Source organism: Wolbachia endosymbiont (group A) of Melitta haemorrhoidalis, assembly GCF_964273365.1.
GTDB lineage: Bacteria > Pseudomonadota > Alphaproteobacteria > Rickettsiales > Anaplasmataceae > Wolbachia > Wolbachia pipientis.
Genome location: NZ_OZ187004.1, coordinates 920,881 through 1,036,223 on the forward strand (window position 1 = coordinate 920,881; position 115,343 = coordinate 1,036,223).

A 115,343-nucleotide genomic window follows, 5' to 3' on the forward strand; every position below is an offset into this window, starting at 1 on the left:
GCAAGATGAGTGTTACAATATCATCTTTAGAAAGAAAATCTACAGTTCTTTGGAAGATCTACAGATTGATGTTGATCATTGGTTGCGTTCTTATAATGAGACAAGACCTCACTCGGGTAAATATTGCTATGGCAAAACGCCTATGCAAACTTTTCTTGATAGCAAATATATTGCTTTTCAGAAAAATATTAGTAGCATTACACAAGAGCCTGATATTAGTTTTGACTACCTCAATTCTTCTGTCAGTTAATTCTTGTCTGTCAGATCAAATCTTGTCTTTTACAAAATGAAAAAGTACAACCAACTCTTGCTTTTTTTTGTTTTAGCTTGATTAATGGAGAATGTTCTAAAGAATATAAGGAGTATGCCGATGGTACACAAGTACCGTCAAAGAAATTTCTAACAGAAGATTGTGATATCAGAAATATTCTTATGCTCCATCCTGCAGGTCATATTCAATTACCACTATGCACTAAACTTCCTGAAGAAGATAAACCATCTAAAGATGAGGAAAAACTTAGAAAGTACGTAGAAAGCTTATATGAGAAGTGCCCAGATGGCTCAGTAGAATTACAAGATCCATTAGTAGATGACTTTCATTCAATAGATAAAGATTTCCTTGGTTATAATAATATGCATGTTAATTTTGCGAGGAGATTTGGTATAAAAGATACACGCTATTCACATCATGTTAAGGTTGGAAATTTAGCCAAAGTAACGCGGAGAAGTGAAAATGCTCTTTTTGCTATACATCATATATGTTTATCAAACTATTCAAGGGAACGTGAGTATCAAAAGAGCTTAGCTCCTGATGCCAAAGTTAACATGGAGGAGGATATAAAGGTTGATAAGGCCACTGAAAAAGCCAAGGAAGTCCTTCGCCAGTTGCATGCTGATACTGGAGCAGGTCCTAGTACTAAAGTTGACGAAACTGAGACTTCAAAAGCTCAAAGAGGACTAACTAACTTAAGAATGAATCTCCTTTGATTGTTTTGTAGGTGATAAGTTGAAGTATACTAGTCAAACATACATAGATCTTACCGCGATTCAAGCAGGTGCAGTCTTTTGTGTACCTGCTTTCATGTTGGGGTATATGCTTACTACCAAATATGGTGTTACTTCTAGCTTAATTTCTATAATTATAGCAAATCTTATACTGACAATGTTGGGGTTGTGTTTTGCTGTATTGTCAGTAAGAAGACCATGCAATACCATAGAACAAGTATTACACTATTTTGGTGTTCACGGTACATGGCTATATGGATTAGGTATTATAATGTGTTTAGTGTTCTGGTTTTCTATTCAACAAAACATTATGGTGAACACTATTATAGAATTTCCTCTATTAAAAATGAAAGACTTACCATATGTATTCGTTGCTACTAATTGTATCATTGGTTTCGCTATTACACTTCTTGTAAGCAGAGGTATCACTGCATTAAAGAGCTTTGCAAATATTGCAACGCCTTTTCTTATCATAGTTACGATAATCGCAATATTGCAACTTTTTTACAAGCACACCTTACCTGATATTATACTTACATCTAATATGACATTAAAAGGCGTACCGCTTATAATTGCAGCATCTTTAGGTGCTATTTTCGATATCCCAACATACTATCGTTTTGCACGAACAAATCTCGATGCATATGTAAGCGTTATACTTACCTTTTTCATATGTTATTTTTTCGTTATAGGCACAGGAGTCTATTTTGCTCTTTGTGTGCCAGATTCAAGTTTTATAGAGGTATTATTGAGCAGCGGAAATGATTTGTGGAAGTTATTGTGTATTCCGTCTATAATTCTTTTATGCTGGACTACTAATAACTTAAACTTGTATTCTGCTGGTGTAAACGTTAATTTTTTGTTACCCAAAGTTTCATTACCGTTCTGCATAACAATTATAGGGATTGTTGGTACAGTACTTTCATGTACTAATATAATACTAAAATTTGAGGAGTTACTTAATGTAATTACCATTGTCATAGGAAGCCAAGGATCTGTTATTGTAACCTGTTTTGTGCTGGATAAATTACAACCTATACAATATACGTCTTCAGCACAAAAAACCAATCTCATTTGTGCAATATTTGGTATTATATATGGTTTGCTTTCGTTACTTAAGGTGCATGATATAACAACTGGTTTTATTTACACCGATGCAGCAATTGTATCATCTTTTGCTGTTCTATGCACACGCACTTTTCTGTTTATTTATAAGAACTATTGTGAAAAAAATAAACCAACTAACTCTCAATAATATAGAAGCTCTTTCTTTAGGGGCTGGATTATTAGGCTCAGGAGGTGGAGGTAATACCTATTATAATAAGCTTAGTACACAATATAAAATCGAACTCCATGGCGAGGTAGCTATTACAGATATAGATGAGTTGGAAGATGATGCTCTAATTATGCCCATTGGTTTTATGGGTGCACCTCTTGTAGCTGCAGAAAAATTACCCAGTAAAGAGTGTCACTCATTAATCGATGTATTTACGTTATATTATAAGAAAGAACCTACGGCACTTATACCAGCGGAAATAGGAGGAAGTAACGCTTTTACACCATTCCTTGCAGCAGGTAAAGTCGGGATTCCTGTTATAGACGGAGACTTAATGGGCAGAGCATTTCCATCATTGAATATGGTATCACCTAATTTATATGGCATTTCTTGTTGTCCTGCATTTTTTGCAGATAGCTTAGGTAACACTATAATTATGCATATTGAAAGCAGTGACCACCTCGAAAGGGTTGCGCGCGCGGTGACAGTGGCATGTGGTTCAAGCATAGGTGTTAGCTGTTACCCTATAACAGGTCAACAAGCAAAGCAAGTTATTTGTAGAAACAGTATCTCCTATGCATGTTTTCTAGGTAATATTATACTGGAAGCACGAGAACGAAAAATATGTCCTATAAAAGCGTTATGCGATAAGCATGCATTGCTGTTGGGAGAGGGAATTATAAGAGATATAGATCAGTCAATTAAGGGAGGGTTTCTTTCAGGAAATGTATCTATAGAAGGTTGTAATAATATGTTGACCATCATTTATCAAAATGAATATCTTGCAGTGTATGATGGTTCCGATTGTGTTGCTGCAACACCAGATATCATTGCTGTTCTTGATAAAGATACTGGATATCCAATAGCTTCTGAAGCTTTAACATATGGAATACGTGTATCAGTGCTAAAATTTCCTTCTCTCACGTTATGGACAACACCAGAAGGACTGGCAATAGTAGGTCCTGAAGTGTTTGGTCTTTCTGAAAAAAGGAGGTGATATGGATTATAGAATAGGAATCGACGTTGGTGGCACAAATATTGACGCTGTACTTGTAAAGGATAATGGTACAATAGTTACTTCTTGTAAAGTGATTGCTACGAAAAATATTTCTGAAGGGGTTTTACGTGTATTATCCACATTGTATGAGCTTCATCCTTTTGATAAACAGAGAATTTTAGCTGTATCTATAGGAACCACGCACGCAACTAATGCGGTTTTGCAAGGATCTGAACTATACAAGGTAGGTGTGATTCGCATTGCAGGTCATAAACCTTCACTTCCACCTGCATACTCGTGGAACGCACAGACACGTAGTACATTGTATATTGGAGAAAAAGTTATTAATGGAGGGTATGATTGTGATGGTAGTTGTATAACTAAGCTTTCTATTTCTGAAGTACGCTCTGCCATATACGAGTTGCACAATAAAGGAGCAGAAGGATTTGCAGTAGTGGGAGTGTTTTCTCCTCTATATTGTGAACAAGAGAACATAGTAGGAAATGAGATCAAAGAAATTTTAGGGAAAGCTTTTCCATTTACGTTATCACATAAGATTGGTGGAGTTGGTTATATCGAAAGAGAGAATTCAGCTATACTTAATACTGCTCTTATAAAAGCGATGAATGCAGGGTTTAAAGATTTGCAAAATATATTAAGCATTTTCGGGTTAACATGTCCTTTGTTTATTACTCAGAATAACGGTACTATTATTACTTTAGAAGAAGCACTGCAGTACCCTATATTGACTATTTCATCAGGCCCTACTAATTCTTTTGTGGGGGCAGCACGTCTTGCTTGTAAAAATGAATGTGTAGTTGCAGATATTGGAGGAACATCAACAGACGTAGGTATAGTGCTAAACAATTTTCCGCGGCGTTCGCTTTATAATTCTTCTATTGGTGGTATTACACTCAATTGTGCTATGCCTGATATTTTGTCTATTGCATTAGAACCTGTCTTGAAAGGAGTTAAGCAGCTAATTTAGTAAGCATAGAAGTAATCATATTAAATAAGATATTGTTTTTTGAAGTAAGAGGAGAATGCTCGTAATCCTTGCTCATGCGTCTAAAATTGGAAAGCCAAGCAAAGGTTCGTTCTACAATCCAACGTTTAGGAATAACCTGAAATCCTGTATCAACCAATTTCTTGGTAATCGTTAGCAAACATCCAGTTTCCAACAAACATCGATTTTGTAATTTACCTTTGTATCCTTGATCAGCAAAAAACTTACGTAATGTTGGAGCTTTGCATTTAGCTTGAATAAAAAGATTGGTAGCACCATCACGATCCTGAATGCTTGCGCTGTGTACCTCTGCAGTAATTACAAGACCTAGTGTATCTACAATAATATGGCGTTTTCTACCCTTTATTTTTTTACCGGCATCATATCCTCTTGATCCCCTTTTTGAGTCGTTTTCACTGATTGACTGTCAATTATACCTACTGAAGGTGTTTCATTTTTACCAACCATTTTTCTTACCTCTTTTACTAGCATGTCATGTATTTTTTTCAATTTTCCATTATTACGCCACCTGATAAAATAGTCATACACCGTTTTCCATGGGGGAAAATCCTTTGGTAGCATTCTCCACTGGCAACCACCCCTCATTATATACCTTATTGCATTAATAATTGTTCTGATGTTATGTTTTCTTGGTCGTCCTATCGCTCCTTGTGCAACATAGGGCTCTAAAATTTCCCATTCCTTGTCACTTATATCACTTGGATACAATTTACCCTCCTATTTTTTGCTTACCTCATCATACTCTTTTCTTTATTCCCTTTCAAGACAGGTTCTTAGGAGGTGGCAGTTATATAGAAGCAAAAGATGATAAAGTTAATATAGGACCTGAAAGTGCAGGATATCTAATAAAGCAACATGCAAAACTATGGGGAGGCAGCAAGATAACTCTCACTGATATGGCACAAGCTTTAGGGCATGTTAATTTTTCTTCTGTTAAGTTTACTAAACAGGAAGCTATGTGTGCAAAGCGTATTATGAGCGAAATAGTATTGAAGCTTGAAAAACTTTATCAGAAAATTTCTGGACCGCATGCTGACCTTCCTTTTATCATTGTAGGTGGTGGCGCTATGTTGCTTGCATCACCGTTTTTACCAAAATATGCGTTCATTCCTGAATATGCTGAAGTTGCAAATGCTTATGGAGCTGCTTTTGCAGAGGTTTCGGTAACAAAGGATACTGTAGTTTCTTTAACTGATAGAGAAAATGTGTTGAAAAATATAAGAAACGAAGCTAAGGGTGAAATATCACTGCTATATAAAGTGAATCCTAGTTCAATTCGCATTGTATATGAAGAAATTATTCCCTATCATTATATACCCAATAATCTTGCACGTGTGCGTATTACTGCTGCTAGCCCTTGGATATCGTAAACCTTGTGTCCTTATCAAGAAAAGATGTGGAAAAAATGTGTAGCAGGATTTCCTACTATCCAACCTGGTGCTTCTCTTCCATTTTCCCACTTAGCGAATCTCATCTTTTCCTGTAGGTAATACTCCCTATAAGCTTTTACAGGATTAGTACATTTATACCGATCGGGCAGTGCTTGTATAAAAGCTTGCATATCAGTTGATCGAAAAATGAGTAAATCCTTATTACTATCACACCAATCTATTACTTCTTCTGATTTATGCTTTCTTTTGTATCGCCAAGTGTACTCTTTACATAATTCTTTTCCGTACTCTATCAACCAACAAAAGTTCCCTTTCGATTGCCTAGCCCACAAAGAACAAGGATGATTGCTGTGAGTGAGTTTATATGGAACTGCTATATTCTGATCTGTGGTACTGACAAAAGGATTTGGCGCTTTTAATGCTATTGAAAAAACATTACTTAATAACTGAGCAGTTTCTAATGGCATTTTTACTATATGCTTATCACACAACATTTGTGCTGCAATTACTGGGTTTTCATCTAGTACAAAGATGTTCATCTAGGTGTCAAAAGATAGAATCAGCTTAAGTCTTTAACTTCATCAACTGTAAGACCAGTAGTTTGAGCTATAATATCAATAGAAACACCTGCTTTAAGTAGATTCTTTGCAACTGCTATTTTAGCTTCCTTCTCACCCTCTTCTCTGCCTTTTTCATGACCGATTTGGATGCCTTCGTCTTTAGCAAGATCAAGCCTATATTCAAGGATGGCTTCTTCTTTCTGTAGATTCATTATTCTTTCCTCGTACGCCATTAGATCTTTTTCATTCCAATGAAATTTGTCTAACTCATCATATGCTAGCTTTATTATTGGTGATTTTTCTGCTATTTTTCTTAAATCTTCATCTGTAGTATCTTCTGCATACCGGAAAAAAAAACACCACCTTTCTACTGTGTTCTCTAGTTGTTCTACTCTGTTTTTTGTAAATTTAGGCAACTCAATGAAAACGAATTGAAAATCTTTTAGATAATGTCCGTTGGTTTTTATCTCTCGTATATTATGAGTAGAAATATACTCAACCTCTGTAGGAAATAGCGTACTATTAGAAATAGCAATAAAGAATACTTTCTTAAAATCAATGTAATTGCCAGATTGTCTTGAGTAAGCTTTAGCAGCATAGAGTTGGGCGCGTTTTTCAAAGCCTTTATCACGAGCGAGTTGCATTTCCGCAATATACCTATTTCCGTATGAATCCTTACAAAGAACATCAACGATGCTTTGTTTATCAGAAGCAATCTCAGGATTCATGATAGTGCTAAGGAACTCAACATCTTGTATAGTGTTAACACCAGTAAAGCCTAAGATGTCATTTAAAAAGTGAATAAGGATATTCTTATTTTTCTCAGTACCGAAGATCTTCTTAAATGTTAAATCTAATTTTGGATCAAGAAACTTCGAAAGAGCCATAAAATTAACCTAAAAAGCATTAACAATTATACACAATTCTAAAGAAATGTTCAACTCTTTTATTTTTAGCTTATTTTTCAAAGTTTTAAATGTATTGATGAAAAAAACGGCTTTCAGAGATCATCTTAGAATAGCACCCTCTACTTTAGACGTCCTTTTGTACATCTTTTTATAACTCCCTCATAAAGCGCCTAAAAACGCCAGCAAATGAATTCATAGATTTAGTAGCTATAAAGAGCTTTAAAAACGCTTATTTCTGGTGTGAGAGCCTAATAAAAACACGAGCCCACAAGCTCAATTACCTAACATCGTGAGCCCACACCTTTACATGATAAAGATCTTGAAACTTAATGTCAACATTTCAGTAGCAAATTTTATGTTAAATCTATATCCTATTAGCATGGACAAAAAGAAGATACATTGCCAGTAGAAGATAAAGTGTTGGCAACTATCGCTTGTCATGGATCAATTAGAGCGGGTAGAAAATGAGGTTAGAAGAAGTGAATGAGTTGCTAAGGCAAATGGAGGAAACGCCATATTCTGATCACGGAAGACCAACTTATATAGAAATGAAACTGAGTGATATAGAGAAATTGCTTGAAAGAAGATAGATTAAGCTTGTTGAAATGATCTTTATTGAGATAGTTCTTCTGGTTATTAAGGAGTCAGTATAGAATGTAAGTATTTGTTTTTATAGATAAAGAGTGACTGCTCTAATTTTTTAGACTACAAAGTAGGACAGAAAGTAAGAAGTTGTAGGCTAGCGAAGAGATATACTCAAAAGGATTTAGCAAGTAAAATCGGTACAAAATATCAGGTCATACTACAGTATGAAAAAGGAAAGCGTAAAATTTCAATCAGAAGGTTATATAGCATCGCAGAAGCACTATCAGTTAGCATTATAGATCTTATTCCTGTATCAAATGAAAACAGTTATCTCGAGAGTGAGGGATTAGATCTAATAGAAAAGTATGAGAAAATTGAGAATCAAGAATTACGTAATGTAGTTTATTCATTAATTACATCTGCACAAGTTAGCAAGGAAAATAGTAGAAAAGTGGCAAGAATAGAGGTGGCAAAGAATCTAGTTAAAGTAGGAGTTTCTGTTGAAATAATTTTCCAAGCAACGAACTGAAGAATATAGTAATGCAGAAGAAAAAACTACTTCTGTAGACTACAGGATGGGACAAAGGATAAAAAAGCTAAGGATAATGCGAAAATGCACTTAGGAAGACTTGGCAAAAAAAATTAGTACAACGCGTCAAAAAATAAGCGACTATGAACATTGCTGTTCCACTTGAAAAGTTATATGAAATAGCAAAGGCGTTATCAGTCAGCATTAAAGATCTGCTTACAAGGCAACATAGTGAAGCAAGCAGTGGTTTAATAGAGAAATACAGGAAAATTGAGGATCAAGAGTTACGCAACGGATTTTATGTACTAATCAAATCTTTATCTGAAGGTATGGAGATTATCGAAGGAAAGGTCAAGAAGGCGGAAAAAGCCGAAATTGCAAAGAATCTACGTAGATTAGGAATTTCTATCGATATTGTTTTACGAACAACTGGGGCAACTGAGCTACTTTTTTAAAAACACAACTTAAGAAATATCTTCTGCATTTTACATAAAAAATAAACAAAAAAAATTGAAAAATTGATTTGACTTCGCCCGAAACCTATGGCTTTATGCCAATACTACCAAGAAAACAGTAGTAAATAATTAAAAAAAATTAGTAGCTAATAGGAGGTATATCTTATGAATAATAATAATAATAAAAGTAAAGATAAAAATGAATTTAGAGAAGAAATAGAGAGAATACGACAAAGCGGGGGAGGAAAGGCTTTACTTAATCATGAAATAGTAGCAATATTTCTAAGTGTAGTGCATGGTAAGACCCAAGCCCAAGCTATTGCTAGAAGGTTAATAGACAAGTATTCTGGAATAAGTAAGATCTTCAGCCAAGAGATGGATGATCTGAAAATGGTAGAAGGGGTGACTGATGATACAACAGCGATAATTTCGTGTGTTAAGAACCTGTCTTGAAAGGGAATAAAGAAAAGAGTATGATGAGGTAAGCAAAAAATAGGAGGGTAAATTGTATCCAAGTGATATAAGTGACAAGGAATGGGAAATTTTAGAGCCCTATGTTGCACAAGGAGCGATAGGACGACCAAGAAAACATAACATCAGAACAATTATTAATGCAATAAGGTATATAATGAGGGGTGGTTGCCAGTGGAGAATGCTACCAAAGGATTTTCCCCCATGGAAAACGGTGTATGACTATTTTATCAGGTGGCGTAATAATGGAAAATTGAAAAAAATACATGACATGCTAGTAAAAGAGGTAAGAAAAATGGTTGGTAAAAATGAAACACCTTCAGTAGGTATAATTGACAGTCAATCAGTGAAAACGACTCAAAAAGGGGATCAAGAGGATATGATGCCGGTAAAAAAATAAAGGGTAGAAAACGCCATATTATTGTAGATACACTAGGTCTTGTAATTACTGCAGAGGTACACAGCGCAAGCATTCAGGATCGTGATGGTGCTACCAATCTTTTTATTCAAGCTAAATGCAAAGCTCCAACATTACGTAAGTTTTTTGCTGATCAAGGATACAAAGGTAAATTACAAAATCGATGTTTGTTGGAAACTGGATGTTTGCTAACGATTACCAAGAAATTGGTTGATACAGGATTTCAGGTTATTCCTAAACGTTGGATTGTAGAACGAACCTTTGCTTGGCTTTCCAATTTTAGACGCATGTGTATTAAATAAGACTTGACCTGACACTTTAAAAAAGTAAGTTAAAAATAATAAAAATAAAGGAGTGTTAGATATGAGTACAATACAGACAAAAATATTAAAACCAAAGCTAGGATTATTAGAACTAGCAAAACAACTAGGAAATGTGTCTCAAGCATGCAAAGTGATGGGATACTCAAGAGATACATTTTATCGCTTTAAGGAGTTATATGAAAATGGAGGAGAGGAAGCATTACATGAAATAAGTAAGAAAAAACCGCTATTAGCAAACAGAGTTTCCGACGATATAGAAAGAGCAGTGATTAGTATAGCAACAGAATTTCCAGCATATGGGCAAGAAAGAGCTGCAAATGAACTGAGAAAAAGAGGTATAATAATTTCTCAGGGAGGAGTAAGGTCTGTATGGCTAAGAAATGACCTTGAAACTCTCAAAAAGAGACTTAAAGCACTAGAGACAAAAGTAGCTCAAGACGGAATCATTTTAACTGAAGAACAACTTGCAGCTTTAGAAAAAGTGAAAGAACAAAGGGAAGCTCATGGTGAAATTGAGACGCAACATCCAGGTTATTTGGGTTCTCAAGATACCTATTATGTGGGCAATATCAAAGGTATAGGGCGCATTTATCAGCAAACTTTTGTTGATACTTATTCCAGAGTTGCAATGGTTAAACTTTACACGGACAGAACAGCTATTACAGCTGCAGATCTTCTCAACGATAGAGTTATTCCATTTTTTGATGAGCAGAAAATTCCATTATTACGCATTTTAACTGATAGGGGTACGGAGTATTGTGGCAAGCCCGAAAATCACGCTTATCAGCTTTATTTGGGCATAGAAAACATCGATCATTCTAGAACTAAAGCCAACTCTCCACAGACTAATGGCATATGTGAAAGGTTTCATAGAACCATGCAAGATGAGTGTTACAATATCATCTTTAGAAAGAAAATCTACAGTTCTTTGGAAGATCTACAGATTGATGTTGATCATTGGTTGCGTTCTTATAATGAGACAAGACCTCACTCGGGTAAATATTGCTATGGCAAAACGCCTATGCAAACTTTTCTTGATAGCAAATATATTGCTTTTCAGAAAAATATTAGTAGCATTACACAAGAGCCTGATATTAGTTTTGACTACCTCAATTCTTCTGTCAGTTAATTCTTGTCTGTCAGATCAAATCTTGTCTTTTACAGCAGGAAGTAGCTCCAATCATTCTGATACAGTAAGAAACCCAAATATCCAATATACTAGCCAATTTAGTCGTGAAGTTTGTGCGAGTAATAATGCTAGCTTGATGTTTTTCTTGTTACAAGCTTTTCTAGATAAAAAGTGTCCTCTTCCTAAGTTTTCTGATGTTAATCCTGTAAAGGCTCTTTTTTACACATCGGATATTATAAAGTCGTTCAAGGAAGTATTAGAGAAGCAAGCTGAATCGAAAGGTGGTATAAAAATGCACCGCTTAGATATTAATTTTGAGAAATTATTTGAGAAGATTAATGAAAAAATTAGGAGTGGTGAATTTAATGAAATTTCAGGGATTTTAAAATCATACGCAGAGGAAGCATTGCCTGGTAGAGAACCCGGAGATCCCGGTAGATTAAGTCCGAAAAAGTTTGATAAGTTTATGGCTGAATTTAATAGAAGAATAGACCCAGTAATAAATCAATTAATGCAACAAATGTTAAGCAGATTAGAAGTGAGTGACGTAAAAGAACAACAAATAAGCTTGGAGCCTAAAAGTTATCTAAATAATACTTCTGTTCAATGTCATTTAACTCAAGCTAGAGGTCAAGGTAAAGTATTAATTCCTTAATTTTTGAATTTCATCTATCGAAAGGCCGGTAATTTGAGCGATAACATCAATAGAGACACCGGCCTTAAGTGAGTTCTTTGCCACTTCGATTTTCTCTGCTTTTCTGCCTTTTTCATGTCCGATTTGGATGCCTTCTTCTTTACCTTCTTCTCTACCTTTTTCAGTAGCATCATCAAGTTTTTGAGCGAGGACAGCCTGTTCATCAAGAATACGTTTTATTTCCTGTTCATAGGCAATAAATTCTTTTTCTGACCAGTTGAATCTATTTAGCTCTTCATAGGCCTTTTTAATTATTACATCACTACCTATTATTTTTTCCAGCTCTTCTTCACTAGTCTCATCTGCATATCGAAAAAAATAAACCCATTTTTCAACTATATTTTCCAACTGATCTTCCTTATTCTTTGGAAATTTTGGCAACTCAATAAATATAAAATAGAAATCTTTTAGATCATGCTCATTAGTGTCTTCATCTCGAATAGTATGCTTTGATTTGTACTCAGATTTATTAGGAAACAGTACACAATCTGCTATAGCAATGAAGATAATTTCCTTAAGGTTATGATACTGGTCACCTTTATCAGCTTGCCTTGAGTAAGCTTTAGCAGCATAGTATTGGGCACGTTTTTCAAAGCCTTTAGTTTTAGCGACCTGCATTTCGCAAATGTATTGAGCACCTGTAGAATCTCTACAGAGAACATCAACAATACTTTGCTTTTTAGCGGCGATATCGGGGTCTTGAATAGTACTTAAAAACTCTATATCCTTTATTTCATTTTTACCAGTAAAGCCAAGAATATCATTGAGGAAGTGAATAAGGATATCTCTATTTTTTTCAGTACCGAAGATACGCTTAAACGATACATCATTTTTGGGATCAAGAAACTTAGAAAAAGTCATAAGAAAGAACCTTAAAAAGCATTAATAATTATACATAATTCTGAAGAAATGTTCAAGTTTTTTATTTTTTTAAGTTTTGAATGCGTTGATGAAAAAAATGTCTCCCATAGATGGCTTTAGAATGCTACTACGCACCTTAGACGTCCTTTTACATCTTTTATTAACCCTTCTATAAAGCGCCTTAAAAGGCCGGCAAATGGATGCTATGAGTTTGGAGCTGTAGGAGACATCAAAGATACCCTTTTTGGTGTATAAAAATACGAATCTACGACAACATCGTTTAAAGAAATTAGCAGCTATTAATATCTTCTACCTTTTCATAAAAAAATAAACAAAAAAAAAATTGAAAATTTGATTTGACTTCACCCAAAAGCTATGGCTTTATGCCAATACTGCTAAGAAAATAACAGTAAACATTTAAAAATAATTTATTATTAGTGAAGGGTATATTATATGAACAATAAGAATAAAAGTAAAGATCGTAAAAAAGAAATAGAGTTCCGAATTGACCTTACCCAGAAAAAGTGGAGAGAAAGAAAGGAGTTTTTTCGGGTAAAATAAAATTTTGGAGGATTAGAAATGGCAAGAGAATACACGGCAGAATTCAAATTGGAAGCTGTTAAGCTGGCAAATGAACAAAGAAAGGTAGGTCAACCAGTTGCAAAAGTAGCAAGAGATCTAGGAATAAGGGATAGTGTATTAGGAAAATGGATGAAGAAATATAACGAAAAAAAGTCAGCGGCAAATGCATTTCCAGATGTAGCACCTTATGACAAAGAGAGATTTGATTTACAGAAAGAGTTAGCAAAAGTAACAAGAGAAAGAGACATTTTAAAAAAAGCCCTGGCCAGTCAAAAAGAGTAAAATATTTTTTCATAAAAGAGCATAGTAAACACTATAAAGTGCAGGAATTATGTAGGGTTTTCTGCTAGTGGCTACTATAAGTGGACTACAAGGAAAATAAGCAGTAGAGAATCAGCAAATAAAGAGTTATTAGCAGATATTCAAAAAATATATCAAGCTTCTAAATGTAGATATGGAGCTCCTAAAATTCATGCTGAATTAAAGGCTTTGGGTAAAAGTTGCAACTTAAAAACAGTGCAAAGTATTATGCAGAAAAATGGTATTCAGGCTATATTGAGAAGAAAATTTAAAATTAAGAAACAACAAACGGACAGTAGCTCCCAATATATTAGACCAAAACTTTATTGTCGATCAACCAAATAAAGTATGGGATTACTTATATAAAAACCAAAGAAGGATGGCTATATTTGGCAACAATAATCGATCTATATTCACGCATGGTAGTTAATGAGCAGTTCAATAAATAAACAATTGGTTATGGACTCTTTATTAATGGCCGTTAACAAGCGTAAACCTGCCAAAAATCTACTATTACATAGTGATCAAGGTTCACAATATACTTTGCAAGGTTATCAATATCTCTTATCCATAAAAAACATAGATGAGTCATAAAGGTTGTTGTTACGACAATTCTGTTGTGGAAAGCTTCTTTAGCTCATTGAAAAGAGAAATACTTATTGATACTTCACAACACTCTGCTCAACAAACTAGAACTGCAATATTTGAATACATAGAAATTTTTTATAACAAACAACGTCACTATTAACTATTGCATTCCTGAGCATTTTGATTCATCATTCTCTTTGTGAAAAACATTCCAAACTTTCTCTCCACTTTTTCTGGGTAAGGTCAAAAAAAACGCCGATATTTTAGTACATAGTAAATAGCCAACCACCACGGGGCTTCTTTTGCCTTTTTTTTATTTGGTAAATTTCTTAATGTTTATGGCTAAACGACAATCGTCATCCCGCTACGTGTTAGCGGGATCTAGAGATACCGCGAATGAATCGCGGTATGACGGTTTGTGGCGGCATGACGATAAGGTTTATACCTTGTCATCCCAGTGCTTGACACTGGGATGACAGCTAGCCTGACAATCGTCATCCCGCTACTTGTTAGCGGGATCTATGCTTTGAGATACTGCGAATGAATCGCGGTATGATGGTTAAGTAAGGGATCTATGCTAAGAGATGCCAAAGACCTTCATGAAACTTTGCCCATTTGGCTTCTCTAAAGATTTCGTTTACAGAATCTAGTAACTCAGCTATGCAGAATAAAAAAAGTTTGTATGGTATACAAATAGTGTGTTTTTTTTATAATTATTTTCTATAATACATAAACCTTTGGTCCAAGCTGTAAATGCCACCATAGGCATTAAAAGTTAATTAACAAACTGCAATGTATAATGAAATAAAGAAACTTGTAAGACTTTGATCTTACAGATTATAAACTTGTCATAAAGTTTAATAGTGTCTGTTACTGCTTTTAGGTGTGAGGCTAGAGGGTTATTGGCAGTAACAGACACTATTAAACTTATTATAGAATTTACTTAAAGTAAATACTTAATTTAAAATATTATAATATTTTTACTTACAATAGATTTATGTAAATGCTTTTTTCCTCAATTAGTATTGTACTATTATACTTGTTGAATGCTAAAAAATTATTAACCATCACTAATCTCTATTTGCATAGTAAGTTTATATATACTATTATACAGTATATCACTTAGTTTTATAGCAAACAAACAAAAGATATGGTGAAGTTATTTGCACTATTGATAATATTTTACTCAAATATATCTGTTGCCTCTGCTCCTACTTCCTGGCAATTTGGATTTCCTGCTCCTGCAACTGAAGTAATGGAGGCTGTAGTTAGGTCACATTCGTTTGTGATGCTTGTGATGGTTACAATAATGCTTTTTGTGTGGGCGCTGCTTGCTTATATAGCGTTTCGCTTTCGTAAAAGCAAAGTAACAAACATAAGTAAAACTACCCATAGTGTTCCTTTAGAAATTATTTGGTTTGTTATACCAACTATCATTGTTGGAATATTAGCCTTTGAAAACGCTAAATTACTGAAGCTACAGGAAGAAATACCGAAAGCTGATATAACACTGAAAGTTATTGGCCATCAATGGTATTGGAGTTACCAATATCCAGAATATCAAGGTGTGTCATTTGATAGTTATATTAAGGGAAAAGAAGACTTTATCGAAGGAGATTTAAAGCTATTCTCTGTTGATAACAACATCATTTTACCCGTTAATACTAACGTTCGTTTACAAGTTACAGCAGGAGATGTGATACACAGTTGGGGAGTACCGGCTTTCGGTGTAAAAATTGATGCGATACCAGGTAGGCTGAATGAGGCGTGGTTTAATATCAAAAAGCCTGGTGTTTATTACGGGCAGTGCTACGAATTGTGTGGTCAAGGCCATGGATTTATGCCAATTGTTGTTGAAGCAGTAAGCAAAGAAGATTTTAATAAGTGGATTGAAAATAGAAAATTAGTGAGTTAAATTTGGAGTATAGATATGAGTGACGCACCAAAGGGCATAAAGCGTTGGTTGTTTTCCACCAACCATAAAGACATAGGGACACTGTACATTATTTTTTCCATATTAGCTGGAATTATTGGTGGATTATTATCGGTGATTATTCGCACTCAGCTAATGCACATTAATATACTTAACAATAACTATCAATTATATAACGTAATGGTTACAGGGCATGCGTTGATAATGGTGTTTTTTATGATAATGCCAGCCCTCATGGGAGGGTTTGGTAACTGGTTTGTACCTCTCATGATTGGCGCACCAGATATGGCATTTCCTCGTATGAATAATTTAAGTTTTTGGTTATTAGTGTCATCTTTTATTTTGCTCATTCTCTCAGTGTTTATTGGTGAAGGTCCAGGTACAGGTTGGACTTTATATCCACCTTTATCACAGGTAATGTCCCATCCAAGTGCAGGAGTTGACATTGCTATACTTGCACTTCATGTTGCTGGTATGTCGTCAATTGTTGGGGCGATCAACTTTATAGTTACTATATTTAACATGCGCACAAAAGGAATGTCATTAACTAAGATGCCACTGTTTGTTTGGTCTGTCTTGCTAACAGCATTTATGTTGATTGTTGCCTTACCAGTGCTTGCCGGTGCTATAACTATGCTTCTTACTGATCGCAATGTTGGTACTTCCTTTTTTGATCCTGCAGGTGGTGGTGACCCTGTGTTATTTCAACATTTATTTTGGTTTTTTGGTCATCCAGAAGTTTACGTAATTATTTTTCCTGCATTTGGCATCATAAGTCAGGTTGTATCAACTTTTTCTCACAGACCTGTATTTGGTTACATAGGGATGGTTTATGCAATGATAGGTATAGCAGTATTTGGCTTTATGGTTTGGGCTCATCATATGTTCACTGTTGGGCTTAGTGCTGACGCTGCTGCATTTTTTAGCACTACCACAATTTTTATCGGTGTTATAACTGGTGTAAAAGTCTTTAGCTGGATTGCAACTATGTGGGGTGGAGCAATTGAGTTTAAGACCCCTATGCTATTTGCACTAGGTTTTATTTTTATGTTTGTTGGCGGTGGCATAACGGGAATAATTCTTTCTCATGGTGGAATAGATAAGCTCCTGCACGACACCTATTATGTTGTTGCTCACTTCCATTATGTCATGTCACTTGCTGCATTATTTGGAGCTTTTGCTGGCTTTTATTATTGGATTGGTAAAATGTCGGGTAAACAATATAATGAGCGCTTAGGTCAAATCCACTTTTGGCTTACTTTTATTAGCACCAATATCACTTTTTTACCTCAACATTTCTTAGGATTAGCTGGTATGCCAAGGCGTATACCTGATTATCCTGATGCGTTTATCCCTTGGAATTATATATCCTCAATTGGTTCGTATATGTCCTTTGTTTCAGTTATGTTTTTTGTGTTTATAGTTATACATCTCTTTAAATGGGGCAAGAAAGCTGGAGATAATCCTTGGGAAGGTGACACCTTGGAATGGACGGTATCTTCACCACCGCCTTTTCATACTTTCGAAAAGCCACCAGTGGTAAAATAGAATGTACACAAGTGTTTTGCTAAATGTTGAATCAACAATACTGGATTTTTGGCGTTTGCTGAAGCCAAGGATAATGTATCTTGTGGTATTTACTGCAGTTGCTGGTATGGTTACTGCACCAGGTAGTATGCACCCTTTTCTAGCACTAATATCTCTTATATGTGTTGCTCTTGGCTCAGGATCTGCAGGTGCTATAAATATGTGGTATGACAAAGACATAGATCTGCTCATGGAAAGGACAAAAAACCGCCCTATACCTTCAGGTAGAGTTTCTGCAGAAAGCGCGCTTGAATTTGGTATAACTCTTGGAATATTGTCAGTATTTATCATGGCAATAGCAGTAAACTATATTTCTGCTGCTTTACTTGCAATCAGCATATTGTTTTACGTTTTTGTATATACGATCTGGCTCAAAAGACGCACTCCGCAGAATATCGTTATCGGTGGTGCAGCAGGTGCTTTCCCTCCAATGATTGGCTGGGCAGCTGTGACTAATTCTGTCAGTTGGGAAAGTTTCATTTTATTTTTAGTAATTTTTATGTGGACTCCACCACACTTTTGGGCCCTATCTTTAAATAAGTCTGAAGACTATGCAAAGGCATCGATTCCAATGTTCAATATTGTTTATGGTCCGGAAAAAACAAGAAAATATATATTAATTTATAGTGTTTTGCTGGTGCTAACTAGCTTGCTTCCAGCTCTATTTTTGAAAAAGGCTTTACTTTATCTAAGCATGGCAACCTTTGAAGGTTGCGTTTTTATTTGGTACGCTGTATCTGTTATGAAGTTCAAGAATCACAGCTCACAGAAAAAAATGTTTTCTTATTCAATTTCTTATCTATTTTCCCTATTCGCCAGTATTATTTTTTGTTCTATTGATTTATTTTAGTTATGAAAGAACGGCAGAAGCATAAAAACTATTTTTTACTTTTCCTTTTGGTAATGCTCGTTGTCACACTTTTTTTTGTTTCTATAATAAAATTTAAAGGTGCAGCTTAAACTACCTTTAGAAATTGTGCTTTCATAAAAGCAACTATATACTTTGTTAACCGATATAAACAAAGATGAGTAAAAAAGAAGTGACAATATATACGGATGGGGCGTGTTCTGGTAATCCTGGAGCGGGAGGATGGGCAGCTATCATATTATTTCAAGATTACAGAAAAGACATTTATGGTAGAGAAGAAAATACCACAAACAATAAAATGGAGTTAACAGCGGTGATCAATGGGCTGAAAGTATTGAAATTTTCTTGTAATATTAATTTATATACGGATAGTCTTTATGTTAAGCATGGCATAACAGAATGGATAAATAAGTGGAAAATGAATGGCTGGAAAACAAGTAATAAAAAATCAGTAAAAAATATGGAATTGTGGAAAGAGCTAGACAACGTTGCTTCACAACACGAAATTGATTGGAAGTGGGTTAAAGCACACAGTGGCGATAAGTATAATGAGGAGGCTGATAGTTTAGCAAGAAAAGCAATAATCGATGCTTAAAAAAATTACTATATTATTTTCCGTAGCTTTATTATTCATATTGTGCTTCTTTATTTTTTTTAAGCCTTTAGAAATCAATATTAATTATATTGATTTTTATGTTAAACATAAAATATCAAAAATATTTGTTGGCTCAAGCGTTAATATGGAGAATACCTCAGTTGTTTGGCAGAAAGATGGCAAAGATCCGTATTTAGTCATTACGGATTTGGCAATAGCAAACCCTAATTTTACTATAAAAGTTCCTGAGCTTTTTGTACATTTTAAGTTAAGTTCCTTATTTAAAGCTAGCACAAATCTCTCTCAGGTTTCAGCTGATAATGTGCATGTATGTATCAAGAGAGAAGAAACTAATGTTAATCCGCAAAACTCATTAGACCTTTTGGATAATCATTATTTAAGTAGTAACCGCCTTCCTTCGGTGTCATTCCAGCGCGTGACGCTGGAATCTAGAAAAAAAGAAACAAGTAGTCAAGCTACTTGGATGACAAGGACGAGTGCTGGGATGACAGGAAAAAAAGATACTGGGATGATAGGGAAGAATTTCAAGATGACAGAAAGTAGTGCAAAAAATCTATTAAAAACAATAAGGGAATTTTTTTTTGACTTAAATGCGGATTCAAAAATTGAATTTACTAACATCGCTATTGATAAAAGCACAGAAGATGAATTTTTTATTGATAAATTATATATAGGGAAGGGGGAAGATTTTAATGTTTTAGATATTCATGTGAATACAAAAGATGGAAAGGGATTTTTGGATGATTTATCAATTACGATAAAAAATCGCAACAATTTGCTAAATGTGTACGGGACATTTTATGATCTAAAATTGGGACTATTGAGCAAGTTTTCTACATTAGTTAAAAGCTACAATTTGGACAAAAATATAGGATTCAAAGGAAGCTTCTCAGTGAAAATTAATAAAAAGGATGAAATTGTAGATGGAAATATATACGTATTGAATACAGAAAATTATTTGAACAAAAATTTGGCCTTAACTAATGTAAATATAAATTTAACATATAGTGATGGAATTATTAGTGTAAAAAACTTCCATTTTAAGTTAAATGACACGTATCTCTCTTTGATAGGCAAAATGAACTTTAGTACAAGTCATGCTTTGCTTAGAATTAATATTAGTAAGTTTGCTGCAAAGGATTTATGTACTTATATACCAGATAGTGTAGTAAATAGTAAATTTAAAAGCTGGTATTGTGATAATATTGATGGGGATGTTTTAAATACCATTGTAAGTTTCAATGGCAAAATTAACAATTTGGTTGATGACGATCTGTCAGACATTGTAATTGTTGCTGATATAGAAAACGGTAGCGTAAAATTTGATGAAGATTTTGAGCAAGTAAAGGAATTAAAGGGTGATTTGATCATCAAGAATAACGATCTTGAAATTACTGTAAATAGCGCTAAGTTTCAGAATTTCACTGTTAATGGTGGTGATATTGAAATGAAATCTCTAAATAAGGAAGATTCAGTTCTAACCATTAATGGCAAAGCTGTAAGTGATGCGTATGGTTTATATGAGCCTATAAGATTTAAGCTGGATGATGTGGTGAAGGTTGAAAGGGATAAAGTAAGTGGAATGGCAAAATCCGTATTTAATTTTCGCATTTTTAATCTAAATGCTGATGACAAAAAAGTAGACTTCTCAGCAAATTTTCATTCTGAAATTGACAATTTGGCCGTCTATAATGCAAGTCTTGGTAAATATGATATTAAGCTTAGTTTTGGCAGTGACTTTATAGATTTAAATGGTAGTGGTATGGTGAATAACACACAGCTATTATTTGACCTGAAAAGTAGCAATAGGAATGAAAGTTTCGCCTGGAATTTGACCGGAGATTTACCCGCTCAAATATTTAATTTTGATAGTGGCTATGTCAGTGCAAATTTAGAGTCAGTGATAAATCAAGATAAGACGGGGTATGTTAATGGTGATATAGATTTATCAGAATTTGAATCACATTCAAGCTACTTAGGGTGGAAAAATCGCTTTGAAGATCACAATAAAATTTTGTTTTCTACAAGGTTAAAAGGAGCAGGTGAATTGTTAGTAGATAAATTAGACATTGTAGGAAATGACCTAGATATAAAATTCAGCGGAAGAGTAGAAAATGGAAATTTATATTTAAATTCTAGTAGCTTTAAATTGCCTGATAATGATTTTAGTATAGAAATTGAATCAGGTAAGGAGAAAAATGCCATAACTATTTATGGTGAGGAAATTAACTTAAGTGATATTTTAGGCTTGCTTGGCAAAAACAGTAATGGATTAAATAAAGATATAGAGATTAGTATGAATGTTGACAATGTAATTATGAAAGAAGGCATCGTTATCAAAAATGCTAAGCTGAATGTAACCTGTACTAAAGGTAATTGCAATGGAAGTCAATTTACAGGGCAGTTTCTGGAAGATAGCAGCAACATACTAGCAGAATACAGTGGAATAGGGCTCGAAATATATGCGGATAATTCAGGTATGCTTTTGCGTTCCTTAGGCATTAGTAAATCAATTAAAAACGGCAAATTGTCTTTTTATCTCTCTCCTCAGAGAGAAAGTGGAGAACATTATGGTACGTTATCCATTAGCAATTTCTACATCAAAGATGCTCCACTACTTACTACTTTATTGTCGATGTCTTCATTGCCTGGCATTGTAAATGCCATAAAAAATGAAGGTGTATACTTTTACAAATGTAATGCACCTTTTTCATACAAAGATGGCACTATTGAAATTGAAGAATCTTGGCTTGAAGGGGCGGAGTTAGGTATTAGCACTGGTGGTAAGCTCGATATTAGAAATTATAAATTCCAGGTTGCAGGACAAGTAATACCAGCATATTCAATTAATAAATCTTTGTTAAAAATTCCTATAATTGGAAAACTTCTTACTGGTGGGAAAAGTAGGGGAATCGTTTCAATAGACTATAAAGCAAGTGGTGATGACAAAAACAATAACGTATCTGTTGATCTTATCTCTTCGCTAACTCCAAACCTATTAAAGAGGTTATTGGGAGTGTTTGATCGCATTATGACAAAAACTAACGAAAGTGGCTTAAAAGGTGGTGTGAAAAAGAAATTTGGTTTGATATGACCAAAAGGGAAGTTATTTAACAAAATTATGGACAAAAATGCAAGAATTTCAGAATGATCTACCTGGTTTTTTATTTAGTTGTTTAAGTAATACCACTCCCTTTAACCTCTCTATATTTGCTGAACAACTAAAAAGGGTAGGGGGGTGGTTGTAAATTGTATCTGTTCAGCAGAGTGGCAAAATAAGGTAGACGAGAAAAGACAACTATAGGAACAAATGGGTGTCATGCCAGTGCGTGACACTGGTTTCCATCCAAAAGGGTGTCATTCCAGTGTCAGCTACTTTCATGACATCGTTTACTATGTGCCATATTGTAATGTTCGTACAGTTGTGGAATGAATCGCGGTATGACGTGTTGCTTGGGTCAGCTATAGTATAAATATACTAGGGGTTATAGTTTTCTTATGCTGCCTTTTTGTTATTAGACAACCACAATATAAAGGAGTGAAACGGATGCAAACAGTAGTGCATTTCTGCACCAAACGTATTACCTTTAACGAATAGTAAAATGTGAGATTTTTTGGAACTACCGTGGAGCAATTGCTCCACGGTTTCATTCTACTTAGAATCCACCCATGCCACTCATTTCTCCTGCACCCATAGGAGATGAAGCATTTTCTTTGCTTGGTACATCAACTATCATAGATTCAGTAGTTATCAGCACACTCGCAACAGATACCGCTGTTTCAAAAGCAATACGCACCACTTTTGCTGGATCAATCACACCAGCTGTAAACGCATTAGCATAATTCATAGCCTCAACGTTGTATATAAGCTCTTTATCATTCTGCTTAATCAAATAGTCAATTATAACAGCAGATTCAAGACCAGCATTTTTGACTAACCTTCTAATTGGAGCACTGAGAACTTTCTTGATAATGTTTATGCCTATTTGTTCCTCGTCACTTGCACCTTTTAATTTGTCGAGAACAGATGAAGCATAAAGAAGCGCAACCCCACCACCTGGAACTATACCTTCTTCAATTGCAGCTCTTGTTGCATGCAGCGCATCTTCGACTCTATCTCTACGTTCTTTAACTTCCACTTCAGTTGCTCCACCAACTTTGAGCACAGCAACGCCACCTGATAATTTCGCTAAACGTTCTCTTAGCTTTTCTTTATCATAATCAGAAGTTGAAGTTTCAATTTGAGATTTAATCTGCTCGATTCTAGCTTTCACACTGTCAGAATCGCTATTTTCGCTGACAACTGTGGTATTATCTTTAGTAATTTTAACATTTTTAGCCGTACCAAGATCATCAAGCGTGAGATCTTCCATCTTGATTCCAAGTTCATCTTTTATGACGTACTTAGCACCAGTTAAAGTTGCTATGTCTTCGAGCATCTCCTTTCTTCTGTCACCAAAACCTGGAGCTTTTACTGCAGCAACTTTTAAACCACCACGCAATTTATTGATAACTAAAGTGCTTAATGCTTCACCTTCGATATCCTCTGCAATAATAACCAAAGGTTTACCAGATTTAACAATAGCTTCAAGAATAGGAAGTAAAGGTTGAATAATATTTAATTTTTTCTCTGTAATTAATAGATAAGGATTATCAAGCTCCACGATCATTTTTTCATTATTTGTAATAAAATACGGAGAGAGATAACCGCGATCAAATTGCATGCCAGTAGTCAGCTCAACTTCTAACTCTTTTGAACCTTTACTCTCTTCAACAGTTATTACACCCTCTTTTCCAACTTTTTTCACGGAATCAGCGATACTGTTACCTATATCCTTATCACCATTTGCAGAGATTATTGCAACTTGTGCCACTTCGTCTATTTTCTCTAGAGAAATTGTACGAGACATTGACGCAATTTCCTTTAATATTACATCTTTTGCCTTCTGTATTCCGTTTTTAATACCAACACGATCGTTTCCAGCAGCAATTGATTTTGAAGCTTCCATTATCATGTTGCTAGTTAGTATTGAGCACGTTGTTGTACCATCACCAACTTTATCGTTACATTGAGAACAACTTTGTGCAAAGATGCTTGCTATCGCAGCGTTTAATGGTTTTTCAGGCTTGATACCCTTCATCACCTTATAACCATCTTTTGTAATTTCTGGTGCTCCATAGGGCTTATTAATCCCTACTGTTTTTCCTCTAGGTCCTGCAGTTATTGCTACCGTTGAATCCACTATTGCTGCGACTTCACGAAAGGCTTCTTGCAACTGCTCACCTGATACTACTACATTAGTCATTTTTATCACCTCTTGTTAATAAAAAATTTAGAAAACTATAATAAAATCATTTACAATGCGCTATGTTGCGCTTTGTTTCAGTTTAGTAAAATAAAGACTGCTACTTAATGACAGCAAGTATATCGGACTCTTTCATCACGATAAGCTTCTCATTATTATGTTCTATTTCTGTACCAGCCCATTGGCGATAGAACACTTTATCACCAGCTTTCACAGTTAAAGTTACGCGTTCGCCACTTGAATTGCGTGAACCTTCACCAATTGCTATAACTTCACCTTTAGTAGGTTTCTTTTCAGCACTTGATGGAAGCACAATTCCACCTTGCTTTTCTTCGCTAATAGGCTTGATCAGCACGCTATCATCTAATACATTTAAACTTATACTTGACATTTGTTTTTCCTCATCAACAAATTAACTTATAAGTTTATATATATATACTCGTAAGTTAGATTTCAAGGGCTGGAGCTTGTAAAATATGCACGCCATTATAAAATATGCACGCCAAAAGCAGTTTCTAAAAGAGCCTAATGTTATATAATAAAATTTAGATTTATTTATAGAGATTTCATGAGTTATATACCATTTTTAAGTCGTGGTGTGATAGTGCTATATGGGCCTGACACTAGAGATTTTCTGCAGGGTATTATAACCAATGATATTAATAAGTTGGATAGCCAAAAAGCCATTTACTCTTTATTGCTTAGCCCTCAGGGAAAATATCTATATGATTTTTTTCTTATTGAATATGGTAAATACACCCTCTTAGAGTGCGAAAACATGCACTTGCAGCAAATAATCGAGAAACTAGATTTACTTAAAACTTATTTGAGGGTAAAGATTAAAGACGTTAGTGCACTATATAAGGTTGGGGTTTTGTTTAATACTAAGTTGGCGGAGTGTAGTGGTAAGTCACAAGTTATTTTTCAAGATCCAAGGCACAAGCTGCTAGGAATGAGGATCATACATAAAGATGAAATAAAAGAGCCGGTTGGGGATTTTACTCAGTATGAAAAAGTCAGAATTCAAAATCTCGTTCCAGATGGAGCGAAAGATATGGTGCAGAATTCATCGTTTCCGCTGCAATTTTTAATCGATAAAGTAAACGGTATAAGCTTTAATAAGGGGTGTTATATAGGTCAGGAAGTTGTAAATCGAATGAGCAGACAAGAAATATTCAGAAGAAAACTTTACCTTGTTGAGGGGGATAACGCACTTCCAGATATTGGCACTAAAGTGACAAATGAAAACAATGAGGAAATAGGGGAACTGCGCTCTAGTGTAGACAACATTGGATTTGCATTGCTTAATACTGGAAAGAGCCATGCAAATTTATATGCTGGTGGGGTCAAGTGCGTTAAGACGTTGAAGTCTTAAGGTAGCCCATATAGAAACGAAAAACTTGCTTGACAAACTCCGCCAGCCCCCTTATCATGGTATTGAAGGTATTCAGTTATCTTCATCTGTGCAGATTAAACAGCAAGAAAACAACGTAGTTGGCGTCTTATTTTTAATTTTTTGCACTATGTGCACCTTATGTCTTCACAACATTTCTGGGTTTTTACCTATATAAGCTGAAACGCGCTTATAAGTCGTTTAAGACAGTATAGTACGCCAATTTGCAGGATTAGAGAGTGACAACTAGCTAACACGGGGTTTCTTTTGCCTTTTTTTCTGCTTAGTAAATTTCTTAAACATTTGCAGCGTAGGTTAGTTGCATTCAAAAGCAGCTAAATTGCAGTGTTTAAGACTTAAAAACGCCAATACTGAAAATAGACAATGACTAGGGTTTCTTTTGCCTTTTTTTTCATTTGGTAAATTTTTTAATGTTTATGGCTAAACGACAACCGTCATCCCGCTGCTTGTTAGCGGGATCTCTTGTTAGCGCCGCGGCGGTATGACGGTTCGTGGCGGCGTGACGATAAGCTCGTCATCCCACTGCTTGTTAGCGGGATCTAGAGATACCGCGAATGAATCGCGGTATGACGGTTCGCGGCGGTATGACGGTTCGCAGTGGCATGACGATAAGCTCGTCATCCCGCTACTTGTTAGCGGCTAAGAGATACCGCGAATGAATCGCGGTATGACGGTTAAGTAGGGTGTCATCCCAGTGTCACGCACTGGGATGACATTATAGGAGCACTGGGATGACACCCTCTTGGATGGAAATCAGTGTCAGATAATTTCATGACACCAGTTGTTGTAAACTCACTTTTTCTCGATTTTTTGGTTTATCTTGTCTACCTATTTTGCCACTCTGCTGAACAGATACACTCAACTAATGGTCAATACATCTTCTATTAAAAATTGTACAAATTCATTGCCATTCCAGTAATTCATAGAGATTTTACCCAAAATAGCTTTAACATTACCCTGCATGATAGCAGAGCCAAGATGAGTATTTGCAGAACGAAATGCAATAGCTCTTACCATAACATTATCATCAGCAATAAAACATTTTATATGGTCAACTCCTATAACTTCAGGCTTTCTTATCTTTGCTCCTTGGATAATAAACCTTGGTTCAGGATTTCCAACTCCAAATGGTCCCAAGCGTTGCAATTGATTCCATAAAGACAAATTTATTGCTTTAGCAGTTACTATACTATCAGCTTTTAAAGTTTTCTCATTTATAGAATTTGAAAATCTTTCAGTAAAAAAATCATGCAAATCATTTATTTTGTCTTCTTTAATTGAAAATCCTGCCGCCATACTATGGCCACCACCTTCAATAATCAAATTTATAAACTTTGCGGAAAGGACTGCAGCACCGATATCAACTCCCAAAATTGATCTACAGCTTGCTTTTCCTATTCCATTATTTAAAGATATCACTACTGTTGGCAAGTGAAACTGCTCCTTTAGCCTTGATGCAATTATACCAATTATTCCCTGGTGCCAATTGCCACTTATCATTATAAAATTCGCACCTGATTGGGCAGACTTTTCCGCTTGTGCTGTAGCTTCCAAGAGAGCCTCATTTTCTAACACTTTTCTTGCATTATTCAAATCTATTAATTTTAGCGCGATTGAATGTGCCTCTTCATCATCATCGGTGGAAAGCAACCTTGCACCAAGCGATGCTTCTCCAATTCTTCCTCCAGCATTTATGCATGGCCCAATACTAAACCCTAATCGAGAAACACTTGGTTTTTCAAGGATTCCCAAAGCATCAAATAAAACACGCAAGCCAACGTTTTTTCTTGTTGACATAACTTTTAATCCTTGTGAGACAAGTGCTCTATTGAGGCCTGTGATCTGCATAACATCACAGACAGTTCCCAGGGCAACCAAATCCAACAGATCAAATAAATCTGGTTCTTTTTTGTTGGTAAAAAATCCTTGCTCACGTAGGCTTTTATTAAGAGCAACAATTAGCAGAAATGACACTCCAACTGCTGCTAGGTTATTATAAGGAGAGCTCTCATCAAGGCGGTTTGGATTCACAATTGCTACGGCGCTTGGTAATTTTTCCGTACCAAGGTGATGGTCAACAACTATAATATCAAGACCAAAAGCCTTTGCATCTTCTATTGGTTGATATGCAAGCGTACCACAATCAACGGAAATACATAAATCAATTCCATTCTTTTTAAGTTGTAATAAAGCATCTGTGTTTAATCCATAACCCTCATCAACACGATCTGGAATGTAGATTATAGAGTGTATATCGATTGCTCTCAGGTACCTGTTAATCAATGCTGACGACGTTGCACCATCAACATCATAGTCACCAAATATTGCAAGGTTTTCATCATTTTTTATTGCCCGTATTATACGAGAAACAGCTTTATCCATATCAAGAAGGTGAAAGGGATCTGGTAATAGCGATCTGATTAGTGGATATAAGAAGTCGCTTGCATTTTCTATGTTAACACCACGAGTAACCAATATTCTTGCTAATATTTCTGGTAACTCAAATCTCTGTGTAAGAGTTAAGATTTGCCTTTGATCTGCTTCTTGCAACTTCCACAATGCATTTGTTATGCTGCGCTTTTCAATTTCAAGTAGCATATTCTTTCTTTGTAAATAAAACTACTTTACCAGAATTTTTAAGCTTGTTCTATAATTGTATTAGACTTCTGCATAACCTAAACTAAGTAGAAAAAAGGTATCATCTAAGTAGCTGACACTGGTCTCCATCCAAGAGGGCAGTAGCCCCTTCGGTGTCATTCCAGCGCGTGACCAGGTCTTTTTAGCTATCATAGGATGACAGAAGCAGACACTCCACTTTGTCGTTCCAGTGCCTCCTTTTTTTGTCATTCCAGTGCCTTGACTATTTGGATCCAGGAAAAAGAATGGTGTCATCCCAGTGCCCCTATGATGTCATCCAAGTAGCCTCCCTCTCCTGTCATCCCAGTGCTCCTTTTTTTGTCATCCGAGTAGCTGACACTGGGATCCAGGAATTTTATTAAGTTGGTAAGCATAAAAGTGTTATGTAAAATACAACGTTCTTGATGGGATTGCGTGAAATGCTGGATCCCAGTGTCTGGGCACTGGGATGACAAAGGAGGACAGTGTCAGCTACTTGGATGACAAAAAAAGGAGCACTGGGATGACAGCAGTCCTACGTCATACCGCCGCGGTATCTCTAGATCCCGCTAACAAGTAGCGGGATGACGATTGTCGTTTAGCCATAAATATTAAGAAATTTACCAAATGAAAAAAAAGGCAAAAGAAGCCCCGTGATGGTTGGCTATTTACTATGTACTAAAATATCGGCGTTTTTTTTATTCTAAAACGCTTGATTAAGAGCGATTTAGCTGCTTTTAACTTGCAACTAACCTACACCGCAAGTGTTTAAGAAATTTACTAAGCAGGAAAAAAGGCAAAGAAACCCCGTAGTAGCTAGCATTCAAATTCTCCCTTGTCAATTTGACGTTTTTTGCTGTCTTAAACGCTTTGTAAGCGCGTTTCGGCTTATATAGGTAAAAACCTAGAAATTTTTAAAGACATGCGATGCACGTAGTGCGAAAAATTAAACATGAGACGCCAAATACCCTAAGTTTTTTGTCATTAACCTGCACAGATTGCGAAGATAAATAAATAGCTTCAGTTTCATGATAAGGGGGCTGGCGGAGTTTGTCAAGTAAGTTTTTTTTGTTTCTATGGGTCAGTTGGTACGCGCTTTGCCTTTTAACAGATGTAAAAGCACAATTATTACGAACAACATTCCACCAACAACTGATATAGCGCCACCTATAATGAAGCACGTGCGTGCTAACATTGACGAAATACTTGGCAGATCTGCAACCTTCCTTAAAGCACCATATCCACCAAGCCACACAAGGCCAGTGATATGGAGAAAATGCCCTATACTGTAGGCATAAATCTGTAATCTTACCATGGAACTTTTTATCTCTTTAAAGTTTAATTTAGGTAACATCCAGTAGACAAAATTCATAAAAGCTATAGTGATACCAACTACAGAACCATGGTAATGAGCGGGAATCGTGACATTACCTTCAATAGTCAACACTCCGAGCACATCTCCATAAGTGAACAACAAAAATGAATGTAATAAATAGTTGCTTTTATCATTAATAAAAGTTCTGATGTTGTAGCACACTAATATTATCAAAAAGCACGGCAAAACTGCTCCAGCAATCCTCATATGCCAAGTAAAAAACTGTATTAACTTGGCACTATCAACTGGATAAACAAAATATACAAACGGTGCGCCTACAGCTAAAATCGTGTTTATAAATAGTGGTAAAATAGTAATTTTATTGTTTGAAGCTAAACTAATATCATTGGAACTTAGCATTATTAAATAGACTAAAAACATTCCTTGAGTAAAAGCAAACTGCAATAAATGTCCGCCTCCCCAAAAGAGATATTCGTAAAATAAATTATTATCTGAGTGATATAGACCTGGAGGCATATTATTATATGCTAAAACAAAGCAAAGAAATGACGATACAAGTATAATAACTAGCCCAATTTGCCCAACAGAGAGAAATGAAACCTCTTTTTTTGATGTGTATGCTAGCATTGTATTTACTAATATACTGGCAATAAATAAACTGAGTCCAAGTAAAAATAATTTGTTTTGTAATACGGGAATATAGTTACTTTTGATAACTTCAGTGTTTGGAACGAATGCGGATATAAACATGAGCAGCATCGAAAGGGTTGATAGAACCCATGAAAAGTTAAACCAACTATTGGTATTTTGTAGGTTTATGATAAAGAGCAGAGATATTATAGAGCACATCCACACCAAAATTGACAAGTTCACGTGTATTACCAGCGCATTATCAAAAATATATTGTGCAGAAGGAACAAGAGAGGAGATAAAAGGCAATCGTAGAAAAATAACAATTATTGACAGTAACCCAGAGCAAGCAAGAGCACATACTGCCAAGAACATCCATTTTCTACAGAGCGGAGCGTTGTCTTGTATATTAAGCACAATCTTTTTTCTCAATTTTGTTCAATACAATATATAACACTGCAATAATACCTAAAACATAGCAATAGTATACGTGTGGCACGACTGCCAAAGGTGAAACTCCAGCAATAGTGCTAGCCAAAAGCAATTGAGCGCCATACGGTATTAATCCTTGAAATACACAAGAAAATATGCCTAGCCATGCTGCACTATAGTGAGGCGGTATTTCATATTTCTTAGCAATATCTCTAGCAATTTCACCACTAAAAATTATAGCGATGGTGTTATTTGCAAGTAAAATATCAAATATGCTGACTATTTTTGCAATAAATAATTGCGCAGTTTTTTGTCCACCACGTTGTATCATAACCCAAGATGAAAGTTTATCTGCAAGCTCCTTAGAATTTTTACCTACTAGTCCTGAAAGTCCGCCAACCATCAATGACAGTAGCATAATTTCATGCATACTCATAAACCCTTTGGTGATGTTTTGGCTTAAAAACAATAAACCATGATTGTTGTTATTTATAAATCCAATAATTCCAGCAAAAGTTATGCTTAAAACCAATGCCGTAAATACATTGATTCCAAAGTTTGCAAGCAATATAAGTATGATGTAAGGAGCCACAAGCAATAAAGAATACTCCTTAACTGAAATAGCAGCACTATTGCTTGAGCTATAAAATAATATAATTATTGTGAATATAGAAGCAATTAGTGCCACTTTTGCATTCAGTTTTAATTTTTTCTTTATATCAGCCTTTTGAGACATCACAGATGCAATTGTAGTATCAGAGATAATAGATAAATTGTCGCCAAACATTGCTCCTCCTACAACGGTTGCCACTCCTAAGGAAGGAGAAATCCCAGCTTGTGTCAGTTCAACTGCAATAGGAGCAATTGTTGCAATGGTGCCCATTGATGTACCAATAGCAGTGGAGATGAAAGCTGCTACAAAAAATAATCCTATGAGTAAAAATTGTGTTGGTATAAATGAAAGAGCCAAATTAACTGTGGCATCAGCACTACCGATTGCTTTAGTTACTTCACTGAATGCACCTGCAAGTAAAAAAATGATGCACATAGTGATAATATTACGATCTCTTACCCCATCTAGAAAGGCATACATTTTTTCTTCAGTATTGCCCTTGTATAAAACCCAACCCAGAGCTATGGCAGGAACAATGGCTACCAGTGGAGATAACTGATAAAAAGCATTTGACACGCCAAGAATAGTAAAATATATACCACTTCCTACAAAAAGAAATAGGAACAGTAAAATAGGCAAAAAATTTGTAAGATAAAACATACCTCTACTCCAGCTCTGATAAACGCAAATCAACTATGATATGATTTATATTATTATAAACCACAGTTAGCACCTTGACCAAGGTTTTTCTAGAAAGCAATCTACCAGAAAAGGTTTCCATGAAAAGGACTATTATAATATGATTGTTATCATCTACTTGAATAAAACTGGGAGATAGAATAAGTAAAAAATATGAATGACATAACAACAAAGCAAGTCATATCCTTATGGGATGCGCAAGTTGGTGGGTTTTTGCCAGATAAAAAGGAAAGTGAAGAAATTGAATGTTCAAATGAATCATCAGCTACCTAAAACTTTATATTCTTTCATCTGGCATTTTTTGAAGCCATACAAATTATCGGTCTCGATTTTTGTTTCCCTTGCAATCTTTGCGGGATTTTGGGGACCATTGAACAGCATACTGATTAAGAACATCATCAACCTTCTACCACATGTGCAGAATGGAGATATTTCAATTTTAATATTACCATCAAGCCTGATTGTCGTGAATTTTATCGTATTTGATAATTTCACTTGGAGAGGAATTGGTTATATACGCTGTAGATTTATTCCTGTTGTTATTAATAGTGTCATTGGAAAAGTGATGGATCATGTACTCGGAAAATCTAATAAATTTTATCAGGATAATTTATCAGGAAAAATTTCAAGACAAATTACTAATCTAGCAGATGGAATTGAAATTCTGATAAGCAGAGTTGCACCGAATTTCTTAAGAGGAGCTTCATTGTTGTTGGCTGCTTTTATAGCTGCTTACTCTGTAAATTCTATATTTTATTTCATATTGGTTGTCTGGTTCATATTCTTTGCAAGTGCAAGCATTATGATGTCACGAAAGCTTATTTCGCTGTCTGATGTTCAAGCTAAAGAAGAATCGATAGTGATAGGTGAGCTGGTTGATTCTCTATCTAATCAAAGTAATGTCAGAAATTTTTCTAGAAAGTCTTATGAAAATTCAAGAATGATTCCATTTTTGTGTAATCAGCAAAAAGCGTATACAGCAACCCATTTTTACTCATTTATCATGCACTCCATACAAGGAGGATTAATAGCCATTATGATGGCTTCTTCTGCTTGTTTTCTAATTTATCTTTACAGCAAAAACTTAGTGGCTATAGGTGATTTTGCTTTAATATTAGGTTTATCGATGGAAACAGGACATATGATGTGGTTCACCATGTCAGAGGTCGATGAATTCAATAAAGCAGTCGGTAGATGTAAGCAAAGTTTAATTTCATTAATGATACATTGCGAAATTCAGGATAAACTTGATGCAGTTTCTCTCAAATGTAATAGTGGGCAAATCACTTTTAATAATGTCAAATTCCATTACGATGGTACCGAACCTCTTTTCCAGAATAAATCAATCGCTATCAAAGCTGGACAGAAGGTAGGACTTGTTGGCTATTCAGGTGGTGGTAAATCTACTTTTGTGAACCTGATATTAAGGCTTTACGATGTAACTGATGGTGCAATTCTCATAGATGATCAAGATATTTGTAATGTTACGCAGGATTCTTTGCGTGCAAAAATCGCAATGATCCCACAAGATCCATCGCTTTTTCATAGGACTTTGATGGAGAATATTCGCTATGGAAAAACAAATGCTAGCGATGATGAAGTAATTGAAGCGGCAAAAAAAGCACATGCTCATGAGTTTATTTCAAAATTACCCCAAGGTTATGATTCACTCGTTGGTGAAAGAGGTGTGAAACTTTCTGGTGGACAAAGGCAACGTATCGCAATTGCCAGAGCTATCTTAAAAAATGCTCCTATATTAATTCTGGATGAAGCAACTTCACAGCTTGATTCTGTGACTGAAAGTAATATTCAAGAATCTCTATGGGAGTTGATGCAAGATAAAACTACAATAGTAATAGCCCACCGCCTATCTACGCTTTTGCATATGGATCGCATTTTAGTGTTTGATCAAGGTAAGATTTTAGAAGATGGCACGCATCAGGAACTTCTTGATAAAAACGGAATGTATAAGACCCTATGGAATGCGCAAGTTGGTGGATTTTTGCCGGATAAAAGAGAAATGGAGATTGATAATATTTTTTTAATCTAATGCTTCAATGTTTCCGACATAGGAAAAGTATCATCTTTACTTTCTATAGAGGAAGGCACACTATTTTGATTATCATCACCATCAATTGGAGTAGTAGGGTGCATTAAAGCAACTTTCATAACTTCATCAATATTCTTAGCAAAAACTACGTTGATCCCCTCTTTGATGCTTGCCGGAATCTCTTGCATATCTTTCTCATTTTCACTTGGTATAATCACAGTTTTGATTGATCCTCTGAGCGCTGCAAGCAATTTTTCTCTTAAGCCCCCAATAGCTAAAACTCTACCACGCAATGTCACTTCGCCTGTCATAGCAACATTTTTGTTAACTGGTATATTCGTCATAAGAGAAACAATAGACGTACATACCGCGCCGCCAGCAGAAGGGCCATCTTTTGGTACTGCACCCTCAGGTACATGTAAATGTATATCATTATTTTGGAATTTTTCGGGCTTTATACCAAAAAACAAACAATTTGATCGAATATAACTATACGCAGCTTTTATAGATTCTTGCATAACCTCTCCAAGCTTTCCTGTGTATTTTATTTCTCCCTTGCCCGGAATTAGGACTGATTCTATCATCAAAATATCACCACCTGTTTCAGTATAGGCGAGCCCAGTTACTATTCCTACTAAACTCTCATTTTCCGCAATGCCAAAGGTATATTTACGTACCCCTAAATAATCTTGTAAATTGTCAACCCCTACGGATATTTTCTTATTTTTATCAGTCAATATTTCTTTAACTGCCTTTCTCATGAGCTTTGCAAGCTCCCTTTCCATACTCCGCACACCACTTTCACGTGTATATAAACGTATCAACTCGTATAACGCCTCATTAGTTATGTCCCATTCCTTCTGATACAAACCATGCTCCTTCTTTAACTTCGGAATAAGGTGGTGTGTAGCAATACTGATTTTTTCATCTTCAGTATACCCGGACAATTGTATAATTTCCATCCTATCACGCAAAGGATGTGGTAAATTTAAGCTGTTTGCCGTAGCTACAAACATTACACTTGAAAGATCAAACTCAACTTCCAAGTAATGATCCGTAAAGTGTTTATTGTGCTCAGTATCTAAAACCTCAAGTAATGCAGATGCAGGATCGCCACGCGAATCAGAACCCATCTTATCTATTTCATCAAGCAGAAAAAGCGGGTTGCATGAATTAGCTTTTTTCATGTGTTGAATGATTTTACCAGGCATTGAGCCAATATAAGTTTTCCTATGCCCTCGTATCTCAGACTCATCACGCACACCACCAAGAGCTATGCGAACAAAATCTCTTCCTACTGCTCTTGCCATAGACTTAGCTAAAGAAGTTTTACCAACACCTGGCGGTCCAACTAAGCAAAGTATAGGACCTTTTATCTCTTTTACTCTTTTTAATACCGCTAAAAATTCTATTATTCTATCTTTTACTTTCTCTATGCCATAATGATTTTCATCTAAGATTTTCTTAGCTGCATTTAAGTTAATTTTTGCATCTTTGTACTTTCCCCATGGCAACTCAAGCAACCAATGCAAGTAACTAGATATAACTGTAGCTTCAGGAGAAATGGGATTCATTTTCTTGTATCTCTTCAAATCAGTTATAGCTTTCTCTCTTGCTTCCTGAGAAAGCTTTGTTTCATTTATCTTTTTTTCAAATTCATTGAGTATATTCCCTTCATCACCATTCTCAAATTCGCCTAATTCTTTCTGTATAGCTTTCAATTGCTCGTTAAGGTAGTAAACTTTCTGAGTGCTTTCAACTTGCGATTTAATTGTCTTATATAAACGGTTTTGTGCGTTCAAAATACTCATTTCTCTCTCAATAAAAGCAAAAGCTTTTTTTAAACGCTCTTCTGGGTCATAAGCCTCAAGTATACTTTGTTTATCTGATACTTTTATATTTAAATGTGAAGCTACCGTGTCTACAAGTTGATCAACTTCTTTGATTTGATCAATGGAGTTAATGGCAACCTCGGGTTGATTTTTCTTGTTTAGCTTACACCAGCTATCGAACGCGTCTACAACAGACCGCCTTAAAGCTTCTAAATCAATATTGTCTTCATCTTCTTTATAATAATTGTCTAACTCTACCCTGGCTTGTAATAAAGTATGAGAGCTAATATATTCTACAACTCTTCCCCTTCTTATCCCCCGGATTATAACTTTTACTGCATTGTCAGGTAATTTTATTAACGGTTGTACAATGCTTGCTAACACACCTACTCCATAAAGATCTTCAGGCTCTGGATTATCAACAGAGCCATCTTTCTGTGCTACAAGAAAAATCTCATTTTGGTGATTACTACTACTTATTGCATACTCTAGTGCATTAACAGATTTTTCTCTGCCTATGAATAAAGGCACCATTATATTTGGAAAAATTACTACATCTCTTAAAGGTAATACTGGCAATGCAGTAAAACTAGAGCTTACAGCACGTTCAATGTTCATAATATATGCCTCAAATTAATCATTAACCGTTATAACATTGCCATTGTTATTATGATTAACCGTTGCTTTTCCTAATTCTACCATTTTCTTAGTGATTACTATAGTGCTACCTTCAAAGCCTCCGTTTCCAGATGTATACATAATGTCAAGCAAAAGTGACTCCAAGATAGCACGTAACATTCTTGCACCTGTTTTGTAGCTTATAGCCTTTTTAGCAATAGCTGATATTGCTTCATCTGAAAACTCAAGGTTTACTTTGCTAAACGCAAGCAATGCTTTGTACTGTTTTATTAGTGCATTCCTTGGCTCTGTCAACACATGTATTAAATCTTCATGATCCAGCTCATCTAAAACAGCAGTTATTGGAACCCGCCCTACAAATTCGGGTATTAAACCGAATTTGATTAAATCTTCAGGTTGAACATCATGTAAAGCATTCTTTTTCTTTTGCTCTTTAGACTGACTTATATCTGCTCCAAAGCCAACTGACGTTCCCTTTTTTCTCGCTTCAATAATTTTATCGAGGCCTTCAAAAGCTCCTCCACAAATAAACAGTATGTTACTAGTATCCACTTGTATAAACTCTTGTTGTGGGTGTTTTCGCCCTCCTTGTGGCGGAACATAAGCAACTGTACCCTCCATAATCTTAAGCAGAGCTTGCTGGACCCCTTCACCTGAAACGTCACGGGTTATTGAAGTGCTTTCAGATTTTCTTGTAATCTTGTCTATTTCATCTATAAACACTATACCACGCTGTGCTTTTACAACGTCATAATTTGCAGCTTGTAATAAACGCGACAACACGCTTTCTACATCATCACCCACATAACCTGCCTCAGTTAAAGTTGTCGCATCAGCCATAGCAAATGGCACATCTGAAACTTTAGCAAGTGTTTTGGCTAGCAAAGTCTTACCAGAACCAGTGGGACCAATAAGCATTATATTTGACTTCTCGATTTCAATATCACTTATAGCATGAAATTGTACCATGGATTGACAATGGTTATACATAGCTACAGATAAAACGTGTTGCGCGTGTTCTTGACCTACAACATGCTTGCTGAGAAAGTTTTTTATATCCTCAGGTTTCTTTAGTAATAGCTTCATATCAGATATACGATCTGAATTAAAAGATCTATCTTTCTTTTGACTTATTGCTTTATGGGATAATTCTATGCACTCATTACAAATAAACACCTTTAAACCATCCGAAGAGTTAGTAATCAATTTATCTACTTCATCTTGCGCCTTGTTGCAAAAAGAACAGTAGTGTAAATCATTATTGTTATCCATTAACCCACCTTTTGTTTAACTTTAATATTTTCAATTTCAATATCTGTACGCTCAGCTATCACCCTGTCAATTAAGCCAATTTTCCTTGCTTCTTCAGGATCCATGAATTTATCTCTTTCCATCATTCCTTCAATTTTCTTCAGTGAATTTCCAGTATGTTTTTCATAAATTTGATTTAGTTTTTTCTTAACCCGCAAAATTTCATTAGCATGTATTTCTATATCAGTTGCTTGACCATGATAACCACCAGATGGCTGATGTATCATAATTCTTGAATGAGGTAGAGAGTAGCGCTTACCTTTTGTACCAGCTGCAAGCAATAAAGAACCCATAGACGCAGCTTGACCTATACATAAAGTTGAAACGTCTGGGTTTATATACTGCATTGTATCGTAGATCGACAAACCAGCAGTTACAACACCACCTGGTGAGTTGATGTACATACAAATGTCTTTATCGGGATTTTCCGATTCTAAAAATAAAAGCTGTGCTACTATTACACTGGCCATATTGTCTTCAATAGGACCTGTTACAAAAATTATTCTTTCTTTCACTAGTCTTGAATATATGTCATAAGCGCGCTCACCGCGACTAGTTTGTTCAACTACAATTGGTATAAGAGTCATACCTTTTCCTATTAAATATTATCAAATAATTCCTTTAATTCTTTCACAGAAACAATCTGCTCTTCTTTACTAACTTTTTCTATTATATAATCTGTCACTTTATACTCAAGCGCTTGCCCTCTAACTAATTCTTGAAATTGTTTATTTGATTCAAAATGCTTAAGTACTCTGTCAAATTGCACATCTTTACTGACATATTGATTTACAATAACACTCAAAACATCATTTTGAGTTAATGATATTTTATGTTCTGCACTAAATTTCATAAATAACATAGCAAGCTTTACACGTTTTTCAGCTTCTTTACGAGAATCATTTTGAGCACCCAATTCTCCTTCCATTCTTTGTTGCTCCTGTTTTACTATGTCTGTGGGTAAATCAAAACTATAATTAGCATCCAAATAATCAAACAGCTCCTTTTTAATTAAGAGATTTCTCATTTCGGTGCACTGATCACCAATCATTTTTTTTGCATGATTTATTAGCAAAGAATAATCTTTAAACCCAATACTCTTAGCTATTTCATCATCATTTTCAAAATCTTTGGCAATTTGAATCTCATTAACTCGCACAGAAAAATCAGCTTCCTGTCCTGCAAGGGAAATGGCTTGGTAATTTTCAGGAAATTTCAACTTAAAGTTCTTTGTTTCTCCCTTTTTCATACCAGTTAATTGATCTTCAAAACCATTAATAAATGTGCCAGACCCTAAATTAACGGCAAAATCTTTGCTACTTCCACCTTGAAAGAGCTTATTCCTAATCCGCCCTTCAAAATCAATTATCAATTTATCCCCATCTTTCGCTTGATAAGAAGCATCATCAACAGAGGCAAAATTGGGGAACTTTGTTTTGATAGAATCAATAAATTCTTTTATATCTTCCTCTTCAATCTTTGCTTCAATTTTCTTTAAGTTTATTTTGTCAAGATCTATCATCGGTACTTCAGGCATCGACTCAAAAGATAGCTTGTATACAAAATTGCCCTCCTCATTTTCTTTGCCCAGATCTGGTAATGATATAACATCAACCTTAGGATAAATGTGAGACTTGACTTCAATTTTTTTCATCAAATCACTTGAGCAATAATCAATTGTATTATTTATCACATATTCCAAAGCCTCGTTTTTATAATTTGCAACAACAAGGTCATAGGGCATCTTTCCAGCCCTAAATCCAGGTGATTTTGCATTTTCTGCTATCTCTTGCAACCTGGAATTTACCTTTTGTTTTATATAATCACTACCAACTGTGATTTCATACTCATACTTTAGTTTATCTATACTAAGCTCTTTGTAGGTATATACGCTACTTACTTCGACTGTATTTTGAGGTATATTATTAGACATCATAATTCATTTATTAACATTTTAATTCATATCTTAATAGAGTCATTTTACCAGAATTTAAGTTAAACACAATCCTTAAGAACAGGTTTTTACACAAACAAAAGTGTATTTAGTGATTATAAATTTTCCCTTAAAACCTAAGTTACATGACTTTAAAGTGCGGATAGAGGGACTTGAACCCCCACGAGCAAGCTCACCAGGACCTAAACCTGGCACGTCTACCAATTCCGCCATATCCGCAAGAAATTTTTAGTACCCTATTATAGGTATTCCATTAAAAATATTCAAGGTTTAAAGTCTTACTTAATTTATGGTATTTACACAATCAAAAAAGCTTATTAACATTTCTTAATGAAAGCTCTAAACCCTGAAAATCAATAATGAGATTAATAACAAGCTTCTTGCTCGCAATTTTTTTGATTACACAAAGTGGTTGCACAACCCTTATAATAGGTGGTGTGGTGGCTACAGCGACAGCAACAGCAATAACAATGCAGGACAAATCCTTGGGAAATATCATTGATGATACGACTATGGTCATCAGAATTAATAAGGGGCTCTTAAAACATGGGCTATTTTCATCCATAAAGGTTAAAGTAAGTGAAGGAAGAGTATTGCTCATTGGAAGTGTTGACACTCCTGAAAAACAACTTACAGCAGAAAAAATAGCTTGGCAGCAAAAAGAAATTAAAGAAGTGATAAATGAAATAAGAGTAATACCAATTCAAATGGCTTCCATGCTAGACACCACTGTAGATGGCATGATAACAGCGGAAATAAGAACAAGACTCCTGGGAAAAAGAAATATTAAGTCAATTAATTATAGCGTTAATACGGTTGATAGAGTTGTTTATTTGATGGGTATAGCCCAAAATAAAGCGGAATTAAAAGCTGTAATAGCAATTGCAAGAAAAGTAAAGGGAGTAAAACAAGTTGTAAGTTATGTACGATACAGGTACAGTAAGTTACGCCATTAGGCAAAAATCGCTTTCAAATTATAACATTTGTACAGTTGTGACAATAGGTAGAGAACATAAATGAAAATTGCCTTTCAGATGGATGAAAATATAAATTTTGAAACTGACACTACATTCGTGCTAATAAAGGAAGCACAAAGGAGGAAGCACGAAGTTTTTGTCTATGCTCCTAACAATTTAGCACTAAAGCTAAACCATCCAATTGCTCTGGCTCAGAAAGTCAGCGTTGATGATTTTAGTTTTATCTCTAAAGAGGATGTAGCAATCAACTTGAATGAAATGGACATCATATTTATCAGACAGGATCCACCCTTTGATATGCGTTATATTACAACAACATATATCTTAGAAAAAACCAGCGCATTGGTAATTAACAATCCAACAGAAATAAGAAATTGTCCTGAAAAATTGATAACTTCATTATTTCCAGAGCTAATTCCGCCAACTTTGATTACTGAAAATATATCAATGATTAGAGATTTCTACTACAACTATCAAGATATTATTCTGAAGCCATTGTATAGTTATGGAGGAAACGATGTGATAAGAATACAAGATGAGAATAGTATTCATGTAGTAGTGGATCTCATGATAGCAAAATACGAATGCCCTGTGATTGCACAATCATTTTGTAAAAACATAGATAAAGATAAAAGAATATTGCTACTTTATGGCCAACCAATTGGTGTAATGAAACGAATTCCAAAAATCAGTGGAGAGATCAGAACAAACATGCGACTTGGAGCAAGTTTTGAGCCCGCTCAAATGAACGATAGAAACAATGAAATATGTAACAAAATTGGTCCTGAATTAAAGAAAAGAGGGCTAATATTTGTTGGTATTGATATTATAGATGACTTCCTGCTCGAAATTAACACAACTTCACCCACGGGAGTAGTTCATATCAATAAATTGTATAATATATCGCTAGAAAAGGATCTTTGGGACGTGTTTGAAGAAAAAGCAAGCAGCCATCAACTAAACCTGTGAACAATCACCTTAACAAACTCAGTAGTCCCATTCTTTATCCCTGTTTTTTCTGTACTATTGGTCATATCACGCAATTTTTGAGAATTATTTAATAGATCAAATAGTACCTCTGTTAGATTTTTTTTTGCTTCACTATTCTGCTCAACTATTATAGCTGCTCTCGAGTCTTCAATATATTTTGCGTTATAAAATTGGTGATTATCTTTTGAGTAAGGGTAAGGAATATATATAGCAGAACGCCTAGCAAGAGTGATCTCTGCTATTGAAGTTGCTCCTGCTCTGCTAATTACCAAGTGAGCATTGGCCAGTCTATTCTCCATATCATCAAAAAATTCACTCAATTCACAATCGATCTTTTCACTTTTGTATAGACTTTTGACCTTGTTTACATTTTTCTTCGTACATTGCTGCGTCACTCTAATTTTCTTTTTCATTTTAATAGGTAAATCACAAATTACGCTGCTTACTACATCATCAAAAAAATTTGCACCTTGGCTGCCTGCTATGACCAATATATTTAGGATTTTCTCAGTGCTAGAATGGCTCTGTGCTTTTATATCAACAAAATTTCCTGTAAAAATACATTTATTGCCCTCTGCATATTTAGTCTCCGGAAAGCTGGTTGCAATTAATTTTGCACTCTTGAAAAAGAATCTATTTACTCTCCCTAAAACTGTGTTTTGTTCATGTAAAATTATAGGTATAGAAAGAACTCTTGCTGCAAGAAGAGTTGGAAAAGAAGCATAGCTACCAAAACCAATGACCGATTTTGGTTTTAATTTTCTTACTTGATACAGTGCTAACATAGAGCTGTATATCAAGAAAAGGAAAAACTTAAATTTGTTGCTGCTTGGTCTACGTAATGGTAAGGTGTAGCTTTCTATGTCGGTATTTTTATTTGTTTTTTTATCAGTGAATAATATGCAATTGTATCCTTGTATCTTTAGTGCTTTTGCTAAAGCTATGGCCGGAAAGATATGCCCACCTGTGCCACCTGTTGCTAAAATAATATCCATCTGTAAATAATAAATCCTAGATTGTTAACTGTTATTTAACAATTTGCACGTAGAATTTTATTAAGCGTTATGATAGTTGAGTTAAAAATGCCTAAAAGTAATAGTAAAAAAGAACCTAATGAGAAAAATAAACCTCAAGAACAAAGAGAAGGCAGAAGCGGAGGTTTTTTAGAACTGCTAAAAAATATAATAAAAATTCTTTTCAATTCGGTCGTTGACCTACCTGAGCACGAGCAGTATAATAAAATGAAAAACACTAATCTACAACAAGGTTTGGATACTAAAGGAAAAGGCCCAGAAGATCTTCATCCAAAGGCAAAGCTTGAAGTTAAAGAAGCAGCTAAGGGATTGAAAGAAGAGTTACAGAATTCTGATGCTGGTGGTAATCAATCTATTGAAACTAAAGTGCCTAATCAAACTACTACTCAAGACATTGACAACTCTAAAACGATGGAACGTTAGTTCAACTATTTAACATCTGCAGCAAGCACTGATTCATGTATCATCTCTGAAATGGTTGGATGAGGAAAAATCGTAGATTTTATGTCGAAGTCTGTTCCTTCTAGTTGCTTTGCAAGAGCAAAATTGCTAATTAACTCCGTTACTTCTGCACCTATCATGTGGCTACCCAGAATTTCTCCGGTTTTTTTATCTATAATCGTTTTCACTAACCCTTCAGTTTCACTGAGTGCAACAGACTTACCATTAAAGTTAGAGTGAAATTTTCCTATTTTTATATCATACCCACCTTTTATTGCCTGTTCCTCAGTAAAGCCGATGCTCGCTATTTGTGGATGAGAATAAGTGCAATTTGGTATGCATTCTTTTTTTAACGCATGAGCATTTTTACCAGCAATCTTTTCAATGCAGATCACGGCTTCATGGCTCGCTTTATGTGCTAAACATGGTGGGCCAGCTACATCACCTATTGCATACACATTTGATTCACTAGTTTCATACCATTCATTCGTTTCAATAAAACCAGAAGGGCTTAATTTAATTTTTGTATTTTCTAAACCTATATTTTCAATATTTGCTTGAATTCCAACCGCAACAATCACCTTATCAAATTCTTTGCTTTCACCACTACTTAGTAGCACTTGAGCAGAGTCTTTACTTTTAGTAAGAGCTTTTACGCTACTGCTTGTATATATTTCTATCCCCTGTTTTGTGAATATTTCTTGTGCTAAATCTGAAATGTCCTTATCCTCCAGCGGCAAAATAGTGCTCTTTATCTCTATGATTGTTACATCAACACCCAAAGTACTATAAAAACTTGCAAATTCTATTCCAATTGCACCAGACCCTATAATTAGTAGCGATTTTGGTAATCTCTCTGGAGTCATAGCGTGCTGCGCATTCCATATTAAATCTCCATCTGCCTCTATTCCAGGCAGATTCCGTGCCCTCACGCCTGTTGCTAAAATGATATGCTTGGAAACAATTTCTTGTTCTTCCTTATCGCTAACGACTTTTATAGTACCATTGCCTGCAAGTTTACCAAAACCTTGATGAACTTTGATATTATTTTTTTTCATCAAATATGCAACACCGCTTGACAATTTATCAACAACGTTTCTTGAGTATTTCACTATTGATTGTATATCAAAATTCGCTCCCTTTACTTCTATACCAAACTCTTTTGATCTTTTTATTAGCCTATAAACCTCAGATGCTCTAAGCAGTGATTTTGTTGGTATACATCCCCAATTTAAGCATATACCGCCTAAATTTTTTTCTTTTTCCACAATTGCAGTTTTAAACCCAAGCTGTGCCGCCCTAATTGCCGCTATATAACCACCAGGACCGCTACCTATAACCGTAATATCATACTCATTCATCAGTTTTCTTCGTATTCAAAAAGATTATATATAACAGATGGAACCCATACAATCAATGGTCTGTCATCTACCGTCTTAAGAGTCAAGATAAAAGTTGTTATTTTTTATCATGGCATTTAAACAAACGATAATTTTTCTCATGACAGCAACTAATGCAACCTTAGCAGCTTTGCCAGAATCAACCAAACGCTGATAAAACGCTTTCATTTTTCTGTTGTGGCGCATAGCAACAAGAGCTGACATGTATAGTGCTTTCCTTGCATAAAACCTGCCTCCTTTGATTTGAGCTTTGCCAACTTTTCTTCCACTTTCACTAGTTTTAGGTGCAACTCCAACTAAGCATGCAATTTCTCTATTCTCTAATCTACCAAGCTCAGGCACCTCTGTCAGTAGAACGCTCGCCGTCTTTGATCCAATACCTTTATAGCTGATTAAAAGCTCATTTTTTCCTTTCAATTCAGCTATTGCGTCTTCTATGTCTTGCCTAATTTCTTTCAATTGTTTTTCAGCAAACCCTATCTGTCTTTCTATGTATTCTCTAGCTTTTCCCGTCGCACTTTGCAGGCGACACTTGTTTGCATGAATTGCATCATTTAAATTACGCTCAACTGCCCCCAGCTCCTTTAATTCCTCTTGCTTTTGTGAAATTATACATCCTTTTACTTCACCGTCTTTACTGACAAATTCAGCGTATTTTTCCAGTAATTTAGCATCTAACTTGTCAGTTTTTGCAAAATGATTGCAAGCTTTGGCAAATGCATATACCCGATTCGGGTGAGCTTTATGGACAGTTATCTTGCAACAATTTTATAATGAGCTTTTCATAGCCACCAGCTTACACATAACTTGATGGGTAAATCGACTATATTTGTTTCTATAAACTTAGATATAGCATCACTCACGTTTGCTATGCGCTTATGCTTGCCATTAATTGAGATGTCCAATGCTTCCTTGGAAACATCTACTCCCATGAAAATTATTCTAGCCATTTTTGTACCTATAAATATAATCAAACAATAATGCAAAATGCTGTATACAGGATTGTAATTCGATCTTTTAGATCCACCTACCGTTCGTACTACATTTTGCTTTAAGCCTTACTATTACCCACAAATAAAAACATAGTATTGTATTTACTCAAATAATTTAATTTTATTAACCTGAAAGCTTATTAGATTAAAATTATTAAACTAAGAGTTATAATTTTAGCAACTAAAAGCTGTAAATTGCACCATATAAACAGTTATTTCAAGCAAAAGTTATGCCATTAAGAGCTATGCAACAAACATTTATATTTGTGGGTAATAGTAAGATCTAAATCCGATAGAGCATTGTTGGCACACCATCAAAAGTCGCCTCAGACCTCTAATGCATCAATGTACAAACTTACACCTTTTAGTTGGTAATACCATTTTAGACGTTTATCATTCGTTTTAGAAAATACTATAGGAGGTTGTCCGGAAACTAGTAAATTCAAGCATATTCCCTCTTTAACATAACCCTACTCATAGCTAGGTATATGAAATTCTCAGTGGATGTTGTGAGTAAATCATACTCCTTCGATAGCCTTCTATTCCTATTAACCCAAGCAAAAGTCCTTTCTACAACCCATCTTCTTGGCTGTACTTTAAACCCTTGTTCTCTTGTTGGTAGTAGCTCAGGTGGCGTATCTTTGTGCACCCAAATCTACATGGAGGCCTTTTAACAATTTCAATATCTATGTCATATTCTTCCTTTATGTGATTCTTTAAATTTCTTCCTTGGTATCCCATGTCAGCCCACATTTTTTTAACTTTAGTATATTTTGTTCTCATATTGTTTAATGCTATTTTAATACCATCTCTATCATTTTCGTTAGCAGCGCCTACGTAACAACCTAGTATAAAACCCTGAGTGTCTGTAATTATATGCCTTTTTCTACCCTTTACTTTTTTACTTCCATCATAGCCTTTGATCCCCCCTTTTCTGTAGTCTTTACAGATTGACTATCTACTATACAGGCACTCGGCTGCTCATTCCTTCCTATTTTTCTTCTACTATATTTTGTAATTTCATAATTCATTTTCTCAAAAATTCCCTGCTTCTTCCATTGCCTGAACTGCTCATACACAGTCTTCCATAGCGGAAAATCATTTGGTAAATACCGCCATTGACACCCTGTACGCAATACATAGAAAATTGCTTCTAATATTTCTCTTTTGCTATACTTTGGCGGCCTTCCTCCTTTCTTGTATGATACTCTGAAGTGTTTTTCTATTCTTGCCCATTCCCTTTCGCTTAGATCTGTTGGATACTTTTTTCTCATCTTTACCCCGTACTAAAATTTCAGATATTATAGCCTTTTACTTGTTTCCGGACAACCTCTAGTAGCGGAATGACGAATTTTTGTTTTTCAAATTGTCAGTAAATCTAAGTCAGTTTAGCTATATAAAACATAGTATAAAAAGAGCTATTTTAGCAAAATTTTAAACAAATAAAGTTAATTACTTCACAATTGATACCTTACGAGAAAAGCACATTTGATACAGATTTAAAATACAAGTTAACGAATTATTATGATTTTTACCAAGATAATAATATAGTAAGGTTTGGTAGTGAGGTATCAAAATGGAAAAATACACCAACGCATGGTTTAATAAGAAAGATAATCATGATTGTGCAAATGATGGCACTTGCGGGCAATCTATAAAGGATTTTAGGATTGGTAATTCTGATATTTCTTTTTTTGATAGTAACAAAAACTTAATTGCCAAAGTACCTAAACTACCAAAGTATTCTAGGGATAAATATGGGCATCAATTGTATAAGGAAGCTGAGTCAAAGCAGTTCAATTATTTTTCCACAAATATACATGATGTTTTGTCTAACAGCTTTACCGTTAAATACGGGTATATAAATTGTACTATAAAATACGACAACTTATCTGAGCAGGAACAAAACCAAATAGAAACAGACATTAAAACTGCCTATGAAGCATTTAAAGAAAAGTTTTGCTTGAAAAATAGTAATGCAAGTTACAATATAACGGTTCACATTTTTAATAATAGAAGCGATTATACAAAGTATAACAATCTTCTCGGCTTAGATGAAGATGGTGGTCCAGGATATATTACACGAGGAGTAACAGATTGTCAGAATATTCTGACATATAAGCAAAGTGCCATGGATTTTGTTCTAGGTCATGAGCTAGGCCACATATTTCAATTGTGTTTTTCACCATCGGCAACAGTCCAAACTTTGAGTATTCTGGATACTGAACTCATAGCAAATGTTGTTGGACGAGAAGTAGAAGAAAAAAATTATAAAGCTATTTGCAAGCAGATGGGTGTAGATGAATATAAATACGATGGATGGAGTTTTATTTTTAAATACATAGGTACAACTGGTAGTGTATACCGCCTAAACCTTTCAGAAGAAGAGAAATTTCAAATTATACAACGTGTCAAGAGTTCTGGACTAGATGAATATGAAGACCATGGATGGATGTTTAAATTTAAATATAAAGATACAACTGGTAGTATATACCTCAAGGACCTTTCAGAAGCAGAGAAATTTCAAATTATACAACGTGTCAAGAATTCTGGACTAGATGAATATGAAGATCGTGAATCAATGTTTAGTTTTAAATACAAAGGCACCACTTATAGAGCAGAACACAGAGATTATCTTTCAGCAGAAGAAGAAAAACTTCAATTTATCAAAGACATTAAGAACTCTCATGAATCGCTCGTTAGTGAATGTGATGGATTGGGGAATGAGAATACAACTTTAGTGATTTACGTTGATGAAAATAAGGAGATAAGTCAAATGTATTTTCATAATCTAGACAAGAATATATTCAAATGGTTAGATAAGACACTTATAAGCAGAAGTAAACCTGAAGAAGATGTGGATGACACAGCAGGAAAAGAGCCTGAACCAGAATCAGCCGAAGAGGATACTCAGCAACCCAGTAATTTCTTATCTGTATTAAATAAGACTTGACCTGACACTTTAAAAAAGTAAGTTAAAAATAATAAAAATAAAGGAGTGTTAGATATGAGTACAATACAGACAAAAATATTAAAACCAAAGCTAGGATTATTAGAACTAGCAAAACAACTAGGAAATGTGTCTCAAGCATGCAAAGTGATGGGATACTCAAGAGATACATTTTATCGCTTTAAGGAGTTATATGAAAATGGAGGAGAGGAAGCATTACATGAAATAAGTAAGAAAAAACCGCTATTAGCAAACAGAGTTTCCGACGATATAGAAAGAGCAGTGATTAGTATAGCAACAGAATTTCCAGCATATGGGCAAGAAAGAGCTGCAAATGAACTGAGAAAAAGAGGTATAATAATTTCTCAGGGAGGAGTAAGGTCTGTATGGCTAAGAAATGACCTTGAAACTCTCAAAAAGAGACTTAAAGCACTAGAGACAAAAGTAGCTCAAGACGGAATCATTTTAACTGAAGAACAACTTGCAGCTTTAGAAAAAGTGAAAGAACAAAGGGAAGCTCATGGTGAAATTGAGACGCAACATCCAGGTTATTTGGGTTCTCAAGATACCTATTATGTGGGCAATATCAAAGGTATAGGGCGCATTTATCAGCAAACTTTTGTTGATACTTATTCCAGAGTTGCAATGGTTAAACTTTACACGGACAGAACAGCTATTACAGCTGCAGATCTTCTCAACGATAGAGTTATTCCATTTTTTGATGAGCAGAAAATTCCATTATTACGCATTTTAACTGATAGGGGTACGGAGTATTGTGGCAAGCCCGAAAATCACGCTTATCAGCTTTATTTGGGCATAGAAAACATCGATCATTCTAGAACTAAAGCCAACTCTCCACAGACTAATGGCATATGTGAAAGGTTTCATAGAACCATGCAAGATGAGTGTTACAATATCATCTTTAGAAAGAAAATCTACAGTTCTTTGGAAGATCTACAGATTGATGTTGATCATTGGTTGCGTTCTTATAATGAGACAAGACCTCACTCGGGTAAATATTGCTATGGCAAAACGCCTATGCAAACTTTTCTTGATAGCAAATATATTGCTTTTCAGAAAAATATTAGTAGCATTACACAAGAGCCTGATATTAGTTTTGACTACCTCAATTCTTCTGTCAGTTAATTCTTGTCTGTCAGATCAAATCTTGTCTTTTACACATTGTACCATATTACAATGTTCGTACAGTTATGTGTCACGCTACTTGGATGACAAGAAAAGGTTTCTAGAATGACGGAAACGAAGTCATACATAGAAAATAGGTTAGGTATTTTCAATTTTTGTTGTATACTCAAATAAAAATCTCACTTTTACAGATGGATACAGTAAAGTTTGTTTTATTACTGCCAACAATATTACTCATGCTAGTTGCTGGTGTTTACCTATCGATTAAACTAAAATGGCTACAGGTATTTAGATTACCATACGCCCTTTCACTCCTTGGAGCTAAAAAAGGAGAAAATAAATTTTCTTCTATAGCCGCTCTGTTTACAATTTTAGGGGGAAATTTAGGAGTAGGAAATATTTCAGGAACTGCTGTTGCTCTAAAAACCGGAGGACCGGGCTCTATTTTGTGGATGGCGATAATTATTGTTATCACTTCTGTGATAAAATATGTCACTTGTTATCTAAGTATAAAAACCAGAAAGGAAAAGAACGGACGGTTTATAGGTGGCCCTGTAGCCTACATGGCTGATGCATTTAACTCTAGAAAAGCTACAATTGTGTTTCTAGTTGTTATGATAATGGTTTCAATAACAGTTGGTAACCTTGTTCAGGTAAATTCTCTATCAATACCACTTAACATGATAGATGTGCCTGTAGTCATTGGTGGCATTGTAATGGCCATAATATTTTTTGTTGTTGCAGCTCTCAGCTTAAAAAAAATTAAAATTTTTATATCGGCTATGATACCGATAATGACGGTAAGTTACCTCACACTTTGCGGTATCATATTATTTAAATTTAGTGAAAATATTCTTCCTTCTCTAAAACTAATAACAAGCAGTTTTTTTACAACTAGTAGCTTTAACTCTGGTTTATCTCTAGGTTTGATTTTAGAAATGTTGACTATTATTCAAGTTGGAACTTTGCGAGGTATTTTTGCAACAGATATAGGGCTTGGCCTCGAAGGAATCGTACATTCTTCAATTGTTCCTAAGAAAAATAATAATAAATTTATTATTGAACAGAGCCTAATCACAATAATATCGCCTTTTATAGTTGCATTCATAGTGTTTATTACAACAATGGTACTGCTTGTCACAGATTCTTGGGTCACTGATTTAGAGAGTACTAACATGTGCATATTTGCTTTTAGAAAAGCTATGAATTGGCCCTATATTGACTATTTAATTATGGCCATAATGTTTTGTTTTGCCTTTACTACTATTTTTACTTGGTTTTTTTGCTCAAAACAGACAATACGCTATGTGTCTATGGATAATAAATACACTAAAATCTGGATTGTAATTTTTACCATGATCATTCCGCTTGGTGCGATAGGTAAAGTCCGGTTGCTATGGGATGTTGCTGATATCTCGATTGCTGCTTTGTTGTTTATCAACATACTCGCTATACTCAAGCTAACCTCTCAAGATCCAGAAGTGTTTACTATGAGTAGCAGATATTTGAAGTTGCAAAAACAGAGCTATAGCTAAAGCAATTTAGGCTATGCAGCTGTTGTGATATAAGAGTGATTTCCGCCAAGAAGGATGTCATCCCAGTGCCCAGACACTGGGATCCAGGAATCTTGATTGGCACTAAGTTAGTGAGCATAAAAGTAGCTAATCTTATGTTAAAACACAACATTTTTGATGGGGTTCGTGAAAGGCTGGATTCCAGACTGGAATGACAACTTAAATCGTTTGATGTTACCATAAAATAGCTTGTGTCATCACATTAGTAACACAACCTTCCTTAATAAAAATTCAACCAATGCTTGTGATAATTATATTAGCTAGTATTAGCTAGAACTAAAGGCAGAGGGTTATTAGTGAGGGATATATGGGCACTAACGATACACAACAAGAACACATTTATAATGAGCGCATTCAAGAAATTTTTCCTTTATTTGATAAAATAAAAAAGGAAGACGACCCAATTTATAATGCTAGAGTTGATTTTAACACAGTAAAGTTTTTAACAAAACACGCCAACTGGAATTGGGACGAAGAAGAAAACAAAGATAAAGCATATGGAGTTATTCTTCAGAAATGCGACAAGACAAAGAAAGCTGGACAAGACCTTGAAAGTGAAGTTAAAGAAAGGTTGAAAGAGTATGTTGATGATGTTGCAGGAGTTTCAATATACGGTAATCACGCAAGTATTACGCTGGGAAATAACAAAAAAGAGTTTAAAATCAGCGAATTTTTAAACAGTGATTTTTGTGAGAAGAATGAAATCTCGGGATTTTCAACATTGCATAGTGATGGAAAGAGCGGAATGCATGGTTTTGTTGCCGAGGAAGAAGGGAAAAAAATAAGACATTATGTCGTAACTGATGGTTCATATGAAATGACTTTAAAGTGGTATGCGGAGGGGAAGGAATGTAAGATCAAAATTAAGATTGATGCTAACGGTGTAGACCTTGTTAAAGGTGATGATTTTTCTCTAGAACGGTTAGAAGTAAACAGAGATGTAAAAATAGGTGGTTTATTCTTGCATGAAATACAATTCAGGGAGAAAGGACAAGGAAAAGCGAATGAGATGCAACATAATAAAGACAGTAACGAGCTATCATCTGAAACTACAACAAGAATTGATGTTAATAGAGGTGTTAGCGTTCAAGCTACTGATATAACTCAAAAAAAAGAAGACCACCATTCACATTTTGGACTACAATCTAACAGCAGAAGGCAGTCTTACGATAGCGGAATTGGAAAAGATTTTGACGATAAAATTAATTCTCAGGAGGCTAAAGAAAAGCGTGAGCTTAGACAAGCAGCACGAGAAGCAAATTCGGGAGGTCAAGTTTATAACCTACAATCGCTTTTTGAGGAGAATCCTCAGAACAAAAAAACTCCTCCGCCACTTCCACCTAGAACTAGTTCACTACCACCTAAAAAAGGTGTTTTCGATGAGCAAGGGGGAGCCAAATCTGGAAGCCAAAAACCAGATGACTTGCGCGAAAATGAGCAAACACCTAATAATCAGCAAAAAGGTGCAACTTCTGATTCTTCAGATAGTTCTACTTTCACCAAGTCTGTAAGCCACAATCAAGATAATAGGCAAGAAGATGAACGGTATGACAATCCTACATTTGGACATGCTGTACCTGGAAGCCAAAAACCAGATAGAAGTGAGCAAACACCTAATGATCAGCAACAACCTAAAACCCAGCAACAAGAAGGAAATAGCAAAGGCGATCTGTTACAAGACATCAGAAATTTCAAGAAAAACAACTTACGGCACATTGATGTTGATGATAGAAAAGCATCAATTGCAGGAAGTAGAAAAAATAACCCATCACCGTTAGAGACATTAAAGGACATAATTCCTTATTCATCTTCTCCAGATAACAGTGATAACCAAGATGCTAGTGATGCTAAGTGGAAAGAAAGTGAACAGCCGCTCTCTGCTACAGCACTCAATAATAAAAGTGACTCGGGCTATTCATCTCCAACTCGTGACAATAATGAACAATCTCAAGTAAATCCTGAACAGTTAAAGAAGAGCTTAGAGAACATTGAACAAAGTGATCAAACTCCACCTGAAAATCTTCTTAAAGAAATCAGAGATAGATCACAGCAGGATAATAGAGGATTAAGGCAAGTTGATCCTACTGATAAACTGTCACAAGATAAAGAAGATGGATTGCAAAAAGACGATTTAGCAGATGTAAAAATAGTGGAAGGTCCAACTATTAGTGTCTCTGCTTCAACACCAAATAGTATAAGTGATTCAGGCTATATATCTCCAACTAATAGTGATAGTAAATCTCAAACAGATTTAAAACAGGTAGGAAGGAAATTAGAAGAACATATTAGACAAAGTAATCTAACTCTATTTGAAGAACTTAAAAATACATTAGGTCAAGAAAATCTCGGGTTAAAACCAGCTGATCAGAGTCAGATTAGCGAAGAAACTAAAAAACGCTTGAGAGAAGTTGGGTTGCTAAAAGACAGCTCAACAGACATAAAAGCAAACGATTCGGGCTATTCATCTCCAACTCATGACAATAATGAACAATCTCAAGTAAATCCTGAACAGTTAAAGAAGAGCTTAGAAAACATTGAACCAAAAGAAATCGGAGATACGAGTGAGTTAAAAGGAGCATTGGGAAACCCGGATAAAGGGTTAAGAGAACCGGCACAACAGGCTACTAAAGAAAATATTCCTAAAGATTCATTCTCAGAAAACATTTTAGAAAAGATAGGAGAAGGTAAACAATATGACCCTATACGTAAGTGGTTAGAAAAAACAGTGGCAGAACGAGAAAATAATGACACTAATCCAACTGTAGATAAAAATAGCGAACTATATAAATTACTAGAGAAAGATGAAGCACAACTGAAAGCTGGAGTAATAGAAGAAGAAAGAGGAGATACTTTAACAGAACACACTGATGGTTATGATCGCAATAGAATTGCATTAGCTAACAGAAATAAAAGACCACTAGATTGGGCTAAACAGGTTGCTGAGTCACAACAAAAAAAAGATACTAATAAAGGTATTTTGTAAAAGACAAGATTTGATCTGACAGACAAGAATTAACTGACAGAAGAATTGAGGTAGTCAAAACTAATATCAGGCTCTTGTGTAATGCTACTAATATTTTTCTGAAAAGCAATATATTTGCTATCAAGAAAAGTTTGCATAGGCGTTTTGCCATAGCAATATTTACCCGAGTGAGGTCTTGTCTCATTATAAGAACGCAACCAATGATCAACATCAATCTGTAGATCTTCCAAAGAACTGTAGATTTTCTTTCTAAAGATGATATTGTAACACTCATCTTGCATGGTTCTATGAAACCTTTCACATATGCCATTAGTCTGTGGAGAGTTGGCTTTAGTTCTAGAATGATCGATGTTTTCTATGCCCAAATAAAGCTGATAAGCGTGATTTTCGGGCTTGCCACAATACTCCGTACCCCTATCAGTTAAAATGCGTAATAATGGAATTTTCTGCTCATCAAAAAATGGAATAACTCTATCGTTGAGAAGATCTGCAGCTGTAATAGCTGTTCTGTCCGTGTAAAGTTTAACCATTGCAACTCTGGAATAAGTATCAACAAAAGTTTGCTGATAAATGCGCCCTATACCTTTGATATTGCCCACATAATATGTATTAAATAAGACTTGACCTGACACTTTAAAAAAGTAAGTTAAAAATAATAAAAATAAAGGAGTGTTAGATATGAGTACAATACAGACAAAAATATTAAAACCAAAGCTAGGATTATTAGAACTAGCAAAACAACTAGGAAATGTGTCTCAAGCATGCAAAGTGATGGGATACTCAAGAGATACATTTTATCGCTTTAAGGAGTTATATGAAAATGGAGGAGAGGAAGCATTACATGAAATAAGTAAGAAAAAACCGCTATTAGCAAACAGAGTTTCCGACGATATAGAAAGAGCAGTGATTAGTATAGCAACAGAATTTCCAGCATATGGGCAAGAAAGAGCTGCAAATGAACTGAGAAAAAGAGGTATAATAATTTCTCAGGGAGGAGTAAGGTCTGTATGGCTAAGAAATGACCTTGAAACTCTCAAAAAGAGACTTAAAGCACTAGAGACAAAAGTAGCTCAAGACGGAATCATTTTAACTGAAGAACAACTTGCAGCTTTAGAAAAAGTGAAAGAACAAAGGGAAGCTCATGGTGAAATTGAGACGCAACATCCAGGTTATTTGGGTTCTCAAGATACCTATTATGTGGGCAATATCAAAGGTATAGGGCGCATTTATCAGCAAACTTTTGTTGATACTTATTCCAGAGTTGCAATGGTTAAACTTTACACGGACAGAACAGCTATTACAGCTGCAGATCTTCTCAACGATAGAGTTATTCCATTTTTTGATGAGCAGAAAATTCCATTATTACGCATTTTAACTGATAGGGGTACGGAGTATTGTGGCAAGCCCGAAAATCACGCTTATCAGCTTTATTTGGGCATAGAAAACATCGATCATTCTAGAACTAAAGCCAACTCTCCACAGACTAATGGCATATGTGAAAGGTTTCATAGAACCATGCAAGATGAGTGTTACAATATCATCTTTAGAAAGAAAATCTACAGTTCTTTGGAAGATCTACAGATTGATGTTGATCATTGGTTGCGTTCTTATAATGAGACAAGACCTCACTCGGGTAAATATTGCTATGGCAAAACGCCTATGCAAACTTTTCTTGATAGCAAATATATTGCTTTTCAGAAAAATATTAGTAGCATTACACAAGAGCCTGATATTAGTTTTGACTACCTCAATTCTTCTGTCAGTTAATTCTTGTCTGTCAGATCAAATCTTGTCTTTTACACTGTTTGCTAATAGCGGTTTTTTCTTACTTATTTCATGTAATGCTTCCTCTCCTCCATTTTCATATAACTCCTTAAAGCGATAAAATGTATCTCTTGAGTATCCCATCACTTTGCATGCTTGAGACACATTTCCTAGTTGTTTTGCTAGTTCTAATAATCCTAGCTTTGGTTTTAATATTTTTGTCTGTATTGTACTCATATCTAACACTCCTTTATTTTTATTATTTTTAACTTACTTTTTTAAAGTGTCAGGTCAAGTCTTATTTAATACAGGTATTTCAATATAAATTGAAGTTAAAATAATTGCTTAGCAAACAATAGGTTTCATGTAATGGTAACCCTATAACGGAAGAGTAGGAGCCGCGTAAGAACAATACGAACACTCCAGCTAGGCCTTGTATATTGCATCCCCCCGCCCTATTTTTCCACTCTTCTGATGCTAAATAATACTTAATTTCTTGTTCACTGAGACGTTTAAATTTCACTATTGTAACCACAGTCCTGATATGTTGTTTAGATTGATCGGGAGTTAATAGACATACACTGGTGTATACTCTATGCCTTCTTCCTGATAACAAGCGGATACATTTTTCTGCTTGCTCAACGTTTTCAGCTTTGAGCAATATCCTTCTACCACAAGCAACAACTGTATCAACACCAAGCACAAAATAATTTGGATTTAAACTTTGTATTTTCTCAGCTTTACTTTTTGCCATACGGATTGAGTAATCCTTCGGAAGTTCCTTTTTTAAAGGGGCTTCATCTATATCTGCTGGCAAAATTAAACCTGGCTCAATGTTTATTTGTTTTAGTAAAGCTATACGCCTTTTCGATGATGAAGCAAGAATAAGATTATTTAGAGATCGTTCTGTCACTTGTACCTTTAAGCCTTCTAATGATCCTACCCTTTCTCGCATTCCTATCGTAAATGCTCATCTCAACTAACACCCTATCCCCTATAATGATGCGTATTTTACTTCTTCTCACTTTCCCTGATACATGACAGATAATCTCATGTTCATTGTCCAGTTTCACTCTAAATTCTGCTGCAGGTAGTAAAGCAGTTACTGCCCCTTCCACTTCAAAAATTGTTTTCGATTTCTCGTCTTTTATCATATGTTATATTATAATTTAATAATCTTTTTTAGTCTACTATAGATTTTAAATTATTATCAACACAAAAGACCTTTTGCGCCCCACTTAAGTTGCAACTTAACCCCAACCATCTTCACAATGATACCCTACCTACGTTTCTACTCTCTGCCACCTTCTCAATAGAACTTATAGGACTTATGTTGAAAGATAAATCATTATCACAATTTTCTTCATCGCTATCAAGTCCACTATCAACGCTTAAAGATCTGAGTAATGTTGTCTTCTCTCTCAGTGGAACATAAGACTCATTATCAACGCTTGAAGATTTGGATAACCTTTTCTTCTGTCGTGGAGCATTACCAGACTCATTAGAAATTTCTCCCGTTAATTGATTGTTGAAGCTCCTTTGTTCATCAGCACGAATTTTTTCTTCCAGTCCATCAAGCATTCCTACCAATTCATCACCCCATTCATTTTCTTCTTCTAATAATTGTTTACACTTTTCTTTCTCACGCTCTAGCTCGTTTCTTAACTCTTCGACTTTATCTTCATCTTTAGTGAGTTCAAGTGTAAGCACCTTATCTCCTGGAAATTCCTCGTACTCGTTTTCTAGTTCTTCAATGTTGAGTTTTAGTCTCTCTTCTCCAAGTGTATCTTGTAAATTGCTATCCTGCCTATCTGATTCTTTAATCTTTTGCCCAATTTCTACTTGTACCTTATATTCCTGATCTAATTCTCTTAGCTGATCTTTCAAGCGCTCTTTCTGCTGGCGTCGTTCAACCATTATCTGTTCCGCATCTTCTCGTGCTTGATTTAGCTCTTTTTCCAAATTCTTCTTTCCTGCATTAACAATTTTCAGCTCTTCCTTTAGCTTTCTTTTTTCTTCATATACACCTTTAAGTTCTTGTGCTTTCCCTTGTAGCTCTTTTAACACACCTGCTAATTCTTCATTTTTTTGTGCCAGTTCAGTTTGCAATTCCGTGTTTTTTTGCTCCTCTTTTTCAAACCTGTCTTGTAAATTGCTATTCTGCTTCTCTAACTTTACAATTGTTTGATTAGCTTCTGCTTGGGTTGTTTCTAGTTTCTCCTGTAGTCGCTGATTTTCTTGTATTAATTCATGGTGCTTTTTATTTATCACTTGCAACCCTGCTTCTATTTTTTGCTTCAATTCAACAGCTTCTTTTTTCAAATTTGACATTTCTTGCTTCAATTCAACGTTTTTTTCGGACAGCATCTGATTATTTAAAATCAATTCATCCATTTGTTGTGAAGCAAATTCTGTCTGAGTTCCAGTGTGCTGTAAATTGACTTCCGTTTTAGTTTCAATTTGTTGTGAAGCAACTTCTGTTTGAGTTTCAGTGTGTTGTAAATTGACTTCCGTTTGAGTTGATGCATTGCTATTAATAGAAGGAGGAAGGCTATTGTCAGCATCAACTTTAGGGTCTAATTCCCCCTCTGGTTCCTCGCGATAGGCCGCTATAGACTCATTTTGAAAATTATTATTAGCAGTAGGTACAACATCAGCAGCCTTACCTTTTTCTAGTACAGCATCATATAAGGAGAGACCTTGAATATATAATTCATCGTTTTGCTTTATTAATTCTAAGATCTCATCCGATAGCACAAAATCTTCATCATTAAATTTTAGTACTTCAGTTATGCCATCGCTACTCACATTCATAATCATGGTACACATTTCGGATCCATCCTTTACAGGCCAAGTGCTTTTCATTTCATAATATGCGCCCTCTTTAAATTTATAATATCTTTCCTTACCTTTCCGATGAGCGTGTATTTCATGTTTTTTATTGCAATAGATATTCAGCTCTTTAATATCTTTCTCTTGCTGTAAAATGTTACTAATCCTGGTTGGCTCACTTCTATTGTAATTAATAGAGTTGATATTCAAAACTCTATAAGCGTTATCAGTTTCTGTGTAATAAGCTTGAAGCTCTACGCCTTTCCTTCCAAGATATTTACTTGCAGCTTTTTTTCCCTGCTCTGCCAACTTTATGCATTTATCTATATCTTTCTTAAAGCTCTTATTAGCAGACTCTGTTACTGCTTTATCTATGTACGTTTTTTTAAAATCTCTATCATTTATTAGATCATAAAAACTCCACTCATCTCTATAAGCCTTCTGTATAGCAGTGAAGTCACTTTCTTCTTTCAAAAGCATTAAGAAGCTTACCTTGTCTCCTAGGTCTTTTAGTTTAAAGCCTGTTATTATCTTCTCTAATTGAGAAAATTTTTCAGCAGGATTATTTAAATTTTTTAACTCTTTGTATAATTTATTATTTTCTGCAATTGAGCGGCAGAACTTTATTATAGCAGAGTCCTTAGTGAAAGAATTGTCTTTTTCCATTTTATTGATACAGTCCTTGAGGGATGTAAAATGCGATTCAAGCCATGACGAATATAGATCGTATTCATAAAATGCCAACAAGCAATGTATTGCATTCCAAGCACATGATGCTACCCTTATAACTGATTCAACATCATAATTCTCTGACTGATTACTTGTTTTTCCTGCCTCTGCTGTTTTTTCTTCCTTAGCCAAACTTCCAGTCATAATACGCCTCCTTAACTATATTTATATTATACCAATTAACATATATTAAAAGAAATCAAACTGTATAACCTCGTCCTACACTAACTTTTATGATTACTTAATTGTGTAAAAATAACTGCAAGTGTTAAACTTGAGCTTTTATTTTTCATTATACATTTCTTACTACATGTTTATACTGCTGTCTTGCATAATAGACTATTCGAAGTTACACAAGTATTTTTTTTATTAGATAAGAGTTAGTAAGAGCCTGTTCATAATTTTTTCAGAAGTAAGGCAGTGAAAGCCAGAACGACCATTTGTAGGCTAGTATTGAGTTTTCGCTCACAATTTTTCCACAATCTTCTACATTTTTCTAACCAAGCAAAAGATCGCTCCACAACCCATCTTTTGGGCAATACAACAAAGGAACGTAATTCATTTCTTTTGATCACTTCAACGGTTGCACCAATAATCGTTTTTATTTGAGTTACAAAATTTTCTCCAGTATAGCCTGCATCAACCAGTACATTTTTAACTCCCGAGAGGTTTTCTTTTGCATTTTCGACCATTCTCACAGCACTGCTACGGTCAGTTATCTCTGCTGTTGTTGTATAAATTGCATGCTTGCGTATCTACTGCAATACGGCCCTGAAATCTTCTTGCCTGCATCATAGCTTCAGCAGTATCTGCATTTTTTATACTCTGTGCATCAATTATGCAGAAGCTTTTCCGACCATTGTTTTGTCGCAATTATTTTTTTTTAATACCAGCTCCAGAACACTTTCTTTATTTACATCTGGTTTTTCACTCCACTTCTTAAAATAGTCGTAACAATTGCGCCATTTTGGGAACTCTTTTGATACCATTCTCCACTGGCAACCACTTTTTAACACGTATAACACTCCACAAAATATATCATGTAAATCAAGTGTTCTTGGTTTTGTCTTCTTTCTGCAAGATTCCAGATCTGCTACAATAATCTCAAACTTTTCTCGACTTATGTCACTTGGTTATAAACTTCGCATATCCTACTTTATATACTTTATCCTCTCACTTTATCTCTTTTTTGAGATTACGTACAGGCTCTAAGATACAAAGACGTTTTCAGAAATCTTTAAGCTTAATAACATCCTCTCTCTTTGGACTAGTTGAGATTAGATGAATTGGTACACCTATTAATTTTTCTAACCCTTCTATATATTTTATTAAATTGATAGGCAATGTTTCAATCGACCTTTTACCTTGAGTGTTTTCTTTCCAGCCAGGAAACTCTTCATATATTGGCTCTAATTCCCCTTGTATTGAATGCGATGCGGGTAAATAATCATACATTTTTCCGCTATACTTGTAACCAGTGCATATTTTAATTGTATCAAAAGAATTAAGCACATCTAATTTGGTTAATACAATGCTTGAAACTCCAGAGAGTTGTACGGCCTGGCGCACTAAAACTGCATCGAACCATCCGCAACGCCTTCTTCTATTGCTCACTGTTCCAAGTTCCTTACCTATAGTAAACAAGCTATCTCCTACTTCATTTTTCTGCTCAGTAGGAAATGGGCCATTGCCCACTCTTGTTGTATAAGCTTTTACCACACCAATAATGTAAGCATTGGAGGATAACCCTGAGCCTGTTATTGCTTGCGATGCTACAGTATTACTTGAAGTAACAAAAGGGTAAGTTCCGTGGTCGATATCTAAAAATGCGCCTTGGGCACCTTCAAATATTATTTTCTTACCTTCTTTCATCAAGTCATTTAATATCTTCCACACAGGTTTTTTATATGAAAGAATTTTTTCTGAAATCTCTTGAATTTCCTTTAATATTTCTTCTTTTTTAACCACCTGGTAGTTAAGGCCTTTCCTGATAGCATTGTGGTAATTCAAAAGAGTATCCACTCTTTTATTGAGCTCATCTGCGTTTTCTAAGTCACAAAGGCGTATAGCTCTCCTTCCAACTTTATCTTCATAACATGGCCCTATCCCTTTGTTTGTTGTACCAATTTTGTGATTTCCATTTAAATCTTCAAATAGCTTTTCCTTGTCCTTATGTATGCTAAGTATTAATGGACAGCTCTCGGATACCATCAAGTTGTTATAGTTTACGTCTACTCCTTTAACTTTCAATGACTCTATTTCTGAGATTAGAGCGTGTGGATCAAGAGCAACGCCATTTCCTATGATAGATATTTTGCCTGGCCTCAAAACAGCAGAGGGCAGTAAATTTAATTTATAAACCTCATCATCTACTACTATAGTGTGCCCTGCATTATTTCCTCCCTGAAATCTCACAACTACATCTGCATTCTCAGAAAGATAATCTACTATTTTACCCTTGCCTTCGTCACCCCATTGCAGACCAACAATTACAATGTTATTCATCATTATTTTCTAGATTAATACATAAATATTAATGCAGTACGCTACAAATGGAAAGAGAAATCTACGCCTTTCCTACACCCCTTAAATAAAGAAATATACTGTCGATTTTCTTAATATATTACCAAATTATTCATCATTATATGATATAACTTACAGCATATTTACAGTAAGGTGTTATTTATGAAAGAGACAAAAGGAAAAAATAATAAGAGTCCAGTAGTTAGATTAAAGGCCACAGCTAAAGAGTTCAATTTTAGTAAATTAAGAGCAGATCAAGATAATAAATTAGCGAATTCCGGTGAAACAATGTTCTTAGATTTTCAAAGGATGAATTTTATTATTAACGGAAAAGAAATAGATAAAAATCTTATTATTGCATTTAAGGAAGGAGCTAAGCACCGCAAAAGCGAACTTTTTAATAGTGATGATATATATAATGACGAAATATTTAACAAAAAAGGAACAAGAGAAATAGATACGGATCATGGCAAAGCTTTTGTTGCTTCAGTACTCGAAGATATTGAGAAAGAGCTTGTAAGTAATGCATTGGGTGAGCTATGGAAAAATCACTGTGAAAATTCCAAAACTGCCAATCATCAAAAAACCGATTCATATAAGAAAGAATTTGAAGAATTTTACAATGCTGGCCAAAGGTATATCCATCTATTACCAACAGAGAAAGATGAAAACAAGGATTACCGTTCCTTTGCAAAAGAAGTTTTCAAAAAAATGTTCAGATACGCTGGGGCAGAAGTTCCAAGTGATGCTATTTTAGAAGAGCTAGTTACCAATTGTAATCAAGCAGGGTATGAGGCTGCTCCATTTATACAAACCCAACTTGCACTTGGACAGTCGTTCATAGTAGAAAATCCTAAAAAAGTAATAAATATTGATTGTGCTAACCAAAATAATGTGAGAATTAGATCTGATATGAGGCTACCAATACTCTCTGTTAAAAATCAAGTTATGCATGGCGATAAGATATGTAATCTGTCTAGTTCATTGGAATTTACAATTGAATCTCACAATGGTGAAGACTTTGTAACATACAGAGATGGTAAATTGTCACTTACTATTCCTAAAGAGTTAAAAAATTATAAAGATAATGGCAAGAGCTTGTTTGACATTATTAAAGAATATTTTCAGAAATTCTGTGCAAAATTAGGATTTAAACCTGAGACAAAAATACAAATAGAGCATGGCTTCGGTGCTCAAAGTAACTATTTAGATGGTACAATATCAACCACAGGATCAGATGCAAATGAAGAATTTATCAATCTTTTAAGCGAAAATCTCAGAGAGAGGTTATTGGGGTCAGGAGTTGCTCTAGAAGATGAAGATGTTGATGATGTTGTTGAAGTCAGAGTATCTACCGTTATAGATTTATTGAGTGATTATGCTAAATTGGAAGATAATAAAGAACACAGAGAGTTATTAATAAGTAAAGTAGCAGATAATTTAGGACTTTCCACTCAAGATAAAACAGCACCAGAAGTATTGATGGAATTAGGCTCTTTACCTTCTTTGACAAAAGGTCAGGTTAATCATAATCAAGTGCAGTCTGTTGTAAATACTTTTATTAAGTTAATTATTGAAGGGAAAAGCGAAGTATACAAAAAAGGAGGTGCGATTAATGCAATTGATGCAATTCATAAGGAGATAGATAAGGCAATTGTTGAGCAAGAAAAAAAAGCAACCAACAAACAAGATATAGAAAATGATAAATGGACAGATAGAATCAAAAAACAGAATTATTCTGCGGAATCACATGAACATTTACCTTAAAGATATTAGTAGGCTCTTTAAATATTTTAGAGTTCATGGTTACAACGGTTGCTATTTTACAGTGCATCTCACAACACTTTCTTCAAAAATATACATGTTAACATACCCTGGACGTACAAGATCACACTTATACCCAAGCTTTTCATAAAATACTTTCGCTTTTTGAAAATTCATGGTTGCAACGGTTGCTATTTTACAGTGCATCTCACGACCATAATCATGAACTTCTTCCATTAGCTGCTTTCCCATACCTTTTCTTCTATAATCAGAGTGCACCCAAAGCAAGTCAGTGTAAATTGAACCATAGATAACAAAACCGCTACAACCTACAATAATTTGTTCAGTATCATCGCGAATAAAAAAAGCAAATGGGTTACACGTACCTTTATCAACGGTTTCTTCATTAATCTTTTTGAGTAGGAATTCAATGTCTTTGCTACTTGGTGATGTGGTGTGTTCTATTTTCATCTCTCGGCCTAATACCGCATACTGATTTCTCTCTTTATCTTATATAAATTAATTAAGTAAAGTGAATACAGTATCCACACTACTAAAAAAAATGTGGCACAAAACATAAACATTGCAACCAGTGGCAACAGCAGGGAACTTTCTATTGCTATTCCACCTTTTCTCAAAATGCTTGCTGGCTGATGGAGAGTGGACCATAAATTCACGGAAAATTTTACTATAGGAATATTTATAGCACTAAAGATGGCAAATACTGCTGCTGATTTTTCTGCCCTCGCTTCATTATCAAAAGCGCTCCACAATGAAAGGTAGCCAACATATAGGAAAAATAAAATCAGCATTGAAGTAAGCCTTGCATCCCATACCCACCAAGTGCCCCAGGTTCCTTTTCCCCAGATGCTGCCTGTGATTAAGCATATTGCCGAAAAGACTGTCCCTGCAGGAGCAGCAGCATGTGCCAAGACACTAGCAATGCTATTGTTCCATACCAATGAAATGAAACCAAGTGATGCAATTAATCCATATATTCCAAGAGCAAGCCATGCAGAAGGCACATGAATGTACATGATTCGTACAATTTCTCCTTGTTTATAATCTTCTGGAGAGAAGAATAACGCCAAAGACATTCCAATTAAAAAACATGCGAAACAAATAACCCCAAGCCAAGGTAGAGCTTTCTTAGAAAAATAAGAGAAATTTGTAGGCTTTAATAAAAACATTCGTTTTGAGAATAATTGTGTTAAGAATTTACCAATTAGTTTGAGTTTTATCAACAGGATAGTTTTTCTATATTTACGTAGGTCAATAAATTAGCATAATTTCAGTAGCAGATTGCTAGCTATTATTTTTAGTATATGACCCTTAAAAAGCTTAATCTACACTTAGTATCAGATTCAAGTGGTGAAACTGTTATATCAGTTGCAAAATCAGCTCTGAAACACTTTCGTTCTGTAGAAACGATCGAATATGTTTGGTCTTTTGTAAAAGGAGAAGAGCAGATTGACAAAATTCTGGAGGAAATTAATAGGAAAAGTGATGAGCATAATTTTGTTATATGCACTATTACTGATGATGAGCTAAGAAAATATCTAAAAGATAACTGTATAAAGTTGAAAATTCCCTATAGAGCAATATTATCACATATTATTAGAGAAATTTCGTCTTATCTTGAAATTGAAAAAGACGAAAAGCTTGACTTGCATACTGAGATAAATAACGAATATTTTCAGCGCATTGAGGCAATAAACTACACTATTAATCATGATGATGGACAAAATATTCAAGATATTGATAAAGCAGATATAATTTTGGTTGGAGTTTCACGTACATCAAAATCTCCCACCAGTACGTATTTAGCTTACCGAGGCTATAAGGTTGCAAATATTCCTTTTGTTAGTGGGGTACCCTTTTATGTCGACTTGGCAAAATTAAAAAATAAACTGACAATAGGGGTAACAATAGACGTAAGTAGGCTAATAGAAATACGCAAAAATAGACTTACTTCAATTAACAACGAAGATAATAATATATATGCTAACCCTGAGAAAGTAGAAAAGGAAATTAAAGAAGCAGAGGAGCTCTTTAAACAGAATAACTGGCCAATTATCGATGTCACGCAAAAGTCGATCGAAGAAGTATCAGCAACAATTATACAATATTTTAATAAAATGTTATCAATTGACTAACTCTTGATAAGTGATTATAATGTAAAGTAATTTAATTCTTACTATAGATATGAAAGTCAAAGGGTCGCTAAAATCTCATCGTAACAGAGATAAAAATTGTAAAGTTGTGAAAAGGGGTGGTAAGATTTACATTATAAATAAGGTAAAGCCAAGGTGTAAAGCGCGTCAAGGTTCTTAGCTTTTTGTTCACCTTTTCATGTTATATATTTTTTATATGTGAAAGTACGGTGCTTATATCTAAAAAGAAGCAAAAGTTACTGTGTTTAAGCGCAGCCTTACTCATTTCTTCCCTTACATTATATTTCAGCATTAGCACAATTACAGGTAAACGTGGCTTATTGACGTTAATCGATTTAAAAAAAGAAATCGAGTACAATAAACTTTTGCTAAAGGATGTCTCTTCTGAAAAGGAAAAGTTGGACAACAAAGTATTTGGCTTATATGAAAAAAGCTTAGATTTAGATCTGCTTGATGAGCAAGCAAAAAATGCTTTAGGTTATGTGAACCCTAATGAACTTATGGTTGTTCTTGACGTGGAATAGCAGTAGTGACCTTACCCAGAAAAAGTGGAGAGAAAGAAAAGAGTTTTTTTGGGTAAAATAAAATTTTGGAGGATTAGAAATGGTAAGAGAATATACGGCAGAATTCAAATTGGAAGCTGTTAAACTGGCAAATGAACAAAGAAAGGCAGGTCAAACAATTACAAAAATAGCAAGAGATTTAGGAATAAAGGGTGGTTTATTAGGAAAATGGATAAAGAAACACAACGAAAAAAAGTCAGCGGCAAATGCATTTCCAGGTAGAGGTAACATGGCTCCTTACGACAAAGAGAGGTTTGATTTACAAAGCAAGAGTAACAAGGGAAAGAGACATTTAAAAAAAAGCCCTGGCCAGTCAAAAAGAGTAAAATATTTTTTTATATAGTAACTGCTATAAAGTACAGGAATTATGTAGGATTTTCTGCTAGTGGCTACTATAAGTGGACCACAAGAAAAATAAGCAGTAGAGAATCAGCAAATAAAGAGCTACTCGAAGCTATTCAAAAAATATATCAAGTTTCTAAATGTAGATATGGAGCTCCTAAAATTCATGCTGAATTGAAGGCTTTGGGTAAAAGTTGCAATTTGAAAACGGTGCAAAGTATTATGCAGAAAAATGACATCAGGGCTATACTGAAAAGAAAGTTTAAAATTAAAAAACAACAAACAGATAATAGAGCTGTAGCTCCCAATATACTAGATCAAAACTTTATTGTTGATCAACCAAATAAAGTATGGGATTACTTACATCAAAACCAAGGAGGGATGGCTATATTTGGCAGCAATAATTCTCACGTATGGTAGTTAATGAGTAGTGCAATAAATAAACAATTGGTTATGAACTCTTTATTAATGGCCATTAATAGGCGTAAACCTGTTAAAAATCTACTGCTGCACAGTGACCAAGGTTCACAATATACTGCGCAAGGGTATCAATATCTCTTAGCTGTAAAGAATATAGATGAGTAATAAAGGCTGTTGTTACGACAATTCTGTTGCAGAAAGCTTCTTTAGCTCATTGAAAAGAGAAATACTTATTGATACTTCACAACACTCTGCTCAACACACTAGAACTGCAATATTTGAATACATAGAAATTTTTTATAACAAACAACGTCACTATTAACTATTGCATTCCAGAACAATTTGATGCATCATTCTTTTTGTAAAAAACATTCCACACTTTCTCTCCACTTTTTCTGGGTAAGGTCAAAGGATCTTATGTCTTAAACCTTATCACCAGGCTTAACAAATAGGTGGCCCAATACTATTAACTTTATGGGTTTATCTTCGTTATTTGCTACTATCCAAACCCCATCGCTCTCATGATCAACAATTTCTATTGGTGCAAATACTACATAATTATTGTCATCAACAATCTTTATTCCAAGAGCACCTTCGTCACTTAAGCTCAGGGCTGAAGAAGGAACTTTATATGCAAATCTTTCGCCTGAAGGTAGCCTTACGTTGGCAGTTAGTCCCTGCAAGGATATCATTTTATTATTAGTTACCTTTACTTCTACCCTATAAGACCCAGTTTTAGGCTCAGCAATTTTACTAATAAAACTTACTTCACCTGCCAATTCTTTTCCGTCCAGCAAATTAATTTGAGCTGTGCTGCCTAGCTCTATTTTATTTACTTCATTTTCCGAAACGTATAACACTACAAGAATTTGATCGAAATTAACCACGTCAGCTATTTTTTGCCCAGCATTAACAAAATCCCCTTCGTTTGCATTGATTTTATCAATATAACCATCTATAGGAGATGTGACTGCAGTATTTTCTAAATCCAATTCTAGCCTTTTTAGGTCAGCTTTTGCACTTTGTAACGCAGTAAAAGCTGCTTCTACTTGTATTTGTGCCCCATAGCCTTTTTTATTCAGTTTGTGAGAGGAATCATACTCAATTTCACGCTGCTTTAATAAAGCTTTGGCTTTCTGAGCTTGCTCAATCCTGTCATAATCTTCTATCTTTAACACTACATCATCTCTTTTTACCTTTTCACCATCAGGTAAATAAATAGCAATAATCTTACCACTTATTTTTGAGACAAGGCTAGCTCTATGTAAGGGATTTACTGTACCAGAAAAATTTAAATATATAGTGCGGTTTTGCGGCGCACATTCTTGAGTTTTTACTGAAAAGCTACTAGTTGCATTATCGCTATGAACCGCCTGATCTTTTTTTAAAAATGCACTGCTGATAAAAAACAGTAGAATAAAAGCAATACTGGAAATGATGATTACTTTATTTCTCATCTTTAAACAATAGAATTTGTTGACCAATCTTGTTAGAAACAACTGCATAAATTTTCGAATCAGAAATGTAAGTATAATACATGTACCATTGTCACTCCATAAATAGTTTTATATGAGAACAAACACAAGATTTTCCTATAATAAGTAAGTTTTTTATTGCTAAAATGCAATTTTTAATCGAATAAAATTGCAAACAAAGTTGTGCATAAGACTGGATTTAAAAAAATCTCGAAAAACATACTAAAACTTTTAAATAATAACTTTATATCTAGTGGCTTTGCCTTCTCCAAGACGCTGTAAGTATTTCATCCCTAGCAGTTTCTTTGTAATTGCCTCTACTGTTCTTGGAGGAAATCCTAGAGCTTCTATAGCATCTTTTCTACTAAATTCTTTATCTGCAAGGCTAAGTGCCCATTCCCAGAAGAACAATTGTTTTCTTGATAATAAATATTCAGTATTCTCCCTCTCAAGAATATAATGCGCCTCATTTGCTTGCGTTTTGAGTACATTAAGAAAAAATATTAACCACGGGGAAATATCTTCTTTGCCACTTTTCCAGCTACTTTGTGTTTTATTAAGCGCTAAGTAGTAATCAAGTTTGTTAGTTTCAATTATCTTTTCATGTGATACAATAGATACAAAATCATAACCCTGCTGCAACAGCATTAAATTAGTTATCAATCTACTAGTTCTGCCATTTCCATCTTGAAAAGGGTGTATTGCCAAATACTCAAAAACAAAGTTAGCAACAATAATAAGAGGATGCTTAAATTTATTATTTAAGGACCAGTGATACCAATCAATAAGCTCTTGTACTTCCTTTCTAACAAGGTAAGGTGGTGTGGGATCAAAAATTATACCAACAACTTTTCCATTCTGATCTTTTGCCTCAACTCTATTAGAACTTGCTTTGTATTTTCCTCTATGATACAAATCTTTTTCACTATAAAGTAGCATCTGGTTGTTAATGTGCAATATTGATGACTCACTAATTGGAATATCCGTATAATCATGAAATATTAGTTTAAGCATTTCTAAGTAGCCAGCAATTTCTTGCTCATCTCTATTTTTAAATTTTTTGACACGTAGGTTTTTATATAGATCCTCAACTTCTTTATCGGTTAGACGATTTCCTTCAATACGGTTAGAAGCGCCAGAAGATGTAACAATAACTGAATGAGTTAATCTTTCAATTGTTTGTGGTAGTAGTTTTTTCGTTATCTGCCAGCTATTTTTAACACTATCAACTGCAGTAATTAACTCGTACACTTGCTCAATTACAGGCCCTTCTAGGTTGAGACGCGTACTAAGACGAAAATTCTTCCAGTTCATATTCTTCTCACATGCATATTATGTGAGATAATGTGAGATAATGTGATAAAAGTCAATAGTAAACTTTATATGCACAGCAGAGCTAACTACAAAAATTATACATTTTCAAGTGATCCTAACCATATCAAAAACTACAGGGCAAAGCTGTTAGAGGAAGGCTTAATTAGTTAAAAATTTCAATCTTATGTAAAATATTGTCTTATTTTGTAATTTTCTTGTTGACTAACGAGACGATATCTACTTTTCAATAAACTCCATTTGCATTTCTTGTATACTGCTTTCTATTTGCTTTATTTGTTCTATCAACCTTTCCTCTAAGTCGAGATTACCGCTCAGCCTCGCTTCGGTTCTTTCTTTTCGTAATGCATTTAACTCTTTTAGTAACACTATATTATTCCACACAATTTCTGCAGATTTTCTCTCGTTCAGTTGGCTATTTAGTACACTAGTTTTTTCAAATACATACTTTATAACGTTAAACTGTTTCAATTCTTGTAACAAAGCCTCTTTATCGAGTTTGCTTTTGTTACTTATTACATCAATTATACGCTGTTGTAATCTTTTCATCTCATTAGTAAATTCAAAATGAGAAAATTGCTCAAAAAATATAGGACGGTTCAAGATTTCAGGAAATTCTACGGCTATACGCAAAATTACGGCCTGATTTTGCTCTGCTTCAATTAGCTCTGGAGACTTGTTATGAAGATACTCACCTTTTGTTGCTCTAGTTTTACTATTAAAAATCTGTTTTTTGAAGCTACTTCTTAGTTCACTAGCCTTATTGTAAAAATAATCTCTGTAATACCTTCTAATACTGCTGTTGCTAATAGTATTTACATATTCCATGAACTTGTGCTCAAGAATTGAATATTTTTCCGGAGCAAGTTTTTCATAATTTTGCAAATTGCTATCGATTATGTGATGCCATAAATATTCAGAATGCAGTTTTGTTGAATGGTCAAGAGCAGTCAACACGTCTTCTTTCTTGTATGCCAGTTCGTTACATATATCGTATGGATCTTTATTACTTGGCAAAGTCACAAACTTTAACGTGTATCCAGGCTCTAATATTGGCAGAGCAAGTTCTGCAACTCGAGTAGCAGCATGACGTCCAGCACTATCGCCATCCATACAGATGGAGATTTCTTTAGCAAATCTCCATAGATTTTTTATCTGCTCTGCAGAAATTGCGGTACCAAGCGGAGCAACTGCATTACTAATTCCTGCTTGATGTAGCGCTATAGCGTCCATATATCCTTCAACAACGAGTATGTGCTGTTTTTTACGTATTTCGCTTAAAGCAAAGTTTAATCCGTATAAATTCTCCCTCTTCTTGAAGAGCTGACTCTCTGGACTGTTTAAATATTTCGGCTGTTGCTCAGAACTTAGCGCACGTCCGCCAAAACCAATAACTCTCCCTGCAATGCTCTGTATAGGAAATATCAGCCGGTCATAAAAATAATCATGAAAATTTTTGTTTACTAATCCAATATCAATTAAAATTTTGTCTTCAATACCTGAAGAGTTTAAATACTCTTTCAAACCAGAGCTTGGTGCATAACCTATCTTAAATTTATCTATGATTTTAGGTGAAATCTTACGCTGCTTTAAATAATCTACAACACTTTGATTTTTTTGTGCAAACCAATTTGCAGCTAAATCAAGCGCTAAAAATAGTTTATTGTCCTCTTTTGTAATACTAAGATTTTTGGGCAGTTCAACACCTGTAACCGATGCTAATTTTTCCAATGCTTCTTTAAAGCTTAATCCTTCAGTTTGTGAAATAAATTCAAATGCATCACCACTAGCCAAGCAACCAAAACAGTAATATAACCCCTTAGTATTGCTCACCGAAAAAGATGGGGTTTTTTCGTTATGAAATGGACAGAGCCCAACAAAACTATCTCCTCTTTTTATTAATCTGACTTTTTTACCTACTAGGTCGGATAATAATAATTTTGATTTTATAATATCTATATGATCCATCTTGTTAAATTAGTAGTAGGATAAAAATTATATAGAATTTATACACATCTGACTCGAAATTTATTTCTATAACTAAAGCAATTTAGATTTACCGACAATGTAGCTATACAAATTCAAGAGCAATCCTGTCATCCAGGTAGCCCACAGAAACAAAAAACTTCCTTGACAAACCTCGCCAGCGCCCTTATCATGAAACTGAAGCTATTTATTTATCTTCTCTGTACAGATTAAATGACAAAAAAACTCAACGTATCTGGCGTCTCATGTTTAATTTTTTGCACTATGTGCACCTTATGTCTTTATCAAATTTCCGGGTTTTGACCTACACAAGCTGAAATACGCTTATAAAGCATTTAAAACATTAAAAAACGCCAACTTAAAAAATGGATAGTGAATAACTAGCTACCCTAGGGTTTCTTTTGCCTTTTTTTCTGTTTAGTAAATTTCTTAACGTCTATAATTTAGATTAGTTGCAGCTTAAAAGCAGCTAAATCGCGGTTATTAAGTGTTTAGAATAAAAAAACGCCATACTTGAAAGTATAATGTAAGTAATTAGCCAACCACGGGGCTTCTTTTGCCTTTTTTTTCGTTTGGTAAATTTCTTAATATTTATACAGAAGGTGTCATTCCAGTGCTTGACACTGGAATCCAGTTCTTATTATACAGCTATCTGGTGTACTTATTTAAAATTAAGTTTTCTGGATCTCAGTGCCAAAGCACTGGGATGACACCCTTCCTGGCGGAGATTATTCTCAAATCACAATGTTCGTACAGTTGTGGAATGAATTGCGGTATGACGTAGGAAAACCTTAGCTATAGCTTTAGAACTCCCAAAAGGTCAGAAGCATTGAATGACTTGACAGAAAGTTCAAACCCATATAAAATGTCCTTATTTCTTATATGTTAGGTATAGTATCAATTGCCTCAGATCATGCTGGTTATGAATTAAAATCAGAAATAAAACCTTACCTGGAAGCCCTAGGTTACAGAGTAGTAGATCAAGGCTGCACTGCTAAGCAAAAGTGTGTAGATTACCCAAACTATGCTGTTAAAGTTGTAGAAGATATAACAAGCAAAAAAGCAAATTATGGGATATTAATTTGTGGTACAGGTTTGGGCATGAGTACTGTGGCAAATCGTTTTGAAGGAATCTACGCTGCTTTATGTAACAGTGTTGAGATCGCAAAATTAGCTCGCGAGCATGGCAACGCAAATGTACTGTGTCTTGGTGCAGGGTTTACTGCGAGTGGATTAGCAAAAGACATAGTCAAACAATTCCTCGAAACAGAATTTTCAAAAGAAAGCAGACATAAAAAACGCCTTGATAAACTCAGCAATATAACCTCTAAGAAAAAAAAAACAAAAACTTATAACGAAGATGAAATATCAAAATTCGCTAAAATGGCAGGCCAGTGGTGGGATGAGAACGGCAAATTCAAACCATTGCACATGATGAATCCTGTTAGAGTATCTTACATTATTGAGAAAATAAAAGAGTTAAAAAAATGCAATTTGAAAGAATTATCATTGCTTGATGTTGGATGCGGTGGTGGCATTTTGTCAGAGTCAATGGCACGCGTTGGCATTAACGTTGTGGGAATAGATGTATGTGAAGAAAACATAAAAGTAGCGCATTCACATGCAAAAAAAGTAGGGTTAAATATAGAATATATACACACCAGCATTGAAGAGCTAAGCAATGACAAGAAGTACGACGTGGTTCTGCTGATGGAAGTAGTTGAACATGTGGATAATTTAGAGCTTTTCATGAAAAAAGCGATAGAACTGCTAAAACCGGAGGGGTTAATCTTTATATCCACAATAAATAGAACTATTAAATCCTTTTGTCTTGCAATAATTGGTGCAGAGTACATATTAAATTGGCTGCCAAAAGGTACACATAACTGGAATAAATTTCTCAAGCCGTCAGAAATTGCAAATCACTTAAGAGAAAATAATGTAACGCTGCAAAACATGGCTGGCATGGAGTACAACGTAATAAAGCGTGAGTGGAATCTAACTAAAGGCGTGGATGTTAATTATATACTCTGCGGTTTGTTAGATTTAACTCTATAAAAGCACCATTTTCACTTCCAATACTTTGAAGGATCTTGGCCAGCTTTTATACAGTAGCCTTTATTAGTTAGCGCCCAACCGGAACGACAAGCATAACCTGTACCTACACGTTCATATCCAGGAGCAGCAACACACTTTCCATTCTCCAAGGTTTGACCTTTAAAAAGACAACAAACTTCTTTTTCTGTTACCTTTGTTACAATTTGAGGAGCACCAAAAAACACAGCAACAAACATACCCAGTGCGAAAAGTGCAGGCCAAGGCATTCTGCCAAATATTGCAAGTAAGCTTGAACCAATTATTACCACTGTAATCATTGGTCCACCTATTCCATGAACGTAACCTATTACATTACACATTACATCTGTTGCTCCATCAGCGTGTGCATCAAATGCATAGAAAACTATAAATAGAATTACAAGAAAATTTCTCATTGTTCTTTCAATAATCATGCCTGATTGTTTCTTATTTTAATAAAATTTCAGTAAATAGCTTTTTTCAAAAATTATGCTTAACCCAATCAATATTTATTTATTACTGCCTTTTTAATACTATAATTAACTCAGTTGATTTTTATCAAAATGCTAAACCATGGAACAATTCGAGAACTTTTACATCACCACGCCAGTATATTACGTAAACGATAAGCCGCATATTGGTCATGCATACACTTCTCTCTTGTGTGACGTGGTGGCAAGGTTCATGAAACTAGCTGGGAAAAATGTCAAATTTACCACTGGTACAGATGAACATGGACAAAAAATAGAAAAAGCAGCTAAAGCAAAGGAAATGCAGCCAAAAGAATTTACAGATGAAGTGAGCGTTTCATTTAAAGAATTGGCTAAGTTCATGAATTTTGAGTATGACGATTTTATTCGCACTACGGAGGAACGTCACAAAAAAGCAGTTATAGCTTTATGGAATAGACTTGAAGAGAGAGGGCAAATATATTTGGATTCCTATTCGGGTTGGTATTCAGTTCGTGATGAAGCATTTTATCAGGAGTCAGAGCTGATAGATGGCAAAGCACCAACAGGTGCTGAGGTCCAGTGGATAAAAGAAGAGAGTTACTTTTTTCGCTTATCAAACTGGCAAGAAAAATTACTGGAACTCTATAAAAATCAGCCAAGTTTTATCTTTCCTGAGAGCAGAAGAAATGAAGTGATATCGTTTGTAAGATCAGGGCTCATTGACCTCTCAATCTCTCGCACTAGTTTTAACTGGGGAATAAAAGTACCAGGTAATGACAAACACGTAATCTATGTCTGGATAGATGCATTAACCAATTATCTTACATCAATAGGTTTCCCTAGTACTGAAGGTGAGGAATATAAGAGGTTTTGGGCAGAACCAGAAACACAGATTCCAGTGTCAAGCACTGGAATGACACCAAACCAAGGGAAAACGCAGATTCCAGTGTCAAGCGCTGCAAACCTAGCTGACAACTCTTTCAACGTTCATGTAATCGGTAAAGACATATTGCGCTTTCATGCTGTATATTGGCCAGCGATTCTCCTTGCAGCAGACCTGCCACTGCCAAAACAAATTGCAGTTCATGGTTGGTGGTTGAACGAGGGAGAGAAAATATCCAAGTCCCTTGGTAATGTCATAGATCCAATTGGCCTCGCTCAAGAGTTTGGTGTTGATCAGCTACGCTATTTTCTCCTTCGGGAAGCAAGCTTCGGCCAAGATGGCAACTTTAGTAAGAAAAATATGATCAGCCGGATAAATTCAGAACTGGCAAACAACATAGGCAATTTAGTACAAAGAACAATTTCATTTTTACACAAGCAATGTTCTGGAATTGTACCAACAATCGATCAAAGCCTACTTAAAGGTGAAGAAAGTCTTCCAGGTTGCAAAGCTATACTCGATCAAGTGATGAATCACCTATCAAAGTATGAATTTAACCATATCATACTTCTAATCATCAACATCTCTTCTGAAGCAAATGCCTACATAGACAAAAGTGCACCCTGGACACTAAGCAAAACTGACAGAGAGCGCATGAATTTAGTAATTTACAAGTTACTGGAATATATCAGGATAATAGGCATTTTATTGCAGCCAATTGTCCCGAGGTCAGCGGAAATGATACTTGATCAACTGCAAATCCCGAAAGAGCAACAAGATTTAAAATCTCTGTGCAACGCATGCGTAAGCTTAGGCATTACGCTGCCTAAACCTACGCCGGTTTTTTTGAGGGTTGATGCTAAAGAGGAGAAATAGTGTAAAAACTATTTCTCCTGGATGGGATTATCTTTAGTTAACAACGGTGCACACCGCTGTCTACATATTCAAGTTAGGTGGCAAGTGCCTTAGTTACTTTAGCAAAATATGGTTTAGTAACATCAGCATCTATCACTACTACTTCAGTCATTGCCGACTTAACCTTTCCTAGGCTCCATGCAAACCAGCCTTGACCATTTTCTTCTTTAGTTGGCTGACTTTCTGGGCTAGAAATCTCAGTACCTTTTTCATCACCAGATTCTGCATCATAAAATACATCCTGATCCTCAGAAAGACTCATTAAATAACTTTTAGCAGCATCAACATTTAAATGATCAGGTTGCTTAGGAACGTTATCAATATTTAAATAATCCAAACTATTAGCTCGTTGCTTTTGCTCACTGGAAAGAACCTCAAGATTTAAATAATCCAAACGAGTTAGTTCTTGCATGCTAGGTTTAGATCCATCTTCACGCTTAAACTGCTCTTCCGGACTAGAAACCTTAGTACCATAAATCCTACTGTACAAGCTGCTTCCAACGCTGTTAAGTGCTCCTCTTACAGATGCAATTGACGCATCATAAGTATTTTTCAAGCCATCTTTAACAATACGAGTTACACGACCACTAATAAATGCTTCTTTTGTAGATGTAAATGCTTTTTCAGATGCTGTTTTGATATCCTTTGCAAACTCAGCTGATGGCATAGTATCATAAATATTTTTTAATTTATTTCCAACACTATTAAATTTCCCTTTTGCTTGTGAAATAATGGCTTGCTCTTGAGTTTGTACTTCGAAATCTCTCTTAGTAAGCTGCTGGTTTATGCTATCAAATTCTACCGCATTACCTGGCTGAGAAGCATTAATCCTTCTGGTTGCAGCCAACTCATTTTTCATTCTAAAAATCTCCCGATCTTTCTCAGAAATAGTTTTATCTTTATCTTCTATCTCTTTTGCTTGATTAGCCAGTTGAGTATTTTTTTCGGATATTTCTTTTACTTTCTCAGAAATTATTTTACCTTTAGCTTCTACTTTACTTTTTTCATCAGAAAGCTGAGCTTCCTTCTCAGAAATAGTTTTGTTCTTACTAACTGCTGCATACGAAAGTGCAATAGCTACAGCAGAAAATACAGCACCACCAATAATAAATGGAAGGCCAACACTTAATGCTGCAACTGGAGCTAAGAAACCAATATAAGGAGCTGCAGCAAACACTCCAGATGCTAATAAAGTGAAAGTAGCCAGAGTTCCAGCTATATAATAGGGTACATTGTTTTTATTCATCATCTCACGTATTATAAAATATAATACCATTATAAAAGGATTTTTAAGAAGTTGTCAAGCTATCTTTACATAAAAAAAATAATTGATAAACTTGGGAACAAGAAGATTGCTGCCAAGCTATGAACTATGCCTTTCCGTGTAATCTTTAAATGCACCTCTGTTAGAGTCAAAATATAGCTTCACACTGCCAATTGGTCCATTTCTCTGCTTTGCAATAATGAGCTCTGCAATGTTTCTAATTTTTTCCATTTTCTCTTGCCATTCCCGATGTTTATTGTTTCCTTCATTTGGCTGTTTTCTTAGTTCATAATACTCTTCTCTATAGAGAAACATTACTATATCTGCGTCTTGCTCTATGCTCCCTGAATCACGTAAATCAGAAAGTTGTGGTTTTTTATCATCCCTCTGCTCAACAGAACGAGAGAGCTGAGATAGTGCAACAATGGGAATATTTAGCTCCTTTGCAATTGCTTTCAAACCCTGCGTCACTTCCGAGATTTCTTGCACTCTATTTTCATTACTCCTTTTTGTTGTTCCTCTGATTAGCTGCAAATAATCAATGAATACCACTTCTACATTATATAATTGATACAGCAAGCGTATTCTGGTGCGAAGGGCACTAATTGATAGCGTAGGGGTGTCATCTATGATGAAAGGCAGTTCAGATAATTCTGTACTAGTATTGATAAATTCATGCAATTCAAAATCACTAATTCTCCCGGTTAATGCCTTATAATAACTAATTCCTGAATCTATAGTGATCAGCCTTGCAGTTAATTGCTCTGCTGACATTTCAAGCGAGAAAAACGCTACATAGTGTTGCTTATCTGCTCTTTTTTGCAACATCTTACAAGCATTAAGTGCGATGTTTAGCGCCAATGCTGTTTTACCCATAGAAGGCCTTGCAGCTAAAATTAATAAATCAGATTTTTGTAGACCACCAAGAAGCTGATTTAGATCTTGAAGTCCGGTTGTAACGCCTAGCGCTTCTGGATTATTTTTCAGTGTGCTGATCTTCTCAACTACATCTTTAATTGAACTTGCAAGTTTTATATATGTTTTCTCACCTTGTTTTTTTACTGCCAAATTGAACAATTTTGTCATTGCTTGTTCAATTTGCGCCTGTGCAGGATTTTCAATATCGTAGTTGTAGCTATCACCAACTATTTCTTGCCCGAGCTTAATTAAACATCTCCTTAAGTAAGTATCACGGATTATTCTAGTCAAACTATAAATATCAAGTGCAATACTTGCCTTCGCTGCAAGCTTTGCTAAGTACTCTACCCCGCCACACTCGGTAAACGCTTGGTCGTTCTCAAAAAACATTTTGAGGCTCAGTTCATTGGCAACTATACCGTGTTTCCTGGTTTTAGATATTTGCGTAAAAATACTTTGATGCAGTGGATCATAGAAATTTTCTGCTGTAATTGTGTCTTCAACTGCATCACAGATTCTATTATCACGAATCATTGCACCAATAAGCATCTGTTCAGCTTCTAAATTATGCGGTAATTTACATATTTCCTTATCTACACTTCTTGAACTGAGGAGATTGGCTAATTCATTCATTTTAAGTTTTGAGAGTAACTGTTGATTATTGTAGAATATTTAGTCCTCATTTGAAAGATGTAAAGGCAAAAAAATTTGACTAATTCCGTGTTGCCTATAGCATTAAAACTTAATGCCCCTGTGGTGGAATGGTAGACACGGCAGACTCAAAATCTGTTGCTTGCAAAAGCATGCTGGTTCAAGTCCGGCCAGGGGCACGTTAAATATTGGAAAGTGTATATATGTTACATAAATTTTTTGATCGTTTATTCTCTATTTTTTCTTCTATAAATGTTATTCAAAAGGTAAAGAAAGACGAAAATGGAATATGTTATGTAACGGGCCTCAGGCGCTATATATCAGTATTGCTTGATTTAATTATTATCGTTTTGTTCTTGCAGTTTTGCAGCCAAGCCTTTAATCAGCTCTTTACAAACTCAGAGGATAGCAAAATATTCAGCCAAGTTGCTGCAAAATCCCCAATGCAAGTGCCACTTTCTATAGAAGAAAAGGCAATGCAGAGTAGACTTGTAAAATTAATGATTCTAAATCAAATAGTCCAGTTTATTATGCTCTTTTGCTATGTAATATATATGTGGGTAAAGTTTGCTACTACACCTGGAAAACTATTATTTGGGCTTAGAGTTGTGGATGCACAAACTTTCGAAAAGATGACCCTAAAACAAGCAACAAAGAGATTTTTTTCCTTTATATTGTCAGTTGCACCATTATTCTTGGGCTTTTTATGGTCAAATTTCAACAAACGCTGTCAAACTTGGCACGATAAGATCGCAGGCACAGTGGTTGTCACGAGTAAAAGCCTTAGAAGGCAGAGCTAAAAACTACTTGACACCCTTCGCCAGCCCCTTTATCATGATAGTGAAGGTATTCAGTTATCTTCATCTGTGCAGATTAAACAGCAAGAAAACAACGTAGTTGGCGTCTTATTTTTAATTTTTTGCACTATGTGCACCTTATGTCTTCACAACATTTCTGGGTTTTTACCTATATAAGCTGAAACGCGCTTATAAGTCGTTTAAGACAGTATAGTACGCCAATTTGCAGGATTAGAGAGTGACAACTAGCTAACGCGGGGTTTCTTTTGCCTTTTTTTCTGCTTAGTAAATTTCTTAAACATTTAAACTAAGGTGAGTTGCGTTTAAAAGCAGCTAAATTGCAGTGTTTAAGATTTAAAAAACGCCAAATACTGAAAATAGACAATGACTAGGGCTTCTTTTGCCTTTTTTTTCATTTGGTAAATTTCTTAATGTTTGTAGCTAAACGACAACCGTCATCCCTGTAAAGATCAAGTATCCCGCTACTTGTTAGCGGGACCTAGAGATACCGCGAATGAATCGCGGTATGACGGTTCACGGTGGCATGACGGTTAAGTAATTCGTCATCCCGCTACTTGTTAGCGGGATCTCTTGTTAGCGGATGAGATACCGCGAATGAATCGCGGTATGACGGTCTGCGGCGGTATGATGGTCTGCGGCGGTATGACGTAGAGCTCGCGTCAGCTACTTTCATGACACCATTTGCTGTCTTCAAAAATGAATGTTCTTACAATTGTGCGTCATGCGCTTTATTAAATATTTTACTTAAAAATCTAATTTCTTATTATACAAGAGATAAGCAATTCATTGATGATGAAAAATTACAAAAAGGGGCATAGAAAGCGCCTAAGAGAGAAAATTATTTTAGATAATGGACAATCATTACTTGATTATGAAGTTTTAGAGCACATTTTATATTCAGCATATAGTAGAATTGATGTAAAACCGGTGGCAAAGAGTTTGATAGAAAGTTTTGGCAGCTTAAATAAAGTTTTTAATGCTGACCTGGAAGCGCTGCAAAACGTTGATGATGTCAGCAATGCAGCGATATCTGCCATCTTTTGTGTAAAACAAGCCTTTGTTCGTTCTGCAAGAGAAGAAATAAAAAACCTGCCTGTAATCGATAACTGGGAAAAATTGCTTGATTATTTAAGAATAAGTATAGGAAGCCTCAATAAGGAAAATTTTCGCGTCATCTATATGAATAAAAAGTATCGTCTAATAGCGGAAGACCTGCAAAATATTGGTACAGTAGATCAAACTCCTCTTTATGTCAGAGAGATCATCAAGCGCGCACTTTTGATTGGTTCAACATCCATTGTAATATCTCACAATCATCCAAGCGGAGATACACAACCTTCAAATAGCGATATATCTCTCACTAGACAACTAGCAGAAGCTTGCCAAAGTATAGGAATAGAATTAATAGATCACATTATTATTACATTCAGTAGCTATTTTAGTTTCAAGGAAAATAGGTTGTTGTGAAAGCCTTTATAGCTACAGTAACTTAGATTTACCGACAATCGTCATTCCGCTACGTGTTAGCGGCTAAGAGATACCGCGAATGAATCGCGGTATGACGTAGATTGCTGTCATCCCGCTGCTTGTTAGCGGCTGAGATACCGCCGCGGTATAGTAACTCGTCATCCCGCTACGTGTTAGCGGGATCTATCTGCGGCGGCATGACGGTAAGTTTTATTGTGGTATGATGGTGTAGTATAATGTTGGTAAACCTCAGTTACTTTAGCTATAAACGATTAAGATGAAGTTATCATATATCTATATACTTACAAATAAAGCTAATAGCACATTATATATTGGTGTAACTGCAAATTTGATCAAGAGGATTTGGGAACACAAAAACAAAATTGTTTCAGGTGTTACATCAAGATATAATGTAAATAAACTTGTATATTTTGAAGAGTTTGAAGATATAAGTTTAGCTATTGCAAGAGAAAGGCGCCTGAAAGAATGGCCAAGGCAGTGGAAAATTAATTTGATCAATCAAAAGAATCCTAGCTGGATTGACTTATATTACTTAGCTTTAAGATAGCTATGCTGAGATCCCGCTAACACGTAGCGGGATGACGAGAAAGGAGCAGCAGGATAACGGTTGAGTAATTCGTCATCCCGCTACTTGTTAGTGGCTGAGATACCGCGGCGGTATGACGGTTTGCGGTGGTATGACAGTTAAGTAATTCGTCATCCCGCTACTTGTTAGCGGGATCTATCCGCAGCGGTATGACGTAGGACTGCTGTCATTCCGCTACGTGTTAGCGGCTGAGATACCGCGAATGAATCGCGGTATGGCGGTCTGCGGCGGTATGACGGTTCGCGGTGGTATGACGTAGTAGCTATTTCTTGCAATCAAGTTTCGTTAAAAGTCAGATTGAATGGTTAAATCTTCCACCCAAATAACCACGCACTCTACTTGCTTGTTTGGATATATTTCTTGTACTAAGGTTTTATAGATTAACATCTGTTTTTTTATTTCATTTAATAAGGAAACAGAAACGTTACGGTGTGATTTGTAGTCAATTATGATTGCTTTATCTTGCGTTATGCATAGCCTATCTAGTCGTACTAATACTGACTTGCCATCAATTGTTCCACTCAGTGTAATCTCTGATTTGCCTTCCAAGTCAAACAAATAGCCATATTTTTCATTAAAGGCCAATATTTTACTGTAAATTTCATCCTTATCTTCACTGATGTTGATGTTATCAAGGTATTTTCTGACCCAATTTTTTCTCCTTTCTTTTTCTATCTTGGGCATATACTGCAATATGCTGTGAATAATCAGGCCTCTTGCATAACCATCTGTCATCCAAGTAGCTGACACTGGGATCCATTCTGCTCCTTCTTTTTCACTGGATTCCAGCGTCACGCGCTGGGATGACACCGAAGAGTGGGCTAAAGCTGGTGGAAGGGAAATGACCGGAACGTCAAAATAATCACGTTTTTTATAAATGTAAGGGTAGTTTGCATTCACGCATAATACTTCAACTTTTTCTTTAAATATTGGCTGTAAATCCCTTTGTTTCTTTTCATATGGCTCTCCGTACTTAGTGATTAGATCATACCAAGAGCCCTTTTGCACTGGCTCTTTACTTAAGATGTATAACTCATCTTCAGCACGCGTGAGTGCTACGTATAATAAACGCAAATATTCATTATAATCCTCTAGTTTTTTCTCTCTTTTTACTTGATCGCAATAAGCGTTGTTGTTTTTTCCACACCAAAATGGCACTTCTGTTCCATCAAAGATAATGCTTTCACTGTTTCTTGGCACTGTGTTTGTATCAACCAAAAATACTATGGGAGCTTGCAGACCTTTTGATTTGTGAATTGTCATTATTCGCACAGCATTGCGTTCTGATTGCATATCATTCTTAATCTCCGGATTATTCTCCTTGATCCATTGAACAAACGCTTGAAGAGATGGGTTCTCAAATTGCAACACAAGGTTCATAAATTCGTCTAGAACCTCGAAGCACTCAAGACCTAGCCTTGCAGCAAATTTCTTCTTACCTGTGCGCAGTATATGCGTGAATAATGCGAGAGGGGATTCTGTGCGAGATAAGTTAATGAGATAGTTTAATTCACTATAGATAACCACAGAATAATCCTGAATTCTTTCCCATAGTGAATGCTCTTTACGGTCGTATGCAATGTTAAATAAATCATCCTCGGTGAAATTAAATAGCGGTGATTTTAAAGCATTTGCAAGAGCTAGATCATTTGCCTGGAGGAGTAAAAATTCGGCCAAAGCTATTAAGTCCTGCACGGCTATATAGTCCATAATTCTAAAATAATCTCGGCCTACAACTGGCACATTTGCTTTTTTAAGTTCGCTTATTATGTAATCAACTAACACGTTTCGTTGTCGCACCAAAATCATAATGTCTCTTGGCTCTATATGGCGATCTTTAGCGACTAAAATTCGCCCTTCATTTAACCAATTGTGAATTCTGTTGGCTATTGTTTGAGCAAGTAATCGGTCTGCTATTATATAATTTTCCCTGCATGTCAGAGGAATTTGTAAAGCTTGCTGTTCTTTCTCTTTGCGCCTTGGTAACGCTGGCCAAATTTCAATATATCCTTGGTCATTTTCTCTATGTGGAACATGTTTTATTTCATTATCATTAAAAGATATTTCTGCGCGGAAGTTATTAAATATTCTATCTACAAGCATCAAAACTTCTGGAGTTGAACGAAATGACTTTTCAAGTTGGCATGATATCCAATCTCTACCACCAGTTTTCGTATGAAAGTATTGTTGCATATAGTTGAATAGATGGGGATTTGCTCCTTGAAATCTGTATATGGATTGTTTTACGTCACCAACAACAAATAAGGTTCGCTTTTCATCATTACCGGCAAAAAATTCATCGCAGAGATTTGTTATAATTTTCCACTGACTGATGCTATTGTCTTGTGCCTCGTCAACAAGGATGTGATCTATTTTTTGATCTAAGTTAAACAATACCCAATCTTTATGATCTGGGTCGCTGAGAAGATTTGTTGCTAAGTCAATTATATCATTGTAGTCAAGCAGTGCATTTTTTGATTTTTCACTATTATATAAATCAACATATACTTTAAATACACCAAGTAAGCTACTGGTTCTCTTGAATATTTGATAAGAGTTCATGTCTCTTATATGGGTAAATACTACATTCTGAACGCTCTCTATTATTTGCTCTGCATCTTTGAATTTCTCCAAAATACTTTTTGTTGCAATGGATGATATGCTCTTTTTTTCGTGCGATTCTGATTTTAAAAAGACCTTGGCTAGGTTTTCTACTTTAGTGTCATTCCAGCGCGTGACGCTGGTTCTTTTCTTCTGGATCCCAGCTGGGATGACAGTAGAATAAAGTATTTCACTATAACTCTGATCTCTTTTACTGCCTTCACTTAATATCTCGGCTAGTCTTTCCACGTGCTCAATTGTTTCACTCTGTAAGTCATGAATTTCATCTGGGGCGCTCAATTTATCTTTGATATATTTCGAATCATTTGCTGACGCTGATCTTTTTACACATAAAGTATAAAGCAAATCGCGTAGTTTATTTTCATCAATTTCAGTTGCAATAAGGTTGATATCATCCTGCACAGTTTCGTTATGAAGCACTTTATTGAATATGATGGAATGTAATTCTTTGCATTCGCTCAGCGTGCAATTTGGAGCAATGCCAGCTTCTATAGGAAAGCTGGAGATTAATTTGTAACAGAAAGCGTGTATGGTTTGTATAGTTAGACCAAGATTTTCCAGTTCAGAGAAAAGCCTTCTTGCTCTTGTTAAATAATCTTTATTTTTTCTGGATCCCAGTGTCACGCACTGGGATGACATTGGAAAGAAATCTAGTTGTTCTAGATCTGCTGCCAACACACTATCTGAACATATTGCCCACTTACTGAGTATGCTGTGAATGCGATTCTCCATTTCGTTTGCTGCAGCATTGGTGAATGTTAAGCAAAGAATATTTCTTTTGTTTTCTAATAAAAGTCTCAATACTCTGTCTATTAAGATTTTTGTTTTGCCTGTACCAGCGGACGCATTTACCCACACAGAGAAATTAGGATTTATGGCATTTGATCTCATCAGAAGTGCGAGAACCTTATAAAAGTTGACTAGAATAGCATTATACATATAATGTAAAAATAGTGTTAGTGAAGATATATAATGAAAAGTTTTTGTGTAAAGGCGCCTGCAAAAATCAATCTTTTTTTGCATGTTGTAGACAAAAAAGAAACAGGGTATCACTTGATTGAAGGTTTATTTGTCTTTGCTAATCTCTCTAATTTTTTGGAAATAAAAGTAGGTGAGAAGGATTCTAGATACGATAACTCTACAGTTGAATTTATAAACTCCGAGTCTAAAATAAATAACCAATATAACACTGTAATGAAAGCGGTTAATCTGCTGCTTAGGCATGCTCCTGTACGCACTAAAGTCACTGTAAAGGTTGTAAAAAACATACCAATTGCTGCAGGACTTGGTAGCGGATCCTCAGATGCTGGAGCTGTGGTACGTACGCTAGGGAAGCTGTGGGAGATTGATAGGACGATTTTAAATGAAATAGCCTTAAACGTTGGTGCTGATGTTCCCGCAAGCGTAGATAGCAAGCCAGTTTTTGTTAGAGGTATTGGCGAAGAATTATGCCACATTAAAAAATTCTCTTTACCTACAAATGTGGTGCTTGTGAAACCGAAAAAAAGGTTTTTGAGTACACCAGAGGTATTTTCCAAACATGAAGGAAAATTTTCTGAGCCAATTAAATGGAGCGATGACGCTGAAAAGGATTTGTTGAAGCTTCTTAAAGAGACGAGAAACGATCTTCAAGAAATAGCAATAAGCCTTGTTCCTGAAATTAAGGATGTGATATCAACACTTAAGTCACAAGAAGGCTCTATACTTTCTCGCATGTCAGGCAGTGGTGTATCATGCTTTGGAATATTCGATAGTGAGGAAAATGCAAAAGCTGCTGCAGTTAATATCGGAAAAAAGCAACCAGAATGGTGGGTATGCAACACTCAATTAATAGTTTGACTTATGGATATAACTCCCTTAATTTCCGAGAATAAAAATCTTATAAATGGTTACAGGGAAGGAAAATTTTTGGTAAACAATCAAGAATATTGCGGCTCAATTATAATTTTTCCTGAAAAGGTGATAAAATTGAAAGAAAGTGATATAAACAGCAAGGAGTATTTTGAATCTTTTTTAACAGAGGAAATAGAAATTTTGTTAATAGGTACTGGTAAAACACGCAATATACTAAGTTCTTCAGTGAAGTCCTATCTTATGGAACAAAAAGGTTTAAATTTTGAATTTATGACAACAGGTTCTGCATGCAGAACCCATAATATTCTGATATCCGAAGATAGATTTGTTGTCAGTTATCTAATAGCCATATAGCATGCTTACCCAGGACTTTTTCATCAACAGTCTAGTTGCAGTAGTTGTAATTAGCCTAGTAACAGGCGCTTTAGGATCGTTTATGATATGGCAAAGGTTATCTTATCTTGGTGATAGTTTGTCCCATTCTTCGTTGCTTGGTGTTGCACTTGCTTTAATCTTTAAGATTAGCCCATCGCTTAGCATAATGCTCATTGCAATTACATTTGCTATACTACTTTCTCTTAATTTTAACAGATTATATTCTGCTGATACGATATTGAACATTGTTACCAATGTAGTTTTATCATCGAGTTTAATACTTATGTCTTTTCTTCCATCTGGCAATAATAGTATTATTAGCTCACTGTTTGGTGATATATTAACGCTCGATCAAAGTGATATAGTATTGATTTTTTTAACCTCTGCAGTAGTTACTTTGATATTAATATTTAGATGGCGTTATTGGTTAATGATTTCAATTAATCAAGATTTAGCAGTAGTTGAAAAAATTAATGTTACCTTTGTTAGACTAGAATTTTTAATCACTCTTGCTATATTTATAGCAATTGCTGCCCAACTAATAGGAATATTACTCATTGCTGCATTTTTGCTAATACCAGCAGCATCTGCAAGGCTCATTTCGAAAACTCCAATGCAGATGATTATTGTTGCAACAGTTTTTTCTGTGATCTCTGGGATATCAGGTCTCATGTTATCTGCAAGTTTTGATTTGTTAACTGGACCTGCAATTATACTTGTTGCAGCGGTATATTTAATTATCGCTTATTTTATAAGGCTAGTATTAAGCAGGTTGGCTTAATTTTGATCTCGAATGTTAATAATTTTGTAATATACTCATTATAAAACATCACTATCTTAGCACAAAATAGTTTTTGCTATACTATTATTTATATGCTAATGATAAGTTGTTAATTTTATGGAGTAAGCAATATGAGCGAAGAAGGATTTTTTTCCAAATATATATCTCAACCTGTGAAAAAATTTTATAATTATATTACAGGAAAAACAGAAGAGTCAGATGATGTAGCAGGTGATGTGCATAATATTGCACAAGGAGACTCAGAGTCTTTGGATACTCATGTACAGTCAAATGAGAATGATATCATATAGATAGCATGAGGGTCACACCATCCAAAGTTAAAAAATTCCTAGAGAAACCTGATGCTTTACGTGGTGTGTTAATTCATGGAAGTGATAACAGTAGGGTTGATTTTTATGTACAAGAAATAATTGCTAATTTGGGTGAGTATTCAGTTCAGGTGATGGATTTTGCAATAGTGCATAAGTCACCCAGTTTACTGTTTTCTGAATTGGCAAACGTTTCGATGTTTACCAGCAAAAAATTAATTAAGCTGATAAATGTGAGTGGAGGTATATCCAAGGAGTTAAAAAATGTATTGGATTATAACGCAAGTGGTCATTATGTAATGATGGTAGCAAATGATCTTCCATATAATTCTGCGACTAAAAGTTATATGGAGAGTTCAAAAATTTTTGGTGTGATTGCTTGCTATAAGGACAGCAACAGCAATCTTTATGACATTATATCAAGTTACTTAAAACAAAATGATATAAAATGCACAAATGAGATAATCTACCATTTGCAATCTTACTTTAATCATAGCAAGCTGCCTATATGTTCAGAACTTGAGAAGTTAGTTTTATACTTAGGGGAGAGAAAAGACCTAAAACTTACTGATATAGAATTATGCTTTTCAACTTCCGGCAACGACTATGCTACACTTGATGATCTATGCTCTGCCATAGCAAGTAAAGATATGTCGCGCTTCATTAGAATTTCTGATGTATTGATATCGCAAGAAAATTTTTCACCGATAGCGCTAATTCGCATTATATCAAATTATTTCCTACGCCTTGAAAACGTTTTGCTGTCAGTGCAAGGTGGAATGAGTGAGCAGGCTGCGATTGATCAGCTAAGCCCTCCATTGTTTTTTAAACAATTGCAGAGTTTTAAATCTCATTTGAAAAGTTTGCAACTTTCAGAACTTAAGAAGATCTTGGAAAAATTGATAAGCTTAGAAGTTACCTGTAAAAAAACTGATTTAGATCATAAAATGATTTTTCAACATGCACTGACGGGTAGCTGACTACTCGGATCCAGCCTTTCTTATAATTTCATCAAAATGTTGTATTTTAACATAAAATAGCTGCTTTTATGCCTACCAAAATTCATTCTTTAGTGTGTGTCTCACAAGTATTCTTTGCTAATAGGATATTTTCGAATATAATTGAATATAATTAGATAAAAATACAGATATGTTTGACATTTCAAAAATTGTAATAACACCTGAAATGTTAAAATTAGTTGCTGAAATTGATGAATTTAAAGGAGCATGGCAATTGTTTGGTAATTTAGCTCCAGAACGTTTACAAATGCTCAAGAAAATTGCAACAATTGAAAGTATTGGTTCTTTTACTCGTATTGAAGGGGCAAGATTATCAGACCGTGAAGTTGAGCAATTACTATCCAAACTTGATACACGCTCATTTCGTTCTCTAGATGAACGAGAAATAGCCGGATATGCGTATGTGTGTGAAGAAGTATTTCAAAACTTTAACAAGATGCCATTTACAGAAAACACTATAAAACAGTTTCACATCTGGCTTTTACAATTTTCATATAAAGATCAAAGGCACATGGGAGAATATAAAAAATTCCCCAATCATGTTGAAGCGTTTGATGAATCTGGAAAAAGCTTGGGCATAGTTTTTGAAACAGCCTCTCCATTTGAGACAGCAACACAAATGCAAGAACTTATTTATTGGACTAGCCAGCAATTAGAGGTGAAATCGTTACATCCTCTATTAATTATTGGCATTTTTATAGTTACTTTTTTAGCTATTCATCCCTTCCAGGATGGAAATGGCAGATTATCACGCATTCTCACAACTTTCTTGTTACTAAAGTTAGGGTATATCTATGTACCTTACAGTTCCCTTGAAAGTAATAAGGAGAGTTACTACTTAGCTTTGCGTCGTACTCAACAATCCTTGAAGACGAGCAGCTATGATTTTAATCCATGGCTTATATTCTTTTTAAGGTCACTACAAAAGCAAAAATTTCATCTCGAACAAAAGGTGTCACATGAAAAAGTGTTAAATCTCTATTTACCACCACTTTCTGCTAAAGTATTAGCACTACTCAGCAAACATGGACGTCTTACAATTAAGGATTTGGAAAATATTACTAAAGCAAACTGCAATACCTTAAAGAAGCACGTATCTAATCTCGTAAAGAGTAATCACATCACTCAGCATGGAAAAGGCAAAGCAACCTGGTATGTAATATAGAGCTCAATAGGATATGTATTCATTTTGAATTGTTAAATTATTCAGCTATAGAATATAGATCACAGCTGTACAAACATTGTAGTTTGAGCCCACTAGATCCCAGTGCCCTATTCTTGTCATCCCAGTGCCCAGACACTGGGATCTCATTTTACTTTATAATGATGTCATGAAAGTAGCTGACACTGGGATCCAGAAAACTTAATTTCAACCAAATAATAAAGGCTAGATCCCAGTGTCACGCACTGGGATGACAAAAAAAGGAGCACTGGAATGACAGTAGTCCTACGTCATACCGCGATTCATTCGCGGTATCTCTTAGCATAGATCCCGCTAACAAGTAGCGGGATGACGGTTGTCAGGGTGTCATCCCAGTGCCTTCTCCTGTCATCCCAGTGCCCAGACACTGGGATCCAGAAAAGTTTGCTTGTAAGCAAGCAAACTAGCATAGAAAGTGGTTACAACGTTTTCGATGAGATTGCAGAAAGGCTAGATTCCAGACTGGAATGACATCGTTCACTATGTACCATATTGCAATAGTTGTGGTCAAGGCACTGGGATCTGAAATTGCAGTGTTCGTACAGCTATAGAATATAGATCAGAAGTGACAGAGCTTAAAAAAAGGCCTAACATTCTTAATAAACGTAAAAAGCTTTATGAAAATCAGAGTTGGAGTAATAGGCTGCTTAGGCAGAATGGGCAAAAAAATACTCAATGAATTAATTACAAATACCAAAGTGGAAATAGCAGGTGCTGTTGCCCGTTCAGGCAGTAAGTACATAGATTCAGATATTGGACCAATTATAGCCAATCTAGGAATTAAAGTTACAAGTTCTATTAGTGGCATATTTGAGTCATCTGACGTTGTAATAGATTTTACAACTAAAGAATGTATGTTAGACTGCCTTAAAGCAGCTGTAAAATTTAAAACACCGCTGGTTAGTGGCACAACTGGAATAGAAGGTGTCGATTTGAAAGAATATGCTGCTGAAGTTCCAATATTATGGTCAGCAAATATGAGTGTTGGGGTTAATGTGTTGCTGAAATTGGTAAAAAAAGCTGCTGAGCTTTTAGGTAATGAATATGACGTTGAGATTTGGGAAATGCATCATAACTTAAAAAAGGATTCACCATCTGGAACAGCTATAGAACTTGGCAAAACAATTGCTAACGCTTCAAAAGTGGATTTTCAGTCCAATCAATATTTACATAGTGGTTCAAACATAAGGAAAAAGGGGGGAATAGGTTTTGCAGTATCTCGTGGAGGTGGAGTAATAGGAGATCACAGCGTGATGTTTGTTAATTCTGATGAACGGATAGAACTAAACCACAAAGCAATTGATCGCACAACATTTGCTAGAGGAGCTGTTCAAGCAGCAGTATGGCTATACGAAAATAAAAGAGAAATTCCGGGGCTCTATTCAATGCAGGATGTGATATGAGCAATACACGTGCCTCTGTTAAAGATTTAAATCTCTGGTACGGCTCTAAGCAAGTTTTATTCGATATAAATTTGAATATTTATAAAAGAAAAGTTACTACTTTTATCGGACCATCCGGGTGCGGTAAATCAACATTTTTGCGTTGTTTTAATCGTATGAATGACTATGTACCAGGTTGCAAAACTGTTGGTGAATTAGATATCGATGGGCTGGGTGATATATATTCACGCGATATGGATGTTGTACTACTTAGAGCAAAAGTTGGTATGGTATTTCAAAAGCCAAATCCTTTTCCAAAATCAATATATGATAATGTTGCTTGTGGGCCAAAATTGCATGGTATGGCGAAGGATAAGCAAAAATTGAATGAGATGGTGGAAAATAGTTTAACCAAGGTTGGTTTATGGGAAGAATTGAAGGACAGATTGCAAGATAGCGCACTCAATTTATCCGGTGGCCAACAACAGAGGCTATGCATCGCTCGCGCAATTGCAGTGAAGCCAACTATTTTATTAATGGATGAACCGTGCTCTGCTCTTGATCCAATGGCAACCAATGCAATCGAAAATCTTATACAAGAGCTGAAATTAAGATTTACTATAATTATGGTGACTCATTCAATGAAGCAAGCTAAAAAGTTATCTGATAGTGTAATTTTCTTTCATAATGGCAGAATTGTTGAGTCTGGAAGCACTCAAGAAATATTCGAAAATGCTCAATCTCCCTTAACAAAGGAGTATATCCTGGATCATTAAATTTCTGACCTTACCCAGAAAAAGTGGAGAGAAAGAAAAGAGTTTTTTTGGGTAAAATAAAATTTTGGAGGATTAGAAATGGTAAGAGAATATACGGCAGAATTCAAATTGGAAGCTGTTAAACTGGCAAATGAACAAAGAAAGGCAGGTCAAACAATTACAAAAATAGCAAGAGATTTAGGAATAAAGGGTGGTTTATTAGGAAAATGGATAAAGAAACACAACGAAAAAAAGTCGGCGGCAAATGCATTTCCAGATGTAGCACCTTATGACAAAGAGAGGTTTGATTTACAAAGCAAGAGTAACAAGGGAAAGAGACATTTAAAAAAAAGCCCTGGCCAGTCAAAAAGAGTAAAATATTTTTTTATATAGTAACTGCTATAAAGTACAGGAATTATGTAGGATTTTCTGCTAGTGGCTACTATAAGTGGACCACAAGAAAAATAAGCAGTAGAGAATCAGCAAATAAAGAGCTACTCGAAGCTATTCAAAAAATATATCAAGTTTCTAAATGTAGATATGGAGCTCCTAAAATTCATGCTGAATTGAAGGCTTTGGGTAAAAGTTGCAATTTGAAAACGGTGCAAAGTATTATGCAGAAAAATGACATCAGGGCTATACTGAAAAGAAAGTTTAAAATTAAAAAACAACAAACAGATAATAGAGCTGTAGCTCCCAATATACTAGATCAAAACTTTATTGTTGATCAACCAAATAAAGTATGGGATTACTTACATCAAAACCAAGGAGGGATGGCTATATTTGGCAGCAATAATTCTCACGTATGGTAGTTAATGAGTAGTGCAATAAATAAACAATTGGTTATGAACTCTTTATTAATGGCCATTAATAGGCGTAAACCTGTTAAAAATCTACTGCTGCACAGTGACCAAGGTTCACAATATACTGCGCAAGGGTATCAATATCTCTTAGCTGTAAAGAATATAGATGAGTAATAAAGGCTGTTGTTACGACAATTCTGTTGCAGAAAGCTTCTTTAGCTCATTGAAAAGAGAAATACTTATTGATACTTCACAACACTCTGCTCAACAAACTAGAACTGCAATATTTGAATACATAGAAATTTTTTATAACAAACAACGTCACTATTAACTATTGCATTCCAGAACAATTTGATGCATCATTCTTTTTGTAAAAAACATTCCACACTTTCTCTCCACTTTTTCTGGGTAAGGTCACTTTTCCACTGATCATATTTAATCGCCATAACTTTACTCCTACTTTAACAATATTTTAATTATCATATATTATGGCAAGAAAGTCAACCCTACCTAATTTTGCTTAGTAAGCACACTAACTATGAAACAATCTATATTACCATCAAAAACAGAATTTATATTGCCCACTTCATGTCCGGTTCTTAAATCCTTCACCATTTGATATGGATGCATAACGTACGATCTGATCTGATTGCCCCAGCCTATATCGCATTTTTTACCATATTCTTCAGCCATTTTCTGTTCTTTTTTTTCCAGTTCAATTTGGTATAAACGTCCTTTAAGTAATTTTAACGCCTCATCTTTATTTCTGTGTTGAGAACGACCATTTTGGCATTGAACTACAACACCAGTTGGAATATGCGTAATGCGTACCGCACTTTCAGTCTTGTTCACATGCTGACCGCCTGCTCCGGAAGCACGATAGGTGTCGATCTTTAGATCCTTTTCATCCACAGCAATATCAATTGAATCTTCTATCACTGGAGTTACTCCTACACTTGCAAAACTGGTATGACGTTTACCATTTGCATCAAATGGCGATATTCTAACCAGCCTGTGAATTCCACTTTCACTTTTTGCCCACCCATAAGCTTTTTCTCCAACGATTTTTATCATTGCGGACTTTATACCAACCGACTCTCCTTCTAATTTTTCTACAACTTCAACTTTAAAGTTATGATAAATTTCTGCCCACCTTACATACATGCGCATCAGCATTTCAGCCCAATCATTGCTCTCTGTTCCACCAGCTCCTGAGTGGATTTCTAAAAAGCAGTTATTATTATCTGCTTCACCAGTAAATAAGGACTCTGTTTCTTTATACTTGATTAATTTCTCTAGCTTAGCTAATTCATTTTCAACTTCAGAGAAAAATTCTTCATCATTTTCATCAATAGCAGACTTCATTAAGCTGATGGCATCGTTGTAATCGCTTTCCAGCTTTAAAAACGACTCTACGTCATTTTTAATTTTAGAACGTTCTTTTAAAACTTCTTGTGCTTTTTGGTTATCTTGCCATAGGTCATCATTCGACGCTTGGGAGTCAAGCTCTTCAAGACGCAACTTTAATTTTTCTATGTCAAAGACACCTCCTGATAAGAGAAATACTTTTATTTAAGCTTTGAAAGTGTTCAAGAATTTCTGGATAAGTTTTCATTATACTTTAGATTTTAATATATTTACTATCAATAACAATAACAGTAAACAAAATAGAAATTTAACCATATGATAGTTAATTTAAATAATTTCATTATGCTTTAATGTTTAAGGAAATCAAGCGCGTATATTTATTAAAAAACAAGGTAAAGTAATGAATATTGAAATAAGTTCCCATTATGGTTTAGACAAAAAGGCTATTGATGACTTAATAGAGTCACTTGATAACGAGGAGCTAGAGAATGTTCGTAATATTGTAAAAACGATAGACAGTGTTCAGTTAGCTTATTTTTTATCTACTTCGATCAGTGATCACAGGGAGAAATTAGTTAATATCCTCGATCAACATTTGTTAAGTGATGCCCTAGTGCATGTAGTGCCAGATTTACAAATAGAGATCATAGAAACATTGGGAATAGAAAATACAGCAAAGTTACTAATGCTCCTTGATGTAGAAGATATAGTAACCATAGTGAAAGATTTAGATAGAAAGTCTGTAGAAAATATACTTTACTATTTGCCCAGCAAAACTCAGAAATCGGTAGAGGAGTTGCTATCATATCCAGAAGAAAGTGCAGGAAGGTTAATACATAAAGATATGGTTATAGCTCCATATTATTGGACAATAAATCAACTGACAGAATTTGTGTGCAACTATAAAAAAATACCAGAAAAATTTCACCAGATATTCATTATCAACTCAAAATTAGAGCCTATAGGCAGTGTTAATTTAAATAAGGTAATATCTCACTCAGGAGACACAATAATAAAAGAGATAATGGATCATGACATAAAAATCATTAAAACTGGAATAGACCAAGAGGAAGTAGCAAGAATATTTAAAGATTACTCTCTATTATCGGCTCCGGTAGTAAATAAGAATGGTAAAATTATTGGTGTGATCTTAATTGAAGATGTGATAAAAGTTGTTCAACAAGAAACAGAAGAGGATGTACTCAAAATAAGCGGTGTATCTTCTAAAGCCGATATAAATGCCCCTATACATAAAACTATAATTAAAAGGCTACCTTGGTTACTGTTTAACCTCTTAGCTGCAACAATGTGTTCCATAGTAGTTGGCTTTTTCGATGATGTAATAAAAAGTTTTATAGTGCTGCCAATAATCATGCCGATAATTGCATCAATGAGCGGAAATGCAGGATCCCAAACAGTAACGCTAACCATCCGGGCAATCGCAACAAAATATCTAACTGAGCAAAATGTAAAAAGAATACTGATGAAAGAATTTTTAATAGGTCTTATAAACGGGGTGATCTTATCTACTATTTCATTAGTAGTGTTAGCAATAAGGTTTCACAACTTCAAAGTGGAGATGATTTTTGTGGTCTCCATGATTATGATGTCAATTATTGCAACGTTCATCGGAACTTTCATTCCTATAATGCTTCATCGCTTAAAGTCTGACCCTGCCGTTTCTTCTTCAATCCTAACATCGGCAACAACTGATATTCTCTCAGCTTTTATATTTCTTGGTTTAGCTACGATCTTTTTATTAAATAGCTAATACTATCTATAGCTATACCGCCGCGAACCGTCATGCCGCGATTCATTCGCGGTATCTCTTAGCATAGATCCCGCTAACAAGTAGCGGGATGACGAGAAAGGGGCTACTTGGATGACATTCTTCCTGGTGTGCCCAAATCACAATGTTCGTACATCTGTGGATTTATTCGCGGTATAGATTCCGCTAACGAGTAGCGGAATGACGGTTTTTCAAATTGTCGTAAGTCAGTTTAGCTATAATATCAAATTTCACAACTTCACCAACTATTTCTTTCTATTAAATAAGAATAAATTGCCTATACAAAAATAGATTGGCAATATTTCAAGTCTGCCAAGCAGCATTAAAAACGATAGAAATAATTTTACTTCATTACTGAAAGAGGAATAATTACCCGAAGGACCTATTAAATTACTAAATCCCGGGCCAGAGTTTGTAAGCGTTGCAGAGACTGAACTGATGCTAGTTATAAAGTCTGCATTGCTTAAGTAAGACATCACTATTGATGAAATGGTAAACGTTAACATGAAAATTGCAAAAAATATAAAGACAGAGTGAACTTCATCATTCTCCAGAATTTTTCCATTGAATTTTACTCCATTGTCTGCATCAGGGTTTAATAAAAGGTAAAAGTAATTTCTTATAGACCTTAAAAGAACAATCAAGCGGAAGATTTTGACACCACCACTTGAAGAACCACTACATCCACCAACAAAGGTGAGAAAAAAAGCTAAGACTGAAATGAAACTCCAATCTATATGATTACAGATTGCATAACCAGTTGACGTAATCAAGGAAGTGATGGTAAATGTGCTGCATCTAAATGATAATGACACTCCTAAATCAACATTTTTATACAACCAAAAACAAGCAAATAAAGATGAAACAATAGCTATCTTAAAAAAGTAAGAGACCTGCTCATCATAGCAAATGTCTAACCGTCTTATGATTTTTAAATAGCTAAGAAAAGGCAGAGAACCCAAAATCATAAAAACGATCGTTATGGCTTCTAGTATGGGATTATTATAGTGCCCTATAGAATCATTATAGTTAGCAAATCCACCAGTTGATACAGCAGACATTCCGTGACATATTGCATCAAATAGTGGCATACCAGCTAGATAATAGGAAAATATACATAACAAAATTAAGCCATAATATATTGCCGTAACATGAATCACTACGCTTCGCGTATTCGGCAACTTCCTTTTGGTAGCATCTGAATATTCAGAATAAAGTAAATTATTTAGGCTGAGAACCTTAAACATAGGAAAAACTGCAATTCCTAAAGTGATTACACCAAAACCCCCCATGCCATGTAGCATTGCTCTCCACAGCAGTATTCCCGGAGATTGCTTTTCAATATCATTAAATATAGTTGCTCCTGTGGTTGTGATGCCAGATATCGTTTCAAACAATGCATCAACATAGCTCAGATTATCAAAATAGAAAGGAATAGCTGCAAACAGAGACAAGGCAATCCAGGTGCAACTAGTAATCGCAAAAATTGCCGGCATGCCATACAATCTACTTAATTTACCGAGTAAAATAAAAATTGCGCCAGATGTGCAGGTAATTATGAATCCAGCGAGAAAATTTTTCCATTCGTAGCTGAGATACTTATTGGTAATAGCAGGAATAAGCATTGCTAAGCTAAACAGCAATAGGAATATTCCCACAATAAATACAATTGAACGCAAATTTTGTAAACGTTGATGATTTTTCATAGAATTACTTCCTCGCTATACAAAGCCATAAAAGCTACTCTAACGTCAAGCATTTTGTTGGCCTTTATTAACAGTTATTAACAATATACTTGATTTACTTGTAAATATGTGTGATAATTAAATTTTTATTAGAGGTAAGATATGGTTGAATTAACTGATGCACAAGAAGAAATTCTAGGTTCATTAAGACAGGCAGTCAGGAATGACAATTTTCAAGAAGTCCAGAACGTACTCGACAATAAGGAACATAATGATATACAAGCAGTTTTGAGCCACGAGGGGACTCTGACTAGTGACAAAGGTACCATTTTAAATGATGTTATTGACTGTTCTAATGCTAGCGTTAACACTAAAGTCGAGATCATTGAACTAATTTGGCAGAAAGCTGATCAAAAAACTCATGATTTTTTGTGTGATTACAAGGTAACAAAATCTTTTGAAGATCAACCATATTTTACGGATACAATAGATGATCTTAAACGCTTTCAAGGAAAATTTGACCCTCATAGCACAGAATATTTTGCTCTTGCACGAGTTGTTCAAAAAATAGAAGATCACAAGTGGGTAATGGATCTTGATATGGCACTAAGGCGTGCAATAAGAAGTCTTAATGTTGATCAAGTTAAAACAGCACTAGAGAATTGCGGTGAAGATGTAGAAAGTGTTTTGACGCGAAATGTATATTGGAGTGATGCTACTGATATTGATTGCTTGTTAATTTATCCTCTGATGGTTGACTATGAAAGAAATCTTGGCAAAGAAGAATTTGAAAAGATAAAAGAGATCACTAAACTTCTTTGGGATAAAGCTTCCCCTGATGTTCGTAACTTCTGGCTTGAAGACCACATGGTTAATAGAGAAGGTCAAAATACAGAAGATAACTATATAATAGGTTCTCTTGAAAAGCAACAAAAAGAGTATGCTAATATAGCTGGTGAGGGATGGCTTGAAGACTTTATTCAAGAAGTTAAGGGTTATAAAAAGGACAGAGAAATAAAGCTTAATGAATACAAAGGGAAGATCGCTCTAGGCGTTGTTGGACTATGCGTAGTTGGTGCTATTGCAGCCTATGTGCTGGCATATCCTGTAGTTGCATTAGTTTTAGAAGTTTCAGCAGTTTCAGCATTGGCTGTACTAGCTTATATTGGAGGAGTTTGTGAGAAATCAGAAAGTCCAAATACGAAAAGTTTGAACCCGGTTGTTTCTGGGTGTTGCAACAACGCAGAACTGCCTAATCAGTAATCCATTGTCATCCCAGCGCGCCGCGCTGGGTCTGACTACGCTAGAACAAAGAATATAAAAGAAACGTTGCCGTCACGTTATATCATAAACCTTTGCTGAAGCTTTCTTTATATCTTCACTTGAAAGTGGAATTAGACCAAGCCTAGATAGGTACCCATCTTCAATGCCGATCGAATCTATAATTTCTTTTACGAATTCTCTTAATCCATCAACAGTATCCAAGTGTTCCCTCTTTATGTAAAGGTATAGAGGTCTTGCTAATATATATTTTCCCGATGATATATTTTCGTAAGTTGGCTCAATTCCTGCAATTGTGCTCCCTTGTATTTTATCTTGATTCCTCATTAAAAAGCTGAAACTAAATATCCCTAAGGCGTTCTTGTTACTTTTCAATTTTTGTATTATTATATTTTCATTAATTCCAACTTCTATATACCTTCCGTCATCCCTTATATTACCACATGCTTTCTTTCTTTCTTCCTGATCTTTATAATTCTCTTTGAAAATTCTCGAGTTCATGCATGAATATTGATCAAGCATAATAGAATTAACCAAAGTTTCGTATGTACCTGTATTTTGATGTGGACCATAAATTTCAATTTCTGTTTTTGGTAAGGCTTGATTGACATTAGACCAAAACTTCTTATTATTTTTTACTAATTTATCATTTTCTTGAGAATATGCAGATAAAGTTTCAAATAAGTCCTTCTTTGTGAAATCAAATCTATGGCTTTGATTTGAATTTGCAATGACAACTCCATCATAGCCAATGATGATTTCTATCACTTCATTAATTTTATTCCTTTTACATAGTTCTCTTTCTACTTCCTTCATAGGGCGAGATGAAGTGGTGATGTCTGGCGTGTCTTCCCCTATTCCTGAGCAAAACATTTTGAATCCTGATCCACTTCCTATCGATTCCACAACTGGAGTCTTAAAGGAGAATACACGGTTGAACTCTTCGGCTATAAACGAGATAAAAGGAAAAACAGTTGAAGATCCAACAATTCTGATGTATTTCCTGGCATCAGCATTTGATAGCGGCGTGAATAATACGAATACAAAAATCAGGAGAAAGTTTCTAAGCATTATTTTTAGTTAAGAACATAAATCTAATTATTGTAATAAAAAATCAAACTGAAAAGCTTTAATTGCATGACAAAAGCTACAGTTTACATTTAAATTTTATTTTATATTATTGTAAGTATTACACAACTTTAAGGGGCAATTATGGCAGTTATGCCAGATAAATGGATAAGAGAAAAAGCTGAAAATTTTGGAATGATAGAGCCTTTTGTGAATCACAAAAGCAGCAAAGGTGTTATATCTTTCGGACTATCATCTTATGGTTACGATGCAAGAGTGGATAATAAATTTAAAATTTTTACTAACGTTAATTCAGCTATCGTGGACCCTAAAAATTTTTCTGAGAATAGTTTTATAGATAAGGAAACAGATGTATGCATAATTCCACCAAATAGTTTCGTACTTGCAAGTACAGTGGAATATTTTCGTATACCAAGGAATGTACTGGTCATTTGTGTTGGTAAATCAACTTACGCAAGGTGTGGAATTATAGTAAACGTTACTCCCTTAGAACCTGGATGGGAAGGTCATGTCACACTCGAATTCTCAAACACCACTCCGCTTCCTGCGAAAATTTACGCTAATGAAGGCGCATGCCAATTCGTATTTTTAAGCGGCGAAAGTGAATGCGAGAAATCATATGATGATATGAAAGGAAAATATATGAATCAGCATGGTATCACTTTGCCGCTGGTGAAGTGATTGCCATGAGAGTGGTAATTTTTCACTTCCGTACTTTTTCATTGTTGCTTACAATAATTATAGCTACACCATGTGCTTTTCTTAATTAAAAACTTCAATTATTAATTGTAAGTTACTGAATTTCTTATCATAGTATCTGTCATCCCAGTACCACTTTCTTGTCATCCAAGTAGCGTGACACTTGGATCTTTTCTCAACAATTTCAAAAAAATCTATCAAAAGGAGGATTACCATGTCTACAATAATTTTATCATCAATTTTTGGTCAAGCAGGCAGCATTTTTGGTCCAATTGGCCGGATTATCGGCTCAGAACTCGGTGCTCTTCTTGGTGCACAGCTAGATGGGGCAATGTTCGGCCTTGATGCCGAGCAAAAAGTAACGCATGGTGCGAGACTAAAAAATCTGCAAGTTCAAACCTCAACCTACGGCAGAACGATTCCAATTATCTATGGCACTGCTCGTGTTGCAGGGAACATTATTTGGTCACAGCCAATAAAAGAAGAGGCGATAACCACCAAAAGCAAAATTGGAAGAGGTATGAACGTTACATATAATTACTACGCAACGCTTGCAATTGCGATCTGCAAGGGGAAAGTAGAAAAATTAAACAGAATCTGGGCAGATACAACATCACTTAGCTTTGATGAAATAGATTATACTTTTTACAGCGGCAGAGAAGACCAAAATCCTGATCCATTTATGTCATCAATTGAAGGAGAGGGGAATGTGCCGGCTTATAGGGGAATATCTTACATAGTCATCAAGAATTTTCCTTTAGCAGACTATAACAATCGCGTCCCGATATTTACATTTGAAGTGCGAACTGCATTAAAGCCCGTTGGGTTTTCAATAGCGGAAAATATTCGGAATATCAATATCATACCAGGTTCAGGTGAGTTTGTATATGATACAAAAATACAGAAGAAAATCGCGCAAGAGAAAATAAGCAGCAACCAATATATCCCATATGGGCTGGCGCAAAGGGTAAATCACAACAACCACACTAAAAAGAGCGATGCAGTGCTTTCTTTGGATCAATTAAAAGAAGATTTGCCAAATGTTGAGTTGGTGTCGGTGGTAGTCAATTGGTTTGTGAATGATCTGAACATTAAAGATTGTAAAATATATCCTGCAGTTGAATTTCAAGATGATTCCGCAATATTACCTGATGATTGGCAAGTAGGGGGTGTAACCAGAGATAATGCTCAGCTAATTTCAAAAGATGCGAGTGGAAACCCAAGGTATGGTGGCACAGTTAGTGATGCAGCGTTAACTAGATATATAGAAGAGCTACACAGCAGAGGTTATAAGGTGATGCTCTATCCGATGCCCTTGCTTGACACAAAGAACAAAGAGTGGCGAGGAAAATTGAGCAGGACCCCTGGGAATATAAGTGATTTTTTTGAGAATCAATATAACAAATTTATAGAGCATTATGCAAGCATTGCCAAACAGACTAAAGTGGAAGGGTTTATCATCGGGTCTGAGTTTGTCCAGCTTACCAGAGTAAAAGATGCTCAAGGTAATTATCCTGTGGTGATAGAGCTGGTCAAACTTGCAAAACAGATAAAACTTAATCTTGGAAAAGAAGTAACAGTTACCTACGCTGCAGATTGGAGCGAATACCATTCATATGATGGTTGGTATAATATGGATGAACTGTGGTCTTCAGAGTATATCGACGTTGTTGGCATAGATGCTTATTTTCCACTGACTGATGGTCCAGAGCCTCCTTTTGGTTATTCCGCGGAAGATGTAATGGGTGGTTGGAGCAGTGGAGTGGGGTATGATTATTTCTATGATTACTCAAAGAGTGAACCTGAAAAAGTAAAGTATAACGACAGCAGGTATGCGTGGAAAAATATAGAGAAATGGTGGAGTGAAACTCACATAAATCCAGGTGGTAGTAAAACGAAATGGCAACCAAAAATGAAAAAAATATGGTTTACTGAGTATGGATTTCCCAGTATGAACGGCTGCACTAATGAGCCAAATGTGTTTGTTGATAAAGGCAGCATAGAGAGCAAATATCCACGATATTCAAACGGAGAGGTGAGCTTTCTTTCGCAAAAAATTGCAATTGAAGGAACGCTAAAGAAGTGGCAAAGCTCGGAAATGGTAGAAAAAATGTTTCTCTGGGCATGGGATGCAAGGCCATTTCCTTATTTCCCCAATTTGTGTGATATGTGGACTGACTGCCATAATTGGCAGACAGGACATTGGATTCAGGGAAAGCTTTCACAGCTTAATATTTCCGATGTTTTATCGGATCTATTACAAAAAGCAGGTTTAAAAAGCGATCAGTTCGATACGAGTGATGTTAAAGGATTATTGTCTGGATATGTAATAAATGACCAGCAATCGGTACGTTCAATTATTAAAATGCTGCAAAGTTGCTATTTTTTTGATGTGGTTGAACAGGACTCTAAACTGAAATTTGTCCAAAAGGGCAGGGGAGTTACAACTGTAATGCCAATTGGTGAAATGGTTTTCAATAACAGTTCAAAGTCGATGCAACTTGTTAATATTAGTCAACTGGATTTAAACAATAAAGTTAACATCGTTTACTTTAACCGCAATTTTGGCTATCCAATTGATGTTAAATATGCTGAGTTGCCAAAGCAAGGCACTGCTATAACAGTTGAAATACCACTCATTATGGAGGAGGGAGAGGCGCAAAATATCGCTGAGGTTTTACTTTATTCTTCGTGGCAAGAGAGAAATATATACAATTTTAAGCTACCGATAAAATATGCATGGCTTGCGCCAAGTGATGTAATGACGATTTTAGACGGTGAGAAAAAGCATACGGTGAGAATTATAAAAACAAAATTTGAAAGCATGTCCATTCAAGTAAGTGGTGTTGGTTATGACAGCTCCATATATAAGCTTTCTTTTCCTTCAACAAGGTCACTTATGCTGAAGGAATACCCTCCCTCTCACATTAGCAAAACCATTGTAGAAATGATAGATTTACCGGATATTAAAGGTAATAGTGCAAGCTTTACTTTAATTAGTGAGGAAAAGAATTGGAAGGGAGCAACACTCTTTATTTCGTACAACGATAAGGATTATAAGCCTATTGCAAGCACAAACAAGCAGTCTACTTACGGATATGTAATGGAATCTACCGACGAGGGGCTTATAGTAGTGCTACGTTTTGGTAAGCTGCTAGGAATTATCGATTCAAATTCAGCATTAATCGGAAAAGAGGTAATAAAATTCCAGAGTGCTGAACTTATAGATAAAAATAAATATAAGCTTAGTAACCTAATCAGAGGACAAGAAGGTACTAAAGAGTATCAGCACACTGCAGGTGAAAAATTTGTTCTACTTGACGATTCAATAATATCTTTCGAAGTGCAAAGGGGAAAAAAGTTTTACCTAAAAGCAGTGACTTACGGTGACTCGCTGGAAAATACGGAAGTGAAAGTGATAAATTCATTTAGTAATTGAAATTTAATAAAGTAAGTGCTGGAATTAATATACAGGTATTAATGGTAGAGATATAACATGTCAAAGGAAATGGTCAATGCGTTGAAAGCTGAAGTGAAGAAGCTCAAATATGCTGATTTCAAAGCTAACACTTGGGACGAAGTAATTTCTGGTGAGGGAACATATAAGGATCTTAATAGAACACACGGCCTTGCTATTAACGGACAAAAAATAACTAACGAATTTATTAACAATCTGTATTCAAAACATAAAAATCTAATTCTACGGGATGAAAACGGAAAAGGGAATTATCGTCCATTTCTCAGACAAATTTTTACAGAAATGTTTAAACACGTTGGTGCAACAATTCCCAATAACTCTATTATTGAGGAGTTAATAAATAACTATTATCAGGGCGGATATACTCATTTTCTTCCTAATGATATGAGTCAAGCTCTTGGATCTTTTCATTTGTCAACGCAAAGCAACTGTATGACAAGAGAGTATATTATGGATTGTCGTGAACCCAATTGTATAAAGCTTAGTTTTAGCATGAAATATACAAAAATGCTTAACTATGATGATTATACATATATCGAAACACCAGGTTTTTGCAGTTCAGCGGAGTTTAAACTGAAATGTGAAGATAAAAATGTAACATATGAAGATGGTAAAGTACTTCTTACCATTCCTAAAGAGCTAAAAAACTACAAAGTAAGTGGTAAGAATTTGTTTGATGTTATTGTTGAATATTTTCAGAAGCTTTGCGAAAAATTGGGCTTTAAATTTGAGACAAAAGTGGAACATAGCCTTGGTGAACCACTAAAGGTAGTAAGTGAGGCAAATGCATCTTCTGTTGAAGACTTAAAGCTTAAAGTGAATAATCAAAGGTAAGATATTGAAATTCGTGCTTTTCATGATTTTAGCTTAAGATTTCAGTGTCAAAGCACATAACTGTACGAACATTGTGATTTGAATCCACTAGGAGGGTGTCATCTAAGTAGCCTCCTTCTCCTGTCATCCCAGTGCCATGACTACTTGGATCCAGAAACTTAATTGCAAGTAAGTAAACTGCTTTGATGAAATTGTATAATGGAAACTAGATCCAAGTAGTCATGGCACTGCCCTACTGGATAGAGCCTTCACAGGCTTTTTCTTGAATAGCTACTCTTAATTTCAGTAGTTAATTTAATATACTAATGAAAAAAATACATTATAATTAAGTATATTTAATCCAGTAAATCATTAAGTGAAAACAGCTCTTTCGCAAAATATCATCTCTCTTATTATGATATTGTCTGTAGCAATTGTCGATATGGCAACTGACCTATACTCAGTTGCACTACCAAGCATTGCCAATTATTTTAAAGTAGAAGGCAGTGTAGTGCAGCTTACAATTAGCTTAAATCTAGTTGGATTTGCGGTATCTGGCTTAATTTATGGTCCATTATCGGACCATTATGGTAGGCGTCCAATGATGCTGATTGGTATGACAATTTTTACTTTGGCAAGTGTCATGTGTTATATAGCCGACAGTATTATGCTCTTGATACTAATTCGCTTCATACAAGGGGCAGGAGCTGGTGTTGCAGGTGTTGTTGGGTATGCAGCAATAAGGGATATGTACTCGGGTAGTGAATACTCGAGAGTAATTTCAAAATTAAATATGGTTGTGGCACTCTCACCTGGAATAGCTCCAGTGGTGGGCAGTTATATAATTTCACATGGGTATCATTGGAAATTTTTGTTTTTTATTATGTCACTCGCGGCAATTGCTATACTTATTTTTATCTACTTTAAGTTACAAGAAACACTCACTGTAAATAAAAATGAAACCAGTATAACTAACATAACTACTAATATCTTCAAGCAATATATATCAATATTTAGAAATTATCGTTTCCTTGGGTTTTCAGCCATTCATGGATTAACTTTCATGTGGCTTTGGGCATACATTGCTAACTACCCGTTCATATTTGAATCGATGGGCATTGAAGTACAGTATTTTGGCTACCTCATATCGATCATAGTCATATTTTACATAATTGGAACTTTAATTAATAGAAGGTATGTACCAAAAGTAGGGGTTAGCAAAATGCTAATAATAGGTTTGGTGTTACCGATAATATCCGATAGTTTATTGGTATATTTTTATTTCGCGGACAAGTTGAATATATTCATTCTTCAAACTGCTTGGATTCCAGCCAATATCGGACTTGCATTAATAATAAGCAATAACGTAACTTCTGCTTTAGAAACGATCAAAGGTATAGGGCTTGGTAGTGCAGTTCTCTCATTCTGCAATATGATGTTTGGGGCTATTGGAATATATATAGTAGGAAAATTTTTTCGCTATGGTATTTTACCAAATTTACTATTAACAATAGCATGCTCTACAATTGCAATTCTTATGTACAGCCAGCTCAAATGTACTGAAAAACACAGGGAATAACCATTATTTGCGTGATCCAGAGCTCATGGGTTATTAATGACTTTATCATGATAATATAATTTTACAGGGGGTGAGAGCTCATAGATTATTAACGACTTTATCATAACAATATAGTTTTACAGGAGGTATGGGATGAGTAATTTACAAAGTATAAATAATGATTGGTTTTCTGCTGTTATAAAAGGTAATACTAATAAAGTAAAGCGTCTAATAAGTGAAGGAGCTGAGGTTAATGCAGTAGATGAATATAACATGACTCCTTTACATTATGCTGCTACGAATGGCGATGCAGAGATAGTAAAAGATCTATTGGATAATGGGGCAGATGTTAATGCAGTAGGTCAAGATGAAAAGACTCCTTTACATTGGGCTGCTGCACATGGCCGTAAAGATGCAGTAGATGCCCTACTGAAAGTAAAAGGGATCGATGTTAATGCACAAGATAAAGATGGAAAGACTCCTTTACATTGGGTTGCTGAAAATGGCCATAAAGAAGTAGCAGAAGCCCTACTGCAAGTAAAAGGGATCGATGTTGATGCACAAGATAAAGATGGAAAGACTCCTTTACACTTTGCTGCTGAAAGTGGTTATCAGCAGGTGGTGCAAGCTCTATTGGATAAAGGGGCAGATGTTAATGCAGTAGATGATGATGGAAAGACTCCTCTACATTGGGCTGCTGAAAATGGCCATGCAGAGATAGTAAAAGATCTATTGGACAAAGGGGCAAATGTTAATGCAGAGGATGATAATGGAAATACTCCTTTAGGTTTAGCCGCTGATGAAGAAATAAAAACTCTATTGCAATCCGCAGAAGAATCTGATGATGCTAGTCCAGTATTGCAAGATGATGAAGAAGAAAGCCAAGTTCCACAAAATGCTGCTTTATTTGAGGCTGTTGAAAGAGGTGATATTGATGGATTAAAGCGTCTAATAAGTGAAGGAGCAGATGTTAATGCTTTAGATGGAAACAGATTTACTCCTTTACGGCATGCTATTGCCAAAGGAAACAAAGATATGGTCTCGCTTTTAATTGATAGCAAAGCAGATGTTAATGCACAGTCTGAAACTGGACGCGCTCTTTTACATGTTGCTGTTGACGAAGCCAACAAAACGCAACCACTCGATACAAGCATAATAGAAGCTCTATTAAAAGTAGAAGGAATCAACGTTAATGCAGTAGATAAAGATGGAAAGACTCCTTTACATGAAGCTGCTAAAAGTTACAATCAGCAAATAGTAACAGTTCTATTAGAAGCAAAAGGAATTTATGTTACTCCACTAGATAATACTCGCAGCACTCCTTTAAATCTTGCCTCTCAACAAGGCAGGCAACATATAGTAAAAATTCTAGAAGAAACGCAAAAGGACATCGAAGCTTTGTATTCAGCCGTTAAAAGTGATAATTATGAGGAAGTTCAAAGTCTATTAAGTAAAAAAGTAAACGTTAATTCAATAGACAACGATGGAAAAACTCTTTTACATTTTGCTGCTATAAAGGGCAATGTAGAAATAGTAAGAGCTCTAATACAAACAGGGGCAGATGTTAATATAGCAGATAAAGATGGAAGGGTTCCTTTATTTGAAGCTGCTTTCTATGGTCATAAAGATGCAACTGAAGTTTTATTAAATAATGGAGCAAAGGTTGATACAGTAATGGAATCACTTCTTCAGAGTATGATGGAATATAATTACAATAGTAGCCATAAAGATATAGTTAAAGCTTTATTAAACAAGGGAGCAAATGCTGATGCAGTAGATTCATATGGACATACTCTTTTGCATTGGGCTGCTAGAGAAGGTTATACGGATATAGCAGAACTTTTATTAGAAAAAGGAGCGAATGTTAATATACAAGATAACGATCTATGGACTCCTTTACATTTTGCTACAAAAAATAAAGTGTTTATGGGTTATGCAGATCGTCCAGCAAACGCCTCTGCGGAAACAGTAAAATTCTTAATAAAAAAAGGAGCAGATGTTAATATAGAAAATGAAGATGGAAATACTCCTTTCAAATTAGCCACTGATGAAGGAATAAAAACTCTATTGCAACCAGCAGAAAAATCTGATGATAGTTCAGCTGGTGGATCATCGACAGATAGTGAAGGGGGTCAAGAGGAAGAAAAACGAGTAGGTGATGATACTGAACTACAATCAGATAATAGCAAAGAAGGGGAAAAAACCAGCACCACCAGTGCAGAACAAGGAACTGATGTACAAGACAACGATGTAGGTCCTGTTGCTTCCACAGAACCTGCACAAACAGAAGAACAGCCGAGCTCTTTTTTTGGTAGTTTGTTTAGTATACTTATGAAGCCTTTTTCATTAATTGCATCATTTTTTGGTGGTTTTTTTTCATGGTTGTTTGGGTCTGACGAAGAAAAGTCTGACACACAACCTTATGATGATTCTTCTTCACCTGGGGTCGATCAATCAGTTGAACAAAATAATGGTGATCATAATGACCAGAGCAATGTGATTTGATAGTGATCTTCTACCGGAAAAGGTGTCATCCCAGTGCTTGACACTGGGATGGCTTTGTTGCATCGCTAGCTATGATAGATTAAAGATAAAAAAGATAGGGAATATCAGTAGCTTATTATTCTGGTATTTATAACAAGAACGGTCAATGAATACCTAAATTTGAGTAAAAGAAATTTCACTACCATTTACCAATCCGGCTAAAGTTCAAGAATTTCAATGCTTTAGCTATTTTCAATAGAATTAAATTTATTAATATAAATAACAAATTACTATTCTTAAATTTGATCAGATTGATTGCAAAAAAACAAGATTTTCAATAGGTTGCTTATAATCCTAACTATAGTTAGCCTTTCATAAGTAGCGATGCAACAAAGCCCACTGGGATCCAGGAAACTTAATTGCAAGTAATGCATTGGGTTTGGTGAGTATGGGTTTTGCGTTATAGAATGAAACACTTTTGGTGAATTTGTAAAGAAAACTGGATCCCAGTGTCAAGCACTGGGATGACACCGTCTTGGATGGAAAACTGGATTCCAGTGTCAAGTGCTGGAATGACATCCTCTCTAAGTAGCCTCCTTCTCCTGTTATCCCAGTGCGTGACACTGGGATCTCATTTTACTTTATGATGATGTCATGAAAGTAGCTGACATTGGGATCCAGAAGACTTAATTTCAACCAAATAATAAAGGCTAGATCCCAGTGTCACGCACTGGGATGACAAAAAAAGGAGCACTGGAATGACACCATCTTGGATGGAAATAACGTCACGCGCTGGAATGACAAAGAAGAGTGGGCTTTCATATGGTTATGCAAGAGGTTTACTGAATGCAACCTAACTTCTCACACACACATTTTACCACATGATCAGCGTTGATATTAAAATGCTCATAAAGTGTTTTATAAGGTGCTGATTCTCCGAAGCTTTTCATGCCAATAAATATACCGTTTGAACCTATGTATTTATGCCAACCCATTTCACTTCCGGCTTCAATTGCAACTTTAATGCTGTCATTATTTAATATTGCCGCTTTATATTCATCGCTTTGCTCGTCAAAAAGCCTCCAGCATGGCATAGAAACAATCCTTGTACCTATACCCTTTTCCTGCAATTTCTCCCTTGCTTCAACTGCAATTTCAACCTCGGACCCCGTAGCAAATATCGTCACTTTTAATTCTTTTGAACATTCACACAAAATATATGCACCAAACTTCGATAAATTAGCAGATTGATCGATATCAGAGTAGAACTTGCGCATGTAACTTACGTTTTGCCTTGAGAGCGCAAACAGTGCTGGAGATTCTTTCTTTTCGAGTGCAATGCTAACACACTCCAGAGTTTCAACTGCATCGGCTGGCCTAAAAACATATAGATTTGGTATAGCACGCAAAGAGGCTAAATGCTCTATTGGCTGATGAGTCGGGCCATCTTCTCCCACTCCAATTGAGTCGTGAGTCATGACATACATAACCTGCTGCTTCATCAGAGCTGAAAGACGTATAGCAGGACGACAATAGTCGGAAAATACCAAAAAAGTGCCGCCATAAGGAAGAATCGCGCCGTGAAGTGCCATACCATTCATACATGCTGCCATAGCGTGCTCTCTCACTCCATAGTGGACATAAGAGCCACTATAATTATTGCTATTTATTACCTGCATGTGCTCATATTTAGTGCAATTTGACCCGGTAAGATCAGCAGAACCGCCGATTAATTCCGGCATAGACTCAGTTAAAAGTTCCATTACTCTGCCGAAAGAAGATCGAGTAGCTTCGTTTGGCATTAGCTCACATATTTGTTTCTTCAGGTCAGCTAAAACACCAGCGATATTATCTGGTAGATGTTTATCTAACCGTCTTTGAAGTTCTGCATGATACCCTGTCATCCCAGCATTCTCTTCTGTCATCCCAGTACTCTCTCTTGTCATCCCAGTGCTTGACACTGGGATCCATTCTTTTTCTTCTTTCCTGGATTCCAGCGTCACGCGCTGGAATGACATCGTGTAGTTTTGTTTTGCTCTCTCAACAGTTTTCTTCCAGGCATTTTTCACATCTTCTGGTACATGGAATGGTTCATAATTCCAGTTTAATTTCTCTCTCATCTGTTTTATGTCTTCCTCCGAAAAAGCACCACTGTGAGCAGAGGATGTGCCAGCACGGCTTGAAAATTTTCCGATAATAGTTTTGCAGCAGATCATTGTAGGTTTATCAGACTTTTTTGCTTGCTCTATTGCAAGGGATATGGCATCAAAATCATGGCCATCAATTTTGTCAACATTCCATCCATACGCTAAGAAGCGTTTCTCTACATCGTCAGAACAGGAAAGGCAAGTAGCGCCATCTATAGAAATATCATTATCATCAAAAAGAGCTATAAGCTTATTCAATTTAAGATGCCCAGCAAGTGATGCTGCTTCATGGCTTATTCCTTCCATAAGACAGCCATCCCCTAGCATCACATAAGTGTAGTGATTGATTCTAAACTGCTTTTCAAGTATCGATTCAGCAAGTGCCATGCCAACAGCAGCGGCAAACCCCTGACCGAGCGGGCCTGTTGTTGCCTCTACCCCGGAAGTCAAGCCGAACTCTGGATGACCTGGGGTCTTGGATCCCATTTGTCTGAAGTTTTTTAGCTCATCTACGCTAATATAACCTGTCAAATATAATATTGAGTATAGTAACATTGACCCATGACCGTTTGATAAAACAAAGCGATCTCTATTGAACCATTTAGAATCATCAGGATTATGATTCAGATATTTAGCAAACAAAACAGTTGCAACATCTGCCATGCCAAGTGGCATACCTGGGTGTCCAGAGTTTGCTTTTTGTACTGCATCAATTGATAAAAAACGGATGGCGTTTGCCATAGATTTTAAATGTGAATGATTCATGTGTTAATAGAAAAACTTAAAAATGAAGTATAAAAGATTATATCAGCAAAAACAAGTTGACACTGAGTGCTAAAATCCTTAATAATCTAAAGTTAAATCGTGAGAGTTTTTATATGACAACTGTTATCACTAGAAAGTATAGGATTAGCCGTAGACTTGGTGTAAATTTATGGGGTAGAGCTAAAGACCCAGTAAACAAAAGGAAATACCCTCCAGGTCAACATGGTATTCTTGGATTCAAGAAGTTATCCGACTTTGGTAAGCAGTTTGCTGCGCATAAGAAATTTAAGTTTTACTACGCGATTTCAAGTAAGCAGCTCAGACGTACATTTTTAGATGCTTATAACAGAAAGGGTTATACGGCTGATAATTTTATCGGTATCTTAGAATCGAGATTAAGTTCTGTTTTATACCACTCTGGTCTTGTTCCAACAATTTACTCAGCAAAGCAGCTCATATCTCACAAGCACGTTACAGTTAATGATAAGGTGGTTAACATATCGAGTTATCGAGTGAAGCCAGGTGATATAATAAAAATAAGAGAAAGGGCAGCAAAAATCCCTGTAGTAGTAGAGGCTGAACAAAAACAAGAGCGCAAGGCTCCGGATTATTTAGAAGCAGATAGTAAAGAGCATTCAGTGAAGTATTTGAGGTCACCTCAATATTCTGAGGTTCCTTATTCAGCAGACATGGAAGTCAATTTAGTAGTAGAGTTTTACTCTAGATAGATAAAAAAAGCCCGTGTGGCGGAATCGGTAGACGCAGCGGACTTAAAATCCGTGGGTTTTGCGACCTTGGGAGTTCAAGTCTCCCCATGGGCACCAATTTAACTTAGCAGATAAATACAAAAAAGTATGAAATGGCTTGATATAGAAGATATTGTGGAAGCTCTGGAGGAAAAATTTCCAAATGAGAATATAATTAGTATCAGATTCACTGAGCTTAAAAAAAAGGTCTTGAGTTTAGAGGAATTTGATGATGATGAAAAACGCTGTAACGAAAAAATACTCGAAGCTATTCAAGCAGCTTGGATTGAGGAAAGATTAACCGCATAGCAATAAACCATACGCAAACGTGATTTCTATTACAATTTGCATATTGATTATGCTATTTTTTGGATCTAGCCTGGCAAGTTAATAATAATTTAACCAATTGCAATTAAAACAGCTATAAGGTTAATTATGAGGCAAAACAAAAATTTTTGAATGGAACGATCTTGACAAGTGCTACGTTGAGATAAGTTTTGCATAAAAATACTGCTTTTACGGTGTGAGGCCAGAGGGTAGAGCCTTTGTAAAGCAGTTAGAAGGTTGTCATCTAAGTAGCGTGACCAGAGCTAGATTCCGCGAACACGCCGCGGAATGACGACTATGCAATATGCGTTGCGGAGTGACGATTATGGTCATACCGTCACGGTATCTCACAAACATGTAGCAGTAATGACAAAATCTCAAGTTATATGTATACTTTTATATTATCTACCTACTAAAAAAACAGAAAAATGCTCAAACGTAGCGGTCCAAAAAAATTAAAGTCTATAATTGAAAACTATGCATTAAAATGCATGAAAAATAAGATTAGTAAAAATGAAATACGTCTTATTTTAAACTGGCGAAATATAGTAGGGAAAGAAATAGCAGAGTGTACAAAACCGAAAAAGATCTCATATGCACAGAATATAAATTCGGGTGTGTTGCATCTGGTAGTAACAAATGGCAGCAAAGCATTGGAAATTCAGCATATGATTTCTCTTATAATAGAAAAAATTACGATATTTTTTGGTTATAAAGCAGTATATGGTATAAAAATTAAGCAAGAGAGTATTGACTATTTGACTATATAAGGTAATCTAAGTACATAGAATAATTTGGTATATTGAAGTGAGTAGAGTTTGTGAATTAACAAATAGAAAAAAATCTTTTGGTAATAAGGTATCACATTCGAATCGTAAAACAAAGCGTACCTTTCTTTTAAATTTACATAAGGTTACGTTGACAAGTGATATATTGAATAAAAAGTTTAGATTTCGTGTGGCAACAAGAACTTTGAGAACTATAGATTACAAAGGTGATTTAGATGCTTTTTTGCTTAACACAAGAACAATTAAACTAAGTGAGAAAGCGCAGAAGATAAAAAGAAGGTTGAAAAAAGTTTTAGTAAAGCAAGAGGTAGAGTTAGCAGTTTCAGATGCATAGCAAACCTCAATGGCTCAGAGCAAAAGCTCCGACCGGTGAAGTATTCAATGAAACCTTAAACATCGTTAAACTGCATAACTTGCATACAGTGTGCGAAGAGGCTGCATGTCCAAACATTGGTGAATGTTGGAATAAACGTCATGCTACTGTGATGATTCTCGGTTCTGTTTGCACTCGTGCTTGTGCATTTTGCAACGTTGCAACTGGCATTCCTGATAAACTAGACCCTCATGAACCAGAAAATTTAGCAAAAGCAATAAAAAAGTTAAACTTAAAACATGTTGTCATTACTTCTGTTGATCGTGATGATTTACCAGATGGTGGCGCAAATCAGTTTATACAGTGCATAGAAGAAATTAGAAAGATAACTTCAGAAACAACAATAGAGATTTTAACTCCTGATTTTTTAAATAAGAAAGGAGCATTTGAAGCAATCGCTGTTGCATCACCTGATGTCTATAACCACAATATTGAAACAGTGCCGAGATTGTATG

108 protein-coding genes, 3 tRNA genes and 7 pseudogenes (2 of these 118 only partly in view) are annotated in these 115,343 nt (G+C 35.3%); 74 read left to right on the forward strand and 44 right to left on the reverse strand.

The genetic code is table 11. The annotated features are described in order from the left end of the window. The 5 genes from ACICPZ_RS04735 to ACICPZ_RS04755 all read left to right on the forward strand — a co-directional run. A protein-coding gene (locus ACICPZ_RS04735; RefSeq protein ID WP_264373697.1) for an IS481-like element ISWpi2 family transposase crosses the window boundary here: on the forward strand, positions 1-250 show its end. 839 nt of this gene lie to the left of the window's left edge; only the last 250 of its 1,089 coding nucleotides appear in the window; its start codon lies off the left edge, out of view; the stop codon is at positions 248-250. Between the two features lie 77 nt (positions 251-327). After that, on the forward strand, positions 328-987 hold the full coding sequence (locus ACICPZ_RS04740; protein ID WP_264951321.1) for a hypothetical protein: 660 nt from the start codon (positions 328-330) through the stop codon (positions 985-987). Between the two features lie 19 nt (positions 988-1,006). After that, positions 1,007-2,260 carry a cytosine permease gene (locus ACICPZ_RS04745; protein WP_209473061.1) on the forward strand — a complete coding sequence of 418 codons (1,254 nt, stop codon included), beginning with the start codon at positions 1,007-1,009 and terminating at the stop codon, positions 2,258-2,260. Next, on the forward strand, positions 2,229-3,278 hold the full coding sequence (locus ACICPZ_RS04750; RefSeq protein WP_264951322.1) for a DUF917 domain-containing protein: 1,050 nt from the start codon (positions 2,229-2,231) through the stop codon (positions 3,276-3,278). Before ACICPZ_RS04745 ends, ACICPZ_RS04750 begins: the two co-directional genes overlap by 32 nt. A 1-nt stretch (position 3,279) precedes the next feature. Then, positions 3,280-4,266, forward strand: coding sequence for a hydantoinase/oxoprolinase family protein (locus tag ACICPZ_RS04755; RefSeq protein WP_264373935.1), 987 nt, complete (start codon positions 3,280-3,282; stop codon positions 4,264-4,266). Here ACICPZ_RS04755 and ACICPZ_RS04760 read toward each other — a convergent pair. Then, positions 4,250-5,013 (reverse strand): IS5 family transposase gene (locus ACICPZ_RS04760; protein ID WP_156518237.1). Its coding sequence is split into 2 segments (ribosomal slippage): positions 4,250-4,659 and positions 4,659-5,013, totalling 765 coding nucleotides; the frame shifts between segments, so codons are not numbered across the junction. The genes ACICPZ_RS04755 and ACICPZ_RS04760 overlap by 17 nt on opposite strands. Here ACICPZ_RS04760 and ACICPZ_RS04765 point away from each other — a divergent pair. After that, entirely contained in the window at positions 5,004-5,675 is a 672-nt protein-coding gene (locus ACICPZ_RS04765; RefSeq protein WP_264373934.1) for a hydantoinase/oxoprolinase family protein, read from the forward strand. The two genes, ACICPZ_RS04760 and ACICPZ_RS04765, sit on opposite strands and share 10 nt — an antisense overlap. A gap of 14 nt (positions 5,676-5,689) precedes the next feature. Here the strand turns inward: ACICPZ_RS04765 and ACICPZ_RS04770 are convergent, their stop codons facing one another. After that, entirely contained in the window at positions 5,690-6,235 is a 546-nt protein-coding gene (locus ACICPZ_RS04770) for a pyrimidine dimer DNA glycosylase/endonuclease V (RefSeq protein ID WP_007549769.1), read from the reverse strand. Between the two features lie 20 nt (positions 6,236-6,255). Next, positions 6,256-7,143 carry an Rpn family recombination-promoting nuclease/putative transposase gene (locus ACICPZ_RS04775; protein WP_209473055.1) on the reverse strand — a complete coding sequence of 296 codons (888 nt, stop codon included), beginning with the start codon at positions 7,141-7,143 and terminating at the stop codon, positions 6,256-6,258. Between the two features lie 411 nt (positions 7,144-7,554). Between ACICPZ_RS04775 and ACICPZ_RS04780 the strand changes: the two are divergent. The 7 genes and pseudogenes from ACICPZ_RS04780 to ACICPZ_RS04810 form a co-directional block, all read left to right on the forward strand. Further along, positions 7,555-7,754 (forward strand): annotated as a pseudogene (locus ACICPZ_RS04780) (DNA mismatch repair protein MutL); the annotation flags it as partial. 86 nt (positions 7,755-7,840) lie between these two features. Continuing rightward, a pseudogene (locus ACICPZ_RS04785) lies at positions 7,841-8,733 on the forward strand (helix-turn-helix domain-containing protein). Between the two features lie 165 nt (positions 8,734-8,898). Continuing rightward, complete coding sequence (locus ACICPZ_RS04790) at positions 8,899-9,186, forward strand: UPF0758 domain-containing protein (protein WP_264373933.1); 288 nt, start codon at positions 8,899-8,901, stop codon at positions 9,184-9,186. A 52-nt stretch (positions 9,187-9,238) separates the two neighbouring features. Beyond that, the gene (locus tag ACICPZ_RS04795) at positions 9,239-9,604 is read left to right on the forward strand and encodes an IS5 family transposase (protein WP_065106850.1); all 366 of its coding nucleotides are present in this window, start codon (positions 9,239-9,241) and stop codon (positions 9,602-9,604) included. Positions 9,605-9,624: 20 nt separating this feature from the next. Continuing rightward, a complete protein-coding gene (locus ACICPZ_RS04800; protein WP_264374054.1) occupies positions 9,625-9,924 on the forward strand; it encodes a transposase in 300 nt (99 codons plus the stop codon). Positions 9,925-9,985: 61 nt separating this feature from the next. Continuing rightward, positions 9,986-11,074, forward strand: a complete 1,089-nt coding sequence (locus ACICPZ_RS04805; protein WP_264373697.1) for an IS481-like element ISWpi2 family transposase — start codon at positions 9,986-9,988, stop codon at positions 11,072-11,074. After that, positions 11,046-11,729 carry a hypothetical protein gene (locus ACICPZ_RS04810; RefSeq protein WP_341810836.1) on the forward strand — a complete coding sequence of 228 codons (684 nt, stop codon included), beginning with the start codon at positions 11,046-11,048 and terminating at the stop codon, positions 11,727-11,729. The genes ACICPZ_RS04805 and ACICPZ_RS04810 overlap by 29 nt, the downstream gene beginning before the upstream one ends. On the opposite strand, the gene ACICPZ_RS04815 is transcribed toward ACICPZ_RS04810, so the two are convergent. After that, complete coding sequence (locus ACICPZ_RS04815) at positions 11,718-12,629, reverse strand: Rpn family recombination-promoting nuclease/putative transposase (RefSeq protein ID WP_015589128.1); 912 nt, start codon at positions 12,627-12,629, stop codon at positions 11,718-11,720. The two genes, ACICPZ_RS04810 and ACICPZ_RS04815, sit on opposite strands and share 12 nt — an antisense overlap. Positions 12,630-13,208: 579 nt before the next feature. Between ACICPZ_RS04815 and ACICPZ_RS04820 the strand changes: the two genes are divergently transcribed. From ACICPZ_RS04820 to ACICPZ_RS04865, 10 genes are all read left to right on the forward strand, one after another. Beyond that, on the forward strand, positions 13,209-13,493 hold the full coding sequence (locus tag ACICPZ_RS04820; RefSeq protein ID WP_038198869.1) for a transposase: 285 nt from the start codon (positions 13,209-13,211) through the stop codon (positions 13,491-13,493). 147 nt (positions 13,494-13,640) lie between these two features. Next, complete coding sequence (locus ACICPZ_RS04825) at positions 13,641-13,856, forward strand: IS3 family transposase (protein ID WP_245836010.1); 216 nt, start codon at positions 13,641-13,643, stop codon at positions 13,854-13,856. Between the two features lie 238 nt (positions 13,857-14,094). Continuing rightward, complete coding sequence (locus tag ACICPZ_RS04830; RefSeq protein WP_080717614.1) at positions 14,095-14,259, forward strand: IS3 family transposase; 165 nt, start codon at positions 14,095-14,097, stop codon at positions 14,257-14,259. Between the two features lie 178 nt (positions 14,260-14,437). Further along, positions 14,438-14,575, forward strand: a complete 138-nt coding sequence (locus ACICPZ_RS04835; protein WP_395462152.1) for a hypothetical protein — start codon at positions 14,438-14,440, stop codon at positions 14,573-14,575. A gap of 674 nt (positions 14,576-15,249) precedes the next feature. Continuing rightward, a complete protein-coding gene (gene coxB, locus ACICPZ_RS04840; RefSeq protein ID WP_010962498.1) occupies positions 15,250-16,014 on the forward strand; it encodes a cytochrome c oxidase subunit II in 765 nt (254 codons plus the stop codon). 15 nt (positions 16,015-16,029) lie between these two features. Continuing rightward, entirely contained in the window at positions 16,030-17,580 is a 1,551-nt protein-coding gene (ctaD, locus tag ACICPZ_RS04845) for a cytochrome c oxidase subunit I (RefSeq protein WP_264373931.1), read from the forward strand. A 1-nt stretch (position 17,581) separates the two neighbouring features. Next, a complete protein-coding gene (locus ACICPZ_RS04850; RefSeq protein ID WP_264373930.1) occupies positions 17,582-18,469 on the forward strand; it encodes a heme o synthase in 888 nt (295 codons plus the stop codon). A 175-nt stretch (positions 18,470-18,644) separates the two neighbouring features. Continuing rightward, the gene (gene rnhA / locus ACICPZ_RS04855; protein ID WP_151807582.1) at positions 18,645-19,082 is read left to right on the forward strand and encodes a ribonuclease HI; all 438 of its coding nucleotides are present in this window, start codon (positions 18,645-18,647) and stop codon (positions 19,080-19,082) included. Next, entirely contained in the window at positions 19,075-22,197 is a 3,123-nt protein-coding gene (locus tag ACICPZ_RS04860) for an AsmA-like C-terminal domain-containing protein (RefSeq protein ID WP_395462153.1), read from the forward strand. Before rnhA ends, ACICPZ_RS04860 begins: the two co-directional genes overlap by 8 nt. Positions 22,198-22,413: 216 nt before the next feature. After that, positions 22,414-22,536, forward strand: coding sequence for a hypothetical protein (locus ACICPZ_RS04865; protein WP_255703183.1), 123 nt, complete (start codon positions 22,414-22,416; stop codon positions 22,534-22,536). 223 nt (positions 22,537-22,759) lie between these two features. Here ACICPZ_RS04865 and groL read toward each other — a convergent pair whose 3' ends face one another. Both groL and ACICPZ_RS04875 read right to left on the reverse strand, forming a co-directional pair. Continuing rightward, positions 22,760-24,409, reverse strand: a complete 1,650-nt coding sequence (gene groL, locus ACICPZ_RS04870) for a chaperonin GroEL (protein ID WP_010962503.1) — start codon at positions 24,407-24,409, stop codon at positions 22,760-22,762. 100 nt (positions 24,410-24,509) lie between these two features. Further along, positions 24,510-24,791: a co-chaperone GroES gene (locus ACICPZ_RS04875; protein ID WP_173862895.1), complete on the reverse strand. Its 282-nt coding sequence runs from the start codon at positions 24,789-24,791 to the stop codon at positions 24,510-24,512. Between the two features lie 186 nt (positions 24,792-24,977). Between ACICPZ_RS04875 and ACICPZ_RS04880 the strand changes: the two genes are divergently transcribed. Next, positions 24,978-25,784, forward strand: coding sequence for a YgfZ/GcvT domain-containing protein (locus ACICPZ_RS04880; RefSeq protein ID WP_264373928.1), 807 nt, complete (start codon positions 24,978-24,980; stop codon positions 25,782-25,784). An 897-nt stretch (positions 25,785-26,681) separates the two neighbouring features. On the opposite strand, the gene recJ is transcribed toward ACICPZ_RS04880, so the two are convergent. The 5 genes from recJ to ACICPZ_RS04905 all read right to left on the reverse strand — a co-directional run bounded on the left by recJ (position 26,682) and on the right by ACICPZ_RS04905 (position 32,110). Then, positions 26,682-28,421: a single-stranded-DNA-specific exonuclease RecJ gene (gene recJ, locus ACICPZ_RS04885; RefSeq protein ID WP_213863578.1), complete on the reverse strand. Its 1,740-nt coding sequence runs from the start codon at positions 28,419-28,421 to the stop codon at positions 26,682-26,684. Between the two features lie 60 nt (positions 28,422-28,481). Beyond that, positions 28,482-28,715 (reverse strand): hypothetical protein, encoded by a 234-nt coding sequence (locus ACICPZ_RS04890; protein WP_010962507.1) that lies wholly within the window; start codon positions 28,713-28,715, stop codon positions 28,482-28,484. Beyond that, entirely contained in the window at positions 28,712-28,915 is a 204-nt protein-coding gene (locus ACICPZ_RS04895) for a hypothetical protein (protein WP_010962508.1), read from the reverse strand. The genes ACICPZ_RS04890 and ACICPZ_RS04895 overlap by 4 nt, the downstream gene beginning before the upstream one ends. Positions 28,916-29,520: 605 nt before the next feature. Continuing rightward, positions 29,521-30,780 (reverse strand): cbb3-type cytochrome c oxidase subunit I, encoded by a 1,260-nt coding sequence (locus ACICPZ_RS04900; protein WP_010962509.1) that lies wholly within the window; start codon positions 30,778-30,780, stop codon positions 29,521-29,523. Positions 30,781-30,814: 34 nt separating this feature from the next. Next, complete coding sequence (locus ACICPZ_RS04905; RefSeq protein ID WP_264373927.1) at positions 30,815-32,110, reverse strand: Na+/H+ antiporter NhaC family protein; 1,296 nt, start codon at positions 32,108-32,110, stop codon at positions 30,815-30,817. Between the two features lie 292 nt (positions 32,111-32,402). Here ACICPZ_RS04905 and ACICPZ_RS04910 point away from each other — a divergent pair, with 292 nt between their 5' ends. Further along, positions 32,403-34,199: an ABC transporter ATP-binding protein gene (locus tag ACICPZ_RS04910; protein ID WP_264374053.1), complete on the forward strand. Its 1,797-nt coding sequence runs from the start codon at positions 32,403-32,405 to the stop codon at positions 34,197-34,199. Here ACICPZ_RS04910 and lon read toward each other — a convergent pair. The 5 genes from lon to ACICPZ_RS04935 form a co-directional block, all read right to left on the reverse strand. Continuing rightward, positions 34,196-36,649, reverse strand: coding sequence for an endopeptidase La (gene lon / locus ACICPZ_RS04915; protein WP_264373926.1), 2,454 nt, complete (start codon positions 36,647-36,649; stop codon positions 34,196-34,198). The two genes, ACICPZ_RS04910 and lon, sit on opposite strands and share 4 nt — an antisense overlap. 15 nt (positions 36,650-36,664) lie before the next feature. Next, positions 36,665-37,942 (reverse strand): ATP-dependent Clp protease ATP-binding subunit ClpX, encoded by a 1,278-nt coding sequence (clpX, locus tag ACICPZ_RS04920; RefSeq protein WP_006279985.1) that lies wholly within the window; start codon positions 37,940-37,942, stop codon positions 36,665-36,667. Then, the gene (gene clpP, locus ACICPZ_RS04925; protein ID WP_006280254.1) at positions 37,942-38,568 is read right to left on the reverse strand and encodes an ATP-dependent Clp endopeptidase proteolytic subunit ClpP; all 627 of its coding nucleotides are present in this window, start codon (positions 38,566-38,568) and stop codon (positions 37,942-37,944) included. Before clpP ends, clpX begins: the two co-directional genes overlap by 1 nt. An 11-nt stretch (positions 38,569-38,579) precedes the next feature. After that, entirely contained in the window at positions 38,580-39,914 is a 1,335-nt protein-coding gene (tig, locus tag ACICPZ_RS04930) for a trigger factor (protein ID WP_155968869.1), read from the reverse strand. Between the two features lie 158 nt (positions 39,915-40,072). Beyond that, positions 40,073-40,154, reverse strand: a tRNA-Leu gene (locus ACICPZ_RS04935). Positions 40,155-40,294: 140 nt separating this feature from the next. Between ACICPZ_RS04935 and ACICPZ_RS04940 the strand changes: the two genes are divergently transcribed. Together ACICPZ_RS04940 and gshB are read left to right on the forward strand one after the other, a co-directional pair. Further along, on the forward strand, positions 40,295-40,891 hold the full coding sequence (locus ACICPZ_RS04940; protein WP_006279461.1) for a BON domain-containing protein: 597 nt from the start codon (positions 40,295-40,297) through the stop codon (positions 40,889-40,891). A gap of 60 nt (positions 40,892-40,951) precedes the next feature. Beyond that, on the forward strand, positions 40,952-41,881 hold the full coding sequence (gshB, locus tag ACICPZ_RS04945) for a glutathione synthase (protein WP_264329550.1): 930 nt from the start codon (positions 40,952-40,954) through the stop codon (positions 41,879-41,881). Here gshB and murG read toward each other — a convergent pair. Next, complete coding sequence (murG, locus tag ACICPZ_RS04950) at positions 41,866-42,897, reverse strand: undecaprenyldiphospho-muramoylpentapeptide beta-N-acetylglucosaminyltransferase (RefSeq protein WP_264373925.1); 1,032 nt, start codon at positions 42,895-42,897, stop codon at positions 41,866-41,868. The genes gshB and murG overlap by 16 nt on opposite strands. 69 nt (positions 42,898-42,966) lie before the next feature. On the opposite strand from murG, the gene ACICPZ_RS04955 reads away from it, so the two are divergent. Continuing rightward, the gene (locus ACICPZ_RS04955; protein ID WP_264329551.1) at positions 42,967-43,359 is read left to right on the forward strand and encodes a hypothetical protein; all 393 of its coding nucleotides are present in this window, start codon (positions 42,967-42,969) and stop codon (positions 43,357-43,359) included. 5 nt (positions 43,360-43,364) lie between these two features. On the opposite strand, the gene lpdA is transcribed toward ACICPZ_RS04955, so the two are convergent. The 4 genes and pseudogenes from lpdA to ACICPZ_RS04975 form a co-directional block, all read right to left on the reverse strand. After that, entirely contained in the window at positions 43,365-44,738 is a 1,374-nt protein-coding gene (gene lpdA, locus ACICPZ_RS04960) for a dihydrolipoyl dehydrogenase (RefSeq protein WP_264373923.1), read from the reverse strand. Positions 44,739-44,813: 75 nt separating this feature from the next. Then, positions 44,814-45,236, reverse strand: a complete 423-nt coding sequence (locus tag ACICPZ_RS04965) for an IS110 family transposase (RefSeq protein WP_049973639.1) — start codon at positions 45,234-45,236, stop codon at positions 44,814-44,816. A gap of 323 nt (positions 45,237-45,559) precedes the next feature. Beyond that, complete coding sequence (locus ACICPZ_RS04970) at positions 45,560-45,727, reverse strand: hypothetical protein (RefSeq protein ID WP_155968863.1); 168 nt, start codon at positions 45,725-45,727, stop codon at positions 45,560-45,562. Between the two features lie 484 nt (positions 45,728-46,211). Then, positions 46,212-47,043 (reverse strand): annotated as a pseudogene (locus ACICPZ_RS04975) (IS5-like element ISWpi1 family transposase). A gap of 302 nt (positions 47,044-47,345) precedes the next feature. Here ACICPZ_RS04975 and ACICPZ_RS04980 point away from each other — a divergent pair. The 5 genes from ACICPZ_RS04980 (at position 47,346) to ACICPZ_RS05000 (ending at position 54,422) form a co-directional block, all read left to right on the forward strand. Beyond that, positions 47,346-48,722 carry a hypothetical protein gene (locus ACICPZ_RS04980; RefSeq protein ID WP_395462154.1) on the forward strand — a complete coding sequence of 459 codons (1,377 nt, stop codon included), beginning with the start codon at positions 47,346-47,348 and terminating at the stop codon, positions 48,720-48,722. 54 nt (positions 48,723-48,776) lie between these two features. Further along, positions 48,777-49,865: an IS481-like element ISWpi2 family transposase gene (locus ACICPZ_RS04985; protein ID WP_264373697.1), complete on the forward strand. Its 1,089-nt coding sequence runs from the start codon at positions 48,777-48,779 to the stop codon at positions 49,863-49,865. A 191-nt stretch (positions 49,866-50,056) separates the two neighbouring features. Beyond that, on the forward strand, positions 50,057-51,400 hold the full coding sequence (locus ACICPZ_RS04990) for an alanine:cation symporter family protein (protein WP_213862762.1): 1,344 nt from the start codon (positions 50,057-50,059) through the stop codon (positions 51,398-51,400). A gap of 35 nt (positions 51,401-51,435) precedes the next feature. Further along, the gene (locus tag ACICPZ_RS04995) at positions 51,436-51,594 is read left to right on the forward strand and encodes a hypothetical protein (protein ID WP_153296804.1); all 159 of its coding nucleotides are present in this window, start codon (positions 51,436-51,438) and stop codon (positions 51,592-51,594) included. Between the two features lie 152 nt (positions 51,595-51,746). Next, positions 51,747-54,422 (forward strand): hypothetical protein, encoded by a 2,676-nt coding sequence (locus tag ACICPZ_RS05000; RefSeq protein ID WP_264373919.1) that lies wholly within the window; start codon positions 51,747-51,749, stop codon positions 54,420-54,422. Between the two features lie 29 nt (positions 54,423-54,451). Here the strand turns inward: ACICPZ_RS05000 and ACICPZ_RS05005 are convergent. Next, positions 54,452-55,033, reverse strand: a pseudogene (locus tag ACICPZ_RS05005) (IS481-like element ISWpi2 family transposase); the annotation flags it as partial. Positions 55,034-55,100: 67 nt separating this feature from the next. On the opposite strand from ACICPZ_RS05005, the gene ACICPZ_RS05010 reads away from it, so the two are divergent. Further along, a complete protein-coding gene (locus tag ACICPZ_RS05010) occupies positions 55,101-56,189 on the forward strand; it encodes an IS481-like element ISWpi2 family transposase (protein WP_264373697.1) in 1,089 nt (362 codons plus the stop codon). Between the two features lie 18 nt (positions 56,190-56,207). On the opposite strand, the pseudogene ACICPZ_RS05015 reads toward ACICPZ_RS05010, so the two are convergent. The 6 genes and pseudogenes from ACICPZ_RS05015 to ACICPZ_RS05040 all read right to left on the reverse strand — a co-directional run. Continuing rightward, positions 56,208-56,423 (reverse strand): annotated as a pseudogene (locus tag ACICPZ_RS05015) (helix-turn-helix domain-containing protein); the annotation flags it as partial. Positions 56,424-56,502: 79 nt separating this feature from the next. Further along, positions 56,503-57,099, reverse strand: coding sequence for a Maf family nucleotide pyrophosphatase (locus tag ACICPZ_RS05020; protein WP_010082554.1), 597 nt, complete (start codon positions 57,097-57,099; stop codon positions 56,503-56,505). Next, positions 57,077-57,340: a translation initiation factor IF-1 gene (infA, locus tag ACICPZ_RS05025; RefSeq protein WP_007550159.1), complete on the reverse strand. Its 264-nt coding sequence runs from the start codon at positions 57,338-57,340 to the stop codon at positions 57,077-57,079. The genes ACICPZ_RS05020 and infA overlap by 23 nt, the downstream gene beginning before the upstream one ends. Before the next feature lie 112 nt (positions 57,341-57,452). Then, positions 57,453-59,891, reverse strand: a complete 2,439-nt coding sequence (locus tag ACICPZ_RS05030; protein WP_264373918.1) for a hypothetical protein — start codon at positions 59,889-59,891, stop codon at positions 57,453-57,455. Positions 59,892-60,142: 251 nt separating this feature from the next. After that, positions 60,143-60,871, reverse strand: a pseudogene (locus ACICPZ_RS05035) (IS5 family transposase). A 103-nt stretch (positions 60,872-60,974) separates the two neighbouring features. Then, positions 60,975-62,252 (reverse strand): adenylosuccinate synthase, encoded by a 1,278-nt coding sequence (locus tag ACICPZ_RS05040; protein ID WP_070357042.1) that lies wholly within the window; start codon positions 62,250-62,252, stop codon positions 60,975-60,977. A 180-nt stretch (positions 62,253-62,432) separates the two neighbouring features. On the opposite strand from ACICPZ_RS05040, the gene ACICPZ_RS05045 reads away from it, so the two are divergent. Continuing rightward, the gene (locus tag ACICPZ_RS05045; protein ID WP_174515883.1) at positions 62,433-64,037 is read left to right on the forward strand and encodes a hypothetical protein; all 1,605 of its coding nucleotides are present in this window, start codon (positions 62,433-62,435) and stop codon (positions 64,035-64,037) included. 51 nt (positions 64,038-64,088) lie between these two features. Here the strand turns inward: ACICPZ_RS05045 and ACICPZ_RS05050 are convergent, their stop codons facing one another. Continuing rightward, entirely contained in the window at positions 64,089-64,505 is a 417-nt protein-coding gene (locus tag ACICPZ_RS05050) for a GNAT family N-acetyltransferase (protein ID WP_083250453.1), read from the reverse strand. A gap of 8 nt (positions 64,506-64,513) precedes the next feature. Beyond that, positions 64,514-65,224, reverse strand: coding sequence for a heme ABC transporter permease CcmC (gene ccmC, locus ACICPZ_RS05055; protein WP_010962525.1), 711 nt, complete (start codon positions 65,222-65,224; stop codon positions 64,514-64,516). A 135-nt stretch (positions 65,225-65,359) separates the two neighbouring features. On the opposite strand from ccmC, the gene ACICPZ_RS05060 reads away from it, so the two are divergent. From ACICPZ_RS05060 to ACICPZ_RS05090, 7 genes are all read left to right on the forward strand, one after another. Next, positions 65,360-66,190 carry a pyruvate, water dikinase regulatory protein gene (locus ACICPZ_RS05060; protein ID WP_006280267.1) on the forward strand — a complete coding sequence of 277 codons (831 nt, stop codon included), beginning with the start codon at positions 65,360-65,362 and terminating at the stop codon, positions 66,188-66,190. 49 nt (positions 66,191-66,239) lie between these two features. Continuing rightward, positions 66,240-66,368: a type B 50S ribosomal protein L36 gene (gene ykgO / locus ACICPZ_RS05065; RefSeq protein ID WP_006279631.1), complete on the forward strand. Its 129-nt coding sequence runs from the start codon at positions 66,240-66,242 to the stop codon at positions 66,366-66,368. Positions 66,369-66,417: 49 nt separating this feature from the next. Beyond that, positions 66,418-66,732, forward strand: coding sequence for an FtsB family cell division protein (locus tag ACICPZ_RS05070; RefSeq protein ID WP_010962526.1), 315 nt, complete (start codon positions 66,418-66,420; stop codon positions 66,730-66,732). Positions 66,733-66,811: 79 nt separating this feature from the next. Continuing rightward, positions 66,812-67,114, forward strand: coding sequence for a transposase (locus tag ACICPZ_RS05075; RefSeq protein ID WP_264373917.1), 303 nt, complete (start codon positions 66,812-66,814; stop codon positions 67,112-67,114). Positions 67,115-67,185: 71 nt separating this feature from the next. Next, complete coding sequence (locus ACICPZ_RS05080; protein WP_182319997.1) at positions 67,186-67,533, forward strand: IS3 family transposase; 348 nt, start codon at positions 67,186-67,188, stop codon at positions 67,531-67,533. 3 nt (positions 67,534-67,536) lie between these two features. Continuing rightward, entirely contained in the window at positions 67,537-67,698 is a 162-nt protein-coding gene (locus tag ACICPZ_RS05085; protein ID WP_010082071.1) for a DDE-type integrase/transposase/recombinase, read from the forward strand. Continuing rightward, positions 67,691-67,855: an IS3 family transposase gene (locus tag ACICPZ_RS05090; RefSeq protein ID WP_084741697.1), complete on the forward strand. Its 165-nt coding sequence runs from the start codon at positions 67,691-67,693 to the stop codon at positions 67,853-67,855. Before ACICPZ_RS05085 ends, ACICPZ_RS05090 begins: the two co-directional genes overlap by 8 nt. A 100-nt stretch (positions 67,856-67,955) precedes the next feature. Here the strand turns inward: ACICPZ_RS05090 and ACICPZ_RS05095 are convergent, their stop codons facing one another. The 4 genes and pseudogenes from ACICPZ_RS05095 to ACICPZ_RS05110 form a co-directional block, all read right to left on the reverse strand. Continuing rightward, positions 67,956-69,038, reverse strand: a complete 1,083-nt coding sequence (locus tag ACICPZ_RS05095) for an efflux RND transporter periplasmic adaptor subunit (protein ID WP_174515936.1) — start codon at positions 69,036-69,038, stop codon at positions 67,956-67,958. 201 nt (positions 69,039-69,239) lie between these two features. Then, positions 69,240-70,322 (reverse strand): Fic family protein, encoded by a 1,083-nt coding sequence (locus tag ACICPZ_RS05100; protein WP_213863077.1) that lies wholly within the window; start codon positions 70,320-70,322, stop codon positions 69,240-69,242. Positions 70,323-70,559: 237 nt separating this feature from the next. After that, positions 70,560-72,308: a DNA primase gene (dnaG, locus tag ACICPZ_RS05105; protein WP_264373916.1), complete on the reverse strand. Its 1,749-nt coding sequence runs from the start codon at positions 72,306-72,308 to the stop codon at positions 70,560-70,562. 618 nt (positions 72,309-72,926) lie between these two features. Continuing rightward, positions 72,927-73,013, reverse strand: a pseudogene (locus ACICPZ_RS05110) (WPE palindromic element domain-containing protein); the annotation flags it as partial. Positions 73,014-73,208: 195 nt separating this feature from the next. On the opposite strand from ACICPZ_RS05110, the gene ubiG reads away from it, so the two are divergent. After that, positions 73,209-74,384 carry a bifunctional 2-polyprenyl-6-hydroxyphenol methylase/3-demethylubiquinol 3-O-methyltransferase UbiG gene (ubiG, locus tag ACICPZ_RS05115; RefSeq protein ID WP_015589098.1) on the forward strand — a complete coding sequence of 392 codons (1,176 nt, stop codon included), beginning with the start codon at positions 73,209-73,211 and terminating at the stop codon, positions 74,382-74,384. A gap of 11 nt (positions 74,385-74,395) precedes the next feature. On the opposite strand, the gene ACICPZ_RS05120 is transcribed toward ubiG, so the two are convergent. Beyond that, the gene (locus ACICPZ_RS05120; RefSeq protein WP_233395601.1) at positions 74,396-74,818 is read right to left on the reverse strand and encodes a TrbC/VirB2 family protein; all 423 of its coding nucleotides are present in this window, start codon (positions 74,816-74,818) and stop codon (positions 74,396-74,398) included. 157 nt (positions 74,819-74,975) lie between these two features. Between ACICPZ_RS05120 and metG the strand changes: the two genes are divergently transcribed. After that, a complete protein-coding gene (gene metG, locus ACICPZ_RS05125) occupies positions 74,976-76,613 on the forward strand; it encodes a methionine--tRNA ligase (RefSeq protein ID WP_264374186.1) in 1,638 nt (545 codons plus the stop codon). Positions 76,614-76,686: 73 nt separating this feature from the next. Here the strand turns inward: metG and ACICPZ_RS05130 are convergent, their stop codons facing one another. Then, the gene (locus tag ACICPZ_RS05130) at positions 76,687-77,928 is read right to left on the reverse strand and encodes a hypothetical protein (RefSeq protein WP_264374185.1); all 1,242 of its coding nucleotides are present in this window, start codon (positions 77,926-77,928) and stop codon (positions 76,687-76,689) included. An 87-nt stretch (positions 77,929-78,015) separates the two neighbouring features. Next, entirely contained in the window at positions 78,016-79,467 is a 1,452-nt protein-coding gene (locus ACICPZ_RS05135; RefSeq protein WP_395462155.1) for a replicative DNA helicase, read from the reverse strand. A gap of 114 nt (positions 79,468-79,581) precedes the next feature. Between ACICPZ_RS05135 and ACICPZ_RS05140 the strand changes: the two genes are divergently transcribed. The 4 genes from ACICPZ_RS05140 (at position 79,582) to ACICPZ_RS05155 (ending at position 82,338) form a co-directional block, all read left to right on the forward strand. Then, positions 79,582-79,664 (forward strand) — tRNA-Leu (locus ACICPZ_RS05140). 24 nt (positions 79,665-79,688) lie between these two features. Beyond that, entirely contained in the window at positions 79,689-80,285 is a 597-nt protein-coding gene (locus tag ACICPZ_RS05145; RefSeq protein ID WP_264329565.1) for an RDD family protein, read from the forward strand. A gap of 810 nt (positions 80,286-81,095) precedes the next feature. After that, positions 81,096-81,770, forward strand: a complete 675-nt coding sequence (gene radC, locus ACICPZ_RS05150; RefSeq protein WP_010962534.1) for a RadC family protein — start codon at positions 81,096-81,098, stop codon at positions 81,768-81,770. A gap of 277 nt (positions 81,771-82,047) precedes the next feature. After that, positions 82,048-82,338 (forward strand): GIY-YIG nuclease family protein, encoded by a 291-nt coding sequence (locus ACICPZ_RS05155; RefSeq protein WP_264329566.1) that lies wholly within the window; start codon positions 82,048-82,050, stop codon positions 82,336-82,338. A gap of 324 nt (positions 82,339-82,662) precedes the next feature. Here the strand turns inward: ACICPZ_RS05155 and ACICPZ_RS05160 are convergent, their stop codons facing one another. Beyond that, positions 82,663-85,890, reverse strand: coding sequence for a UvrD-helicase domain-containing protein (locus ACICPZ_RS05160; RefSeq protein WP_264374184.1), 3,228 nt, complete (start codon positions 85,888-85,890; stop codon positions 82,663-82,665). Positions 85,891-85,971: 81 nt separating this feature from the next. On the opposite strand from ACICPZ_RS05160, the gene ACICPZ_RS05165 reads away from it, so the two are divergent. The 13 genes from ACICPZ_RS05165 (at position 85,972) to ACICPZ_RS05225 (ending at position 93,829) form a co-directional block, all read left to right on the forward strand. Then, the gene (locus tag ACICPZ_RS05165) at positions 85,972-86,838 is read left to right on the forward strand and encodes a 4-(cytidine 5'-diphospho)-2-C-methyl-D-erythritol kinase (protein ID WP_264329568.1); all 867 of its coding nucleotides are present in this window, start codon (positions 85,972-85,974) and stop codon (positions 86,836-86,838) included. A gap of 3 nt (positions 86,839-86,841) precedes the next feature. Continuing rightward, positions 86,842-87,207, forward strand: a complete 366-nt coding sequence (locus ACICPZ_RS05170) for an Mth938-like domain-containing protein (protein ID WP_010082536.1) — start codon at positions 86,842-86,844, stop codon at positions 87,205-87,207. 1 nt (position 87,208) lies between these two features. Next, positions 87,209-88,009 (forward strand): metal ABC transporter permease, encoded by an 801-nt coding sequence (locus ACICPZ_RS05175; RefSeq protein ID WP_010962536.1) that lies wholly within the window; start codon positions 87,209-87,211, stop codon positions 88,007-88,009. A gap of 131 nt (positions 88,010-88,140) precedes the next feature. Then, positions 88,141-88,320, forward strand: coding sequence for a hypothetical protein (locus tag ACICPZ_RS05180; RefSeq protein WP_010082539.1), 180 nt, complete (start codon positions 88,141-88,143; stop codon positions 88,318-88,320). A gap of 5 nt (positions 88,321-88,325) precedes the next feature. Then, positions 88,326-89,318: a DNA polymerase III subunit delta gene (holA, locus tag ACICPZ_RS05185; protein ID WP_264373912.1), complete on the forward strand. Its 993-nt coding sequence runs from the start codon at positions 88,326-88,328 to the stop codon at positions 89,316-89,318. Between the two features lie 169 nt (positions 89,319-89,487). Then, on the forward strand, positions 89,488-90,522 hold the full coding sequence (locus ACICPZ_RS05190; RefSeq protein ID WP_264374183.1) for a Fic family protein: 1,035 nt from the start codon (positions 89,488-89,490) through the stop codon (positions 90,520-90,522). Between the two features lie 345 nt (positions 90,523-90,867). Further along, the gene (locus tag ACICPZ_RS05195; protein ID WP_264373909.1) at positions 90,868-91,029 is read left to right on the forward strand and encodes a hypothetical protein; all 162 of its coding nucleotides are present in this window, start codon (positions 90,868-90,870) and stop codon (positions 91,027-91,029) included. A gap of 146 nt (positions 91,030-91,175) precedes the next feature. Continuing rightward, the gene (dapB, locus tag ACICPZ_RS05200; protein ID WP_010962542.1) at positions 91,176-91,961 is read left to right on the forward strand and encodes a 4-hydroxy-tetrahydrodipicolinate reductase; all 786 of its coding nucleotides are present in this window, start codon (positions 91,176-91,178) and stop codon (positions 91,959-91,961) included. Then, a complete protein-coding gene (pstB, locus tag ACICPZ_RS05205) occupies positions 91,958-92,716 on the forward strand; it encodes a phosphate ABC transporter ATP-binding protein PstB (protein ID WP_006280935.1) in 759 nt (252 codons plus the stop codon). The genes dapB and pstB overlap by 4 nt, the downstream gene beginning before the upstream one ends. Before the next feature lie 78 nt (positions 92,717-92,794). After that, positions 92,795-93,088, forward strand: coding sequence for a transposase (locus ACICPZ_RS05210; protein WP_010082069.1), 294 nt, complete (start codon positions 92,795-92,797; stop codon positions 93,086-93,088). A 71-nt stretch (positions 93,089-93,159) separates the two neighbouring features. After that, positions 93,160-93,507 (forward strand): IS3 family transposase, encoded by a 348-nt coding sequence (locus ACICPZ_RS05215; RefSeq protein WP_182319997.1) that lies wholly within the window; start codon positions 93,160-93,162, stop codon positions 93,505-93,507. A 3-nt stretch (positions 93,508-93,510) separates the two neighbouring features. Continuing rightward, the gene (locus ACICPZ_RS05220; RefSeq protein WP_010082071.1) at positions 93,511-93,672 is read left to right on the forward strand and encodes a DDE-type integrase/transposase/recombinase; all 162 of its coding nucleotides are present in this window, start codon (positions 93,511-93,513) and stop codon (positions 93,670-93,672) included. Beyond that, positions 93,665-93,829, forward strand: a complete 165-nt coding sequence (locus ACICPZ_RS05225; RefSeq protein ID WP_010082072.1) for an IS3 family transposase — start codon at positions 93,665-93,667, stop codon at positions 93,827-93,829. Before ACICPZ_RS05220 ends, ACICPZ_RS05225 begins: the two co-directional genes overlap by 8 nt. Before the next feature lie 179 nt (positions 93,830-94,008). On the opposite strand, the gene prfB is transcribed toward ACICPZ_RS05225, so the two are convergent. Further along, a protein-coding gene (prfB, locus tag ACICPZ_RS05230; RefSeq protein ID WP_151808105.1) for a peptide chain release factor 2 occupies positions 94,009-95,113 on the reverse strand; the annotation gives its coding sequence in 2 pieces (ribosomal slippage) (positions 94,009-95,037 and positions 95,039-95,113; 1,104 coding nt in all). Between the two features lie 153 nt (positions 95,114-95,266). Here prfB and mgtE point away from each other — a divergent pair. Next, positions 95,267-96,637, forward strand: a complete 1,371-nt coding sequence (mgtE, locus tag ACICPZ_RS05235) for a magnesium transporter (protein ID WP_264373908.1) — start codon at positions 95,267-95,269, stop codon at positions 96,635-96,637. A gap of 263 nt (positions 96,638-96,900) precedes the next feature. Here mgtE and ACICPZ_RS05240 read toward each other — a convergent pair whose 3' ends face one another. Next, the gene (locus ACICPZ_RS05240) at positions 96,901-98,361 is read right to left on the reverse strand and encodes a TrkH family potassium uptake protein (RefSeq protein ID WP_264373907.1); all 1,461 of its coding nucleotides are present in this window, start codon (positions 98,359-98,361) and stop codon (positions 96,901-96,903) included. A gap of 141 nt (positions 98,362-98,502) precedes the next feature. Here ACICPZ_RS05240 and ACICPZ_RS05245 point away from each other — a divergent pair, with 141 nt between their 5' ends. Next, positions 98,503-99,603 carry a hypothetical protein gene (locus ACICPZ_RS05245; protein WP_264373906.1) on the forward strand — a complete coding sequence of 367 codons (1,101 nt, stop codon included), beginning with the start codon at positions 98,503-98,505 and terminating at the stop codon, positions 99,601-99,603. A gap of 72 nt (positions 99,604-99,675) precedes the next feature. Here ACICPZ_RS05245 and ACICPZ_RS05250 read toward each other — a convergent pair whose 3' ends face one another. Further along, the gene (locus tag ACICPZ_RS05250; protein ID WP_070356802.1) at positions 99,676-100,692 is read right to left on the reverse strand and encodes a substrate-binding domain-containing protein; all 1,017 of its coding nucleotides are present in this window, start codon (positions 100,690-100,692) and stop codon (positions 99,676-99,678) included. Between the two features lie 141 nt (positions 100,693-100,833). On the opposite strand from ACICPZ_RS05250, the gene dcd reads away from it, so the two are divergent. Continuing rightward, a complete protein-coding gene (gene dcd / locus ACICPZ_RS05255) occupies positions 100,834-101,391 on the forward strand; it encodes a dCTP deaminase (RefSeq protein ID WP_006280485.1) in 558 nt (185 codons plus the stop codon). 81 nt (positions 101,392-101,472) lie between these two features. On the opposite strand, the gene ACICPZ_RS05260 is transcribed toward dcd, so the two are convergent. Continuing rightward, positions 101,473-101,610 carry a hypothetical protein gene (locus ACICPZ_RS05260; protein WP_156518229.1) on the reverse strand — a complete coding sequence of 46 codons (138 nt, stop codon included), beginning with the start codon at positions 101,608-101,610 and terminating at the stop codon, positions 101,473-101,475. Between the two features lie 13 nt (positions 101,611-101,623). Between ACICPZ_RS05260 and ACICPZ_RS05265 the strand changes: the two genes are divergently transcribed. The 4 genes from ACICPZ_RS05265 to ACICPZ_RS05280 all read left to right on the forward strand — a co-directional run bounded on the left by ACICPZ_RS05265 (position 101,624) and on the right by ACICPZ_RS05280 (position 109,763). Further along, a complete protein-coding gene (locus tag ACICPZ_RS05265; RefSeq protein WP_395462156.1) occupies positions 101,624-104,848 on the forward strand; it encodes a glycoside hydrolase TIM-barrel-like domain-containing protein in 3,225 nt (1,074 codons plus the stop codon). A 57-nt stretch (positions 104,849-104,905) separates the two neighbouring features. Beyond that, entirely contained in the window at positions 104,906-105,721 is an 816-nt protein-coding gene (locus tag ACICPZ_RS05270) for a hypothetical protein (RefSeq protein WP_264373902.1), read from the forward strand. 394 nt (positions 105,722-106,115) lie between these two features. Continuing rightward, positions 106,116-107,279 (forward strand): multidrug effflux MFS transporter, encoded by a 1,164-nt coding sequence (locus ACICPZ_RS05275; RefSeq protein WP_010082551.1) that lies wholly within the window; start codon positions 106,116-106,118, stop codon positions 107,277-107,279. A gap of 132 nt (positions 107,280-107,411) precedes the next feature. Further along, positions 107,412-109,763 (forward strand): ankyrin repeat domain-containing protein, encoded by a 2,352-nt coding sequence (locus ACICPZ_RS05280; protein WP_265042626.1) that lies wholly within the window; start codon positions 107,412-107,414, stop codon positions 109,761-109,763. 351 nt (positions 109,764-110,114) lie between these two features. Here ACICPZ_RS05280 and ACICPZ_RS06540 read toward each other — a convergent pair whose 3' ends face one another. Continuing rightward, a complete protein-coding gene (locus tag ACICPZ_RS06540) occupies positions 110,115-110,366 on the reverse strand; it encodes a hypothetical protein (protein WP_264373793.1) in 252 nt (83 codons plus the stop codon). 215 nt (positions 110,367-110,581) lie between these two features. Continuing rightward, positions 110,582-112,654, reverse strand: coding sequence for a transketolase (tkt, locus tag ACICPZ_RS05290; RefSeq protein ID WP_264373794.1), 2,073 nt, complete (start codon positions 112,652-112,654; stop codon positions 110,582-110,584). 113 nt (positions 112,655-112,767) lie between these two features. Here tkt and rpsD point away from each other — a divergent pair, with 113 nt between their 5' ends. The 6 genes from rpsD to lipA all read left to right on the forward strand — a co-directional run. Then, positions 112,768-113,382 carry a 30S ribosomal protein S4 gene (rpsD, locus tag ACICPZ_RS05295; protein ID WP_010962555.1) on the forward strand — a complete coding sequence of 205 codons (615 nt, stop codon included), beginning with the start codon at positions 112,768-112,770 and terminating at the stop codon, positions 113,380-113,382. Between the two features lie 9 nt (positions 113,383-113,391). Next, positions 113,392-113,478 (forward strand) — tRNA-Leu (locus tag ACICPZ_RS05300). 30 nt (positions 113,479-113,508) lie between these two features. Beyond that, positions 113,509-113,709, forward strand: coding sequence for a Fe-S cluster assembly protein IscX (gene iscX / locus ACICPZ_RS05305; protein WP_007552114.1), 201 nt, complete (start codon positions 113,509-113,511; stop codon positions 113,707-113,709). A gap of 446 nt (positions 113,710-114,155) precedes the next feature. Further along, positions 114,156-114,497 (forward strand): DUF721 domain-containing protein, encoded by a 342-nt coding sequence (locus ACICPZ_RS05310; protein ID WP_010082513.1) that lies wholly within the window; start codon positions 114,156-114,158, stop codon positions 114,495-114,497. A 37-nt stretch (positions 114,498-114,534) separates the two neighbouring features. Further along, positions 114,535-114,849: a 50S ribosomal protein L28 gene (gene rpmB / locus ACICPZ_RS05315; RefSeq protein ID WP_006279619.1), complete on the forward strand. Its 315-nt coding sequence runs from the start codon at positions 114,535-114,537 to the stop codon at positions 114,847-114,849. After that, positions 114,842-115,343: the 5' portion of a lipoyl synthase gene (gene lipA / locus ACICPZ_RS05320; RefSeq protein ID WP_010082514.1), read on the forward strand. It continues 362 nt past the right edge of the window; the window shows 502 of its 864 coding nt (coding positions 1-502); the start codon lies at positions 114,842-114,844; its stop codon lies off the right edge, out of view. Before rpmB ends, lipA begins: the two co-directional genes overlap by 8 nt.

Bases quoted from the DNA above. Each gene is read 5' to 3' on its own strand.
- ACICPZ_RS04830 (WP_080717614.1), top strand. From the start codon at position 14,095: ATGAGTCATAAAGGTTGTTGTTACGACAATTCTGTTGTGGAAAGCTTC.
- ACICPZ_RS05100 (WP_213863077.1), bottom strand. From the start codon at position 70,322: ATGAACTGGAAGAATTTTCGTCTTAGTACGCGTCTCAACCTAGAAGGG.
- ACICPZ_RS05240 (WP_264373907.1), bottom strand. From the start codon at position 98,361: ATGAAAAATCATCAACGTTTACAAAATTTGCGTTCAATTGTATTTATT.
- infA (WP_007550159.1), bottom strand. From the start codon at position 57,340: ATGATAAAAGACGAGAAATCGAAAACAATTTTTGAAGTGGAAGGGGCA.
- ykgO (WP_006279631.1), top strand. From the start codon at position 66,240: ATGAAAGTCAAAGGGTCGCTAAAATCTCATCGTAACAGAGATAAAAAT.
- ACICPZ_RS04890 (WP_010962507.1), bottom strand. From the start codon at position 28,715: ATGACACCATTCTTTTTCCTGGATCCAAATAGTCAAGGCACTGGAATG.
- ACICPZ_RS05135 (WP_395462155.1), bottom strand. From the start codon at position 79,467: ATGAATGAATTAGCCAATCTCCTCAGTTCAAGAAGTGTAGATAAGGAA.
- ACICPZ_RS05090 (WP_084741697.1), top strand. From the start codon at position 67,691: ATGAGTAATAAAGGCTGTTGTTACGACAATTCTGTTGCAGAAAGCTTC.
- ACICPZ_RS05010 (WP_264373697.1), top strand. From the start codon at position 55,101: ATGAGTACAATACAGACAAAAATATTAAAACCAAAGCTAGGATTATTA.
- ACICPZ_RS05000 (WP_264373919.1), top strand. From the start codon at position 51,747: ATGGGCACTAACGATACACAACAAGAACACATTTATAATGAGCGCATT.
- ACICPZ_RS05145 (WP_264329565.1), top strand. From the start codon at position 79,689: ATGTTACATAAATTTTTTGATCGTTTATTCTCTATTTTTTCTTCTATA.
- ACICPZ_RS05160 (WP_264374184.1), bottom strand. From the start codon at position 85,890: ATGAGATCAAATGCCATAAATCCTAATTTCTCTGTGTGGGTAAATGCG.
- iscX (WP_007552114.1), top strand. From the start codon at position 113,509: ATGAAATGGCTTGATATAGAAGATATTGTGGAAGCTCTGGAGGAAAAA.
- ACICPZ_RS04850 (WP_264373930.1), top strand. From the start codon at position 17,582: ATGTACACAAGTGTTTTGCTAAATGTTGAATCAACAATACTGGATTTT.
- ACICPZ_RS04815 (WP_015589128.1), bottom strand. From the start codon at position 12,629: ATGACTTTTTCTAAGTTTCTTGATCCCAAAAATGATGTATCGTTTAAG.
- ACICPZ_RS05060 (WP_006280267.1), top strand. From the start codon at position 65,360: ATGACCCTTAAAAAGCTTAATCTACACTTAGTATCAGATTCAAGTGGT.
- holA (WP_264373912.1), top strand. From the start codon at position 88,326: ATGAGGGTCACACCATCCAAAGTTAAAAAATTCCTAGAGAAACCTGAT.
- recJ (WP_213863578.1), bottom strand. From the start codon at position 28,421: ATGCTACTTGAAATTGAAAAGCGCAGCATAACAAATGCATTGTGGAAG.
- tig (WP_155968869.1), bottom strand. From the start codon at position 39,914: ATGTCTAATAATATACCTCAAAATACAGTCGAAGTAAGTAGCGTATAT.
- ACICPZ_RS04805 (WP_264373697.1), top strand. From the start codon at position 9,986: ATGAGTACAATACAGACAAAAATATTAAAACCAAAGCTAGGATTATTA.
- radC (WP_010962534.1), top strand. From the start codon at position 81,096: ATGAAAAATTACAAAAAGGGGCATAGAAAGCGCCTAAGAGAGAAAATT.
- tkt (WP_264373794.1), bottom strand. From the start codon at position 112,654: ATGAATCATTCACATTTAAAATCTATGGCAAACGCCATCCGTTTTTTA.
- groL (WP_010962503.1), bottom strand. From the start codon at position 24,409: ATGACTAATGTAGTAGTATCAGGTGAGCAGTTGCAAGAAGCCTTTCGT.
- ACICPZ_RS05245 (WP_264373906.1), top strand. From the start codon at position 98,503: ATGGTTGAATTAACTGATGCACAAGAAGAAATTCTAGGTTCATTAAGA.
- dcd (WP_006280485.1), top strand. From the start codon at position 100,834: ATGGCAGTTATGCCAGATAAATGGATAAGAGAAAAAGCTGAAAATTTT.
- ACICPZ_RS04990 (WP_213862762.1), top strand. From the start codon at position 50,057: ATGGATACAGTAAAGTTTGTTTTATTACTGCCAACAATATTACTCATG.
- lon (WP_264373926.1), bottom strand. From the start codon at position 36,649: ATGAACATTGAACGTGCTGTAAGCTCTAGTTTTACTGCATTGCCAGTA.
- ACICPZ_RS05225 (WP_010082072.1), top strand. From the start codon at position 93,665: ATGAGTAATAAAGGCTGTTGTTACGACAATTCTGTTGCAGAAAGCTTC.
- ACICPZ_RS05085 (WP_010082071.1), top strand. From the start codon at position 67,537: ATGAGTAGTGCAATAAATAAACAATTGGTTATGAACTCTTTATTAATG.
- ACICPZ_RS04835 (WP_395462152.1), top strand. From the start codon at position 14,438: ATGGCTAAACGACAATCGTCATCCCGCTACGTGTTAGCGGGATCTAGA.
- ACICPZ_RS05155 (WP_264329566.1), top strand. From the start codon at position 82,048: ATGAAGTTATCATATATCTATATACTTACAAATAAAGCTAATAGCACA.
- dnaG (WP_264373916.1), bottom strand. From the start codon at position 72,308: ATGGATCATATAGATATTATAAAATCAAAATTATTATTATCCGACCTA.
- ubiG (WP_015589098.1), top strand. From the start codon at position 73,209: ATGTTAGGTATAGTATCAATTGCCTCAGATCATGCTGGTTATGAATTA.
- ACICPZ_RS05175 (WP_010962536.1), top strand. From the start codon at position 87,209: ATGCTTACCCAGGACTTTTTCATCAACAGTCTAGTTGCAGTAGTTGTA.
- ACICPZ_RS04880 (WP_264373928.1), top strand. From the start codon at position 24,978: ATGAGTTATATACCATTTTTAAGTCGTGGTGTGATAGTGCTATATGGG.
- ACICPZ_RS05180 (WP_010082539.1), top strand. From the start codon at position 88,141: ATGAGCGAAGAAGGATTTTTTTCCAAATATATATCTCAACCTGTGAAA.
- ACICPZ_RS04955 (WP_264329551.1), top strand. From the start codon at position 42,967: ATGATAGTTGAGTTAAAAATGCCTAAAAGTAATAGTAAAAAAGAACCT.
- ACICPZ_RS04940 (WP_006279461.1), top strand. From the start codon at position 40,295: ATGAGATTAATAACAAGCTTCTTGCTCGCAATTTTTTTGATTACACAA.
- ACICPZ_RS05050 (WP_083250453.1), bottom strand. From the start codon at position 64,505: ATGAAAATAGAACACACCACATCACCAAGTAGCAAAGACATTGAATTC.
- ACICPZ_RS05220 (WP_010082071.1), top strand. From the start codon at position 93,511: ATGAGTAGTGCAATAAATAAACAATTGGTTATGAACTCTTTATTAATG.
- ACICPZ_RS05040 (WP_070357042.1), bottom strand. From the start codon at position 62,252: ATGAATAACATTGTAATTGTTGGTCTGCAATGGGGTGACGAAGGCAAG.
- ACICPZ_RS05250 (WP_070356802.1), bottom strand. From the start codon at position 100,692: ATGCTTAGAAACTTTCTCCTGATTTTTGTATTCGTATTATTCACGCCG.
- clpP (WP_006280254.1), bottom strand. From the start codon at position 38,568: ATGACTCTTATACCAATTGTAGTTGAACAAACTAGTCGCGGTGAGCGC.
- ACICPZ_RS04865 (WP_255703183.1), top strand. From the start codon at position 22,414: ATGGGTGTCATGCCAGTGCGTGACACTGGTTTCCATCCAAAAGGGTGT.
- clpX (WP_006279985.1), bottom strand. From the start codon at position 37,942: ATGGATAACAATAATGATTTACACTACTGTTCTTTTTGCAACAAGGCG.
- ACICPZ_RS05030 (WP_264373918.1), bottom strand. From the start codon at position 59,891: ATGACTGGAAGTTTGGCTAAGGAAGAAAAAACAGCAGAGGCAGGAAAA.
- ACICPZ_RS05045 (WP_174515883.1), top strand. From the start codon at position 62,433: ATGAAAGAGACAAAAGGAAAAAATAATAAGAGTCCAGTAGTTAGATTA.
- ACICPZ_RS04910 (WP_264374053.1), top strand. From the start codon at position 32,403: ATGAATCATCAGCTACCTAAAACTTTATATTCTTTCATCTGGCATTTT.
- metG (WP_264374186.1), top strand. From the start codon at position 74,976: ATGGAACAATTCGAGAACTTTTACATCACCACGCCAGTATATTACGTA.
- murG (WP_264373925.1), bottom strand. From the start codon at position 42,897: ATGGATATTATTTTAGCAACAGGTGGCACAGGTGGGCATATCTTTCCG.
- ACICPZ_RS05075 (WP_264373917.1), top strand. From the start codon at position 66,812: ATGGTAAGAGAATATACGGCAGAATTCAAATTGGAAGCTGTTAAACTG.
- ACICPZ_RS05120 (WP_233395601.1), bottom strand. From the start codon at position 74,818: ATGAGAAATTTTCTTGTAATTCTATTTATAGTTTTCTATGCATTTGAT.
- ACICPZ_RS04770 (WP_007549769.1), bottom strand. From the start codon at position 6,235: ATGAACATCTTTGTACTAGATGAAAACCCAGTAATTGCAGCACAAATG.
- ACICPZ_RS04985 (WP_264373697.1), top strand. From the start codon at position 48,777: ATGAGTACAATACAGACAAAAATATTAAAACCAAAGCTAGGATTATTA.
- ACICPZ_RS05310 (WP_010082513.1), top strand. From the start codon at position 114,156: ATGCTCAAACGTAGCGGTCCAAAAAAATTAAAGTCTATAATTGAAAAC.
- ACICPZ_RS04900 (WP_010962509.1), bottom strand. From the start codon at position 30,780: ATGTTCTTGGCAGTATGTGCTCTTGCTTGCTCTGGGTTACTGTCAATA.
- ACICPZ_RS05270 (WP_264373902.1), top strand. From the start codon at position 104,906: ATGTCAAAGGAAATGGTCAATGCGTTGAAAGCTGAAGTGAAGAAGCTC.
- ACICPZ_RS04905 (WP_264373927.1), bottom strand. From the start codon at position 32,110: ATGTTTTATCTTACAAATTTTTTGCCTATTTTACTGTTCCTATTTCTT.
- pstB (WP_006280935.1), top strand. From the start codon at position 91,958: ATGAGCAATACACGTGCCTCTGTTAAAGATTTAAATCTCTGGTACGGC.
- rnhA (WP_151807582.1), top strand. From the start codon at position 18,645: ATGAGTAAAAAAGAAGTGACAATATATACGGATGGGGCGTGTTCTGGT.
- ACICPZ_RS04970 (WP_155968863.1), bottom strand. From the start codon at position 45,727: ATGGCTAGAATAATTTTCATGGGAGTAGATGTTTCCAAGGAAGCATTG.
- ACICPZ_RS05210 (WP_010082069.1), top strand. From the start codon at position 92,795: ATGGTAAGAGAATATACGGCAGAATTCAAATTGGAAGCTGTTAAACTG.
- coxB (WP_010962498.1), top strand. From the start codon at position 15,250: ATGGTGAAGTTATTTGCACTATTGATAATATTTTACTCAAATATATCT.
- ACICPZ_RS05095 (WP_174515936.1), bottom strand. From the start codon at position 69,038: ATGCAGTTGTTTCTAACAAGATTGGTCAACAAATTCTATTGTTTAAAG.
- ACICPZ_RS04860 (WP_395462153.1), top strand. From the start codon at position 19,075: ATGCTTAAAAAAATTACTATATTATTTTCCGTAGCTTTATTATTCATA.
- lpdA (WP_264373923.1), bottom strand. From the start codon at position 44,738: ATGAATGAGTATGATATTACGGTTATAGGTAGCGGTCCTGGTGGTTAT.
- ACICPZ_RS05265 (WP_395462156.1), top strand. From the start codon at position 101,624: ATGTCTACAATAATTTTATCATCAATTTTTGGTCAAGCAGGCAGCATT.
- mgtE (WP_264373908.1), top strand. From the start codon at position 95,267: ATGAATATTGAAATAAGTTCCCATTATGGTTTAGACAAAAAGGCTATT.
- ctaD (WP_264373931.1), top strand. From the start codon at position 16,030: ATGAGTGACGCACCAAAGGGCATAAAGCGTTGGTTGTTTTCCACCAAC.
- ACICPZ_RS04755 (WP_264373935.1), top strand. From the start codon at position 3,280: ATGGATTATAGAATAGGAATCGACGTTGGTGGCACAAATATTGACGCT.
- gshB (WP_264329550.1), top strand. From the start codon at position 40,952: ATGAAAATTGCCTTTCAGATGGATGAAAATATAAATTTTGAAACTGAC.
- ACICPZ_RS05275 (WP_010082551.1), top strand. From the start codon at position 106,116: ATGATATTGTCTGTAGCAATTGTCGATATGGCAACTGACCTATACTCA.
- ACICPZ_RS05165 (WP_264329568.1), top strand. From the start codon at position 85,972: ATGAAAAGTTTTTGTGTAAAGGCGCCTGCAAAAATCAATCTTTTTTTG.
- dapB (WP_010962542.1), top strand. From the start codon at position 91,176: ATGAAAATCAGAGTTGGAGTAATAGGCTGCTTAGGCAGAATGGGCAAA.
- ccmC (WP_010962525.1), bottom strand. From the start codon at position 65,224: ATGTTTTTATTAAAGCCTACAAATTTCTCTTATTTTTCTAAGAAAGCT.
- ACICPZ_RS05130 (WP_264374185.1), bottom strand. From the start codon at position 77,928: ATGGTATTATATTTTATAATACGTGAGATGATGAATAAAAACAATGTA.
- ACICPZ_RS04775 (WP_209473055.1), bottom strand. From the start codon at position 7,143: ATGGCTCTTTCGAAGTTTCTTGATCCAAAATTAGATTTAACATTTAAG.
- ACICPZ_RS05195 (WP_264373909.1), top strand. From the start codon at position 90,868: ATGACGGTTGTCAGGGTGTCATCCCAGTGCCTTCTCCTGTCATCCCAG.
- ACICPZ_RS04820 (WP_038198869.1), top strand. From the start codon at position 13,209: ATGGCAAGAGAATACACGGCAGAATTCAAATTGGAAGCTGTTAAGCTG.
- ACICPZ_RS05190 (WP_264374183.1), top strand. From the start codon at position 89,488: ATGTTTGACATTTCAAAAATTGTAATAACACCTGAAATGTTAAAATTA.
- rpsD (WP_010962555.1), top strand. From the start codon at position 112,768: ATGACAACTGTTATCACTAGAAAGTATAGGATTAGCCGTAGACTTGGT.
- ACICPZ_RS04980 (WP_395462154.1), top strand. From the start codon at position 47,346: ATGGAAAAATACACCAACGCATGGTTTAATAAGAAAGATAATCATGAT.
- ACICPZ_RS05170 (WP_010082536.1), top strand. From the start codon at position 86,842: ATGGATATAACTCCCTTAATTTCCGAGAATAAAAATCTTATAAATGGT.
- ACICPZ_RS04790 (WP_264373933.1), top strand. From the start codon at position 8,899: ATGAATAATAATAATAATAAAAGTAAAGATAAAAATGAATTTAGAGAA.
- ACICPZ_RS05280 (WP_265042626.1), top strand. From the start codon at position 107,412: ATGAGTAATTTACAAAGTATAAATAATGATTGGTTTTCTGCTGTTATA.